At 71.3% G+C, this 111,820-nt stretch carries 106 protein-coding genes and 1 pseudogene (2 of these 107 cut by a window edge); 68 read left to right on the top strand and 39 right to left on the bottom strand.

What is annotated here, in order from left to right; genetic code table 11:
- The 3 genes from ACPPVT_RS08105 to ACPPVT_RS08115 form a co-directional block, all read left to right on the top strand.
- Positions 1–32: the 3' portion of a phosphatidate cytidylyltransferase gene (locus tag ACPPVT_RS08105; protein WP_426566496.1), read on the top strand. The gene continues 850 nt to the left of window position 1, outside the view; only the last 32 of its 882 coding nucleotides appear in the window; the start codon falls outside the window, past its left edge; the stop codon is at positions 30–32.
- Between the two features lie 24 nt (positions 33–56).
- Positions 57–1,175, top strand: coding sequence for a 23S rRNA (adenine(2503)-C(2))-methyltransferase RlmN (gene rlmN / locus ACPPVT_RS08110; protein WP_426566497.1), 1,119 nt, complete (start codon positions 57–59; stop codon positions 1,173–1,175).
- A gap of 112 nt (positions 1,176–1,287) precedes the next feature.
- On the top strand, positions 1,288–1,824 hold the full coding sequence (locus ACPPVT_RS08115; RefSeq protein WP_426566498.1) for a DivIVA domain-containing protein: 537 nt from the start codon (positions 1,288–1,290) through the stop codon (positions 1,822–1,824).
- On the opposite strand, the gene ACPPVT_RS08120 is transcribed toward ACPPVT_RS08115, so the two are convergent.
- Together ACPPVT_RS08120 and ACPPVT_RS08125 are read right to left on the bottom strand one after the other, a co-directional pair.
- Complete coding sequence (locus ACPPVT_RS08120; RefSeq protein WP_426566499.1) at positions 1,817–2,227, bottom strand: pyridoxamine 5'-phosphate oxidase family protein; 411 nt, start codon at positions 2,225–2,227, stop codon at positions 1,817–1,819. The two genes, ACPPVT_RS08115 and ACPPVT_RS08120, sit on opposite strands and share 8 nt — an antisense overlap.
- Positions 2,228–2,255: 28 nt before the next feature.
- On the bottom strand, positions 2,256–3,455 hold the full coding sequence (locus ACPPVT_RS08125; protein WP_426566500.1) for a cysteine desulfurase-like protein: 1,200 nt from the start codon (positions 3,453–3,455) through the stop codon (positions 2,256–2,258).
- A 122-nt stretch (positions 3,456–3,577) separates the two neighbouring features.
- Here ACPPVT_RS08125 and ACPPVT_RS08130 point away from each other — a divergent pair, with 122 nt between their 5' ends.
- A complete protein-coding gene (locus ACPPVT_RS08130; RefSeq protein ID WP_426566501.1) occupies positions 3,578–5,482 on the top strand; it encodes a propionyl-CoA synthetase in 1,905 nt (634 codons plus the stop codon).
- On the opposite strand, the gene ACPPVT_RS08135 is transcribed toward ACPPVT_RS08130, so the two are convergent.
- The 3 genes from ACPPVT_RS08135 to ACPPVT_RS08145 are packed head-to-tail and all read right to left on the bottom strand — an operon-like array spanning position 5,479 to position 6,626.
- Entirely contained in the window at positions 5,479–6,003 is a 525-nt protein-coding gene (locus ACPPVT_RS08135) for a pyridoxamine 5'-phosphate oxidase family protein (RefSeq protein WP_426566502.1), read from the bottom strand. The genes ACPPVT_RS08130 and ACPPVT_RS08135 overlap by 4 nt on opposite strands.
- A gap of 48 nt (positions 6,004–6,051) precedes the next feature.
- A complete protein-coding gene (locus ACPPVT_RS08140) occupies positions 6,052–6,423 on the bottom strand; it encodes a type II toxin-antitoxin system death-on-curing family toxin (RefSeq protein WP_426566503.1) in 372 nt (123 codons plus the stop codon).
- Complete coding sequence (locus ACPPVT_RS08145) at positions 6,420–6,626, bottom strand: ribbon-helix-helix protein, CopG family (RefSeq protein ID WP_426566504.1); 207 nt, start codon at positions 6,624–6,626, stop codon at positions 6,420–6,422. Before ACPPVT_RS08145 ends, ACPPVT_RS08140 begins: the two co-directional genes overlap by 4 nt.
- A 119-nt stretch (positions 6,627–6,745) precedes the next feature.
- Between ACPPVT_RS08145 and ACPPVT_RS08150 the strand changes: the two genes are divergently transcribed.
- Both ACPPVT_RS08150 and ACPPVT_RS08155 read left to right on the top strand, forming a co-directional pair.
- On the top strand, positions 6,746–7,477 hold the full coding sequence (locus ACPPVT_RS08150; protein ID WP_426566505.1) for a FadR/GntR family transcriptional regulator: 732 nt from the start codon (positions 6,746–6,748) through the stop codon (positions 7,475–7,477).
- Positions 7,477–8,307: a sterol desaturase family protein gene (locus ACPPVT_RS08155; protein WP_426566506.1), complete on the top strand. Its 831-nt coding sequence runs from the start codon at positions 7,477–7,479 to the stop codon at positions 8,305–8,307. Before ACPPVT_RS08150 ends, ACPPVT_RS08155 begins: the two co-directional genes overlap by 1 nt.
- Positions 8,308–8,380: 73 nt before the next feature.
- Here ACPPVT_RS08155 and ACPPVT_RS08160 read toward each other — a convergent pair whose 3' ends face one another.
- The 5 genes from ACPPVT_RS08160 to ACPPVT_RS08180 all read right to left on the bottom strand — a co-directional run bounded on the left by ACPPVT_RS08160 (position 8,381) and on the right by ACPPVT_RS08180 (position 12,593).
- The gene (locus ACPPVT_RS08160; protein ID WP_426566507.1) at positions 8,381–8,632 is read right to left on the bottom strand and encodes a DUF6191 domain-containing protein; all 252 of its coding nucleotides are present in this window, start codon (positions 8,630–8,632) and stop codon (positions 8,381–8,383) included.
- A gap of 12 nt (positions 8,633–8,644) precedes the next feature.
- Complete coding sequence (locus ACPPVT_RS08165; RefSeq protein WP_426566508.1) at positions 8,645–10,048, bottom strand: NAD(P)/FAD-dependent oxidoreductase; 1,404 nt, start codon at positions 10,046–10,048, stop codon at positions 8,645–8,647.
- Complete coding sequence (locus ACPPVT_RS08170; RefSeq protein ID WP_426566509.1) at positions 10,017–10,673, bottom strand: pyridoxamine 5'-phosphate oxidase family protein; 657 nt, start codon at positions 10,671–10,673, stop codon at positions 10,017–10,019. The genes ACPPVT_RS08165 and ACPPVT_RS08170 overlap by 32 nt, the downstream gene beginning before the upstream one ends.
- Before the next feature lie 10 nt (positions 10,674–10,683).
- Positions 10,684–12,009 carry an aspartate aminotransferase family protein gene (locus ACPPVT_RS08175; protein WP_426567091.1) on the bottom strand — a complete coding sequence of 442 codons (1,326 nt, stop codon included), beginning with the start codon at positions 12,007–12,009 and terminating at the stop codon, positions 10,684–10,686.
- Positions 12,010–12,104: 95 nt separating this feature from the next.
- Positions 12,105–12,593, bottom strand: coding sequence for an Lrp/AsnC family transcriptional regulator (locus ACPPVT_RS08180; RefSeq protein WP_426566510.1), 489 nt, complete (start codon positions 12,591–12,593; stop codon positions 12,105–12,107).
- A 145-nt stretch (positions 12,594–12,738) separates the two neighbouring features.
- On the opposite strand from ACPPVT_RS08180, the gene ACPPVT_RS08185 reads away from it, so the two are divergent.
- From ACPPVT_RS08185 to ACPPVT_RS08195, 3 genes are all read left to right on the top strand, one after another.
- Positions 12,739–14,196 (top strand): gamma-aminobutyraldehyde dehydrogenase, encoded by a 1,458-nt coding sequence (locus ACPPVT_RS08185; RefSeq protein WP_426566511.1) that lies wholly within the window; start codon positions 12,739–12,741, stop codon positions 14,194–14,196.
- A gap of 1 nt (position 14,197) precedes the next feature.
- Positions 14,198–15,367, top strand: coding sequence for an ABC transporter substrate-binding protein (locus tag ACPPVT_RS08190; protein WP_426566512.1), 1,170 nt, complete (start codon positions 14,198–14,200; stop codon positions 15,365–15,367).
- Between the two features lie 138 nt (positions 15,368–15,505).
- Positions 15,506–15,697: a hypothetical protein gene (locus ACPPVT_RS08195; RefSeq protein WP_426566513.1), complete on the top strand. Its 192-nt coding sequence runs from the start codon at positions 15,506–15,508 to the stop codon at positions 15,695–15,697.
- Positions 15,698–15,708: 11 nt separating this feature from the next.
- Here ACPPVT_RS08195 and ACPPVT_RS08200 read toward each other — a convergent pair whose 3' ends face one another.
- Positions 15,709–16,521, bottom strand: coding sequence for an ElyC/SanA/YdcF family protein (locus ACPPVT_RS08200; RefSeq protein WP_426566514.1), 813 nt, complete (start codon positions 16,519–16,521; stop codon positions 15,709–15,711).
- Positions 16,522–16,576: 55 nt separating this feature from the next.
- On the opposite strand from ACPPVT_RS08200, the gene ACPPVT_RS08205 reads away from it, so the two are divergent.
- Complete coding sequence (locus ACPPVT_RS08205; RefSeq protein WP_426566515.1) at positions 16,577–17,227, top strand: DUF998 domain-containing protein; 651 nt, start codon at positions 16,577–16,579, stop codon at positions 17,225–17,227.
- Between the two features lie 253 nt (positions 17,228–17,480).
- On the opposite strand, the gene ACPPVT_RS08210 is transcribed toward ACPPVT_RS08205, so the two are convergent.
- Positions 17,481–19,091, bottom strand: coding sequence for a PucR family transcriptional regulator (locus ACPPVT_RS08210; RefSeq protein WP_426566516.1), 1,611 nt, complete (start codon positions 19,089–19,091; stop codon positions 17,481–17,483).
- 264 nt (positions 19,092–19,355) lie between these two features.
- On the opposite strand from ACPPVT_RS08210, the gene ACPPVT_RS08215 reads away from it, so the two are divergent.
- The 7 genes from ACPPVT_RS08215 to ACPPVT_RS08245 all read left to right on the top strand — a co-directional run bounded on the left by ACPPVT_RS08215 (position 19,356) and on the right by ACPPVT_RS08245 (position 28,063).
- Positions 19,356–20,861, top strand: a complete 1,506-nt coding sequence (locus tag ACPPVT_RS08215; protein WP_426566517.1) for a gamma-aminobutyraldehyde dehydrogenase — start codon at positions 19,356–19,358, stop codon at positions 20,859–20,861.
- A 38-nt stretch (positions 20,862–20,899) separates the two neighbouring features.
- Positions 20,900–22,111 carry a polyamine ABC transporter substrate-binding protein gene (locus tag ACPPVT_RS08220; RefSeq protein ID WP_426566518.1) on the top strand — a complete coding sequence of 404 codons (1,212 nt, stop codon included), beginning with the start codon at positions 20,900–20,902 and terminating at the stop codon, positions 22,109–22,111.
- Between the two features lie 2 nt (positions 22,112–22,113).
- The gene (locus ACPPVT_RS08225) at positions 22,114–23,268 is read left to right on the top strand and encodes an ABC transporter ATP-binding protein (protein WP_426567092.1); all 1,155 of its coding nucleotides are present in this window, start codon (positions 22,114–22,116) and stop codon (positions 23,266–23,268) included.
- The gene (locus ACPPVT_RS08230; protein WP_426566519.1) at positions 23,265–24,200 is read left to right on the top strand and encodes an ABC transporter permease; all 936 of its coding nucleotides are present in this window, start codon (positions 23,265–23,267) and stop codon (positions 24,198–24,200) included. Before ACPPVT_RS08225 ends, ACPPVT_RS08230 begins: the two co-directional genes overlap by 4 nt.
- 167 nt (positions 24,201–24,367) lie before the next feature.
- Entirely contained in the window at positions 24,368–25,099 is a 732-nt protein-coding gene (locus tag ACPPVT_RS08235; RefSeq protein ID WP_426567093.1) for an ABC transporter permease, read from the top strand.
- Positions 25,096–26,490: an NAD(P)/FAD-dependent oxidoreductase gene (locus tag ACPPVT_RS08240; RefSeq protein ID WP_426566520.1), complete on the top strand. Its 1,395-nt coding sequence runs from the start codon at positions 25,096–25,098 to the stop codon at positions 26,488–26,490. Before ACPPVT_RS08235 ends, ACPPVT_RS08240 begins: the two co-directional genes overlap by 4 nt.
- Positions 26,491–26,569: 79 nt before the next feature.
- Complete coding sequence (locus tag ACPPVT_RS08245; RefSeq protein ID WP_426566521.1) at positions 26,570–28,063, top strand: CoA-acylating methylmalonate-semialdehyde dehydrogenase; 1,494 nt, start codon at positions 26,570–26,572, stop codon at positions 28,061–28,063.
- 64 nt (positions 28,064–28,127) lie between these two features.
- Here the strand turns inward: ACPPVT_RS08245 and ACPPVT_RS08250 are convergent, their stop codons facing one another.
- Positions 28,128–28,517 carry a bleomycin resistance protein gene (locus tag ACPPVT_RS08250; RefSeq protein ID WP_426567094.1) on the bottom strand — a complete coding sequence of 130 codons (390 nt, stop codon included), beginning with the start codon at positions 28,515–28,517 and terminating at the stop codon, positions 28,128–28,130.
- 134 nt (positions 28,518–28,651) lie between these two features.
- Here ACPPVT_RS08250 and speB point away from each other — a divergent pair, with 134 nt between their 5' ends.
- On the top strand, positions 28,652–29,683 hold the full coding sequence (gene speB, locus ACPPVT_RS08255) for an agmatinase (protein ID WP_426566522.1): 1,032 nt from the start codon (positions 28,652–28,654) through the stop codon (positions 29,681–29,683).
- A gap of 78 nt (positions 29,684–29,761) precedes the next feature.
- Positions 29,762–30,322, top strand: a complete 561-nt coding sequence (locus ACPPVT_RS08260; RefSeq protein ID WP_426566523.1) for a DinB family protein — start codon at positions 29,762–29,764, stop codon at positions 30,320–30,322.
- A 16-nt stretch (positions 30,323–30,338) separates the two neighbouring features.
- Here ACPPVT_RS08260 and ACPPVT_RS08265 read toward each other — a convergent pair whose 3' ends face one another.
- Complete coding sequence (locus tag ACPPVT_RS08265; protein WP_426566524.1) at positions 30,339–31,376, bottom strand: P1 family peptidase; 1,038 nt, start codon at positions 31,374–31,376, stop codon at positions 30,339–30,341.
- A 356-nt stretch (positions 31,377–31,732) separates the two neighbouring features.
- Positions 31,733–32,104, bottom strand: a pseudogene (locus ACPPVT_RS08270) (hypothetical protein); the annotation flags it as partial.
- A gap of 58 nt (positions 32,105–32,162) precedes the next feature.
- Here ACPPVT_RS08270 and ACPPVT_RS08275 point away from each other — a divergent pair.
- Positions 32,163–33,380 (top strand): saccharopine dehydrogenase family protein, encoded by a 1,218-nt coding sequence (locus tag ACPPVT_RS08275; protein ID WP_426566525.1) that lies wholly within the window; start codon positions 32,163–32,165, stop codon positions 33,378–33,380.
- Between the two features lie 14 nt (positions 33,381–33,394).
- Here ACPPVT_RS08275 and ACPPVT_RS08280 read toward each other — a convergent pair whose 3' ends face one another.
- Positions 33,395–34,273, bottom strand: a complete 879-nt coding sequence (locus ACPPVT_RS08280; RefSeq protein WP_426566526.1) for a hypothetical protein — start codon at positions 34,271–34,273, stop codon at positions 33,395–33,397.
- Positions 34,274–34,394: 121 nt separating this feature from the next.
- On the opposite strand from ACPPVT_RS08280, the gene ACPPVT_RS08285 reads away from it, so the two are divergent.
- Together ACPPVT_RS08285 and ACPPVT_RS08290 are read left to right on the top strand one after the other, a co-directional pair.
- Positions 34,395–35,324 (top strand): DUF4397 domain-containing protein, encoded by a 930-nt coding sequence (locus ACPPVT_RS08285; protein ID WP_426566527.1) that lies wholly within the window; start codon positions 34,395–34,397, stop codon positions 35,322–35,324.
- An 11-nt stretch (positions 35,325–35,335) separates the two neighbouring features.
- Positions 35,336–35,986 (top strand): class F sortase, encoded by a 651-nt coding sequence (locus ACPPVT_RS08290; RefSeq protein ID WP_426566528.1) that lies wholly within the window; start codon positions 35,336–35,338, stop codon positions 35,984–35,986.
- A 1-nt stretch (position 35,987) separates the two neighbouring features.
- Here ACPPVT_RS08290 and gabT read toward each other — a convergent pair whose 3' ends face one another.
- The gene (gene gabT / locus ACPPVT_RS08295) at positions 35,988–37,349 is read right to left on the bottom strand and encodes a 4-aminobutyrate--2-oxoglutarate transaminase (protein WP_426566529.1); all 1,362 of its coding nucleotides are present in this window, start codon (positions 37,347–37,349) and stop codon (positions 35,988–35,990) included.
- Positions 37,350–37,496: 147 nt separating this feature from the next.
- Between gabT and ACPPVT_RS08300 the strand changes: the two genes are divergently transcribed.
- From ACPPVT_RS08300 to ACPPVT_RS08325, 6 genes are all read left to right on the top strand, one after another.
- Positions 37,497–38,960, top strand: coding sequence for an NAD-dependent succinate-semialdehyde dehydrogenase (locus ACPPVT_RS08300; RefSeq protein WP_426566530.1), 1,464 nt, complete (start codon positions 37,497–37,499; stop codon positions 38,958–38,960).
- 493 nt (positions 38,961–39,453) lie between these two features.
- Entirely contained in the window at positions 39,454–41,658 is a 2,205-nt protein-coding gene (locus ACPPVT_RS08305; RefSeq protein WP_426566531.1) for a putative bifunctional diguanylate cyclase/phosphodiesterase, read from the top strand.
- Between the two features lie 12 nt (positions 41,659–41,670).
- Positions 41,671–42,828 (top strand): 1-deoxy-D-xylulose-5-phosphate reductoisomerase, encoded by a 1,158-nt coding sequence (gene dxr, locus ACPPVT_RS08310; RefSeq protein WP_426566532.1) that lies wholly within the window; start codon positions 41,671–41,673, stop codon positions 42,826–42,828.
- On the top strand, positions 42,825–44,234 hold the full coding sequence (locus ACPPVT_RS08315; protein ID WP_426566533.1) for a M50 family metallopeptidase: 1,410 nt from the start codon (positions 42,825–42,827) through the stop codon (positions 44,232–44,234). The genes dxr and ACPPVT_RS08315 overlap by 4 nt, the downstream gene beginning before the upstream one ends.
- A gap of 26 nt (positions 44,235–44,260) precedes the next feature.
- Entirely contained in the window at positions 44,261–45,403 is a 1,143-nt protein-coding gene (gene ispG, locus ACPPVT_RS08320) for a flavodoxin-dependent (E)-4-hydroxy-3-methylbut-2-enyl-diphosphate synthase (RefSeq protein ID WP_426566534.1), read from the top strand.
- Positions 45,404–45,451: 48 nt separating this feature from the next.
- On the top strand, positions 45,452–46,303 hold the full coding sequence (locus ACPPVT_RS08325) for a GNAT family N-acetyltransferase (protein ID WP_426566535.1): 852 nt from the start codon (positions 45,452–45,454) through the stop codon (positions 46,301–46,303).
- A gap of 84 nt (positions 46,304–46,387) precedes the next feature.
- On the opposite strand, the gene ACPPVT_RS08330 is transcribed toward ACPPVT_RS08325, so the two are convergent.
- Positions 46,388–47,242: a DUF559 domain-containing protein gene (locus tag ACPPVT_RS08330; RefSeq protein WP_426566536.1), complete on the bottom strand. Its 855-nt coding sequence runs from the start codon at positions 47,240–47,242 to the stop codon at positions 46,388–46,390.
- A 182-nt stretch (positions 47,243–47,424) separates the two neighbouring features.
- Here ACPPVT_RS08330 and ACPPVT_RS08335 point away from each other — a divergent pair, with 182 nt between their 5' ends.
- Together ACPPVT_RS08335 and ACPPVT_RS08340 are read left to right on the top strand one after the other, a co-directional pair.
- On the top strand, positions 47,425–49,185 hold the full coding sequence (locus ACPPVT_RS08335; RefSeq protein WP_426566537.1) for a proline--tRNA ligase: 1,761 nt from the start codon (positions 47,425–47,427) through the stop codon (positions 49,183–49,185).
- A gap of 10 nt (positions 49,186–49,195) precedes the next feature.
- On the top strand, positions 49,196–49,993 hold the full coding sequence (locus ACPPVT_RS08340) for a sulfite exporter TauE/SafE family protein (RefSeq protein WP_426566538.1): 798 nt from the start codon (positions 49,196–49,198) through the stop codon (positions 49,991–49,993).
- Here ACPPVT_RS08340 and ACPPVT_RS08345 read toward each other — a convergent pair.
- From ACPPVT_RS08345 to ACPPVT_RS08355, 3 genes are all read right to left on the bottom strand, one after another.
- Positions 49,990–50,991, bottom strand: a complete 1,002-nt coding sequence (locus ACPPVT_RS08345) for an IS481 family transposase (protein ID WP_426560353.1) — start codon at positions 50,989–50,991, stop codon at positions 49,990–49,992. The two genes, ACPPVT_RS08340 and ACPPVT_RS08345, sit on opposite strands and share 4 nt — an antisense overlap.
- Before the next feature lie 106 nt (positions 50,992–51,097).
- On the bottom strand, positions 51,098–51,301 hold the full coding sequence (locus ACPPVT_RS08350) for a DUF4439 domain-containing protein (RefSeq protein WP_426566539.1): 204 nt from the start codon (positions 51,299–51,301) through the stop codon (positions 51,098–51,100).
- 268 nt (positions 51,302–51,569) lie between these two features.
- Positions 51,570–52,874, bottom strand: a complete 1,305-nt coding sequence (locus tag ACPPVT_RS08355; protein WP_426566540.1) for a hypothetical protein — start codon at positions 52,872–52,874, stop codon at positions 51,570–51,572.
- A 94-nt stretch (positions 52,875–52,968) separates the two neighbouring features.
- Between ACPPVT_RS08355 and ACPPVT_RS08360 the strand changes: the two genes are divergently transcribed.
- Entirely contained in the window at positions 52,969–53,400 is a 432-nt protein-coding gene (locus ACPPVT_RS08360; protein ID WP_426566541.1) for a TSUP family transporter, read from the top strand.
- Between the two features lies 1 nt (position 53,401).
- Here the strand turns inward: ACPPVT_RS08360 and ACPPVT_RS08365 are convergent, their stop codons facing one another.
- Together ACPPVT_RS08365 and ACPPVT_RS08370 are read right to left on the bottom strand one after the other, a co-directional pair.
- Positions 53,402–53,899, bottom strand: coding sequence for a DUF4439 domain-containing protein (locus tag ACPPVT_RS08365; RefSeq protein WP_426566542.1), 498 nt, complete (start codon positions 53,897–53,899; stop codon positions 53,402–53,404).
- Positions 53,896–54,447, bottom strand: a complete 552-nt coding sequence (locus tag ACPPVT_RS08370; RefSeq protein ID WP_426566543.1) for a hypothetical protein — start codon at positions 54,445–54,447, stop codon at positions 53,896–53,898. The genes ACPPVT_RS08365 and ACPPVT_RS08370 overlap by 4 nt, the downstream gene beginning before the upstream one ends.
- Before the next feature lie 90 nt (positions 54,448–54,537).
- On the opposite strand from ACPPVT_RS08370, the gene rimP reads away from it, so the two are divergent.
- The 5 genes from rimP (at position 54,538) to rbfA (ending at position 60,190) form a co-directional block, all read left to right on the top strand.
- Positions 54,538–55,143: a ribosome maturation factor RimP gene (gene rimP / locus ACPPVT_RS08375; RefSeq protein WP_426566544.1), complete on the top strand. Its 606-nt coding sequence runs from the start codon at positions 54,538–54,540 to the stop codon at positions 55,141–55,143.
- Complete coding sequence (gene nusA / locus ACPPVT_RS08380) at positions 55,143–56,171, top strand: transcription termination factor NusA (RefSeq protein ID WP_426567095.1); 1,029 nt, start codon at positions 55,143–55,145, stop codon at positions 56,169–56,171. Before rimP ends, nusA begins: the two co-directional genes overlap by 1 nt.
- Before the next feature lie 140 nt (positions 56,172–56,311).
- The gene (locus tag ACPPVT_RS08385) at positions 56,312–56,527 is read left to right on the top strand and encodes a YlxR family protein (RefSeq protein WP_426566545.1); all 216 of its coding nucleotides are present in this window, start codon (positions 56,312–56,314) and stop codon (positions 56,525–56,527) included.
- Positions 56,528–56,716: 189 nt separating this feature from the next.
- A complete protein-coding gene (infB, locus tag ACPPVT_RS08390; RefSeq protein WP_426566546.1) occupies positions 56,717–59,614 on the top strand; it encodes a translation initiation factor IF-2 in 2,898 nt (965 codons plus the stop codon).
- A gap of 117 nt (positions 59,615–59,731) precedes the next feature.
- Positions 59,732–60,190, top strand: a complete 459-nt coding sequence (gene rbfA, locus ACPPVT_RS08395) for a 30S ribosome-binding factor RbfA (protein ID WP_426566547.1) — start codon at positions 59,732–59,734, stop codon at positions 60,188–60,190.
- Positions 60,191–60,264: 74 nt separating this feature from the next.
- Here rbfA and ACPPVT_RS08400 read toward each other — a convergent pair whose 3' ends face one another.
- The gene (locus ACPPVT_RS08400) at positions 60,265–61,728 is read right to left on the bottom strand and encodes an MFS transporter (RefSeq protein ID WP_426566548.1); all 1,464 of its coding nucleotides are present in this window, start codon (positions 61,726–61,728) and stop codon (positions 60,265–60,267) included.
- Between the two features lie 70 nt (positions 61,729–61,798).
- Here ACPPVT_RS08400 and ACPPVT_RS08405 point away from each other — a divergent pair, with 70 nt between their 5' ends.
- Positions 61,799–62,395 carry a TetR/AcrR family transcriptional regulator gene (locus ACPPVT_RS08405; RefSeq protein ID WP_426566549.1) on the top strand — a complete coding sequence of 199 codons (597 nt, stop codon included), beginning with the start codon at positions 61,799–61,801 and terminating at the stop codon, positions 62,393–62,395.
- On the top strand, positions 62,392–63,339 hold the full coding sequence (gene truB / locus ACPPVT_RS08410; RefSeq protein WP_426566550.1) for a tRNA pseudouridine(55) synthase TruB: 948 nt from the start codon (positions 62,392–62,394) through the stop codon (positions 63,337–63,339). Before ACPPVT_RS08405 ends, truB begins: the two co-directional genes overlap by 4 nt.
- 10 nt (positions 63,340–63,349) lie before the next feature.
- Here truB and ACPPVT_RS08415 read toward each other — a convergent pair whose 3' ends face one another.
- Positions 63,350–64,663, bottom strand: coding sequence for a glycoside hydrolase family 6 protein (locus ACPPVT_RS08415; RefSeq protein ID WP_426566551.1), 1,314 nt, complete (start codon positions 64,661–64,663; stop codon positions 63,350–63,352).
- 239 nt (positions 64,664–64,902) lie between these two features.
- On the opposite strand from ACPPVT_RS08415, the gene ACPPVT_RS08420 reads away from it, so the two are divergent.
- Positions 64,903–65,691, top strand: coding sequence for a PadR family transcriptional regulator (locus ACPPVT_RS08420; RefSeq protein ID WP_426566552.1), 789 nt, complete (start codon positions 64,903–64,905; stop codon positions 65,689–65,691).
- Between the two features lie 41 nt (positions 65,692–65,732).
- On the opposite strand, the gene ACPPVT_RS08425 is transcribed toward ACPPVT_RS08420, so the two are convergent.
- A complete protein-coding gene (locus tag ACPPVT_RS08425) occupies positions 65,733–66,464 on the bottom strand; it encodes a MerR family transcriptional regulator (RefSeq protein ID WP_426567096.1) in 732 nt (243 codons plus the stop codon).
- Between the two features lie 151 nt (positions 66,465–66,615).
- Here ACPPVT_RS08425 and ACPPVT_RS08430 point away from each other — a divergent pair, with 151 nt between their 5' ends.
- Positions 66,616–67,596, top strand: a complete 981-nt coding sequence (locus ACPPVT_RS08430) for an N-acetyltransferase family protein (RefSeq protein WP_426566553.1) — start codon at positions 66,616–66,618, stop codon at positions 67,594–67,596.
- Between the two features lie 122 nt (positions 67,597–67,718).
- Here the strand turns inward: ACPPVT_RS08430 and ACPPVT_RS08435 are convergent, their stop codons facing one another.
- Complete coding sequence (locus tag ACPPVT_RS08435; RefSeq protein ID WP_426566554.1) at positions 67,719–69,464, bottom strand: S8 family peptidase; 1,746 nt, start codon at positions 69,462–69,464, stop codon at positions 67,719–67,721.
- A gap of 131 nt (positions 69,465–69,595) precedes the next feature.
- On the opposite strand from ACPPVT_RS08435, the gene ACPPVT_RS08440 reads away from it, so the two are divergent.
- The 11 genes from ACPPVT_RS08440 to ACPPVT_RS08490 all read left to right on the top strand — a co-directional run bounded on the left by ACPPVT_RS08440 (position 69,596) and on the right by ACPPVT_RS08490 (position 80,908).
- Positions 69,596–70,609: a bifunctional riboflavin kinase/FAD synthetase gene (locus ACPPVT_RS08440; RefSeq protein ID WP_426566555.1), complete on the top strand. Its 1,014-nt coding sequence runs from the start codon at positions 69,596–69,598 to the stop codon at positions 70,607–70,609.
- 98 nt (positions 70,610–70,707) lie between these two features.
- A complete protein-coding gene (rpsO, locus tag ACPPVT_RS08445; protein WP_426566556.1) occupies positions 70,708–70,977 on the top strand; it encodes a 30S ribosomal protein S15 in 270 nt (89 codons plus the stop codon).
- A 278-nt stretch (positions 70,978–71,255) separates the two neighbouring features.
- Positions 71,256–73,511, top strand: a complete 2,256-nt coding sequence (locus ACPPVT_RS08450; protein ID WP_426566557.1) for a polyribonucleotide nucleotidyltransferase — start codon at positions 71,256–71,258, stop codon at positions 73,509–73,511.
- 47 nt (positions 73,512–73,558) lie between these two features.
- On the top strand, positions 73,559–74,881 hold the full coding sequence (locus ACPPVT_RS08455) for a M16 family metallopeptidase (RefSeq protein ID WP_426567097.1): 1,323 nt from the start codon (positions 73,559–73,561) through the stop codon (positions 74,879–74,881).
- Positions 74,882–74,933: 52 nt separating this feature from the next.
- Positions 74,934–75,638 carry a 4-hydroxy-tetrahydrodipicolinate reductase gene (gene dapB / locus ACPPVT_RS08460; RefSeq protein WP_426567098.1) on the top strand — a complete coding sequence of 235 codons (705 nt, stop codon included), beginning with the start codon at positions 74,934–74,936 and terminating at the stop codon, positions 75,636–75,638.
- Positions 75,639–75,648: 10 nt separating this feature from the next.
- Complete coding sequence (locus ACPPVT_RS08465; protein ID WP_426566558.1) at positions 75,649–76,092, top strand: hypothetical protein; 444 nt, start codon at positions 75,649–75,651, stop codon at positions 76,090–76,092.
- Between the two features lie 191 nt (positions 76,093–76,283).
- Entirely contained in the window at positions 76,284–77,567 is a 1,284-nt protein-coding gene (locus ACPPVT_RS08470) for an ABC transporter substrate-binding protein (RefSeq protein ID WP_426566559.1), read from the top strand.
- A gap of 81 nt (positions 77,568–77,648) precedes the next feature.
- Entirely contained in the window at positions 77,649–78,725 is a 1,077-nt protein-coding gene (locus ACPPVT_RS08475) for a carbohydrate ABC transporter permease (protein ID WP_426566560.1), read from the top strand.
- 4 nt (positions 78,726–78,729) lie between these two features.
- Positions 78,730–79,635: a carbohydrate ABC transporter permease gene (locus ACPPVT_RS08480; RefSeq protein WP_426566561.1), complete on the top strand. Its 906-nt coding sequence runs from the start codon at positions 78,730–78,732 to the stop codon at positions 79,633–79,635.
- 25 nt (positions 79,636–79,660) lie between these two features.
- Positions 79,661–79,888, top strand: a complete 228-nt coding sequence (locus tag ACPPVT_RS08485) for a hypothetical protein (RefSeq protein WP_426566562.1) — start codon at positions 79,661–79,663, stop codon at positions 79,886–79,888.
- A 9-nt stretch (positions 79,889–79,897) separates the two neighbouring features.
- Positions 79,898–80,908 (top strand): LacI family DNA-binding transcriptional regulator, encoded by a 1,011-nt coding sequence (locus tag ACPPVT_RS08490; protein WP_426566563.1) that lies wholly within the window; start codon positions 79,898–79,900, stop codon positions 80,906–80,908.
- Here ACPPVT_RS08490 and ACPPVT_RS08495 read toward each other — a convergent pair.
- From ACPPVT_RS08495 to ACPPVT_RS08510, 4 genes are read right to left on the bottom strand one after another with little or no spacing between them, the layout of a single operon-like run.
- Positions 80,898–82,088 (bottom strand): heparan-alpha-glucosaminide N-acetyltransferase domain-containing protein, encoded by a 1,191-nt coding sequence (locus ACPPVT_RS08495; protein ID WP_426566564.1) that lies wholly within the window; start codon positions 82,086–82,088, stop codon positions 80,898–80,900. The genes ACPPVT_RS08490 and ACPPVT_RS08495 overlap by 11 nt on opposite strands.
- Positions 82,085–82,411 (bottom strand): AzlD domain-containing protein, encoded by a 327-nt coding sequence (locus ACPPVT_RS08500; protein WP_426566565.1) that lies wholly within the window; start codon positions 82,409–82,411, stop codon positions 82,085–82,087. Before ACPPVT_RS08500 ends, ACPPVT_RS08495 begins: the two co-directional genes overlap by 4 nt.
- Positions 82,408–83,124 (bottom strand): AzlC family ABC transporter permease, encoded by a 717-nt coding sequence (locus ACPPVT_RS08505; protein ID WP_426566566.1) that lies wholly within the window; start codon positions 83,122–83,124, stop codon positions 82,408–82,410. Before ACPPVT_RS08505 ends, ACPPVT_RS08500 begins: the two co-directional genes overlap by 4 nt.
- On the bottom strand, positions 83,121–83,672 hold the full coding sequence (locus tag ACPPVT_RS08510; protein ID WP_426566567.1) for an N-acetyltransferase family protein: 552 nt from the start codon (positions 83,670–83,672) through the stop codon (positions 83,121–83,123). Before ACPPVT_RS08510 ends, ACPPVT_RS08505 begins: the two co-directional genes overlap by 4 nt.
- A 33-nt stretch (positions 83,673–83,705) precedes the next feature.
- On the opposite strand from ACPPVT_RS08510, the gene ACPPVT_RS08515 reads away from it, so the two are divergent.
- Positions 83,706–84,380, top strand: coding sequence for an HAD-IA family hydrolase (locus ACPPVT_RS08515; RefSeq protein WP_426566568.1), 675 nt, complete (start codon positions 83,706–83,708; stop codon positions 84,378–84,380).
- A 15-nt stretch (positions 84,381–84,395) separates the two neighbouring features.
- Here ACPPVT_RS08515 and ACPPVT_RS08520 read toward each other — a convergent pair whose 3' ends face one another.
- Entirely contained in the window at positions 84,396–84,911 is a 516-nt protein-coding gene (locus ACPPVT_RS08520; RefSeq protein ID WP_426566569.1) for a dihydrofolate reductase, read from the bottom strand.
- The gene (locus tag ACPPVT_RS08525; RefSeq protein ID WP_426567099.1) at positions 84,908–85,666 is read right to left on the bottom strand and encodes a thymidylate synthase; all 759 of its coding nucleotides are present in this window, start codon (positions 85,664–85,666) and stop codon (positions 84,908–84,910) included. The genes ACPPVT_RS08520 and ACPPVT_RS08525 overlap by 4 nt, the downstream gene beginning before the upstream one ends.
- Before the next feature lie 123 nt (positions 85,667–85,789).
- Here ACPPVT_RS08525 and dapA point away from each other — a divergent pair, with 123 nt between their 5' ends.
- The 9 genes from dapA (at position 85,790) to ACPPVT_RS08570 (ending at position 97,425) form a co-directional block, all read left to right on the top strand.
- Entirely contained in the window at positions 85,790–86,713 is a 924-nt protein-coding gene (dapA, locus tag ACPPVT_RS08530; protein WP_426566570.1) for a 4-hydroxy-tetrahydrodipicolinate synthase, read from the top strand.
- Positions 86,710–88,395 (top strand): ribonuclease J, encoded by a 1,686-nt coding sequence (locus ACPPVT_RS08535; RefSeq protein ID WP_426566571.1) that lies wholly within the window; start codon positions 86,710–86,712, stop codon positions 88,393–88,395. Before dapA ends, ACPPVT_RS08535 begins: the two co-directional genes overlap by 4 nt.
- A gap of 117 nt (positions 88,396–88,512) precedes the next feature.
- The gene (locus ACPPVT_RS08540; RefSeq protein ID WP_426566572.1) at positions 88,513–90,324 is read left to right on the top strand and encodes a diguanylate cyclase; all 1,812 of its coding nucleotides are present in this window, start codon (positions 88,513–88,515) and stop codon (positions 90,322–90,324) included.
- A 76-nt stretch (positions 90,325–90,400) separates the two neighbouring features.
- Positions 90,401–93,145 carry a DNA translocase FtsK gene (locus tag ACPPVT_RS08545; protein WP_426566573.1) on the top strand — a complete coding sequence of 915 codons (2,745 nt, stop codon included), beginning with the start codon at positions 90,401–90,403 and terminating at the stop codon, positions 93,143–93,145.
- 137 nt (positions 93,146–93,282) lie between these two features.
- Positions 93,283–94,242 (top strand): helix-turn-helix domain-containing protein, encoded by a 960-nt coding sequence (locus ACPPVT_RS08550; protein WP_426566574.1) that lies wholly within the window; start codon positions 93,283–93,285, stop codon positions 94,240–94,242.
- Between the two features lie 72 nt (positions 94,243–94,314).
- Complete coding sequence (gene rimO, locus ACPPVT_RS08555; protein ID WP_426566575.1) at positions 94,315–95,763, top strand: 30S ribosomal protein S12 methylthiotransferase RimO; 1,449 nt, start codon at positions 94,315–94,317, stop codon at positions 95,761–95,763.
- A gap of 46 nt (positions 95,764–95,809) precedes the next feature.
- Positions 95,810–96,454, top strand: a complete 645-nt coding sequence (pgsA, locus tag ACPPVT_RS08560) for a CDP-diacylglycerol--glycerol-3-phosphate 3-phosphatidyltransferase (RefSeq protein WP_426566576.1) — start codon at positions 95,810–95,812, stop codon at positions 96,452–96,454.
- A gap of 25 nt (positions 96,455–96,479) precedes the next feature.
- The gene (locus ACPPVT_RS08565) at positions 96,480–96,980 is read left to right on the top strand and encodes a CinA family protein (protein ID WP_426567100.1); all 501 of its coding nucleotides are present in this window, start codon (positions 96,480–96,482) and stop codon (positions 96,978–96,980) included.
- A gap of 127 nt (positions 96,981–97,107) precedes the next feature.
- Entirely contained in the window at positions 97,108–97,425 is a 318-nt protein-coding gene (locus ACPPVT_RS08570; protein WP_426566577.1) for a helix-turn-helix domain-containing protein, read from the top strand.
- Between the two features lie 2 nt (positions 97,426–97,427).
- Here the strand turns inward: ACPPVT_RS08570 and ACPPVT_RS08575 are convergent, their stop codons facing one another.
- The 3 genes from ACPPVT_RS08575 to ACPPVT_RS08585 are packed head-to-tail and all read right to left on the bottom strand — an operon-like array spanning position 97,428 to position 103,929.
- On the bottom strand, positions 97,428–98,381 hold the full coding sequence (locus ACPPVT_RS08575) for a ribokinase (protein ID WP_426566578.1): 954 nt from the start codon (positions 98,379–98,381) through the stop codon (positions 97,428–97,430).
- 39 nt (positions 98,382–98,420) lie between these two features.
- Positions 98,421–99,230 carry an Fpg/Nei family DNA glycosylase gene (locus ACPPVT_RS08580; RefSeq protein WP_426566579.1) on the bottom strand — a complete coding sequence of 270 codons (810 nt, stop codon included), beginning with the start codon at positions 99,228–99,230 and terminating at the stop codon, positions 98,421–98,423.
- A gap of 37 nt (positions 99,231–99,267) precedes the next feature.
- Positions 99,268–103,929 (bottom strand): ATP-dependent helicase, encoded by a 4,662-nt coding sequence (locus tag ACPPVT_RS08585; RefSeq protein WP_426566580.1) that lies wholly within the window; start codon positions 103,927–103,929, stop codon positions 99,268–99,270.
- A 49-nt stretch (positions 103,930–103,978) separates the two neighbouring features.
- Here ACPPVT_RS08585 and ACPPVT_RS08590 point away from each other — a divergent pair, with 49 nt between their 5' ends.
- Positions 103,979–104,203 (top strand): DUF3046 domain-containing protein, encoded by a 225-nt coding sequence (locus tag ACPPVT_RS08590; RefSeq protein WP_426567101.1) that lies wholly within the window; start codon positions 103,979–103,981, stop codon positions 104,201–104,203.
- A gap of 16 nt (positions 104,204–104,219) precedes the next feature.
- Here the strand turns inward: ACPPVT_RS08590 and ACPPVT_RS08595 are convergent, their stop codons facing one another.
- Entirely contained in the window at positions 104,220–105,167 is a 948-nt protein-coding gene (locus tag ACPPVT_RS08595) for a L,D-transpeptidase family protein (protein ID WP_426566581.1), read from the bottom strand.
- Positions 105,168–105,461: 294 nt separating this feature from the next.
- On the opposite strand from ACPPVT_RS08595, the gene ACPPVT_RS08600 reads away from it, so the two are divergent.
- Genes ACPPVT_RS08600 through ACPPVT_RS08610 form a run of 3 tightly spaced genes read left to right on the top strand, consistent with a single transcriptional unit; the run spans position 105,462 to position 107,973 of the window.
- Entirely contained in the window at positions 105,462–106,376 is a 915-nt protein-coding gene (locus ACPPVT_RS08600) for an ABC transporter ATP-binding protein (protein ID WP_426567102.1), read from the top strand.
- Complete coding sequence (locus ACPPVT_RS08605) at positions 106,376–107,203, top strand: ABC transporter permease (RefSeq protein WP_426566582.1); 828 nt, start codon at positions 106,376–106,378, stop codon at positions 107,201–107,203. The genes ACPPVT_RS08600 and ACPPVT_RS08605 overlap by 1 nt, the downstream gene beginning before the upstream one ends.
- Positions 107,203–107,973: an ABC transporter permease gene (locus ACPPVT_RS08610; RefSeq protein ID WP_426566583.1), complete on the top strand. Its 771-nt coding sequence runs from the start codon at positions 107,203–107,205 to the stop codon at positions 107,971–107,973. Before ACPPVT_RS08605 ends, ACPPVT_RS08610 begins: the two co-directional genes overlap by 1 nt.
- A gap of 20 nt (positions 107,974–107,993) precedes the next feature.
- Here the strand turns inward: ACPPVT_RS08610 and ACPPVT_RS08615 are convergent, their stop codons facing one another.
- On the bottom strand, positions 107,994–108,212 hold the full coding sequence (locus ACPPVT_RS08615; protein WP_426566584.1) for a DUF2277 family protein: 219 nt from the start codon (positions 108,210–108,212) through the stop codon (positions 107,994–107,996).
- A 212-nt stretch (positions 108,213–108,424) separates the two neighbouring features.
- Between ACPPVT_RS08615 and recA the strand changes: the two genes are divergently transcribed.
- A complete protein-coding gene (gene recA, locus ACPPVT_RS08620; RefSeq protein ID WP_426566585.1) occupies positions 108,425–109,474 on the top strand; it encodes a recombinase RecA in 1,050 nt (349 codons plus the stop codon).
- A gap of 5 nt (positions 109,475–109,479) precedes the next feature.
- Positions 109,480–110,049: a regulatory protein RecX gene (locus ACPPVT_RS08625; RefSeq protein ID WP_426566586.1), complete on the top strand. Its 570-nt coding sequence runs from the start codon at positions 109,480–109,482 to the stop codon at positions 110,047–110,049.
- Positions 110,050–110,060: 11 nt separating this feature from the next.
- Here ACPPVT_RS08625 and ACPPVT_RS08630 read toward each other — a convergent pair whose 3' ends face one another.
- Positions 110,061–110,843: an amino acid ABC transporter ATP-binding protein gene (locus ACPPVT_RS08630; protein ID WP_426566587.1), complete on the bottom strand. Its 783-nt coding sequence runs from the start codon at positions 110,841–110,843 to the stop codon at positions 110,061–110,063.
- 40 nt (positions 110,844–110,883) lie between these two features.
- Here ACPPVT_RS08630 and miaB point away from each other — a divergent pair, with 40 nt between their 5' ends.
- Positions 110,884–111,820, top strand: the 5' portion of a protein-coding gene (miaB, locus tag ACPPVT_RS08635; protein WP_426566588.1) for a tRNA (N6-isopentenyl adenosine(37)-C2)-methylthiotransferase MiaB. 593 nt of this gene lie beyond the right edge of the window; only the first 937 of its 1,530 coding nucleotides appear in the window; the start codon lies at positions 110,884–110,886; its stop codon lies beyond the right edge, outside the window.

Raw genomic sequence — 111,820 nt, forward strand, 5'->3', positions numbered from 1 at the left:
TGCTCTGGCTGCTGCTGCACCTGCTCGCCTGAGCGACCTGAGAGACTGGGGGTGACATGGACGCCACCACCCCCCAGCCGGGCCAGCTCACCTTCACCGCGCCGCGGCGCGGCAAGCCGCCGCGCCACCTGGCCGACCTGACCCTCGCCGATCGGGCCGACGCGGTGCGGGACGCCGGGCTGCCGGCGTTCCGGGCCAAGCAGCTGTCCAGGCACTACTTCGAGCGGTTGGTGGTCGACCCGGCCGAGATGACCGACCTGCCCGCGGCCGGCCGCGCTGAGCTGGTGGCCGCACTCCTGCCGTCGCTGATGACGGTGATCGCCGAGCGGCAGGCCGACGGCGGCGACACCATCAAGACCGCCTGGCGGCTGTTCGACGGCGCGATCGTCGAGAGCGTGCTCATGCACTACGCGAACCGGAGCACCATCTGCATCTCCAGCCAGGCCGGCTGCGGCATGAACTGCCCGTTCTGCGCGACCGGCCAGGCAGGGCTGACCCGCAACATGTCCACTGCCGAGATCGTCGAGCAGGTCGTGCGTGGCGCACGGCTCGTCGCGGCCCGGCACGGCGGGCACAAGCGCTCGATGAACGTGGTCTTCATGGGCATGGGCGAGGCCCTGGCCAACTACAAAGCCTCGATCGACGCGATCCGGCGGCTGACCGACCCCAGTCCGGAGGGGCTGGGGCTGAGCGCTCGAGGTATCACGATGTCGACGGTCGGTCTGGTCCCGGCGATGGACAAGCTCACCGCCGAGGGCATCCCGGTCACGCTCGCGCTGAGCCTGCACGCGCCGGACGACGAGCTGCGTGACGAGCTGGTGCCGATCAACACCCGGTGGAAGGTGGGCGAGGCACTTGACGCCGCGTACCGCTACTACGAGGCGACCGGACGCCGGGTCAGCATCGAGTACGCGCTGATCCGGGACATCAACGACCAGGCCTGGCGGGCGGACCTGCTGGGCAAGCTGCTGAACCAGCGTGGTCGCGGCTGGATCCACGTCAACCCGATCCCGCTCAACCCCACGCCCGGCTCCAGGTGGACGGCCAGCGACCCCAAGGTCGAGAAGGCCTTCGTGGCCGCGCTGGAGCAGCGCGGCATCCCGACGACGATCCGGGACACCCGCGGGCAGGACATCGACGGCGCCTGCGGCCAGCTGGCTGCGAACACCATCTGAGCGGCGACGCGCCAGCCTGTGCGGCAACGCGCAGCCCCGCGGTTACGCTTGACAGGCGCGGTCCCCCTGGCCGCCGTTCGATCAACTGCGGCCAGATCACGAGGAGCTGAGCATGAGCGCGCCGATGCGCTTTCGTCGGGTCGGTCGGCTGTCCCGTGGGTACGACATCGGCCAGGTCGACTCGTTCATCGCCCGGGCTCTGGGCGGCAACGTCGGCTCCGACCTGATCCGCAGCGTGGGCTTCGACCTGAAGCTCGCTGGCTACCAGGTGGAGCAGGTGGATGCCGCACTGGACCGCCTCGAGGACGAGATTGCGGCCACCGAGCGTACCGGCGAGCGCCGCGAGCTGGGTGAGCGAGCGTTCGTCAAGGACGTGACCTCCCAGGCGCAGGTGCTGCGGGCCAGGCTGGTCCGCGCGCACGGCGACCGGTTCGCCCGCGGCTCGGCCTGGGAGCGCTCCTACGACGTCGAGCAGGTCGACATGATCTGCGACGAGATCGCCGAGTACTTCGACGGTTCCACCGCGCTGTCCTCGGATGACCTGCGGGCCGCGGTGTTCCACAGCCGTCGAGGCTCGCGCGGCTACAGCGAGCGGGCCGTGGATCGCTTCATGGACCGCGTCATCGCGGTGATCGGCAAGGTCAGCTGAGCGCGGACGGCGTCCCGACCAGGCCCAGAACGCGGTCGACCGCGATCTGCAGGACCACGCGGGCGGGGTTCGGTCGCGGTGTGCGGTACCGCCCGGCATAGCGGCGCTCGGCCTCCTGGACCTGCTCCGGATGCACCAGCACCGCGGCGTCACCCTCCAGGCTGACCCAGCGCCGTCCGTCCACCTGGCAGATCACCGCGCGCCCGCCGCGCAGCGCGTTGCGCGCCTTCTGGCTGTCGCCGCTGGTGATCACCCGGACCAGCCCGCCCGCGTCGTCCCAGGTGAACCCGACGGGGACCACGTGCGGGGTGCCGTCCGAGCGCAGGGTGGTCAGGGTGGCCAGGTGCCGTTCGCACAGGAAGTCCAGCACGGCCGGCGGCAGGTCAGCAGGATCGAATTGCACGGGCACAGGATCGCACCTGCGGGCCGGGTCAGCGGACGAAGTCCGCGAGTGCCTGCAGCGCCCGGTCGACGTCCTCGTCGTTGGAGTAGGGCGCGAGGCCAAGGCGCAGGCCACCGGTGTCGCCCAGCCCGAGCCAGCGTGAGGCCTCGATGGCGTAGAACGACCCGGCCGGCGCGTTGACGCCGCGCTCGGCGAGGAAGACGTAGGCGTCCGAGGCGTCCTGCCCGTCGAAGGTCAGCAGCAGGGTCGGGGTGCGCCGGCTGGCCCGCGACCAGCACGTGATCGACGGCAGGTCGGCCAGGCCGCGCTCCAGGCGCTCGCGAAGCCGGTCCTCGTGCTCCTCGACCGCTGCCATGGCGGCCAGTACGCGCGAGCGGCGCTCCGCTCCGGGCGGCGCGAGGCCGGCGATGAAGTCCACCGCGGCGGTGGTCCCGGCCAGCAGCTCGTAGGGCAGCGTGCCCAGCTCGAAGCGCTCCGGAACGGCGTCGGACGACGGCATCAGCTTGGCGGGGTGCAGCGACTCGAGCAGCGCCGGGTCGCTGGTCAGCACACCGCAGTGCGGCCCGAGGAACTTGTACGGCGAGCAGGCGAAGAAGTCCGCGCCGAGCTCGCCGACGTGCACCGTGGCGTGCGCGGTCAGGTGCACGCCGTCCACGAAGACCAGAGCCCCTGCCGCGTGCGCTCGGCGGGCGATCTCGGCGACCGGCGGGCGAGTGCCGATCAGGTTGGACGCGCCGGTGACGGCCACCAGCCGGGTCCGGTCGCTCAAGGCGGCAGCGACGGCGTCGGCGGTCAGCTCGCCGGTGCCGGGGTCGAAGTGCGCCCAGCAGACCGTGGCGCCGGCGGCCTGCGCCGCCTGCACCCACGGCCGGACGTTCGCGTCGTGGTCCAGCCGGCTGACGACCACCTCGTCGCCCGGACCCCACGAAGCGGACAGCGTGCGGGCCAGGTCGTACGTCAGCGCAGTCATGCTCCGGCCGAAGACGACCCCGCGCGGGTCGGCGGCGAGCAGGTCGCCGATTGCCTGCCGTGCGCCCAGAACCACGGCGTCCGCGGCGCGCTCGGCCGCGGTGACGTTCCCCCGGTTCGCGATCGGCGAGCTCAAGGTCGCCGACACCGCATCGGCGACCGACTGCGGAGTCTGCGATCCGCCGGGGCCGTCGAAGTGCGCGTTACCGCTGGCCAGGGAGGGGAACTGCGCGCGCAGCGCGCTCACGTCGTACGCCATGGTCCGATCCTGGTGCACGGGCGTCGCGGGCGGGTGGCCGCCCCGGCGCCCTCGTGCTTGAGGCCGGCCCCCTGGACGGCCCCGCCCTGGCGCATCGCCGGCGCGGCGGGCAGGATGCGGCAATGGCGGCTGAGCAGAAGACGGCGTCCGGGGCGTGGCGGGCCGCCCACGAGCGGAGCCTGCGCGACCCGAGCGCGTTCTGGGGCGAGGCGGCCGGCCTGATCGACTGGATCAAGGCACCCGCGCGAGTGCTGGACGACGACCGGCCGCCGTTCTTCCGCTGGTTCGTCGGCGGGACGTTGAACACCTGCTACAACGCGGTGGACCGGCACGTGATCGCCGGCCGCGCGGACCAGCCGGCGATCATCCACGACTCCCCGGTGACCGGAACCAAGCGCACCCTGACGTACGCGCAGCTGCTCGACCAGGTGGCCCGCTTCGGTGGGGTGCTGCGGGCACTGGGCGTGGAGCAGGGCGATCGGGTGGTGATCTACCTACCGATGGTGCCCGAGGCCGCGATCGCGATGCTGGCCTGCGCGCGGATCGGCGCTGTCCACTCGGTGGTGTTCGGCGGGTTCGCGCCGGCCGAGCTCGCCGCCCGGATCGACGACGCCCGGCCCAAGGTCATCGTGTCCGCGTCATGCGGGATCGAGCCGACCAGGGTGGTGGAGTACAAGCCGTTGCTGGACGCCGCGATCGAACGCGCCCAGCACACCCCGGACGCGTGCGTGATCCTGCAGCGCCCGCAGGCCGAGGCGCCGATGGGGGAGCGCGACGTCGACTGGAAGACGGTCATGCGCGAGGGAGCGGTGCCGCCGGCCGAGTGCGTGCCGGTCGCCGCGACGGACCCACTGTACGTGCTGTACACCAGCGGTACGACCGGCAAGCCGAAGGGGATCGTGCGGGACAACGGCGGTCACGCGGTCGCGCTGCGCTGGTCGATGACCAACGTGTACGGCGTGCAGCCCGGAGAGGTCTGGTTCACCGCCAGTGACGTCGGCTGGGTGGTGGGGCACTCCTACATCGTGTACGCGCCGCTGCTGACCGGCTGCACAACCGTTCTGTACGAGGGCAAACCGGTGGGTACGCCGGACGCGTCGGCGTTCTGGCGAGTTGTGCAGGAGCACCGGGTGAGCGCGATGTTCACCGCGCCGACCGCGATCCGGGCGATCAAGAAGGACGACCCGGACGGCGCGCGGATGGTCGAGCACGACCTGTCGGGTCTGCGGACCCTCTTCCTGGCCGGCGAGCGGCTCGACCCGAACACCTACGAGTGGGCGACGTCGCGACTCGGGGTGCCGGTCGTCGACAACTGGTGGCAGACCGAGACCGGCTGGCCGATCTGCGCCAACCCGGTCGGGTTGGAGCCGTTGCCGATCAAGGCGGGTTCGCCGTCCGTGCCGATGCCGGGGTACGACGTCCAGGTGCTCGACCCCGGTGGGGCGCAGGTGCCGGCGGGCACCGAGGGTGCGATCTGCCTGAAGCTGCCGATGCCGCCGGGCACGCTGCCGACCCTGTGGGGAGACGACGACCGGTACGTCGCGTCGTACCTGTCCGCGCACGAGGGCTACTACCTGACCGGCGACGGCGGGTACGTGGACGACGACGGGTACGTGTTCGTGATGGGACGCACGGACGACGTGCTGAACGTCGCGGGGCACCGACTGTCGACCGGTGCGCTGGAGGCCGCCATCGCCGGGCACCCGGCGGTCGCGGAGTGCGCGGTGATCGGCGTGGCCGACGAGCTGAAGGGTCAGGTGCCGCGCGCTCTCGTGGTGCTCAAGGGCGGCGGTGACTGGGACCTGGCAGCCGTGGCGGCCGAGTGTGTCCAACGGGTGCGTGACGAGGTCGGTGCGGTCGCAGCCCTGCGGCAGGTGGACGTCGTGGCCGCCTTGCCGAAGACCCGCTCAGGCAAGGTCCTGCGCAAGACCATGCGGGAGATCGCCGACGGCGGCACCCCCGTCGTGCCCTCCACCATCGAGGACGCCACAGTGCTCGACGCGCTTGCCCCCGTGCTGCGCGGCTAGGGCGCGATGCCGCGCTTGGCCAACAGTTCGGAGCGCTTCCAGGCGTAGCCGACCATCCAGTGCGGTTGGAGCCGGTAGAACCGGATGTCATCGCCCCAGGTCAGCGGGGAGCTTCCGTAGTGCGCCGTCCAGTGCGCCAGCGTCTCGTCCCAGTCCGGATCGCGCTCGTGCATGGTCACGGCCTGGCCGTGGCTGAACGCGGCCAGCTCCTCGTTGTCGATGTGGGCCACGCTGACGGCCGGCCGGCTCTGCAGGTGCTTCGCCTTCGCGGCCGTGCCGCTCGTGCTGAACGTCCACGTCGCGTGCAGGAAATGGCCGTCCAACGCGCTGATCCGGGGCTCGCCCCGAGCGGTGACGGTGGCGACGCTGAGAACCTTCATGCCGGTGAGCAGCGCAGCCAGGTCGCGGGCCGTCAGCGTCCGTTCGTCGTTGATGATGCCGCGCAAGTGCTCGGTGGACGTCGCGTGCGAAGAGTCCAAGAGGTCCTGAAGCGCAGCCAGCTCGTCTTCGGTCTCAAGCATGCCTACCAAGCTAGGACCGACCACCGACAGTTGCTGGATCGCGCCTGCTCAGTGGCGTGGCACCGAGACCACGCGCAACCGCTCGGCGATCGTCGGGAGGTCGTCAAGCCCTGAGGCCAGGTCGATCATCAGATCGAACAGCGCGTCGTCCTCGGCCCAGATCTCGTGCGCGTTGATCCAGAGAAACGCGTGTGCGCACAGCAGGGCGATCCGCTTGTTCCCGTCCACCAGCGGTTGGTTCTGGGCCAATGAGTGAAGCAGGGCGGCTGCCTTCTCAGCCAGGGTCGGGTACGCGTCCTGGCCGAAGGCGGATGACCGGCAGCGCTGAACAGCCGAGTCCAGAAGTCCGACGTCCTTCACGGTCAGCCCGAGGCGCGCCACGCGGGAGAGCACGTCATCCAGGGTGAGGTAGTCCGTCACGCCCGGCGCAGCCGGTCAAGCAGCTGCGCGTAGCGCGACTCGCCCTCGTCGAAGGCAGCCTGGACGCGGCTGACGTGCTCGTGACGAGCGGCCGTCTCGAGAATGGCCATCCGGACGACGGCACTTCGCGACTGGTGAGTTGCCTCAGCCAGCTCGTCCAGCGCGCGCTGCGTCTCGTCGTCCAACCGAAGCGTCATGGCCATGGCGGGATGGTATCACTCTGGTATCACAGTCGAGGCTCCGTGGCCGGCAATTAGGACGGGCACGGTCGATATTGGTCCAACCTCTTGATGACCTGACCTCTGGGTGGCAACATCGCAGGATGGCGTCCACCCAGTTCACCCCCGTGGCCCGGCAGTCGGTCAGCGACACCGTGCTGGTCCAGCTGCGCGAGGCGATCCTCGGTGGTGGGTACCAGCCGGGTGACCAGCTGCCGCCCGAGCGCGAGCTCGCGCAGGCCTTCGCGGTGAACCGGCACGCCGTCCGAGAGGCCGTCAAACGACTGCAGGAGGCAGGTTTCGTGCAGGTCGTGCACGGCGGCGGCACCCGAGTGCTCGACGTTCGACGCACCGCCGGTCTGGACCTTCTCGGGCACCTGGCCCGCATGCCGGACGGCGCGCTCGAGCGGCTCGTCCGGGACGGGCTGGAGATGCGTCGCTGCATCGGTGTGGACGCCGCCCGGCGCGGAGCGGAACGCGCGGACGTCGCGACGCGGCAGGCCATCCTGGTCGCTGCCGAGCGTTACGGCGACCCGTCCGACGTGCACGCGGACCGGGACTTCTGGGCGCTGGTCGTGGACGCCAGCGACAACCTGGCGTTCCGGCTCGCACTCAACAGCCTGGTCGAGTCGATCGACGCCCAGTCCGAGCTGATGGACGTGCTGCTCGCGGACGACCGCGGCGACGTCCTGCCGCATCTCGACCTCGCCCAGGCCATCGCCGACCAGGACGGCGAGCGCGCGGCCGCGTGCGCCGACGCCCTGCTCAGCCAGGCCCTGACCATCCACCAGGCGCGGGCCGGGGGCCGGCGCCGTCGTCCGGGAAGGAGCGCCTGATGTTCGACATCATCGCCATGGCGATCCCGTTCTTCATCCTGTTCATCGTGATCGAGCTCGCGTCCCTGTGGTTCGCACCGGACGACGACGAGATCGGCTACGAGGTGCGCGACACCGCGACGAGCCTGTCGATGGGCATCGGGAACGTCGTGATCGGCATCGGCTACAAGACGGTCGCGCTCCTGCTGTACGCCGCGGTCTACGAGCTCACGCCGCTGCGGGTCGACATGTCGAACTGGTGGGCCTGGGTCGCCCTCTTCTTCGCCGACGACATCGCCTACTACTGGTTCCACCGTGCGCACCACGAGGTCCGGCTGCTGTGGGCCAGCCACGTCGTGCACCATTCCAGCCAGTACTACAACTTCTCGACGGCGCTGCGGCAGACCTGGACGCCGTTCAGCGGGCTGCCGTTCTGGCTGCCACTGGCCCTGCTCGGCGTGCCCCCATGGGCGATCTTCCTTCAGCAGTCGGTCAGCCTGCTGTACCAGTTCTTCCTGCACACCGAGCGGGTCGACAAGCTGCCGCGCCCGGTTGAGCTGGTGATGAACACGCCGTCCCACCACCGCGTGCACCACGGCATGAACGGCGTCTACCTGGACCGCAACTACGGCGGCATCCTGATCGTGTGGGACCGGCTGTTCCGCACGTTCGAGCCCGAAGGGGAGCGGGTGATCTACGGGCTGACGCACCAGCTGCGCACGTTCAACCCGTTGGTCGTGGCGACCCACGAGTACGTCGCCATCTGGCGCGACCTCAAGGCCGACGTCCGCTGGCGAGACCGGTTCGGCCACCTGCTGCGCAACCCCGGCTGGAGCCCGACCACCGACTGAGCGGGCCAGCGGGACCCGGCGGTGGGCAGCGGCTCGGGCCGTGGCGGTGCCCGAACGCGCTCACGACGCCAGGTCAGCCGGGCGCGACCGCATCGTCTGGTGACGACGGCTCGTCTGGTGACGACGGCTCGTCTGGTGACGAGGGCTGGTCCGGGGAAGCCGGTTTGGGCGGCGCGGGAATCCGGGCCACACCGCCGTCCAGGTCGATGCCGAACGGCTTGCCCTCCGACTTCGGGATCTGCGCCTCGATGCGCTTGCGGTCCCGTTCCTCGCGCAGGTGCTTGTGGCCGGGGTTGAAGATCTCGATGAACCCGTCCAGCTCCATCCCCCTATGACATCAGTGTCCGGTCAGCGCCGCCAGTACCTTCCCGAGGCGGGCGGGCCGTCCGGTCCGGGCCTCCTCGGCATCGGCCAGCTGAGCCAGCCGCAGGCCGGCGTTCACGCCGAGCCAGCGCAGCGGCTCCGGCTCCCAGTGCCGGGAGCGGTGGCCAACCCACGGCAGCCTGGTCAGCTCGCTCTCGTTGCCCGTGACCAGGTCGGCCAGCGTCCGCCCGGCGAGGTTGGTGGTGGAGACGCCGTCCCCGACGTACCCACCGGCCGCGCCGAGCCCGGAAGCCGGGTCGTAACCGACGCTGGCGTGCCAGTCCCGGGCGATCGCGAGCGGTCCACCCCATCGGTGCGTGATCTCGGCGCCCTCGACGGTCGGGAACAGGTCGACGAGCGCGGTCTGCAGCGCGGCGAAGACCGCAGGTTCCTGGTCGAACTGGGGTCGCACGGCCGAGCCGTAGTGGTACGGCGCGCCCCGGCCGCCGAAGACCAGCCGGTCGTCGGCGGTGCGCTGACCGTAGACGATCACATGCCGGTGCTCGCTGAAGGTCTCACCGCTGGCCAGCCCGGCCTCGGCCCAGAACGCCTGGGGCAGCGGCTCGGTGGCGATGATCAGCGAGTAGACCGGCACCACCTCGCGGCGGTGGCCGTGCAGCGCGGGCGTCCACGCCTCGGTGGCGCGCAGCACGTGCCGGGCCCGGACGGTGCCCTGCTCGGTCTCGACGGCCCCGGCGCGCACGGACGTCGCCCTGGTGCCTTCGACGATCCGGGCGCCGTTGCGCTCGACGACCTGGGCGAGGCCTCGGGCGAGCTTGGCCGGCTGGATCCTGGCGCAGTTCGGCGTGTACGTGGCCCCCAGCGCGTCCGCGACACCGATCCGCTCACGCGTCTGCGCGGCGTCCAGCAGCTGCAGGCCGTCCACGCCGTCCCACTCCTGGTCGTGTGCCACCTCGGCCCGGGCGCGGGCGAGCTGGGCCGGGTTGCGGGCGACCACGACCGTTCCGCCGCGCCGGAAGTCGCAGTCGATCCGCTCCGCGCGCACGACGTCCTCGACCTCCTGGACGGTGTCGACCATCGTCGCGCGCATGGCCAGGGCCGCAGGCCGCCCGTGCCGCCGAGCCATGGCCTGGACCCCTTGCGGCAGTAGCGCTGAGCACCAACCGCCGTTGCGTCCGCTGGCTCCGAAACCGGCGCTGTTCGCCTCCACCACCAGGACGTCGAGCGAGGGGTCGCGCCGGCGCAGGTAGTAGGCGGCCCACAGGCCCGTGTAGCCGGCCCCGACGATGCATACGTCCGCGGTGGTGTCGCCGTCCAGGGCCGGGCGCTGGTCGGTGTTCGCGCCGATCGTGGACTGCCAGAGCGTCTCCTGGGGTGCACTCACCTCAGTGCCTTCCCGCCGGCCAGGACCGCACATACTGCGGCACGGGGTATGGCGCGCGCAGGTCGGGTGCGTCAACGGGCTCGGCGAACCGGTGCTCCATCGGGACGACGCCCGCCCAGACCGGTCGGTCCAGGTCGGCCGGGTCGTCGTCCGGGGGAGCGGCGGACACCTTCATCGACCACTCCTGCAACGGGATCGCCAGCACGCACGTGGCGGCCAGCTCCTTCGGCGAGGGCGGGCGCGCGTCGATGCCCCGGCCTGGCATCAGCCGTTCGGTCAAGGTCGCCAGGGCGGCGGACTTCTGCTCGCCGTGCAGCTCGGTGCAGCTGCCGAACACCATCACGCTGCGGTAGTGCATCGAGGACTCGAACTGGCTGCGAGCCAGTACGAGACCGTCGACGAGCGTGACGGTCAGGCAGGTGGGCGCGCCGCCAGCCAGGGAGCGGAACAGTCGAGAGGCGTTGCTGCCGTGCACGATCAGCCGTTCGCCGTCGCGGGCGAAGCCGACCGGCAGCACGAAGGGCTGCCCGTCGCTGACCACGGCGATGTGCGCGACCAGCGCGGTGTCCAGTGCCCGGTCTCGCTCGGCCACGTCGTGCAGCTGCTTGTCCGGCAGCCGGCGCACCTGGGTGCGGGGCGCCGGCTGCCTGGAGCTCACAGCAGGACGCTCACAGTCGCGACCACGCCTCGGTGAGCACGCCGCGCAGCCGCTGCTCGATGTCGTCGAACTCGGTCTGCCCGATGATGATCGGCGGTGCGAGCTGGATCACTGGGTCGCCGCGGTCGTCGGCCCGGCAGTACAGGCCCGCGTCGAACAGCGCCTTGGACAGGAACCCGCGCAGCAGCCGCTCGGCCTCGTCGTCGTTGAAGGTCTCGCGGGTCGTTTTGTCCTTGACCAGCTCGATGCCGTAGAAGAAGCCCTCGCCGCGCACGTCACCGACGATCGGCAGGTCGGTCAGCTTCTCCAGCGCCGCACGGAAGCGCGGGGCGTTCTCGTGCACGTGCGCGGTCAGGCCCTCACGCTCGAAGATGTCCAGGTTCGCCATCGCGACCGCCGCCGAGACCGGGTGGCCACCGAAGGTGTACCCGTGCAGGAACGACTCGTGGCCATGCTTGAACGGCTCGAACAGCCGCTCCGACGCGATCATCGCGCCGATCGGCGAGTACCCCGAGGTCATCCCCTTGGCGCAGGTGATGATGTCGGGCACGTAGCCGAAGTCGTTGCAGGCGAAGATCTCGCCGATCCGGCCGAACGCGCAGATCGTCTCGTCGCTGACCAGCAGGACGTCGTACTCGTCGCAGATCTCGCGAACCCGCTCGAAGTAGCCGGGGGGCGGCGGGAAGCAGCCGCCGGAGTTCTGCACCGGCTCGAGGAACACGGCTGCGACCGAGTCGGGGCCCTCGAACTCGATGGCCTCCGCGATCCGGTCGGCGGCCCAGCGGCCGAACGCCTTGGCGTCCGCGCGCAGGTGCTCGGGCGCGCGGTACAGGTTGGTGTTCGGCACCTTGTGCGCGCCGGGTACCAGCGGCTCGAAGGGCACCTTGGCGTCCGGGATGCCGGTGATGGACAGCGCACCCTGGGGCGTGCCGTGGTAGGCGACGTTGCGGCTGATCACCTTGTGCTTGGTGGGCTTGCCGACCATCTTGTAGTACTGCTTGGCCAGCTTCCAGGCCGTCTCGACCGCCTCGCCGCCACCGGTGGTGAAGAACACCCGGTTCAGGTCGCCAGGCGTCTGGTACGCCAGCCGCTCGGCCAGGTCGATCGCGGCCGGATGGGCGTAGGACCACAGCGGGAAGAACGCCAGCTGCTCGGCCTGCTTGCGCGCCGCCTCGGCCAGCTCGGTGCGGCCGTGACCGACCTGGACGGTGAACAGGCCGGCCAGCCCGTCGAGGTACTTGCGGCCGGCGTCGTCCCAGATGTACGCGCCCTCGCCCCGCACGATGACCGGCACCTGTCCGCCCGCCTCGTACGTCGAGTGCCGGGTGAAGTGCATCCAGAGGTGGTCGCGTGCGGCGTCGCTGCGCGGCGTGCCTCGCGGCGTGGTGCTGGTGGCGGTGGCAGGAACGTCGACGTCCTGCGGTGTGCTCGTCATCGGGTTCCCCAGTTGTAGAGCTGCTTGCGCAGCTTCAGGTACACGAACGTCTCGGTGCTCCGAACGCCCGTGACGGTGCGGATCCTCGAGCTGATCAGCTCGAGGAGGGCGTCGTCGTCCTCGCAGACGGCCTCGACCAGCAGGTCGAAGCTGCCCGCGGTGACGACGACGTAGTCGACCTCTGGCATCTCAGCCAGTCGGTCCGCCACGGCGCTCAGGTCACCCTCGGCGCGGACGCCGATCATGGCCTGGCGGCTGAACCCGACCTGCAAGGGATCGGTAACCGCGACGATCTGCATGACCCCGGCGTCCAGCATCCGCTGCACGCGCTGCCGGACGGCGGCCTCGGACAGCCCGACCGCCTTGCCGATCGCGGCGTACGGCCGGCGACCGTCCTCTTGGAGCTGCTCGATGATCCGTTTGGACACGTCGTCCAGGAGATGGCCGTTGCCGGTTCGGTTGGTCACTGGCCGATGGTCCCGCATAGCAAGCCCGCTTGCAAGTGAATCCGTCGCCAGAGTGTCATTTGACGACTGATTCCCACGAGTCGCGCGTCCTGTACTGTCGATACCGGCCCTAGCGCGCTAGTGTCGCCATCTCGCCAGATCCGTGTCATGAACAGGAGCCGCTGTGAGCGTCCCGACCACCTCCGCACCGCGCGCACTTCGCAACTTCGTCGGCGGCGAGTACGTCGACACCCTCGGTGACGCCACCAGCGACCTGGTGGACCCCACGACCGCGCGGGTCGTCGCGCACGCCCCGGTGTCCACCGCGAAGGACGTCGACCGTGCGTACACGAGCGCCGCGGCAGCGTTCGAGCAGTGGGGACAGACCACGCCGAGCGAGCGCCAGCAGGCCCTGCTCAAGATCGCGGACGCCATCGAGGCCCGTGCCGACGAGCTGGTCAGGCTCGAGGCGCAGAACACCGGCAAGCCCTTCGCGCTCACCGCGAGCGAGGAGATTCCGCCGATGGTGGACCAGATCCGCTTCTTCGCCGGTGCCGCCCGGGTGCTCGAGGGCCGCGCGTCGGCCGAGTACCTCAGCGGCCACACCTCGTGGATCCGTCGCGAGCCGATCGGCGTCATCGGCCAGGTCACGCCGTGGAACTACCCGATGATGATGGCCGTGTGGAAGTTCGCCCCCGCGCTGGCGGCGGGCAACACGGTGGTCCTCAAGCCGAGCGACACCACCCCTGAGACCACCCTCCTGATGGCCGAGATCGCCGCCGAGTTCCTGCCCCCGGGTGTGCTCAACGTGGTCACTGGTGACCGGGAGACCGGCCGCGCTCTGGTCGAGCACAAGATTCCGTCCATGGTGTCGATCACCGGCTCCGTGCGCGCCGGCATGCAGGTCGCGGAGGTCGCCTCGCGGGACGTCAAGCGGGTGCACCTCGAGCTGGGCGGCAAGGCGCCGGTCGTGGTGTTCGACGACGCCGACCTGGAGGCCGCCGCGGAGGCGATCGCCGTGGCGGGCTACTTCAACGCCGGGCAGGACTGCACGGCCGCCACCCGAGTGCTCGCCGGCCCCGGCATCCACGACGACTTCGTGGCCGCGCTCGCCGAGCAGGCGCGTGCCGCCAAGGTCGGCCTGCCGGACGACGAGGACGCACTGCTGGGCCCGGTCAACAACGCCAACCAGCTGCGCCACGTGTCCGGCTTCATCGACCGGCTGCCCGACCACGCCTCGCTCGGTGCGGGTGGTGCCCGGGTCGACGGACTCGGCGACGGGTACTTCTGGCAGCCCACGGTGGTCTCCGGCCTGCAGCAGGACGACGAGGCGATCCAGAACGAGATCTTCGGGCCGGTCATCACCGTGCAGCGGTTCACCGACGAGGAGCAGGCGCTGGCCTGGGCCAACGGGGTGCAGTACGGCCTGGCGTCCTCGGTCTGGACCAAGGACTTCGGGCGGGCCATGCGGATGAGCAAGAAGCTCGACTTCGGCTGCGTCTGGATCAACACGCACATCCCGCTGGTCGCCGAGATGCCACACGGTGGCTTCAAGCACAGCGGCTACGGCAAGGACCTGTCCATGTACGGCTTCGAGGACTACACCCGCATCAAGCACGTGATGGCGAACCTGGACTCCTGAGGTGCCACCGAGCTCGAGTCCGCTGTCCCGCAGGGCCTTCGTCGGCGGATCCACCGCCGCGCTGGCTGCGCTGTTGACCGGCTGTGGCACGAAGGGGACCTCGCGTTCGTCCGGCCCGGCCACGACGCCGGACCTGTCCGCGACCGAGAAGCTGGTCAAGTTCTCCAACTGGCCGCAGTACATCGACGTCAGCGACGACGACGACGGCAAGCGCCCGACCCTGGACGCGTTCACCAAGGCGAGTGGGATCGCCGTCCAGTACACCGAGGACATCAACGACAACGAGGAGTTCTTCGCCAAGATCCGGCCGGCCGCGTCCAACGGTCAGGACATCGGGCGGGACCTGTTCGTGGTCAGCGACTGGATGTCGGCCCGGATGATGCGCCAGCACTGGGTCACCCAGTTCGACCACTCCACGATGCCCAACGTCGCGACGAACCTGCTGCCGCAGCTGCGTCAGGTCTCGTTCGACCCGGGGCGCAAGTTCTCCGTGCCGTGGGCCTCGGGCATGACCGGCCTGGCGTACAACAAGAAGCTCGTCAAGGAGCCGATCCGCCAGGTCAGCGACCTGTTCCGCCCCGACCTCAAGGGCAAGGTCACGATGTTCTCGGGCATGAAAGAGACGATGCCGCTGCTCATGCTGGGTCTCGGCATGGACATCGCGACGTTCACCGACGCCGACTTCGACAAGGCGCTCGGCGTCCTGAAGGAGCAGGTGGACAAGGGGCAGATCCGCGCGTTCACCGGCAACGACTACACCTCGCAGCTCGCCAAGGGTCAGATCGCGGCCTGCTTCGCCTGGAGCGGAGACGTCCTGCAGCTGGCCCTGGACGATCCGAACCTGGAGTTCGTCGTCCCGGAGCAGGGCGCGGAGCTGTGGTCGGACAACTGCATGATGCCGGCGCCGGTGTCGCACAAGGCGAACGCCGAGCAGCTGGTCGACTGGTACTACCGCCCCGAGGTGGCCGCGGCCCTGGCGTCCTGGGTGCAGTACATCCCTCCGGTCGAAGGCGCCCAGGAGGAGATGCAGAAGATCGACGCAGACCTGGCGAAGAACCCGCTGATGTTCCCGGACGACGCCACCAAGAAGCGCCTGAAGGTGCAGCGCGACCTCACCGACGCGGAGGACCTCAAGTTCACGGCGGCCTTCACGGCCGTCACCGAGACCTGAGCCATCAGCCCCTCGCGCTCCAGCGCAGGTCGACCGCCAGCGAACCATTCGGGCCGGGGATGGGGGTGTGCATGTAGGTAGTGTTCGCGCTGCTGCATGCGCCATGCTGGGCCGCACGACGCGAGGAAGGGCGGCCACGTGAGCAGCAACAACCGCGGGGGAGGGGCGGCGGCAGGTGGCGGGGCCCTGTACGGGCTCGGCATCTTCGGCGCCTGGGTGTACTTCTGGCAGCAGGCCGACTCGTTCTGGGAGTACGTCGGGGCGCTGCTGCAGGGTTTGGTGTGGCCGGCGTTCATGGTCTACGACCTGTTCTCCGCGCTCAACCGCTGAACGCTGTCCCGTCAGACCTCGCTGCCGTAGCGGGCGTCGGCGACGCGGCCCGAGGTTCCGGTCGCGCGCGCGACCAGGGCGGCGGCGTCCTGCACCTGCGCCGGGACGTCGACGTGCGCGATGTAGTCACGGCCCTGAGGCCCGTAGCCCTCGGGGGAGTCGGTGAGTCGTTCGACCTCGCCCAGCAGCAACGAGACGTACCGCGGGACCGACCACGAGCCCCAGACGTCCTGGAGGTGTGCGAGCCGGCCGTCGACGACCGTGAACTCCTGCTCGTACGCCGCGAAGCTGACGAGGGTGGGCTGCCCGAGCGTCCAGAGGCGACCGAAGCCGGCGCTCATCCGCCGCTGCATGGTGCGGTCCTGCACGAGGATCACCGAGCGCGGGGCCAGGCCGGCCTGCCGGACGACGTCCTGCGCCAGCGAGATGTTGTTGCCGCAGTTGGTCGATCGCCGTTCGGTCAGGACGTCGTCGAGGCCGTGCACCTCGGACAGGAACTCGGCCATGATGTCCGCCTCCGGCCGTCCGGCGAACTCCCGACCGGGGAACCGTTCGCACATGGCGCCCCACAGGTGCTCCGTGGTGTGGCCGATGCCGCCGATCAGCATGAGCCGCGCTGCGGCGCCGCCCCGGACAGCGGCGACGGCGGTCTCCCAACCGCCGGGCGGGCAGGCTCCGAAGAGCATGAGCAGGTCGGCTTGCTCCGACCCGAGCACCGGCGCAAGCCCAGCGCCCGTCAGGGTTGGCACGTCGCGCACCGCCACGAAACGGTCGATGAGGTTGAGCGCCGTGGCCAGCTCGTGGGTGCCGCTGTCGCTGGGCATTGCCGCAGGGTAGCGATGTCCTCGACGTCGGCCGTCCGACTGTCCATGCTGAGGCATGACGAGCGCCGACCCTGCCGCGGACCCTGCAGCCCTGACCCCACCGCCCGACGAGTCCGAGTGGGTGCTGTCCTACCTCGGGGTGCGGCTGTCGGTCGGCGTGCTGGGAGCGGCGCTGCCCGTCCTCCTGTTCGTCAGCCGGTTCTTCTTCGGCGACCACCGGCTGCCGCCGTCCATCAGCGCCTTCTACTACACCCCGATGCGCAACGTGCTGGTCGGCACGCTCTGCGCCCAGGGCGTCTTCCTGTTCTCCTACCGCTATGCGCGGCGGGACAACTGGCTGAGCACCCTGGCGGCCATCCTCGTGGTCATCGTGGCGCTCAGCCCGACGGCGGCCCCGGGTGCACCGGACACGTTCTGGACCATCGCGCACGGCGTGGCCGCAGGCGGCTTCTACCTGGTGCTGGCCTACTTCTCGTACTTCCTTTTCACCCGCAGCGATGCGCCGGTCGAGCCCGGGAGCCCGAAGGCGCTGCGCAACAGCATCTACCGGGTCTGCGGGGTGCTGGTCGTCCTCGCCATGGCCGTGGCACTCGCCCTGCTGCGGTCGCCGGTCCACCTGCTGTTCTGGTGCGAGACCGTCGCCTCGCTGGCGTTCTCCTTCGCCTGGCTGGTCAAGGGTGGCCTGCTCTTCGCCGATCAGCCCTGAGCACGCCGCCGCACTGGCCGCCGCCGCACTGGCCGCTGATCACGTTAGGCAGCGCTAGGCCTACTTATGCAGGCGCAGAGCCCTCGAGAGGTAGCACTAGCTCTCGATAAGTCCGTGTATCACCGAAGCCGCTGCCAACACGCCGTCCATGACTCACCAGTCGAGAACTGATGCCACCTCTCCATGCGCAGGGCCCTGCATAAGTGGGCCCAACGCTGCCTAACGTGATCAACGGCAGAGGGGGCGGCGCGGCTCAGCGGGTGTCGCGAGCCAGCAGCGCCACGTGCAGCGCGAGGCAGGTCTCGACGTCGTCCAGGTCGGCGTCGAGCACCGACGCCAGCCGGGTGAGCCGGTCGTAGTACGCCGGGCGGGACAGGTGCATCGCCGCGGCGGCCGCCGACTTGTTGCGGCCGTTGGCCAGGTAGGTACGCAGCACAGACAGCAGGTCGTCGTCCCGGTCGAGCAGCGGACCCAGCTCGCGCTCGGTGAAGGTCTCGATCCGAGGGTCGTCGCGCAGCAGCGACAGCAGTCCGCGCACGCCCACGTCGTGCAGCCTCAGAAAACCGCTGACCCGCGGCAGGTGCGCGGCGGCGTCCGCGACCTGCTGGGCCTCGACGACGCTGCGGCGGGCGTCGCGCAGGCCGGCGACCACCGTGCCGGCCGCCAGCAGGAGCTGCTCGGCGCCGGCGGCGGGGATCCGATAGCGCACCACGCGCTCGATCGCCCGACCCAACGAGTCGAGCACCGTGGCGTCGTCGTCTCGCCGGTCCAACGCCACCAGCAGTCCGACGCTGCGGTCGTCGATCGCGCCGACCAGTGCGGCCGCGGACGCATCCCGGGCGGCCTGGGCGACCGCGTCCGCGAGGTCGCGCAGTCTGGCCTGCGTGGCGAGAGTCGTCGCCGAGCGGCCCTCCCGCCAGCGCACCACGGCGCCCAGCAGCCGGCGTCCGTCCAGCGTCACCCCGAGTGCCCGGGCGCGCAGCCCGATCTCGGCATCCGGGTGCTGGTGCTCCATCAGGGCGGTGAGCAGCGTGCGGTGTGTCTGGCGCTCCAGTCCCTCGCGATCGCGGGTGATCAACCGTTGCAGCGCCAACGTCGTCGCGGTGCGCTCGACCAGCATCAGGTCGTGCGGTCGCGGGTCGTCGGCATCCCGGACCAGCACGAGCCGCCCCCAGTCCTCGCCGCGCGCCCCGACGGTGGCGACCACCCAGCCGGACGCCGGGTCCACGCCCGCCCGCCCGGGGACCCGCACGGCCCGCGACCGCTGCTGCCACCGGGCCAGCAGCGCCGCCTCGTCCGCGCCCGCCGCGTCGTGCTCGACGACCAGGTGCCCTGGTGTCTCCAGGACGACCGGTGCGCCGGCCATCCGAGCGGCCTGCCGGACCACCTCGGCGGTGTCCGCGCCCTCCACGGCCAGCTCGGTGAACGTCTCGTGCAACGCCTGCGCCTGTCGCAGCGAGCTGATCTGCTCGTCGATCACCAGCGAGTGGACCGCCTCGGTCACCTCGATGAACGCCACCGGGCGGGTCAGCTCCACCAGGGGCAGGCCGAACTTGGCCGCTGCCCGCACCATGGCGGTCGGCAGCCGCCCGGCGTAGGCCCGGCCCAACTCGACCACCAGCCCGGCGACCGGCAGCGCGGCCAGGCCCTGCACGAAGGCCACGATGCCGTCGTCCGTGCGCGGCAGCGCGACCCCGGTGGTCAGGATCAGCTCGTCCCCGCGCAGCAGGTCGCCGATGTCGGCCACCTCGGCCACGTGGGCCCACCGCACCTGGTGGTCCAGGTGCTCGGCGCCGGCGACCACGTTCGGCTTGCCGGCGGCGAGCACCGGCAGCGCCAGCACGGTGCCCAGCGTGGGGAGCATGAGGGTCGCCTCCGAGTCGGGCGGACGCCCTCGACAGTGTGTCGCCTGGGCGGTCCGAGAGCAGTCACTCTGCATACCACGGTAGCGGGGACAGTGGGCGCTGGTACAACGGTGGTCGCTGGTCGTCGCCCAGTTCGACGCTAGATTTCGTTGAGGTAACGTGTTCAGACCACGAAATCACTTGAATAGCCTTGAATGGACCGAGGCGGCGTGTCAGGATCGGCGCACGAAGGGTTGCTCTCGAGTGCAGGACTAGGAGGTGGCGTGGCGGATTCGACCGGTGGTCACCAGTGGATCGACGGACGGCGCACCGCGCCGCTGAGCGACTCGGCGCCCGAGCACCCAGTGATCGACCCCTCGACCGACCGGGTCGTGCAGATCGTTGCGCTCGCTGGCGCGTCCGACGTGGACACCGCCGTCGACGTGGCGACCCGCGCCCAGCGCGACTGGGGTGCGGCCACCCCGGCGGAGCGCTCCACCGCCATGCATCGCTGGGCCGCCGAGCTGGACGCGGTGGCCGAGGAGCTCGCCCAGGTCGAGACCTCGCAGACCGGCAAGCCGATCCGGCTCAGCCGCGAGTTCGACGTCCCGGGCACCATCGACAACACCGCCTTCTTCGCCGGCGCCGCGCGGGTCCTCGAGGGCCGAGCAGCCGGGGAGTACTCGGCCGACCACACCTCTGCCGTCCGCCGCGAGCCGTTGGGCGTCGTCGGCTCGATCGCGCCGTGGAACTACCCGCTGCAGATGGCCGCCTGGAAGATGCTCCCCGCGGTGGCCGCCGGCAACGCGATCGTGCTCAAGCCCAGCGAGCTCACCCCGCTGACCACCCTGATGATGGCCGAGGCCGCCCAGCGCGCCGGCATCCCCGACGGTGTGGTCAACGTCGTCGTGGGCACCGGCCCGGACGTCGGCGAGCACCTCGTCTCACACCCGGGCGTGGCCATGGTGTCGTTCACCGGCAGCTCCGGGGTCGGGCAGCGGGTGATGGAGCTCGCGTCCCACACGGCCAAGCGGGTGCACCTCGAGCTCGGCGGCAAGGCACCGTTCGTGGTGTTCGACGACGCCGACCTCGAAGCCGCCGTGCACGGCGCGGTCGCCGGCTCGCTGATCAACACCGGGCAGGACTGCACCGCCGCCACCAGGGCGATCGTGCACCGCTCGCTGTTCGACGCCTTCGTCAGCGGCGTCGCGGACCTGATGGCCGCCGTCCGGCTCGGCGACCCGCGCGACCCGGCCACCGACCAGGGCCCGCTGATCAGCCGGGCCCACCAGGCCCGGGTCGCCGGGCACGTCGAGCGCGCCCGCGAGCTCGGCGCCAAGATCGTCTGCGGTGGTGAGGCGCCCGGCGGCGCGCTGGCCCACGGTGCGTACTACGCGCCGACGCTGGTTGCCGGGATCGACCGGACGGCGCCGATCTGGCACGACGAGGTGTTCGGGCCGGTCCTGGTCGCCGTCCCGTTCGACACCGACGACGAGGCGATCGAGCTGGCGAACGACACGCCCTACGGCCTGGCCGCCTCGGCCTGGACCAGGGACGTCGTGCGCGCCGGCCGGGCGACCCGCGAGATCCGCGCCGGCTGCGTCTGGGTCAACGACCACATCCCGATCATCAGCGAGATGCCGCACGGGGGCGTCAAGGCATCTGGCTTCGGCAAGGACATGAGCGTCTACTCGCTCGAGGAGTACACGAGCATCAAGCACGTGATGACCGACCAGACCGGCGTGGCGAGCAAACCCTGGCATCGCACCGTCTTCACCCACCAATCGTGACCCGACCCACCGCTGCCCATCCGGAAGGACCCCACCCCATGAGCCCCCGACCGACCCCCGACCCGATGAAGGTCGCACTGGCACGCGGCACGCTCAGCCGTCGCACCCTGCTCAGCTCGGTGGGCGCTTTCGGACTGGCCACGGCGCTGGCGTCCTGCGGCACCAAGGGCACGGCGACCAAGACCGCCGCGTCCGACCAGGCGGCCAAGGACCTTTCCGCCACCGAGAAGGTCGTGCACTGGTCGAACTGGCCGGAGTACATCGACGTCGACGACAAGACGCAGAAGCACCCGACGCTGGACGCCTTCGAGAAGCAGACCGGCATCAAGGTGACCTACGCCGAGGACTACAACGACAACGACGAGTTCTTCGCCAAGGTCAAGCCGCAGCTGCAGGCAGGCCAGGACACCGGCCGTGACGTGTGGTGCAGCACCGACTGGATGGTCGCCCGGCTGATCCGGCTGAACTGGGTGCAGAAGCTCGACAAGGCGAACATCCCGAACGCCAAGAACCTCGAGACGGCGCTCACCCAGGTCGAGTTCGACCCGGGTCGCGAGTACTCGCTGCCCTGGCAGAGCGGCTTCACGGGTATCGCCTACAACCCCAAGGCCACCGGCGGCAAGAAGATCGAGAGCATCGACCAGCTGCTGACCGACCCCTCGCTCAAGGGCAAGGTGACGCTGCTCACCGAGATGCGCGACACCGTCGGGCTGGTCCTGCTGGCCATGGGCAAGGACCCGGCCAACTTCACGGACGCCGACTTCAATGCCGCGATCGACGAGATCAAGAAGGCCAAGGACGCCGGGCAGCTGCGCGGGTTCACCGGCAACGAGTACGGCAAGCCGCTCGCGGCCGGCGACATCGCCGCCTGCATCGCCTGGACCGGCGACGTCGTCCAGCTGCAGGCCGACAACCCGGCGCTCGGCTACGTGCTGCCATCCACTGGGCACATGATCTGGTCCGACAACTTCGTGATCCCGAACCAGGCGCAGCACAAGAAGAACGCCGAGACGCTGATCAACTACTACTACGATCCGAAGGTGATGGCGGCGGTCGAGGACTACGTGAACTACATCTCGCCGGTGAAGGGTTCCAAGGCCGTCCTGCTCGCCGAGGACCCGGACGTCGCGAACAACCCGCTGATCTTCCCCAGCGACGCGGTGCTCGCCAAGTCGCACGTCTTCAAGGGCCTGACCGAGGCGCAGGAGACCCTGTACAACCAGAAGTTCCAGGCACTGATCGGGGCATGACAATGGCACAGATCAAGGAAGACCCCGGTGGGGACCTGCAGCTGCAGTCGCTCACCAAGCGGTTCGGCGACTTCGTGGCGGTGGACAACCTCGACCTGATCATCCCGCAGGGCTCGTTCTTCGCGTTGCTGGGACCGTCGGGCTGCGGCAAGACCACGACCCTGCGGATGGTCGCCGGACTCGAGCGGCCGACCGCGGGCACGGTGATGATCGGCGACCAGGACTACACCGAGGCCCGGCCGTACCAGCGCCCGGTCAACACCGTGTTCCAGAGCTACGCACTGTTCCCGCACCTGAACATCATCGAGAACGTCGAGTTCGGCCTGCGCCGGCGCGGCAAGAAGAACACCCGGACGACTGCGATGGAGGCGCTCGAGCTGGTCCAGCTCGCGCACCTGGCCGCGCGCCGTCCCGGTCAGCTGTCCGGTGGTCAGCAGCAGCGCATCGCCCTGGCCCGGGCCATCGTGAACCGCCCGTCCGTGCTGCTGCTCGACGAGCCGCTCGGAGCGCTCGACCTCAAGCTGCGACGGCAGATGCAGATCGAGCTCAAGCGGATCCAGCTCGAGGTCGGCCTGACGTTCGTGCACGTCACGCACGACCAGGAGGAGGCCATGACCATGGCCGACACCATCGCCGTGATGAACCAGGGCCTGATCGAGCAGCTCGGCGACCCGGCCACGCTGTACGAGCGCCCCAGCACGACCTTCGTGGCCAACTTTCTCGGGCAGTCGAACCTGTTGCCCGGCAAGGTGTCCGGCACAGATGGCGACGACCTGGTGATCGACGTCCAGGGCGACCGGCTGCGGCTGCCGCGCGCGCGCTGCGCGGCCAACGGCGGGGACGTCTGGTTCGGCGTCCGGCCTGAGAAGCTCGTGATCTGCGACGACAGCACCGCGGCCACCGGCAACCGGATCTCCGGTCTGGTCACCGACGCCTCGTTCACCGGCGTGTCCACCCAGTACCTGGTCAAGCTCGGCTGGGGCCAGGAGATCACCGTCGTGCAGCAGAACGACGGCACCGCGCCGCTGCGGCCGGGCGGCCAGGTGACGGTGCAGTGGGCGCCGCAGCACGGCTTCGCCCTCGACGCGGCGCAGGACGCGCACGCCGGTGAGGAGAACGAGGCCGGGGACGCCGTGCTGGCAGGCACCTCGTCATGACCGCCGTCGCGCACACTCCTGTCGCGCCGGGCGCCGGGCCACCTCCGGCGGACGTCGCCGAGGCGCCGGGCAGGCGCCGGCTGACGCCGTACCTGCTGCTGCTGCCGGGCATGCTCTGGCTGGCGATCTTCTTCGCCATCCCGATGGTCTTCCTGGCCTCGACTTCGCTGCAGACCGGTTCGCTGGAGCAGGGCTACGCCCTGACCTGGAACTTCCAGACCTATGTGGACGCCCTGCAGAACTACTGGCCGCAGTTCCTGCGCTCGTTCGGCTACGCGGCGTCCGCCACGATCGCCGGTGCGCTGATCGGCTACCCGCTCGCCTATGCGATCGCCTTCAAGTCGGGCAAGTGGAAGAACTTCCTGCTGGTGCTCGTCATCGCACCGTTCTTCACCAGCTTCCTGATCCGGACGCTGGCCTGGCAGACCATCCTGTCCAACAGCAGCCCGGTCGTGAAGTTCTTCCAGGTCACGCACCTGATCGACCTGCTGCAGTTCCTGGGGCTGACCAGCAACGACCAGCTGATGGCGTCCAAGTTCGCCGTCATCGCCGGTCTGACGTACAACTTCCTGCCGTTCATGGTGCTGCCGCTGTACGCCAGCCTGGAGCGGCTCGACCCGCGCCTGCTGGAGGCGGCCGGCGACCTGTACGCCTCGCCGTTCACCGGGTTCCGGAAGATCACGTTCCCGCTGTCCCTGCCCGGCCTGGTCGCCGGCACGCTGCTCACCTTCATCCCCGCCGCCGGCGACTACATCAACTCCAAGCTGCTGGGGAGCACGAACACCACCATGATCGGCCAGGTCATCGACGGACAGTTCCTGCGCGTGCTCGACTACCCGACGGCGGCAGCCCTGTCCTTCGTGCTGATGCTGTCCATCGTGCTGCTGGTGTCCATCTACATCCGCCGCGCCGGGACGGAGGAGCTGGTCTGATGAGCGACCTCGACCCCCTGATGACGCTGCTGATGGTCGTGCTCGTCGTGGCGAACATCGCCGTGCTGGGCTTCCTGCTGGTCCGGGCCAAGGTCCGCGGGCAAGGACCGGTGTCGTGGCTCCGGGAGCACGTGATCGTGCTGATCGCCGCGCTCGTGTTCCAGTACATGCTGCTGCCGAACGTCGTCGTGATCCTGTTCTCGTTCAACAAGCCCAACGGGCGCTTCAACTACGAGTGGACCAAGTTCTCCCTCGACGCGTGGCTGCACCCCTGCGCGGCGCCAGGCATGTGCCAGTCCCTGACGCTCAGCCTGCGGATCGGCCTGCTGGCCACCATCATCGCGACCGTGCTGGGCACGCTGGTGGCGTTCGCCCTGGCCCGCCACCGCTTCCGCGGCCGGGCCGGCACGAACCTGCTGATCTTCCTGCCGATGGCCACGCCCGAGGTCGTCATGGGCTCCAGCCTGCTGACCCTGTTCGTCGGGATCGGCATCCCGCTGGGTTCGACGACGATCCTGATCGCGCACATCATGTTCTGCATGTCGTTCGTCGTGGTCACCGTCAAGGCCCGCATCTCCGGGCTGGACGCGCGGCTGGAGCAGGCCGCGATGGACCTGTACGCCAACGAGCGGCAGACCTTCATGCGGGTCACGCTGCCCCTGGTGGCACCGGGAATCGCGGCCGCGGCGCTGCTGTCGTTCTCGCTCTCGTTCGACGACTACATCATCACGAACTTCAACGCGAGCTCGTCGTCGGTCACCTTCCCGATGTTCATCTGGGGTGCGGCCAGCCGCGGGACGCCAGTGCAGATCAACGTGATCGGCACCCTGATGTTCGTGCTGGCGCTCGCCGCCGTGGGTGGTGCGCAGCTGGTGAGCGGGCGCCGCAAGCGGGTATGAGCGGGTTGCGGCTGGCCGGTGCGTCGTCCACGCCGTTCTGGCTGGACCAGCCGCAGCGGCCGCCGGGCCGCCCTGCACAGGGCGGTGACCTGCGCGCCGACCTCGTGGTGGTCGGCGGTGGGCTGACCGGCCTGTGGGCCGCCTTGCTGGCGCTGCAGGAACAGCCCGGTCGCGACGTCCTCGTGCTGGACGGCCACCGGCTGGCCTGGGCCGCGTCCGGGCGCAACGGCGGGTTCTGCTCGGCGTCGATCACCCACGGGATCTCCAACGGCCTCGAGCGGTGGCCGGACGAGATGGCTCTACTGACCCGGCTCGGGCTGGAGAACCTGGACGGCATCGAGCGCGCCATCGCGCAGTACGGCATCGACTGCGGGTTCCGGCGCAGCGGCGAGCTGGACGTGGCCGTCGAGCCCTGGCAGCTCGAGGGGCTGGCCGAGGAGCACGAGGCCGCCGGTCGGCTGGGGCTGTCGTCCGAGCTGCTGGACGCCGCCCAGACCCGGGCGCTGGTCGACTCGCCCACGTACCTCGGCGCGCGGCTTGAGCGCGACAGCGTCGCGATGGTCGACCCGGCCCGGCTGGTCTGGGGGCTGGCGGACGCGGTGGAGGGCCTGGGCGGACGGATCCACGAGTCGACCCGGGTGCTCGACGTCCACGACCTCGGCCCCGAGGGGATCCTCGTCCGGACCCCGGCGGGCAGCGTCCGTGCCCGCCAGGTGGTTCTAGGCACCAACGTCTTCCCCTCGCCGGTGCGCCGGTACCGCCCGTACCTGGTCCCGGTCTGGGACCACGTCCTGGTCACCGAGCCGTTGCCGCCCGACGTCGTCGCCGGCCTGCGCTGGGACCAGCGGATGGGGGTCGGGGACAGCGGCAACCAGTTCCACTACTACCGGCTCACCGACGACGACCGCCTGCTGTTCGGCGGGTATGACGCCCTGTACTACTTCGGCAACGACCTGACCGGTCGGCGAGCCCGCAACGAGCAGACCGAGCAGGTGCTGGCCGAGCACCTGTTGACCACCTTTCCGTCGCTGGACGGCGTGCGCGTCACTCACACCTGGGGCGGCGCGATCGACACCTGCACGAGATTCTGCGCGTTCTGGGGGCTGACCCACGGCGGCCGGGTCGCGGCCGTTCAGGGGTACACCGGCCTCGGCGTCGGCGCGAGCCGCTTCGGTGCGCAGGTCTGCCTCGACCTGCTGGCCGGCCGGCAGAACGAGCGGACGTCGCTGGAGATGGTGCGCCGCAAGCCGCTGCCGTTCCCGCCCGAGCCGTTCCGCTGGACCGGCATCCAGCTGACCCGGCGGGCGATCGCGCGGGCCGACGCGGCGGACGGGCGGCGCGGTCCGTGGCTGCGCACCCTGGACAGGCTCGGCCTGGGCTTCGACTCCTGACAGGTTGGGCGGCTCAGGCGGCCAGCCCGCGACAGGGTGTCAGTCCCGCGGCGCGAGCTCGCCGCCCAGACTGGGACGCATGACGAACCGCATCACGCACTGGATCGACGGCAAGCCCTTCGGCGGCACCACCGAGCGCAGCGGGGAGGTCTACGACCCCGCGACGGGTCAGGTCACCGGTGCCGTGGACCTCGCCGACGATGCCACCGTCGACCTCGCCGTCGCCTGCGCCAGCGTGGCCGCCGAGGCCTGGGGCCAGTCGTCCCTGGCGGCCCGCAGCAAGGTGCTCTTCCGGTTCCGCACGCTGCTGGACGAGCGCAAGGACGACGTCGCAGCACTGATCACTGCCGAGCACGGCAAGGTGCTCTCCGACGCGGCCGGCGAGGTGCAGCGTGGGCTCGAGGTCGTCGAGTTCGCCTGCGGCATACCGCACCTGCTCAAGGGCGGCTTCAGCGAGAACGTGTCGACCAAGGTGGACGTCTACTCGATCCGCCAGTCGCTCGGGGTTGTCGCGGTCATCTCGCCGTTCAACTTCCCGGCGATGGTGCCGCTGTGGTTCGTGCCGATCGCGATCGCGGCCGGCAACGCGGTGGTGCTCAAGCCGAGCGAGAAGGACCCCTCGGCGTCCGTGCTGCTGGCCGAGCTGCTGGCCGAGGCAGGCTTGCCTGCCGGTGTCTTCACCGTGCTGCACGGGGACAAGGTCGCGGTCGACCGGCTGCTCGACCATCCCGACGTCGCGGCCGTCTCGTTCGTGGGGTCGACGCCGATCGCACGCTACGTCTACGAGAAGGGCACCCAGGCCGGCAAGCGGGTGCAGGCCCTCGGCGGGGCGAAGAACCACATGCTGGTGCTGCCGGACGCCGACCTCGACCTGGCCGCGGACGCCGCGGTCAACGCGGGCTTCGGCTCGGCCGGGGAGCGCTGCATGGCCATCTCCGCGCTGGTCGTCGTGGACTCCGTGGCGGACGACCTGGTGGCTCGGATCCGTGACCGGGTCGCGATGCTGCGCACCGGTGACGGACGTCGCGGCTGCGACATGGGGCCGCTGGTCACCGGCCAGCACCGGGACAAGGTCGCCTCCTACGTGGCGGCGGGCGCCGAGGCCGGCGCCACCGTCGTGGTCGACGGCCGCGAGGGCGAGTTCGACGGTGCGGCAGAGGGCTTCTGGCTCGGCCCGACCCTGCTGGACCACGTGACGCCCCAGATGTCGGTGTACACCGACGAGATCTTCGGGCCGGTGCTGTCCGTCGTCCGGGTCGAGTCGTACGACGAGGGTCTGGCGCTGATCAACGACAACCCGTACGGCAACGGCACGGCGATCTTCACCAACGACGGGGGAGCGGCCCGCCGGTTCCAGAACGAGGTGCAGGTCGGCATGATCGGGGTCAACGTGCCGATCCCGGTGCCGGTGGCCCAGTACTCGTTCGGCGGGTGGAAGCACTCGCTGTTCGGCGACTCGCACGCGTACGGCGAGGACGGCGTGCACTTCTTCACCCGCGGCAAGGTCGTCACCTCGCGCTGGCTAGACCCGAGCCACGGCGGCCTCAACCTGGGCTTCCCGCAGAACACCTGACCCTTCCCCCGCACTTGTGATGAGTTGTCGGGGTCTCAGCCGCACCTGAGACCCCCACAACCCGTCACGAGTCGGCGGTCTGGGTCGACGGGTGGTGGCCGGGCAGCCAGGAGCCGTAGCGCAGCAGGTTGCCGTCAGGGTCGACGTAGGCGCCCTCGCGCAGCCCGTACGGCGTGTCGGACGGCGCGTGGTGGCGACCCGCGATGCCCGCCGTCGTCCACTCCTGATGCAGTGCGTCCGCGTCCGAGACGTAGAGGTAGACCATCACGGACGAGGTCTTCGGGTCGTGGAACGTCGACTGCGCGAGGTGGAACGACACGTCGTCCCGATCGGCGAACCCGTACTCGTCCGGGCCCTCGTACGGCGAGGTGCGAAATCCCATGCGGGAGTAGCGGTCCAGGGCGCCAGACAGGTCACGGACCGGCAGGATCGGCGCCACGCTGTTGAACATCACCATGTCCCGAGCCTAGGCCGCCGACCTGATTCGACCAGGTCCCTTCGCGGGTGTGACGAATGTGACGGCAGGTGCGCCGACGACACGGGACCCGGTCGGATCTCGTCGCCGTTCAGACACCTAGGCTGAGTCGCATGACGCGCTACGGCCAGCAGTATGGACCGGACTTCACCTTCCTCGGGGTCGATCGCTGCGACCTCGACGACCCGGCCAGCTACGCCGACGCGGACGTCGTGATCCTCGGAGCGCCGTTCGACGGTGGCACCTCGCACCGGCCCGGCACCCGGTTCGGGCCGCAGGCGATCCGGATGACCGACTACCTCGCGCACGATGGTTCGCGCCCCAGCCTGGCGCTGCGCACGGACGGTCTGGTCGACCTCAAGGTGGTCGACGCGGGCGACGTGGAGATGTACTCCGGTGACATCGAGGTCGCGCTGCCCGCACTGGAGGCCGCGGTCGAGCGGGTCACCCGCGCCGGAGCGATCCCGGTGGTCCTCGGCGGCGACCACTCGATCGCCTTCCCGGACGCCAAGGGTGTGGCCAACGTGCTCGGGCACGGCCGCATCTCGATGCTCCACTTCGACGCGCACGCCGACACCGGCGACATCGAGTTCGGCTCGCTGTGGGGGCACGGTCAGCCGATGCGCCGGCTGATCGAGTCCGGAGCGCTGCGCGGCGACCGGTTCCTGCAGATCGGGCTGCGCGGCTACTGGCCGCCGCCGGCGACGCTGGACTGGATGGCCGCGCAGTCCATGCGTTCCTACGAGATGACCGAGATCGGCCACCGCGGCCTGGACGTCTGCCTGAGCGAGGCGTTCGAGACCGCTATGGACGACTGCGACGGGGTTTTCCTGTCGGTCGACATCGACGTCTGCGACCCCGGCCACGCGCCCGGCACCGGTACTCCCGAGCCAGGCGGACTCAGCGCCCGACAACTGTTGGACGCTGTGCGCCGCATTTGCCTCGAGCTGCCCGTGGTCGGCGTCGATGTCGTCGAGGTCAGCCCGCCGTACGACCACGCGGATATCACCGCGGCGCTGGCCAACCGGGTCGTCCTGGAGTCGCTGAGCGCGATCGCCCGACGCAGGCAGGACGCCCGCGACGGCACGAGCTGGGATCCCTCGCAGCCGTTGCTGGCGAACCGTCCGTTGCCCGGCGAGCGCTGACCGAGGACGGCGGTGGTGCCGCAAGCATCGTCACCGCTGCGGTCAAGAACTGACCGCAATTGGCTCTAGCGTGGAGGCATGACGCAGAACACCGCACCCTCCCAGAACTCCGCCGTCGACACCGCGCAGCGGGCCGAGCTCGTCGAGGCGCTGCGCAAGCACCGCGACCTGTTCCGGTTCACTGTGCAGGGCCTCACCGACGAGCAGGCCCGGCTCACCCCGACGGTCAGCAGCCTCAGCCTCGGTGGCCTGGTCAAGCACGTGACGGCGGTCGAGGGCCAGTGGGCCAGCTTCGTGGTCGATGGCCCGGCCCCGGCGCACGTGGACTGGGCGAACGTGGACTGGTCGAACCCGCCGCCGGAGGTGCAGGCGTACGCCGACGGCTTCCGCATGCTCGAAGGCGAGACCCTCGCCGGGCTGCTCGCCGCCTACGACGAGGTCGCCCGCGCCACCGACGAGCTGGTCGGGACTGTCGACCTGGACGCCCGCCAGCCGCTCCCGCAAGCTCCGTGGTTCGAGCCCGGCGCGACCTGGAGCGCGCGCCGCGTGTTCACCCACGTGGTGGCCGAGACAGCCCAGCACGCCGGCCACGCCGACATCCTGCGCGAGACCATCGACGGGCAGAAGTCGATGGGCTGAACCGGCCGCTGCCCGTTCACCCGCCGAGCAGCTCCTCGCGGTACGACGGCCAGCGTCCGGCAGCGGTCTCGACGGACTCCGCCGCGAGCACGGCGTGTACGACGGCCCGGGTGGTGCAATCCGCAGCTGCCGTGAGCAGGTCGTGCAACCCGAACCTCGACGGTTCGGGCCGCCGAGCCGTCGACAACGCGAACGCGGTGTCGCCGTCGAACATCGTGTGCACCGGCGAGATCGCGCGCGCCAGCCCGTCGTGCGCGATGCCGGCAACCTTCGCGCATCGGGACTTGGGCAAGGTGGCGTCGGTGGCGATCACGACCAGCGTGGTGGCCAGCGGCTCGGGCGGCATCATCGCCCGACGCAACGCCTCCACCCGCTCCAGGTGCCGTTGCAGCGCAGCAGGTTCAGGTCGGGCCGGCGGCTCCACCAGCAGGTGCCGCGCCCCCCACAGCTCGCCCGTTCTCGGGTCCAGCACCGACCCGACCGCGTTGACGACCACCAGGGCAGCGACCGTCGTCCCGTCGTCCAGCAGCTGGCTGGCCGACCCGACCCCGCCCTTCAGCCCGCCCGCGAGGGCGCCGGTCCCGGCGCCCAGATTTCCCTGCCGCACAGCGGTTTCACCCGCCGCCGTCCAGGCATCCGTACAGGCCAGGCGACCCGACTCGGGGCCGGGCCGGGCGCGGACGTCGCCACCGCGCCCCAGGTCGAAGATCACCGCCGCCGGAACGATCGGCACGACACCGGCCGGCCCGACCGGGTAGCCGATCCCGGCGTCCTCCAGGGCGGACATCACGCCGTCCGCCGCGCTCAGGCCGTAGGCGCTGCCGCCGGTCAGCAGCACGGCGTGCACGCGCTCGTTGCCGTGCAACGGGTTGAGCAGGTCGGTCTCTCGCGTGCCGGGGCCGCCACCGCGGACGTCGACCCCGCCGACGGCGCCGTCCGGGTCGGTCAGCACGACCGTCGAGCCGGTCAGCCACCCCTCGCCGTGATGCGTGCAGTGCCCGACCCGCACCCCGGGGACGTCGACCAGCGAGTCGGTGGGCCCGATGGCCGTCACGACGGCGTGGGGTCGTCGCGGTCGTCCTCCTCGCGGACGGGCAGCCCGACGATCTCGCGGGCGTCCACGGCTCGTTCGCCGGGCGGGAGGTTGGACAGGTCCGGCGAGATCACGGTCGGCATCTTCCCCGAGTCCGGCAGGCCGACGTGCGGGACCACGCCGGCGCCGGGCGCGAGCACCAGCTCGGCCTGGCCGCGGGTCAGCGTGCGCCCGGCGAAGTAGTCCGGGCGGATGCGGGCATAGATCTCCATCAGCACGACGCCTAGCACCAGGGAGCCGACGCCGAGCAGGAAGACGCCGCCGATGCCGAACAGCGTCGTCTCGCCGTAGTCGCTCTGCGAGTAGAGCTTCGCGGCGATGATGAAGGCACCGAGCAGCATGATCCCGCCGAGCAGCGGCAGCACCCACCCGACGCGCGCGCCGAAGGCCCTGGCCGCCCAGGTGAAGGTGGTCCCGCAGTCCGGCTCGGCCTTGTTGAGCTCGGCGTAGGCGACGGCGATGAAGTACATCGGGACGAACGCCAGCAGCATGATCGCGGGGGCCTTCACCCCCACGATGCCGCTGCCCGCAGTGGTCGCCACGACCAAGCCCAGGCTCGCCGCCAGGCTGTACGCCGGTGCCGTGCTGGACATGCCGATCACGACGCTGGAGACCAGGCCGAGTGCGCCGCCCTTGAGCCCCTTGTTGCCGGACTCAGCGCTGTTCACGCTGATCGTGGCCTCGCTCATGGCGACCTCCGCTGTTGGGCCCGCCCCGACTGTACGGCGACAGGGCTACGGTTCGATCATGCGCATCCTGCTGGTCGGGTCCGGCGGCGTGGGGGACGCCTTCGCCCGCATCGCCGTCCGCCGTACGTTCTTCGAGCTGCTCGTGGTCGCGGACTACGACCTGGCCCGGGCCGAGCGCACGGTCGCGGCGGTTGCCGACCCGAGGGTGGTCGCTGCCCGCGTCGACGCGTCGTCCGCGTCGTCGGTCAGTGAGCTGGCTCGGGGCCACGCCGTCACCCACGTGATGAATGCGGTCGACCCGCGGTTCGTGATGCCCGTGTTCGAGGGGGCGTTCGCGGCCGGCGCCGACTACCTGGACATGGCGATGAGCCTGTCGCACCCGCACCCCGAGCACCCGCACAGCCAGACCGGCGTGATGCTCGGCGCCGAGCAGTTCGCGGTCGCCGGGCAGTGGGAGTCGGCCGGTCGGTTGGCGTTGGTGGGTATCGGGGTTGAGCCGGGACTGTCCGACGTGTTCGCCCGCTACGCGCAGGACCACCTGTTCGCCCAGGTCGACGAGCTCGGCACCCGGGACGGCTCGAACCTCACCGTGGACGGGTACGAGTTCGCGCCCTCCTTCTCGATCTGGACGACGATCGAGGAGTGCCTGAACCCGCCGGTGATCTGGGAGGCGGGCCGGGGCTGGTTCACCACGGCGCCGTTCAGCGAACCCGAGGTCTTCGACTTCCCGGACGGCATCGGGCCGGTCGAGTGCGTCAACGTGGAGCACGAGGAGGTGCTGCTGATGCCGCGCTGGCTCGAGGCGAAGCGGGTCACCTTCAAGTACGGCCTCGGCGCGGAGTTCATCGACGTGCTGCGCACGCTGCACAAGCTCGGTCTGGACTCCACCGTTCCGGTACGCGCCGGTGGCGTCGAGGTCAGCCCGCGCGACGTGGTGGCCGCCTGCCTGCCGGACCCGGCGGGGCTCGGCGACCGGATGCACGGCAAGACGTGCGCGGGTCTGTGGGTCACCGGCACCGGCAAGGACGGCAACCCGCGCGAGGTGTACCTGTACCACGTGGTCGACAACGACTGGTCGATGGCGCAGTACGGCGCACAGTGCGTGGTGTGGCAGACCGCGGTGAACCCGGTGGTCGCCCTGGAGCTGCTGGCGGCCGGGACCTGGTCCGGCGCCGGCGTGCTCGGGCCCGAGGCGTTCGACGCGGTGCCGTTCCTGGAGCTGCTGCGGGACGGTTACGGCTCGCCCTGGGGGATGCGCGAGCAGGTGCCGGGGTAGCCCTGGGCGGACGCTCAGCTCGGCAGGTCCACCTGGGCCAGCGCGTAGCTGGTCGCGGCGGCCAGCTCGGCCGTGGTGCGCCACCTGCCCTCTGACTGCACGGCGCAGGTCGCGGCCTTCGGGCCCGCGGCCGGGCAGACCAGGTTGCGGATGTCGGTGTCGTGGCCGCGCAGGTGGATCGTCAGGGCCAGGCCGGCCTGGCTGCGCGCGGTGATCGGCGCGATCGCGGTCAGCGCGCGCCCGGCCGTGGACGGTGTGGACCGGACCGTGCTGCCGACCAGCAGGTAGTGCAGGACGACGAGGTTGCTGCCGGCGGGCAGCGCCACCGTGACCGGGGTGACGCCGACCCGGTTCGGCGACCCCACTACCTGCCCGTTCGCGGTCGCGTTGACGCTCAACGCCTGCGGCCCGTCGAGCTGGGACGGCTTGGCGCCTGGCGGCGTCGCGTTGGACGGGACGGCGAGCACGAGGTTGCGCGTCTGTGGTGACAGCGTGACCGTCTCGGTGACGTCGGCCGTGCCGTCGCTCTGCACCGTCGCGGACAGCTCGATCCCGTCCGCCGCAACGACTTCGTCCTCGCCGGTGCTCAACGGCGGCATGAGCCGTTCCGGCAACGGCGGCGGGACGTTGATCGCGTCGGCCGGCCCGGCACGGTTCGCCGTACCCGCCGACTGCTGGTCGCCGGTTCCGGTTCTGAGCATCAGCGCGGTCAGCGGTGCGAGCACGAGCAGCAGCACCACGAGGGTCCCGCCAGCCACGAGCAACCGGGCGCGCCGAGGCTCAGGATTCGGGTACGTCGCGGGTGCGGCGACAAGGACGTCCTGGGGGTCCCTGCGGGCAAGTCGACGGGGCAGCGGTACGTGACCAGCCGCGCGGTCGATCCAGCCAAACATGCGCACCCTCCTTACTCTGGGCAACTGTCGCACGCTCGGCAACTGGACGGTACCCTCCAAAACATCGGATCCGCGACGGAGCGTGATCATCGGGGCCGGCGCCTGCGAGGTGCGTGTGAACATGATCGAACACAGCCTGACCAATCGAGCCGGGACGTCAGGACGGCGTCGACGCCGGTCGGCCCGCGCCGCAACGGTGTTGGCCGTTCTGTGCCCCATCCTGCTGGCTGGCGCCGGCCCGGCGTCCGCCTCGACGGTGGCCCGGGTCTACGTCCTGAACGGGCTGCCCGGCACAAACCTTGCGATCGCCGTGGACGGCCACAAGGTCGACTCCTCCGCGCATGCGACGGACGTCGTCGGGCCGCTGGGCGTGACCGCCGGCAAGCACACGATCACCTTCCTGTCCTCGAACGGGTCGACGCTCGCGCGGGCCACCTTGGACGCGCAGGCCGGAGCCACCAGCGACGTCGTCGTGCATCGCCAGGTGGGTGCCACCACCACGCCGGAGGTCACGGTGTTCGCCGACGACGTGACGAAGGCGCCCTCCGGGCAGGGCCGGGTCACCGTGGCGCACGTGGCCGCGATCGGACCGGCCGACATCCGGGTGAACGGCAAGGTCATCTTCGCCAACGTCGCGAACGGCGAGTTCAGCAGCGTCAAGGTGCCGTCCGGCACCTATCAGGTGGACGTCGTCCCCACCGGGACGAGCGGGCCGGGAGTCCTAGGCCCGCTGCCCCTGACCGTGAAGGCCGGGACGCTGACCCGGGTGTACGCCATCGGAGACACCAGCGACAACTCGATGAATGCGATGGCGCACGTGGTCGCGCTAGGGGCCCCGGCGAGCGACCCCAAGATGGTCGAGTCGGGGACCGGTGGGCAGGCCGCCGCGGCCGGCCTCACCACAGGGCCGGTCGGCTCGCTCGACCAGCGGTCCGGCCCCGGGCCCGAGGTCTGGTGGACTGCGACCGGCTCGGCGTTCCTTGCCGCTGTCGCGCTGCTGCTTGCTCGGCGACGGATCCGGCTGCCCGCTCGAGCGCGCAGCCGGGAGTGACCCGGCTGCCGATGCCTGCCGCGACCATGCCGGCCGCGGCGGTGTGCGTCGGGCTCGTGGTGGCGCTGTCCGGCTGTGCCGCGGCGCCGGGTCCGGCTGCCGCGGCACCCGCCCAGGCTGCGCAGTCCGGGTCCACAGCCGTTGCGCCGCAACGCGATGGCGCCGCCCGGCAGGGCGTCCCGGCGCCCAGCCAGCTGCGCACGGCGGCGCCGAGCCTGCTGGTTCTGCCCGGCAACCACCGGATGCGGGTCACCGAGGTGGGGACGGATGCCGACGGTCGGCTGACCGTCCCGGACGACGTGCATGTGGCGGGCTGGTGGTCGTCGGGAGCCAGGATCGGCGACCCGTTCGGCTCGATGGTGCTGGTCGGGCACATCGACGACGCGCAGCAGGGGATCGGCGAGATGGCGGCACTGCTGACCGCCCGCCCCGGTGACCGGGTGCGGGTCAGCGGCTCGAGCCTGAGCCAGACCTATCGGGTCACCGACGTGCGCCGCCTGCTGAAGGCGGAGCTGACCACCACCCTGGTGGGCGGCTCCACCGTGTTCGACCAGCGGGTGCCCGGCCGGCTGGTCCTGGTCACCTGCTCGGGACCGTTCGATCCGGTGTCGCGCCACTACCGGGACAACCAGGTGGCGGTCGCGACGCCGGTCGACAGCTGACCTACTGGCCGGCCACCGCGGTCTCGAGGACGTCCAGCGCCTCGGCCAGCAGGGCGTCCTCGATCACCAGCGGTGGCAGGAAGCGCAGCACGTTCCCGAAGGTGCCGCAGGTGAGCGTCAGCACACCCTGCTGGTGGCAGGCCGCGCTGATCCGGGCGGCCTCTGCCGGGTCCGGGTCCGTCGTCCCGGGCGTCACCAGCTCGATGGCCACCATCGCGCCGCGGCCGCGCACGTCGCCGATCTTCGGGTGCTTGGCGGCCAGCTCGGCCAGCCGAGCCAGCATGGTCTCGCCGATGGCGGCCGCGCGCCCTGCCAGGCCGTCCTGCTCGAGCGACTCGATGGAGGCCAGCGCGGCCGCGCAGGCGACCGGGTTGCCTCCGTAGGTGCCGCCGAGCCCCCCGACGTGGACCGCGTCCATCAGCTCGGCGCGGCCGGTTACCGCGGCCAGTGGCAGCCCGCCCGCGATGCCCTTGGCCACGGTGATCAGGTCGGGGACGACACCCTCGTGCTCGCACGCGAAGACCGAGCCGGTCCGACCGAAGCCGGTCTGAATCTCGTCGGCGACGAAGACGATCCCGTTCTCGCTACACCACTGTGCGATGGTCGGCAGGAAGCCGGGGGCGGGGACGACGAAACCGCCCTCGCCCTGGATCGGCTCGATCACCACGCAGGCGACCTCGTCGGCGCCGACCTGCTTGTCGATCACCGAGATGGCCCGGCGCGCGGCCTCGACCCCGCTGACCGGGGCCGGCTCGCGGAACGGGTAGCTCATCGGCGCGCGGTAGACCTCACCCGCGAACGGGCCGAAGCCGTGCTTGTAGGGCATCGACTTGGCGGTCATCGCCATCGTCAGGTTGGTTCGGCCGTGGTACGCGTGGTCGAACACGACGACCGCGTCCCGACCGGTCGCGACGCGGGCGATCTTGACCGCGTTCTCCACCGCCTCGGCGCCGGAGTTGAACAGCGCCGACTTCTTCGCGTGGTCGCCGGGGGTCAGCCGGGCCAGTGCCTCGCAGACCTCGACGTAGCCGGCGTACGGCGTGACCATGAAGCACGTGTGGGTGAACCGCTGGACCTGCTCGCTGACCCGGGCCGCGACCCGCGGGTTCGCGTTGCCGACGTTCACCACGGCGATGCCCGAGCCGAGGTCGATCATCGAGTTGCCGTCGACGTCCACCAGGACGCCGCCGCCGGCCCGCTCGATGTACACCGGAAGTGTGGTCCCCACCCCGTCCGCCACCGCGGCCAGCTTGCGGGCGTGCAGCTCGCGAGAGCGCGGCCCCGGGATCTCGGTCACCAGTCGGCGACGCTGGGGCAGTCCGTCGACGACGGCGGGGACGCTGGACTCGCGCAGGTCGGTCATGGCTCGCAGACTAGCCAGCGGGCAGGCTCGCGCGCAGCGCCAGACTGCGGCCCACCGGCGGCGACGCCTGACAGTGTGCTGCCCGGGTCGTGCACGGCCTGCACTAGCGTCGAGCCGCGACCTCACGACCAGCAGAAGGAGCACCCGGTGACCCAGCAGGACGAGCGACGTGTCGTCGAGGCCGTACCCCAGGGCCTGTTCATCGGCGGTCAGTGGCGCCCGGCGTCCGACGGCGCCGAGCTGAAGGTGCTGGACCCCTCCACGGAGGAGGTGCTGACCACCGTCGCCGACGCGAGCGTGGCGGACGGTCGCGCCGCGCTGGACGCCGCCGTGCAGGCGCAAGCCGCGTGGGCGGCTACGCCCCCGCGCGACCGTGGCGAGATCCTTCGCGCCGCCTTCGAGAAGGTCACCGAGCGGGCCGAGGACCTCGCCCTGCTGATGACGCTGGAGATGGGCAAGCCGCTGAAGGAGGCGCTCGGCGAGATCACCTACGGCGCCGAGTTCTTCCGCTGGTTCTCGGAGGAGGCCGTGCGGATCTCCGGGCGGTGGTCGACCGCACCGAACGGCGCCACCCGGCTGCTCACCATGAAGCAGCCGGTCGGGCCCTGCCTGATGATCACCCCCTGGAACTTCCCGCTCGCCATGGGCACCCGCAAGATCGGTCCGGCGATCGCAGCCGGCTGCACGATGGTGGTCAAGCCGGCGTCGCAGACCCCGCTCACCATGTATGCGCTCGCGCAGATCCTGACCGAGTGTGGGCTGCCGGACGGCGTGCTCAACGTGGTGACCACGTCGCACACCGGCGACGTCATGGAGCCGCTGATCCGCGACCCGCGGCTGCGCAAGCTCACCTTCACCGGCTCCACGCCGGTCGGGCGTCGGCTGGTCGAGCAGTCGGCCGAGGGTCTGCTCCGGGTGTCCATGGAGCTCGGCGGCAACGCGCCGTTCGTGGTGTTCGACGACGCCGACCTGGACCGTGCGGTGGACGGCGCGATGCTGGCCAAGATGCGCAACATCGGCGAGGCGTGCACCGCGGCCAACCGGTTCATCGTGCACGAGTCGGTGGCCGGCGAGTTCTCCGCGCGGCTGGCCGAGCGGATGGCGGCGCTGACCGTGGGCCGTGGCACCGAGGACGGCGTGGACGTCGGCCCGCTGATCGACGGGATCCAGCGGGACAAGGTCGCCGAGCTGGTCCAGGACGCCGTGGACCATGGCGGCAAGGTGCTCACCGGCGGAGGACCGCTGGACGGCAAGGGCTTCTACTTCTCACCGACGGTGCTGACCGACGTCCCGACCGAGGCCCGGGTGTTCGACGAGGAGATCTTCGGTCCGGTCGCACCGATCACCACGTTCGAGACCGACGAGCAGGCGCTCGCCCTGGCTAACGACACCGAGTACGGGCTCATCGCGTACGCGTTCACCCGGGATCTCGCCCGGGCCCTCGCCGTCGCCGAGGGCCTCGAGACCGGCATGGTCGGGATCAACGCCGGGGTGGTCTCCAACCCGGCGGCACCGTTCGGTGGGGTCAAGGCGAGCGGGTTCGGCCGCGAGGGTGGCGCCGAGGGGATCGAGGAGTACCTCGAGACCAAGTACGTCGGCATCGCGCCCTGAGACTGGCTGCACTATCTCTGCGTCGAGAGCTGCGGGGCGGGTCACCCGAATGGAGCAGTGTGTCGCTGCACTCTGTTCTGGAACACCTGTGCACGGGTGTGGCTCGTGCTGTGACTAGTCCGGTCGAGTGCGTTGTGACTGGGCGCGACTAGCCCGATCGGGTGACTGTCTCACTCACTGGAAGCAACTTTCGGTAACTTCCTGCGCTGTGACGCTGAGTGCCACTTCAATCGCTTACAGCGATAGAGGTGGCAGCCAGCCACCGCCCCTGTCAGAGGAGTTGCACATGGAACAGCCCTCGATCACCAGCCTCGTCATCGGCTGGGGCCTTGCCGCAGTGCCGTTGGTCACCGCCGTTGGTGCGGTGCTTGCCGGATCCAAGTGGTGAGCACGGTGGACACCCTGTCCCAGGTCCTGTCGGAGAGTTCTGCCGACCAGGACAAGCGCGCACCCGGCTACAAGTGGGCGTAGGGCGTACCCCGCCCCTACGACGATGAAGCGACCTTCACCGCTCGCGCTGTACGTCGGCGCGGTCGCCGCCACCGGAGCCGTGATCATGCTGATCACGCTTCGCGGCGTCGACCTCGCCGACGTCCTGCGCACTGCACCGACCCCGGTGTGGCTGCTTGCGGTGGGGTTGGTGCTGGGCGAGCTCACGCCCATCCCGGTGGCCCGTGGCGACGACGAGACGTCGGACGTGACGATGTCCACCACGTTCGCCCTGGCCCTGGTCGCGACCGGGCCGTTCGCGTTGCTGCTCCTGCTGCACTCGGTGGCCGTGGCCGCCGACGACGTCCGCACCCGGCGCAGCCCGGTGAAGATGGCCTTCAACTTCGGCCAGTACGCGATCTCGCTGCTGGCCGCCCGGATCGCCTACTGCGCCATCACCGGGCACGACTTCTTCGGCTCGTACAACAACTTCGAGGCGCACGACCTGCCGGCCGCCCTGGTGGCCGGCTTCACGTTCATCATGCTCAACAACGGCCTGGTCGCGATCGTCGTGGCCATGGCCACCCGCCAGCCGGTGCTGAGCATGCTGCGCGACGACCTGGCGTTCAAGCTCGAGACCTCCAGCGTGCTGCTCGGGCTGGCGCCGGTCGCCGCCGTGCTCGCCGAGGTCAGCGGCTGGCTGGTGCCGTTGCTGGCGCTTCCGGTCCTCGCCGTGCGGCGCTCCGCCGCGCTGGCCGTCGCCCGGCAGAGCCAGGCCATGCGCGACGCGCTGACCGGGCTCGGCAACCGCGAGTACTTCTTCAACCGGGCCGAGCGGGTTCTCGCGCTGTGCCAGCGCAACCACCAGTCGTTCGCCGTCCTGATGATCGACCTGGACCACTTCAAGGACATCAACGACACGCTCGGGCACCAGATCGGCGACCGGGTGATCCAGACCGTCGGACGCCGGATCATGCACGCCGGCGGGATCGCCGGCTGCGTCGCGCGGCTGGGTGGCGACGAGTTCGCGGTCGCCCTGCCCAGCCTGGACGCCGAGCAGGCCGGGCTGGTGGCCGAGGGGCTGCTGGCCGACATCGTCCGTCCGCTGCAGGTCGGCGGCACTCGCATGGTGACCCAGGCCAGCGTCGGCATCGCCATGGCCGAGCCCGGCCTGGACGTCACGATGCTCATGCAGCGCGCCGACATCGCGCTGTACGAGGCCAAGCGCGACCGCGCCCGCTGGTGCCTGTTCGACCCGGCGGTCACGCCGTCCACGCCCGAGCGGCTGGGACTGCTCGCGGACCTGCGCGACGCGCTCGACCGGCGGCAGATCTCCGTGCACTTCCAGCCGCAGGTCGCGCTGGTCGGTGGTCGCATCTTCGGCGCCGAGGCCCTGGCCCGCTGGGACCACCCGACGCGCGGATCCGTTGCGCCCGAGGAGTTCATCGCCCTGGCCGAGCATGCCGGACTGATCGACCAGGTGACCGACATCGTGCTCGAGGAGTCGCTGGCCGCACTGGCCTGCTGGGGCTCGATGGGCCTGGCCGCCCGGGTCTCGGTGAACCTCTCGGCTCGCCAGCTCGCGGACATGAGCCTGCCCGAACGGATGCACACCGCGCTGGCCCGGCACAACGTGCTGCCCGGCCAGCTCACCGCCGAGGTCACCGAGGGCAGCATCATGGGCGACCCGCGTCGGGCGGCCCAGGTGCTGCAGGAGCTGCGCACCACCGGCATCCGGATCGCCGTCGACGACTTCGGCACCGGGTACTCCTCGCTGGCGTACCTGCAGCGGCTCGACCTGGACGAGCTCAAGATCGACCGCAGCTTCGTGCAGTCGATGAACACGGTCAGCCGGGACGACGTCCTGGTCCGCTCGATCATCGAGCTGGCGCACAACCTGGGCCTGTCGGTCGTCGCCGAGGGAGTGGAAAGCGCCGAGCAGGTCGAGCGGCTGCGCGAGCTGCAGTGCGACGCCGCCCAGGGCTACCACCTGGGCCGTCCGATGGACCGCGAGATGATGACCGCCTGGCTGCGTCGCGACACGATGCTGGAGCCGGTCCGGCTGCCCGAGTCCGAGCCCAGCCCCGAGACGTTGACCGGCGTGGTCAGCGCACTGGCCGAACTCGCGCCGGGCGAGGAGAGCCAGCCGCCGCGGCAGCCGGTGCGTCCGGCGTCCCGTCAGGCGCTGCGCGCCAGCCGCACCGCGCAGAGCGGCGCGCCCCAGCTGCACTCCGTTCCGACTGGTGCCGGTTCGGCCACGCCCGCGTGACACCCTGACGACATGAGTCGTCGCATCGCACTGCTCGGGTCAACGGGATCGGTCGGTGTCCAGGCCGTCGACATCGTGCTCCGCAACCCGGATCGGTTCAGGGTGACCGCGCTGGCCGCGGCCGGTACCAACGTGGCGGTGCTGGCTGATCAGGCCGCGCGGCTGGGCGTCGAGCAGGTCGCCGTCGCCCTCCCGCAGGCCGAGCAGCCGCTGCGTGCGGCCCTGACCGCAGCGGGCGCAACCGCCGAGGTGCTGGTCGGGCCGGACGGGGTCGAGCAGGTAGCCGCGCGGGGCGACGACGTGGTGCTGAACGCGATGACCGGTTCCATCGGGCTGCGACCGACGCTGGCGGCGCTGACGGCAGGGAGCACCCTGGCGCTGGCCAACAAGGAGTCGCTGATCGTCGGTGGCCCGCTGGTCAGGGCGGCCGCCCGGCCCGGCCAGATCGTGCCGGTCGACTCCGAGCACTCCGCGATCGCCCAGTGCCTGCGCGGCGGGGACCCGTCGGAGGTGGCTCGGCTGGTGCTGACCGCCAGCGGCGGCCCGTTCCGTGGCCGCTCGCGCGAGGAGCTGCACGACGTCACGCCGGCCGAGGCGCTCGCCCACCCCACCTGGGACATGGGGCGGATGGTCACCACGAACTCCGCCACCTTGGTGAACAAGGGTCTGGAGGTGATCGAGGCGCACCTGCTGTTCGACCTGCCGTTCGAGCGGATCGACGTCGTGGTGCACCCGCAGTCCATGGTGCACTCGATGGTCGAGTTCACCGACGGCTCGACGCTCGCCCAGTGCTCGCCCCCGGACATGCGGCTGCCGATCGCGCTCGGTCTGGGCTGGCCGGACCGGGTTCCGGACGCGGCACCAGGCTGCGACTGGACCACGGCGAGCACCTGGCAGTTCCTGCCGCTGGACGACGAGGCGTTCCCGGCCGTGGCGCTGGCCCGCCAGGTCGGCTCGGCCGGGTCGACGTACCCGGCGGTCTACAACGCGGCCAACGAGGAGTGCGTCGACGCCTTCCACGAGGTTCGGATCCGCTTCACCGACATCGTGGACACGGTGGCCCGGGTCGTGCGGGAGCACACCGCGCCCTCCGGGGCGATCACCCTGTCGGACGTGCTGGACGCCGAGATGTGGGCCAGGTCCCAGGCTCGTGCGATCCTAGGAGGGTGACCTTCCTCTACTACGCCGTGGGCGTGCTGGTGATCGCGGTCGGCATCGCCGGCTCGATCGCGCTGCACGAGATCGGCCACCTCGTGCCAGCCAAGAAGTTCGGGGTCAAGGTCACCCAGTACATGGTCGGCTTCGGGCCGACTCTGTGGTCGCGGCGCAATGGCGAGACCGAGTACGGCGTCAAGTGGATCCCGCTCGGCGGCTACATCCGGATGATCGGCATGTTCCCGCCCAAGGCCGGCCAGGACGAGAGCGACGCGCTGCGGGCGACGTCCACCGGCCGCGTCGGGATGATGGTCGACCAGGCCGTGCAGGCCCGGTCCCGGCGGCGTCCGGGGCTCGCGGAGCAGGCCCGCCAGCAGTCCATGGACGAGATCCAGCCCGGCGACGAGAGCCGCGTGTTCTACAAGCTCCCGGTGACGCAGAAGGTCATCGTGATGCTCGGCGGCCCCACGATGAACCTGCTCATCGGCGTCCTGCTGCTCGCGGGGGTGCTCACCCTCTACGGCGCCGCGGTGGCCAAGCCGGGCGCCCAGGTCGCCGCGGTCAGCCAGTGCGTGCTCAAGGCCGACCAGGTGACCGCTGACACGGTGTGCTCGGCCGGCGACCCGAGGACGCCGGCCAGCGCCGCCGGGCTGCAGCCCGGGGACAAGCTCATCTCGGTGGCGGGCACGCCGATCCGGTCCACCGCGCAGGTCGGCGAGCTGATCCGCCCGCGGGTCGGGCAGAGCACCGCGATCGTGGTCGACCGGGCCGGCGAGCAGCTCACCCTCTATGCGACGCCGATCGAGAACTCCGTGGCCAAGCTGGACGCCGACGGCAATGCGGTGATCGGCCCGGACGGCAAGGCCGAGACCGTCCAGGCGGGCTTCCTGGGTATCACCAGCCAGTCGCCGTACGTCGTCGAGCGCCAGCCGATCAGCGCAGTTCCCGGTCAGGTCGGCACGGCGCTGACCTCGACCGCCGGCGTGGTGCTGCGCATCCCGCAGAAGATGGTCGGTGTGGTGCAGGCCGCCTTCGGCTCGGGCGCGCGGGACGTCAACGGCCCGATCAGCATCGTGGGGGTCGGCCGGATCGCGGGGGAGATCACCAACCAGGAGGCGCGCGGGGACGGCGGCTGGGCCGCGGCCCTCGCCTTCGACCTTGGCCTGGTCGCCTCGGTCAACTTCGCGCTCTTCGTGTTCAACCTGATCCCGCTGCTGCCGCTGGACGGCGGGCACGTCGCCGGTGCCATGTGGGAGGGGGCTCGTCGAACCGTCGCGCGCATCCGCAACCGGCCCGACCCCGGGCCGACCGACGTCGCGCGGCTGCTGCCGATCGCCTACGCGGTCAGCAGCGTGCTCGTGGTGATGTCCGTCCTGCTGATCTACGCCGACGTGGTCAAGCCGATCCACCTGAGCGGCTGAGCTCGACGGCGGGGGATACTGGAACCATGAGCGTCTCCCTCGGCATGCCCGCAGCGCCCCCGCCCGTTCTGGCGCCGCGCCGTCCGTCCCGCAAGATCCAGGTCGGGTCGGTGTTCGTCGGCGGGGACGCACCGGTCAGCGTGCAGTCGATGACGACGACGCCGACGACCGACGTCAACTCGACCCTGCAGCAGATCGCGGAGCTCACCGCGGCTGGTTGCGACATCGTCCGCGTCGCCTGCCCCACCCAGGACGACGCCGAGGCGCTGCCCGCGATCGCCCGCAAGTCGCAGATCCCGGTGATCGCGGACATCCACTTCCAGCCGAAGTACGTGTTCGCCGCTATCGAGGCAGGCTGCGCCGCCGTGCGGGTGAATCCGGGCAACATCCGCAAGTTCGACGACCAGGTCAAGGACATCGCGCAGGCCGCCAAGGACGCCGGGGTGGCGATCCGGATCGGCGTCAACGCCGGTTCGCTGGACCCTCGCCTGCTGGAGAAGTACGGCAAGGCGACGCCGGAGGCGCTGGTCGAGTCGGCGGTCTGGGAGGCGTCACTGTTCGAGGAGCACGACTTCCACGACTTCAAGATCTCGGTGAAGCACAACGATCCCGTCGTCATGGTCCGTGCGTACGAACTGCTCGCGGCACGCGGCGACTGGCCGCTGCACCTCGGGGTCACCGAGGCCGGGCCGGCCTTCCAGGGCACCATCAAGTCGGCCACCGCGTTCGGCGCCCTGCTCTCGAAGGGGATCGGGGACACGATCCGGGTCTCCCTGTCGGCCCCGCCGGTCGAGGAGGTCAAGGTCGGTATCCAGATCCTGCAGTCGCTGAACCTTCGACCGCGCAAGCTCGAGATCGTGTCCTGCCCGTCCTGTGGCCGGGCTCAGGTGGACGTCTACAAGCTCGCCGACGCGGTGACCGCGGGGCTGGAGGGCATGCAGGTGCCGCTGCGAGTCGCCGTGATGGGGTGCGTGGTGAACGGTCCCGGTGAGGCACGCGAGGCCGACCTCGGGGTCGCCTCCGGAAACGGCAAGGGCCAGATCTTCGTGCGGGGCGAGGTCATCAAGACGGTGCCCGAGGCGCAGATCGTGGAGACGCTGATCGAAGAGGCCATGCGCATCGCCGAGACCATGGACGCCGAGGGCGAGCCCAGCGTTTCTGTCTCGTGACCCGACTGGTGGTCGACACCGCGGGTCCGGGCACGGCACGCTGAGCGCGTGCTTCGAACTGCCACCGCGCTGCGCACGCTCGGGCGCCAGGACCGCCAGGCGATCCTGGACCTGTGCGCGAGCGACCCCGTGGTCAACGTGATGGTCGCCGAGCGGGTCGAGCTGGTCGGCGCCGAGCCGGTTCGGCTGGGCGGCGAGCTGTGGGGGATGTTCGAGCAGGGTCAGCTGACCTGTGCGTGCTGGTCGGGGGCCAACCTGATCCCGGTCGGCCGCTGCAGCGAGGCCGCCCTGGACGCGTTCGCCAGCCGGGCCCGCCGCGCTGGTGTCCCGTACTCGTCGATGTTCGGCGAGGCGGAGCCGGTGCTCGGGCTCTGGGCCCGTCTGCAGGCCGCCGGGTGGCGGGCGCGCGACGTGCGCGCGTGCCAGCCGCTGTTCGCCACCGACCGGGTGCCCGAGGTCGAGCCCGACCCGCTCGTGCACCGGGCCGAGCCGGACGATCTGGTCAACGTGCTGCCCGCTTCGGTGGCGATGTTCACCGAGGAGGTGGGCTACTCGCCGATGGCGGCCGATGGCGGGCTGTCCTACCGACGCCGGGTCGCGGACCTGCTGCGTCAGCACCGGATGTTCGTCCGGCGCGACGACCAGGGCAGCGTCATGTTCAAGGCGGACCTGGGCTCGGTCAGCTCGTCGGTGGCGCAGGTGCACGGCGTCTGGGTGGACCCGCGCTGGCGCGGACAGGGGATCGCCGCCCCCGCGATGGCTGCGGTGGTGCTCGCCGCACTGCGCGAGGACGCCGCGACCGTCTCGCTCTACGTCAACGACTACAACGAACGCGCGCTCGCCGTGTACGGCAAGGTCGGCTTCACCCGAGTCGGCACATTCGCCACCGTGCTCTTCTGAGCGGGGTCCCGCCGACAGGAGCGGATGCACAACCCGCGCCCCCACGGGGTCTGATCGCCAGCCGCTCCTGTCGGGCGGACCGCCTCAGCCAGCGATCGCGGCCAGCACGCACGCTGCGACCCACTCGGGTTCGAACATGACGTGCTCCCACGCGAAACGCAGCACCCGCCAGCCGCGAAGGGTCAGCTCGGTGTACCGCCGGCAGTCTCGGGCGAGGGCCGATCGGTGGCCGTGGTGCGCGAAGCTGTCGGCCTCGATCACGATGCGCCGTCGCGGGTCGCCGAGGTCGACTCGGGCGCGGAAGCCGTCCGCGTCGATTTGCAGCTGCGGATCGAAGCCCCGCACGCGTGCCTGGATGACGATGGAGCGGAGCACCGACTCGAGCGGACTCTCAGCACGGCCGTCGGCGTGCCGCGCGACGAGTCGCGCTGTGCGGCATCCGTTGCCGCGCAGCTCACGGGCTTGAGACGCGAGCTCATCGGACTCCACCAGCCGACGACGCAGGGCGGAGTCGGCGGCGGCCAGTCCGATCGAGAACGTCCGGTCTCGCGCCAGATCCAGCACGGTTCGCAGGGGGCTCGTGACCCCGTCGACGATCTCGTCCCGGGAGAGCCGCGCCCAGTGCACGACAGCCTCGCGCCGATCTAGTCGCGCTCGCTGCGGGCACACCGTGACGTGGGGCTTGGGATCGGTGGTGGGGATCTCGATGCCCCAGATGGTTGCCGCGCTCTCGTGTGACACCACTCCGGCAAGGCGCACCGCCGACACGCGTGGGTCCGGTGCGGCCGGCAGTGCGTACCGACCGCGCGCCAGTCGCACCACGTCGCCCTGCCGGACCGCGCGTCGCACCTCCGCGCGGCTGCACACCTCGTCCAGCTGTGCCAGGGTGCCGGACCCTCCGAGGCGCGAAAGCACCTGGGTCGGATCGCGGTAGGCCACGACATGAGCCTGGCCGAAACGTGCTCGGCGGCGTTTCCGTCATCCACAGGTGGTCCTGCCGACAGGAGCGGATGCACCTGCCGTATCTCTCAGGGGTCTGATCACCAACCGCTCCTGTCGGGCGGACGCGCTCCCAGTCCGCCGACTACGCTCGGGGAACCCCAGAACCCCTAGGAGACCCCGTGATCGCGCGCATGTCGACGTTGTTCCTTCGCACCCTGCGTGAGGACCCGTCGGACGCCGAGGTCCCCAGCCACCGCCTGCTCGTGCGGGCCGGCTACATCCGCCGCGCGGCACCGGGGATCTACACCTGGCTGCCGCTCGGGCTGCGGGTGCTGCGCAAGGTCGAGTCCGTCGTCCGGGAGGAGATGGACGCCGCGGGGTTCCAGGAGCTCCAGTTCCCGGCGCTGCTGCCGCGCGAGCCCTACGAGGCGACCGGGCGGTGGACCGAGTACGGCGACAACATCTTCCGGCTCAAGGACCGCAAGGGCGGCGACTACCTGCTCGGACCGACGCACGAGGAGATGTTCACCCTCACGGTCAAGGACCTGTACTCCTCGTACAAGGACCTGCCGCTGTCGCTGTACCAGATCCAGACCAAGTACCGGGACGAGGCGCGTCCGCGGGCGGGCCTGCTGCGCGGGCGCGAGTTCGTGATGAAGGACTCGTACTCGTTCGACGTGGACGACGCCGGGCTGCAGCGCTCGTACGAGGCGCACCGCGCCGCGTACATCAAGATCTTCGACCGGCTCGGCCTAGACTACGTGATCGTCGCGGCAATGTCCGGGGCCATGGGCGGCAGCGCCAGCGAAGAGTTCCTCGCCAACGCCGTCAACGGCGAGGACACCTACGTCCGCTCGGCGGGCGGCTACGCCGCGAACGTGGAGGCCGTGGTGACCGTGCCGCCGGACGCGCGTGGCTGGGACGACGTCCCTTCGGCGCACGTCGAGGACACCCCCGGGACGCCGACCATCAACTCGCTGGTCGCGCTGTCGCGCGAGCTGTTCCCCGAGCGCGAGTGGTCCGCGGCGGACACGCTGAAGAACGTCGTCGTGATGCTCGTCCAGCCGGACGGCACGCGCGAGCCGCTGGTCGTCAGCCTGCCCGGCGACCGCGAGGTCGACCTGAAGCGGCTCGAGGCGCAGGTGCACCCGGCCGAGGTCGAGGCCTTCACCGAGGCAGACTTCGAGCGGCACCCCGCGCTGGTCAAGGGCTACATCGGCCCGCAGGTGCTGGGGGAGGGGTCGGTCAGCGGCATCCGCTACCTGCTCGACCCGCGGGTGGTGGACGGCACGGTCTGGGTCACCGGCGCCAACGTCGCGGGCAGGCACGTCTTCGACTTGGTGGCCGGCCGCGACTTCAAGGCCGACGGCACGATCGAGGCCGCCGAAGTCCGCGCGGGGGACCCGGCACCGGACGGCTCAGGCCCGCTCGAGCTCGCCCGCGGCATCGAGATCGGCCACATCTTCCAGCTGGGCCGCAAGTTCGCGGACGCCCTCGGCCTGAAGGTGCTGGACGAGAACGGCAAGCAGGTCACCGTGACGATGGGCTCCTACGGCATCGGGGTGTCCCGTGCGGTGGCCTCGGTCGCGGAGAGCAGTCATGACGAGCTCGGGCTGGTGTGGCCGCGCGAGGTCACCCCGTACGACGTGCACCTGGTCGCCACCGGCAAGGACGCGGCGGTGTTCGAGCAGGCGACCCGGCTGGCCGACGAGCTGAGTGCCGCCGGTCTGGACGTGCTCTACGACGATCGGCCGAAGGTCTCGCCCGGCGTGAAGTTCAAGGACGCAGAGCTGATCGGGGTGCCGACCATCGTGGTCGTCGGCAAGGGGCTGGCGGACGGCGTGGTCGAGGTCAAGGACCGCGCGTCCGGCAAGCGGGAGGACGTCGCGCTGGGCGAGGTGGGCGGCCGGGTCCGCGACCTCGTCCGTCCAGCGCGCTGACCCCGGCGCCGTGAGCTGGCTAGACCTGCCCGCCGGGGTGGGCCCCGGAACCGTGGTGCTGCTGCTGGTGGCGGCGCTGGTGGCGGGCTGGGTGGACGCGGTCGCCGGTGGCGGGGGTCTGATCCAGCTCCCCGCCTTGCTGATCGGACTGGGGCCGGGCACGCCGGCCATCTACTCCCTGGCGACCAACAAGCTGGCCTCGATCTGCGGCACCGCGACCAGCTCGATCACGTACTACCGCAGGGTGAAGCCGGACCTGCGCACCGCGCTGCCGATGGCCGGGCTGGCGTTCGGGGGCGCGCTGATCGGCGCAGCGGTCGCGTCCAGCCTGCCCTCGGCCTGGATCAAGCCGATCGTGATCGTCGCCCTCCTCGCCGTCCTCGCGTACACGCTGCGCCACCCCGACCTGGGTGAGCTGACGGTGCTGCGGCACTCCGGAAGGCGCCACCACGTGACCACCGGCGGGATCGGCTTCGTCATCGGCGTGTACGACGGCGCGATCGGGCCGGGTACGGGCTCGTTCCTGGTCTTCGCGCTGGTCGGCTGGGTGGGCTACGCCTTCGTCGAGGCCAGCGCCAAGGCGAAGATCACCAACTTCGCCACCAACCTCGGTGCGCTGGTCATCTTCGCGCCGCAGGGGGTGGTGCTCTGGCGGCTCGGCCTGGTGATGGGACTGGCCAACCTGTTGGGTGGCTACGTGGGAGCCCGCACGGCGGTCGCGCAGGGTGCGCGGTTCGTCCGGGTGGTGTTCGTCGTGGTGTCCGCCCTGCTCATCGTCCGCCTGGGTTACGACGTGCTGGCCGGTTAGGTGTAGTTCCCCGACAGGTTGTGAACGCGGGCTGCGGGGACGAGGCCTCCGATGCCGGTGTGGGGTCGGTGATGATTGTAGGAGTGGAGCCAGTCGGGGTAGGTCGCTGCGCGGGCTTGGTCGGAGAGATAGACCTGGGCGTAGGCCCATTCGACGATCAGGGTCCGGTTGAACCGCTCGACCTTCCCGTTGGTCTGGGGTCGGTAGGGGCGGGTCCGTCGGTGTTTGATGGCGGGCCCGAGGGCGTTGGCGAAGTCGCGTGAGCGGTAGCAGGAGCCGTTGTCGGTCATGACTGCCCGGACGGTGATCCCGGCTTGGGCGAAGAACGCGTTGGCGCGGCCCCAGAAGGCCGCGGCGGTCTCCTTGCGCTCGTCAGGCAGCGGCTCGGAGTAGGCCAGCCGGGAATGATCGTCCACCGCGTGGTGCAAGAAGACGTAGCCACGCGACGTCGGCGCGCCACCATGACCGGCCCGCTCGGTCCTGGCATGGGCGCGTCGGTGCTGTTCGGAGTCGCGACCAAAGGCCCGCCAGCCACCACCGTCCGGGATCCGGCCCAGCTTCTTGATGTCCACATGGACCAGGTCGCCCGGGGCCGCCGCCTCGTAGCGGATCGGCGATGGCTTGCGGACCGGCAGGCCGGTGGCCTGGTCGAGGTGGACCAGCAGCGGCATCCGATAACGCGCCAGGACGCGACCAACCGTCGATCGCGGAACCCCGAGGTGATAGCCGATCCGGTGCGGACCCCAACGCCGGCAGTACCGCAGCTTCACGATGCGCCGTTCAAGGCGGCGCGGGCAGCGCCGCGGCGACCGCGCTGGACGAGACGAGCAGTCCGTCATCGGCTCGCCATCACGGTAGCGCCGGGCCCACTTGGCCGCTGTCGCGGGCGAGACCTGCAACCGCTCCGCAGCACGACGGACCGTCCACCCCTGCTCGACGATCAGGACCGCCAGGCGTCGACGCCCCTCAGGCGTCAGCGGGGCATTAGCGTGAGTCACGAGGACCTCCAGTCGAGGGTTGGTGTCGTAACCCCCTCCGTACTGGAGGTCCTCGCTATCCGTCTACGCCTTCACGCTCACAACCTGTGTAGGAACTACAGTTAGGTCAGCCCGGGCTGCGTTCCGGCATGCCGGGGAAGGTCTGTGCGGTGGCTCCCCAGGCCTGGGCTGCCGTCGCGCTCTCGGCCAGCCACCGGGCGGGTTCGAGCCGGGCCGCAGCGGGGGCGGCAGCGACCAGGTCCGCGTTTGCGTCACTGACCGCCGACTCGACGTGGGCGGCGAGGTCGCGTGCTGCACTGCGCGAGTGCACCGGCGGCCGATCCAGTAGCAGGCTTCGATGGCGAGCCCGGCGCCGTACTCACCTGCCTCGTGCTTGACGGCCAGGAACAGCGTGGCGAGTGCGTCGGACGGCTGGTTGCGGGCGGTCGCGACGCTGGACAGACGGGCGCTCACGTCCTCGCGTTGGGTGTCGGTGCGGTTCATGGGTGCTCCTTCTCGGTCTGTCCGGGCCGCTCGCCGGGTGGGGTACTGGCGGGGAGGGGGTGGCCCTCCCCGCCAGCCGGGGGGGGGGGGGGGGGTTACTGGTTGTCCGCCTCGCGGCGGCGGGTGGCGGCAGCGACCAGGAGGAAGCCGCCTGCGAGCAGCGCCAGGGCGACGCCGATGGTGGTGCCGGCTGCCTGCCGGTTGATGCCGGTATAGGCGAGCACCTTGTCGTTCGGCAGGATGACCGGGGTGGCCGTCGCGTGGGTCGGCGGGATCAGCGCCGGCGGAGTGGTGGCTGTCGGGCAGTTGCCGACCTTGGCTCGCACCGTGAACTTCCACTGGTGGTCACCTGCGAGTACGTAGCCTTCGTCGGCAGCCGCGGTCACTGTGTAGGTGCCGGGGCCGTAGGTGCTCGGGGAGACCAGGCCGGTCGCGCCCTGGCGGGGCTCGACTGTGTAGCCGATGTGGGCTACATCCTGCGGGATGGACAGGGCGCCGTTGGTGGCGCACTTCGGGGAGGTGACGCCCGGCTTGGTCGCGGTGACGGAGGCCGGGCACGGAGCGGTGTGGTTGACAACGATGCGGTAGACCTTCACGGTCTTGCCGTCCGCGAACACGAATCCGGGCTTGGCTGTCGCTGTGATGGTCACGTTGTGCCCGTCGCGGACCGTCTGGTAGGTGATGGAGTCGGTGTCGGACGGGGTGTTCACCACGTCGTCGCTGTCGCAGTCGTCGGCCTTGATGACGGTCGGCTCGGTTGGGGTGACCACGATCAGGCACGCGTCGGCGCTGCCGAGGTCAAACTCCCAGGTGACGACGGTTTTGCCGCCTGCGAACACGTACCCCTCGTTGGCGGTGGCGGTCACGGTGTAGTGCTGCCGGTCGTGCTTGGTGGCGTAAGTGATCGACTTGGAGTCGGCGGGGACGTTGAGGGTGTCACCGGTGCCGCACGCGGTGGCCTTGGTGACGGTCGGAGCGGCCGGGATGACGACGGTTCGGCAGTTGCCGTTGAGGTTGATCTTCCCGATGGGGTCTGCTTTCGAACCGTCGCCCCAGGCGAGGAACGCGGTGGCCTGCGCGTAGGTCGTGGTGCCGGGGACGGTCACTGTGAACGCGTACCCGGTGTTGCCGACGACCCGCTGGCTGGCGGGAGTGGCGGACGCGCCGGACGGCTTGAGCTCGCCGACGGTCAGGGTCGCCTTGTGGCCGAGGCCGTCAGCGGGGACGTTGGTCGTCTTCCCTGTGTAGGTGAGCCGGTAGTCGCCGGACGGCAGGCAGGCGGCGCTGACGCTGAGGGTGCCGGTGTGGGCGGACGCGACCGACGCCGGGACGACCACGCCTAGCGCGGCGAGGGTGAGGGCAGCGGCTGCGCTGAGGGCGCGAGCGATGGGCTGTTTCATGGGGTTCCTTTGGCCGTGGTGGTCGTGGTGGTCGTGCCCGGGACGCTCGCGCCGGGTGGTCGGTTCATGGAGGGCGCTTCCCTCCCTGGTTGCGGTGCTCGCGTACACGCTGCGCCACCCCGACCTGGGTGAGCTGACGGTGCTGCGGCACTCCGGAAGGCGCCACCACGTGACCACCGGCGGGATCGGCTTCGTCATCGGCGTGTACGACGGCGCGATCGGGCCGGGTACGGGCTCGTTCCTGGTCTTCGCGCTGGTCGGCTGGGTGGGCTACGCCTTCGTCGAGGCCAGCGCCAAGGCGAAGATCACCAACTTCGCCACCAACCTCGGTGCGCTGGTCATCTTCGCGCCGCAGGGGGTGGTGCTCTGGCGGCTCGGCCTGGTGATGGGACTGGCCAACCTGTTGGGTGGCTACGTGGGAGCCCGCACGGCGGTCGCGCAGGGTGCGCGGTTCGTCCGGGTGGTGTTCGTTGTGGTGTCCGCCCTGCTCACCGTCCGCCTGGGTTACGACGTGCTGGCCGGTTAGGTCAGCCCGGGCTGCGTTCCGGCATGCCGGGGAAGGCCTGTGCGGCGGCTCCCCAGGCCTGGGCTGCCGTCGCGCTCTCGGCCAGCCACCGGGCGGGTTCGAGCCGGGCCGCAGCGGGGGCGGCAGCGACCAGGTCCGCGTTTGCGTCACTGACCGCCGACTCGACGTGGGCGGCGAGGTCGCGTGCTGCACTGCGCGAGTGCACCGGGAACGGCAGCGTGTACCCCGGGGGCGCAGGCGGCACGGGACGTCGGGCGGCGGACAGCCGCGCGGCCACCAGGTCCCGTCGGGCGGCGTGTCGCTGCAGCGCGTCGGCCGCCCTGACCCGGTCCGCCGTCGAGCCCTGCGCGCCGACGATGCCGTACGCGTAGACCGCGGCCTGCTCCGCCGCGAGCAGCGACTCCAGGGCCTTCGCCGGCCCCGCCCCGAGGTCGGTCGGGCTACCGGTCGCGGTTCCGCTCGCGGTCGAGCCCACGCGGGCCGTGCGGGAGGTGCTCATGGCTTGTTTCCTGCCGGGAGCAGCTGGAGGGTCGCGGCGTGCACCGTGCGGCAGGCCGCGACGGAGGCGAGCAGCCGCGCGACGTCACCGCTGACCCTGGCCAGCTCGGGCTCGATGGCACTGGCCCCGGCGCGCTCGGCCGCAGCCTGCTTGGTCAGCGCGGTGGCCGCGGTGGCGCCGGACGGATCGGTGTCGGTGGGCAGTCCCGAGCTGGCGGTCGTCCCGGACGACGCGCTCGGCTGCACCGGCCGCAGTGCCGCCGCGTGCTCGCGGTGCTGTTGCACGATGACGGCGAGCTGACGGGCCGCGTCGGGCCGCAGAGACGCGGCCCGCATCGCGCTCGCGGCCAGCTGGTCGGACTGGAGCGCGACCCGTTCGCGGGCGAGCTCGTCGCCGCCCGCGGCGGGCATGGTGGGGTCGGCGTCGGGCTCGCCGATCCGCAGCGAGCAGCCCGGCAGGACGCACAGCGCGGGGGCGCTCAGCCCGGCCCGAACGAGCTGGCGCCGCGTCAGGTGAACGCCCCCAACGGGCCGCTGGTCGGCAGGCACGGCACGAATCCTCGCACGTCCCGGATATGGGTAGGGTTGTGAGGCGGCGGCGTTGCGCCCATCACACGAGAACAGCGGCGGGAGGCTTCGGTGGCCAGCAGGAACCCCACAGGTGAGGCGTTGGCCGAGTCGCTTCGGCGCACGCTGACACCTGTCGTCCAGGGCCTCGGGCTGGTGCTCGAGGAGGTCATCGTGACTCCGGCCGGGTCTCGCCGGGTGCTGCGCGTAGTCCTGGACTTCGCCGACGCCGACGCCGACGCCGGCGCAGACGGCGGTGCCGCGAGCGCGGGGTCCGAGTCGTTGACCCTGGACGCTGTGGCCAAGGCGTCGCGCGAGATCTCCGCGACGCTGGACGCGAGCGACGTGATGGGTGCGACGCCGTACGTGCTCGAGGTCTCCTCGCCGGGGGTGGACCGGCCGCTGACCACCCCGCGCCACTTCGCCCGGAACCTGCGCCGCTTGGTCTCCGTCACGCTGAGCGACGGGTCCACCGTGCAGGGTCGGGTGACCGCGGTCGGCGACGACCTGCAGCTCGAGGTCGAAGGCGCCAAGAAGGGCACCAAGAGGGCCCGTGCGGTCAGCTGGGACGACGTGACCCGTGCCCAGGTGCAGGTCGAGTTCAAGCGGTTGGACGACGAGGCCGGCGACGACGAGGAAGACGGCGCCGAGGCCGGCGACGACGAGAGCGGTGCGTGATGGACATCGACCTGGCTGCCCTGCGGCTCATCGAACGTGAGAAGGACATCCCCGCCGGCGTGCTGATCAGCGCGATCGAGCAGGCCATGCTCGTCGCCTACCACCGGACCGAGGGCGCGCAACCCAACGCCCGGGTTGAGCTGGACCGCGCCTCCGGGCATGTGGTCGTCTGGGCCCGCGAGCAGCTCGAGGACGGCACGGAACGCGAGTACGACGACACCCCCGAGGGCTTCGGCCGGATCGCGGCCTCCACCGCGCGGCAGGTGATCCTGCAGCGGCTGCGCGACGTCGAGGACGAGCATGTGCTGGGCGAGTTCCGCGGTCGCGAGGGTGACGTGGTCGGTGGGGTGATCCAGCAGGGATCGGACCCGCGCACCGTGCTGGTCGACCTCGGCACGGTGGAGGGGGTGCTGCCGCAGACCGAGCAGGTGCCGGGGGAGCAGTACGTGCACGGTGAGCGGCTGCGCTGCTTCGTCGTCGCCGTCCGCAAGGGTGCCAAAGGCCCGCAGATCCAGCTCTCCCGCACGCACCCCAACCTGGTCCGCAAGCTGTTCGCCCTCGAGGTGCCGGAGATCGCCGACGGCAGCGTCGAGATCATGGCGCTGGCCCGCGAGGCCGGGCACCGGACCAAGATCGCGGTCCGCACGTCGGTCCCGGGGGTCAACGCCAAGGGCGCGTGCATCGGCCCGATGGGCCAGCGGGTGCGAGCGGTGATGTCCGAGCTGCACGGCGAGAAGATCGACATCGTCGACTGGGACGACGACCCCGCGGCGTTCGTGGCGCACGCGCTGTCGCCGGCCAGGGTGAACGAGGTGCTCGTGGTCGACCGGCTCGCCCGCTCCGCGCGCGTGGTCGTACCCGACTACCAGCTCTCGCTCGCGATCGGCAAGGAGGGGCAGAACGCCCGCTTGGCGGCGAAGCTGACCGGTTGGCGGATCGACATCCGACCGGACACGCAGGTCGAGGACGGCGCCGAGCCGGACGCGCGGGCGGGAGGTTCGTCCGCCTCCGCAGCGGGCGGGCAGTGACCTGGCGGAACGTCGCCGGGCCGGGACGCGGTAGAGTGTCTGAGACCGAGCGCCCGTCGGGGCCGCTCGCGCACGTGCCGATCAGGCGCTGCGTGGGGTGCCGACAGCCGGGTGAGCGGTCAGTCCTCCTGCGGTTCGCCGTGGCCGAGGTCGACGGCCAACCAGCTGTCGTCCACGACCCCGAGCGGGCCCTGCCGGGGCGCGGTGCTTGGCTGCACCCGGACGAGGACTGCTGGCAGCTCGCCCTGCGCCGGTCGGCGTTCGGTCGGGCCCTGCGGTCCGCGGCGAGGCTGGACCAGGTGGGAATCAGCGCGGTTGTCGCAGCGCTGACGCCCGAGCACGACCGTATGACGTAGTCAGAGTCATCCCGCTCCCGAACCTGGGCGCGGGCACCACACGTCACCGTCACCGTCGGCGGGGACGCGAGCAACCGGAAGCGGGTCAGAACGCTGATGAGCACCCGATGAGCACCCAGCGATGAACACCCCCCAGCACTAACGACGGTCCGCGCCTGTCCTGGCCCGGACCAGAAGACAGGGAGAGACGTGGCAAAGGTCCGGGTCTACGAGCTCGCGAAAGAGCTCGGAGTCGAGAGCAAGGTCATCATGACCAAGCTCAACGAGATGGGCGAGTTCGTCCGGTCGGCGTCGTCGACCGTCGAGCCGCCCGTGGTGCGCCGCCTGCGTGAGCAGATGCCGGCCGCCGAAGCGAAGGCGCCGGCCAAGAAGGCCGCCGCAAAGAAGTCGACAGCCAAGGTGGCAGCCCCTGAGGTCGCTGCCCCGGCGGCCAGCGAGCCGGCGTCCGCGCCATCCGCTGCGCCATCCGCCCCAGCGGCCGCTGCCCCTGCACCCGCTGCACCGGCGCCGGCCACCGAGGCCCCGGCAGCCGCACAGGCTCCTGCCGCACCGGCAGAGCCGGCCCCGGCCGCTCGTCCCGCAGCGCGCCCCGGCCCGGCTCCCGCCGCACCAGCAGCGCCTGTCGCGCCGGCCGCTGCGAGCGCACCGGCCACCGAGGCACCGGCGGCCGCGGCGGCCGCGGCTGCCCCGGCGGCCCGTGCTGAGGGTGCCGGCGGTCGTCCGGGCGCCCCGCGACCGGGCAACAACCCGTTCGCACCCAGCCAGGGCATGCCCCGACCGGGCGCTCCCCGGCCGGGCAACAACCCGTTCGCGTCCGAGCAGGGCATGCCGCGTCCGCAGGGTGGCCCTCGGCCGGCCCCGCGTCCCGGCGGCTCCGCCGGTGCAGGCGGTCCCCGTCCGAACCCCGGCATGATGCCGGCCCGTCCGAGTCCGGCCGTCGGCCGACCCGGTGCCGCCGGTCGCGGCGCCCCCGGGCGCGGCGCCCCCGGCGGCGCTCCGGGCGCTCGTCCCGGTGGCGGTGGCGGTGGCGGCGGCGGTTTCGCGGGTCGCCCCGGTGGTGGCGGCGGCGGTGGCGCACCCGGTGGTGGCGGCGGCGGTTTCGCCGGTCGCCCCGGTGGTGGCGGCGGTCGCGGCCCCGGCGGTCGTGGTGGCACGCAGGGCGCGTTCGGCCGCGGTGGTGGCCGACCCGTGCGTGGACGCAAGAGCAAGCGCGCGAAGCGTCAGGAGTTCGAGCAGATGCAGGCGCCGTCGCTCGGCGGCGTCACGGTTCCTCGCGGCGACGGCAAGACCGTCGTCCGGGTGCGCCGCGGCTCGAGCCTGACCGACTTCGCCGACCGCATCGGTGCGAACCCGGCATCGCTGGTCACCGTGCTGTTCCACCTTGGTGAGATGGCGACCGCGACGCAGTCGCTCGACGAGGACACGTTCCGCGTGCTCGGCGCCGAGCTCGGCTACGACATCCAGGTGGTCTCGCCCGAGGACGAGGAGCGTGACCTGCTGGGTCAGTTCAACATCGACCTCGAGGCCGAGCTGGCCGACGAGGGCGACGAGGACCTCGCCGCGCGCCCTCCGGTGGTCACCGTCATGGGTCACGTCGACCACGGCAAGACCCGCCTGCTGGACGCGATCCGGTCCGCCGAGGTCGCCGAGGGCGAGGCCGGCGGCATCACCCAGCACATCGGTGCCTACCAGGTCCACACCGTGCACGAGGGCCAGGAGCGGGCAATCACCTTCATCGACACCCCGGGTCACGAGGCGTTCACCGCCATGCGTGCTCGTGGTGCGAAGGTCACCGACATCGCGGTGCTCGTGGTGGCGGCCGACGATGGCGTCATGCCGCAGACGATCGAGGCGCTGAACCACGCCCAGGCGGCCGACGTGCCGATCGTGGTCGCGGTGAACAAGATCGACAAGGACGGCGCCAACCCGGACAAGATCCGTCAGCAGCTCACCGAGTACAACCTGGTGGCCGAGGAGTACGGCGGCGACACGATGTTCGTCAACGTCTCTGCCAAGCAGGGCACGAACATCGACGGGCTGCTCGAGGCCGTGCTGCTCACCGCGGACGCGGCGCTCGACCTGCGCGCCAACCCGGACAAGGACGCTCGCGGCGTCGCGATCGAGGCCAACCTCGACCGTGGCCGCGGTGCCGTCGCGACGGTCCTGGTGCAGAGCGGGACGCTGCGGGTCGGTGACGGCATCGTCGCCGGCAGCGCCTACGGCCGCGTGCGGGCCATGCTCGACGAGCACGGCCAGAACGTCGTCGAGGCTGGTCCTTCGCGTCCGGTCCAGGTGCTCGGACTGGCCTCGGTGCCTCGTGCGGGTGACACCTTCCTGGTGGCTCCCGACGACCGCACCGCCCGCCAGATCGCTGAGAAGCGTGAGGCTGCCGACCGGCAGGCCTCGCTGGCCAAGGCGCGCAAGCGGATCAGCCTGGAGGACCTCAACGAGGCACTCGCGGCCGGCAAGGTCGAGACGCTCAACCTCATCCTCAAGGGTGACGTGTCCGGTTCGGTCGAGGCTCTCGAGGACGCGCTGCTGCAGATCGATGTCGGCGAGGAGGTCGACCTGCGGATCATCGACCGCGGCGTCGGCGCCATCACGCTGAACAACATCAACCTGGCCATGGCTTCGGACGCGATCATCATCGGCTACAACGTCCGGGCCGAGGGCCAGAACGCTGACGTCGCCGACCGCGAGGGCGTGGAGATCCGGTACTACTCGGTGATCTACCAGGCGATCGACGAGGTCGAGGCGGCCCTCAAGGGCATGCTCAAGCCCGAGTTCGAGGAGGTGCAGCTCGGTTCCGCCGAGGTGCGCGAGATCTTCCGCTCCAGCAAGTTCGGCAACGTGGCCGGTTCGCTCGTCCGCTCGGGCGAGATCCGGCGCGGCGCCAAGGCGCGGATCCTGCGCAACGGCACTGTCGTCGCCGAGAACGTCGAGATCGCCGGCCTGCGCCGGTTCAAGGACGACGTCACCGAGGTCCGCGAGGGCTTCGAGTGCGGCATCAACCTCGGCTCGTTCAACGACCTCCAGCTCGAGGACGTGATCGAGACCTACGAGATGCGCGAGAAGCCTCGCGCCTGACGCCGCGGTCGCGGTGCGCCACCCCGTCGCCTCGAGCGCCGGGGTGGCGCACGACCACCTGGCGGTGCCAGACCTGACCCGACTGCCGGGCCGTGACAGGCCCACGAGGACGACGAGATGACCGACCACCCCCGCGCCCGCAAGATCGCCGACCGGATCAAGGTCATCGTCGCCGAGACGATCGAGCGGCGGGTCAAGGACCCGCGGCTCGGTTTCGTCACGGTGACCGACGTGCGGGTCACCGGTGACCTGCAGCACGCGTCGATCTTCTACACGGTGTTCGGCTCAGAAGAGGAGCGTGCCGGGTCGGCGGCGGCACTGGAGAGCGCCAAGGGCGTGATCCGGCGCGAGGTCGGCGCCGGCACCGGCCTGCGCCTGACCCCCAGCATCGAGTTCATCGCGGACGCGATGCCGGAGAACGCCGCGCACATCGACGACCTGCTGCGCCAGGCCGCGGCGCACGACGCGGAGGTCGCCGCGCAGGCCAGCGGCAAGATCTTCGCCGGCGAAGCCGATCCGTACAAGAAGCCTCACGATGACGGCGAGGACGACGCCGCAGACGAGCAGCGCGACTGACCCGAACCCCCCGAACGCCTGAGTGGATAGCCGCGGCTGCGGCTATCCACTCAGGCGTTCCGGGGCTTCGGCCATCAGCTGACCGGTGCCGCCTCGGCCAGCAGCAGGGGCTCTGGCTCGGACGACGTCCGCGGCTGCCGGCGGGGGAGCCAGCGCGATGCGACGGCGCCCACCGCTACCACGGCCGCACCGGTGAGGATCGCCGGCTTCAGCCCGTCGGCGTAGCCCTCGGGGCTGATCGTTCCGCCGGCGCCCTCGAAGACCGCGACCAGGACCGCCACGCCGAGGGCGACACCGATCTCCCGGATGGTGGCGTTGGTCGAGCTCGCCGTGCCGTGGTCGTCGTCCGCCATGTCGGCGAGCACCGCGGTGGAGCTCGGCGCGAACGTCAGGCCCATGCCGATGCCGGCCAGCATGAAGCCCGGCACCAGCTCGAGGTAGGCCGTGCCGGGCTGGATCACCAGCGCCAGCCAGGCCAGCGCCGCCGACTGCAGGGTCAGGCCCACCGACAGCAGTGCCCGAACGCCGACCCGCGGTGCGAGCAGGCCCGCGATGGGCGCCACCACCATGGGCGCCGCCGTCCAGGGCAGGGTGCGCACTCCGGCCTGCAGCGGGGTGTAGCCGTCGACGACCTGCAGGTACTGGGCGAGCAGGAACACCGAGCCGAACATGCCCAGCGAGAACGCGAAGCCGGCGATGTTCGCGATGGAGAAGCTGCGCGAGCGGAACAGCCGCAGCGGCACCACCGGGTGCGACGCCCGCGACTCGCGGATCACGAACCCGATCAGCAGCAGCACCGAGGCGACCAGCGCGGTGACCACGCGGCTCGACGTCCAACCGTCGATGTTGCCCCGGGTGATGCCCCAGACTCCGATGAAGACGCCGGCACCGACCAGCGCTAGCCCGGCGACGTCCAGCGGCTCGCGGCGGCCATAGGACTCGGGCAGCGTGCGCAGGATGAACGGCACGGCGAAGATCGCGATCGGCACGTTGATCCAGAAGATGGCCTGCCAGGACACGCCGTCCACGACCGCGCCGCCGATCAGTGGGCCGAGGGCGACGCCCAGGCCGGCCACGCCGCCCCAGACGCCGATCGCCATCGCTCGCTTGGCCGGCGGGACCGCGGCGGCCAGCAGGGTCAACGACAGCGGCAGGATCGCCGCGCCGCCCACTCCCTGCAGCGCGCGTGCCGCGACCAGCTGCGCCGGCGTGCTGGCCATGGCCGAGCCGATCGAGGCCAGCGCGAAGATGGTGATGCCGCCGACGAAGACCCGGCGCCGGCCGAGCCGGTCGCCGAGGGTGGAGGCGCCGAGCATCAGGGTCGCGAAGCTCAGCGTGTACGCGTTCACGAACCACTGCAGCTGCTCGACGGAGGCGCCGAGGTCGGTTCGGATGACCGGCAGCGCGTTGGTCATCACCAGGTTGTCGAGGGTCGCCATGAACATCGGCAGGGACGCCGCGAGCAGAGCGAGGGCGAGCGGTACGCGTCGGGTCGAGCCGGAGGACGTCCTGGGCTGCCCCAGAGTGTCGGATGTCATCGGAACTCCTTGTAAGCATTGATTGATTACTAAGTGACGACAGTAGGCATCGACTGATAACATGTCAACCATGAACTCAACGGAGATCTCGACCGCACCTCGACGGATGTCCGGCGAGCAGCGCCGGGACCAGATCCTCAAGGCCGCACTGGGCGCGTTCGCGGCCGGCGGCTACGCCGGTACGAGCACCGACCAGGTGGCTCGTGCCGCCGGTGTGTCCCAGCCGTACGTCGTCCGGCTCTTCGGCTCCAAGCAGGAGCTGTTCGCCCAGGTCTACGAGCACGCCAGCCAGCGGGTGGTCGACGCCCTCGCCGCGGTGCCCGCCGGACCGGACGCCAAGCACGAGATGGGCGAGGCCTACGTGCGGCTGCTCGCCGACCACGACCTGCTGCTCGTGATGATGCACGGCTTCATCGCCGGAGCCGACCCGAAGGTCGGGCAGATCGCCCGCTCCACGCTGGCCGAGGCGTTTCGGCTGCACCGCGAGCGGACCGGCGCCACCGAGGAGGAGGCTCGCGTGTTCGTCGCCCACGGCATGCTGATCAACGTGCTGATGGCCAGTGGCGCACCGCTGCACCTGGGCGAGGACGCCGACCTGGACGCGCTGACCAAGTGCACCTTCGGCGAGGCGATGACTGCCGTCGCCGCGATCTCCGCCGGCGCGTGAGCTCGCCGACCCCGCCCGGCTCGGAGCGCAGGCCGACGGCACCCGACGGCCTGGTCATCGTCGACAAGCCGACGGACTGGACGAGCCACGACGTCGTCGCGCGGATGCGCCGGCTCGCAGGCACCCGCAAGGTCGGCCACGCGGGCACGCTGGACCCGATGGCCACCGGGGTCCTGGTGATCGGCGTCGGCCGCGCCACCCGGCTGCTGACCTACCTCGTCGGCGCGGACAAGACCTACACCGCCACCATCCGGCTCGGGGTCAGCACGGTGACCGACGACGCGCAGGGGGAGGTCACGCAGCGGCGCGACGCCGCCCGGCTGGCGGCCGACCAGGTCGGGGCCGCGGTCACAGAGCTGACCGGCGCGATCGAGCAGGTGCCCAGCTCGGTGAGCGCGATCAAGGTCGCCGGCCAGCGTTCGTACGCACGGGTTCGGGCCGGGGAGCAGGTCGAGCTCGCCGCGCGTGCGGTGACCGTTCACCGGTTCGACGTGCTGGGCTCCCGCACCAGGACGGACCAGGAACGCGGCGTGCTCGACCTGGACGTCGAGGTGGATGTCTCGTCCGGGACCTACGTACGAGCCCTGGCCCGTGACCTCGGCGACGCGCTCGGGGTCGGTGGACACCTGACGGCGCTGCGCCGCACCCGGGTCGGTCCGTACGCGCTTGCCGGCGCCCGCACCCTCGACCAGCTGGAGTCCGAGCAGCCGCTGACCGTGCTGTCGCTGGCCGACGCGGCACGGGCGGCGTTCGCCTGCCGAGACCTGACGGCGGACGAGGTCCGTGCTCTGCGCTACGGCCAACGGGTGCCGCCCACCGGCGCCCACGACGGCTCGCCGGGGCAGCCGGTCGCAGGCATCGGTCCGGGTGGCGACCTCGTCGCTCTGCTGGAGGACCGCGACGACAGCGCGCGCTCGGTGCTCGTCGTCCCGCCGTCCGAGTAGTCTCGCCGGTTCAGCGGCTGGACAGCTGGGCCAGCTGCAGCGCCTGTTGCGGGAACCACGCCCCGGCCGCCGGATCCGTGATGCCGCCCCACTCCGGGTCGGTGGTCGCCCCGGCGACACCGCGGTTGCACTGGCCGTCGGACTGGCCGGGGGTCTTGATCCAGAGCTTCGCGTCCATCAGCAGGTCGCCGGTGTTGGCCGTGGGTCGCTCGCCGAGCCCGCGCCCCGGCGGGTTGCACCAGTCCTGGGCGTCCGGGTACGCACCGGACGGCGGCTTCCACGGCCCCTGGCCGTTGCGGCTGGTGTCGACCACGAAGTGCGCGGTGGGCACGGTCGCCCCGAGCATCGAGTCGTAGCGCTCGTTGACGCCGAGCGTGTTCAGGTCGGCCGTGGTGGCGGTGTCGCTCCAGATGCCGTAGTTGTTCAGCGCCACGCCGGTCCAGCCGTTGCTCGGGCCTCCGTTCCAGTACTGGTTCGGGCAGCCGTTGTAGTCACCGGGGTTGATCGTGGTCGCATAGGCCAGGCACTTGGAGACCCAGTCGCCGTACTGCGCCAGGTTCGGGGTGAACTGGTAGTTCGAGGCGTTGACGAAGAAGCCGGCGGCGCGCTGCACGCCGGCCTTGACCAGCCGGTCGGCGGACTCGCCGACGTTCTGCCACGCGGTGTGCGTGGCGTCCAGGTAGACGGACACGTTCGGGTGGGCCGTGAGGGCGTCCACCGCATGGTTCAGCTGGGTGAACCGGTTCTCGGGGGTGGGTGCGCCGTCGGCCGGGACGCCCGGCGGCGACGCCAGGGTGCAGTTCGACGACCCGTCCAGCGCGGACACGTAGTTCGGGATCAGGCCCAGCCCGTCCGGCTCGAGCACCACGACCGCACGCTGGTCGCCGATCCCGGCCGCGAACGCGTCGATCCACGCGGCGTACGCGGAGGTACCGGCGGCCCCTCCGGCCGAGTACTGCCCGCAGTCCCGGTACGGCAGGTCGTAGGCGACCAGCGTCGCGACGGCGCGTTGGAGCCGTGCGGCCCGCACCGTCCTGCGCACCTCGCCGCGGACCTGTGCGGGCGTGCCCTTGGTGAACCACACTGCTTGGGGCGTGGTGACCTCGCGCAGCACCAGGGCGGCGTCGCGCAACCGACCCGAGTGTGCCAGCGCCCAGATCTGCGCCAGCGACCCGGGCGGCGGGGGAGGCGTGTAGAACCGGCTGACGGCAGGACCGGTGCCGGACGACGGGCGAGCCGCCCCAGCAGCATCAGGTGCGCTGAGTGCGAGGACGCAGATTGCGGCGGTGAGGACGACGGCTGCGCGGAACGCGGTGCGGGACATGTCTCTCCTACGGCCTGGATGAGGAGTGGGGTCGGCCCGCAGCGTGTGAGAGCGCTCCCACGCCACGTACCTTCCCGCCGCGACGCCGGGCTGTCAACGGTTTGCCCCGGTCTGATGACTTTCGAGGTCAGTCCGCTTGACATCGATGCACTGTCGATATATCGTCAACCCATCGCCATTAAGTCGGCTGAGAGGTTCGGAGCGTTCGAACCGCCCGACGAGGCAGCAAGGAGCACGACATGACAGACACACAGACCCAGCCCGGCCCGCGCGGCCGGCAGCAGCAGCACGAGCACGAGCACGGACACGGACACGAGCACCGGCACCCCGGGCGGCGTTTCGAGCGTCGCCCCGACTGGCGGATGAGTGGGGACGATGAGCTGGACAGCGGTCGTGAGGGTCGCCGCCGCGGCCCGCGTGGGCGCGGCGGCCAGGGCTACGGCCCAGGCGGGTTCGGTCCCGGCCCCGGCGGATTCGGCCCGGGCTTCGGCCCAGGCGGCTTCGGCCCCGGCGGCCCGCGTCCTCGCGGTCGCGGCCGGCGCGGTGGCCGGGGCGGCCGCGGCGACGTCCGCGCCGCGATCTTGACCCTGCTGGCGGAGGAGCCGATGCACGGCTACCAGCTGATCCAGCAGATCACCGAGCGCAGCGGCGGCGTCTGGACGCCGAGCCCCGGCTCGGTCTACCCGGCGCTGTCCCAGCTCGAGGACGAGGGCCTGGTCACCTTCGAGCGGGTCGACGGTCGCAAGACCGCCAGCCTGACCGAGTCCGGCCGGACGTTCGTCGAGGAGCACAAGGACGAGCTCGGTTCGCCCTGGGACGACGTCAGCGGCGGCGTAAGCACCCAGGCCCGCGACCTGATGCAGGAGATCGGTGCCCTGATGGGCGCAGCCAGGCAGGTCGCCCACGTCGGGACGCAGGCCCAGGTCGCGAAGGCCGGCAGCGTGCTGGCCGACGCTCGCCGCTCGCTGTACCGGATCCTGGCCGACGAGCCGGCGCCGTCCGCCGACCGTCCGAAGGACGATGCCTGACCAGACCGGTCGGGCCGCCGCACGCCGGCCGTCGCGGGGGATCACCCCTCGCGGCGGTCGGCGTTCGCGTGGACGGCGTCATGCAGGTACTGCGCCAGACCGGGTGCGACGTCCTCGTAGTGCTGGGTGAAGCGCGGGTCCGCCAGGTACATGTCGGCTAGCCCGCGGTGCATCTGGGACGGGCAGTCGTAGAACCGCTCGATCCCCAGGCGGTGTCGCTCGGCCAGGTCCATCGCCCGCGGGTCGCCGGCCGGCACTCCTTCATGCAGCGCGTCCGCCAGCTCGGCCTCCAGTGCCTGGGTGGCGGCCTGGATCTCGACCCAGTCCTGCTTGGTGTACGCCGCGGTGCGGCGCTTGCTCTGCCCCCAGGCCTCGGTCTGGCCCCAGCGCTGCCCGGCCTCGGCGTCGAGCTCCTCGCCGTGCCAGCCATCGCCGAACACCTCGAGCTGCTCCTGCGGGGTGAGGTTGATGCCCATCTGCTCTGCCTCCATCATCTTCTCCAGGTGTGCCAGCACGTCCTGCAGCCGCCCGATCTTGTTGCGCACCAGGCAATGCTGCTCGCGAAGGTGCGCCGCGGTGTTCGCCCGCGGGTCGTCCAGCAGCTCCGCGACCTGCTCCAGGCTGAAGCCGAGCTCGCGGTAGGCGAGCACGTCCCGCAGCCGTTCGAGGTCGGCGTCGCCGTACAGCCGGTATCCGGCGTCGGTCCGTCCGCTCGGTCGCAGCAGCCCGATCTGGTCGTAGTGGTGCAGGGTGCGGATGCTCACCCCGGCCATCGACGCCACAGCACCGACGGCGTACCCGTCTGCGTCGTCCAGCACCGTCCGCTCCTCTCGCTGACGGGTACCACGGTGCCGCCTGACGTCGCGTGAGGGTCAAGCCCGAAATCCGGTGCGTCCTTGACACCGCTGCCGTTACGGTTCCGCGATGACCACCACGATCCGGCGGATCGGCCCGGACGACGCCCAGGACGCGGACCTGGTCGCGGCGCTTGGCGCGCTGCTCGCCGACCGGCACCGAGCGCACCGGATCGCCTCCCCGCTGCTCGATCCCGCCTACGAGGACGCCACCCACGCCACCCAGCACCTGCGTGCCCAGCTGGCGGACGAGCAGACCGCTGGGGCGGTCGGCCTCCGGGACGGACGGCCGGTCGGCTACCTGATCGGGCGTACCGGGGACGGACCGCCGTGGGGGCCGAGCGTGTGGATGGAGTCCGGCTGGGTGGCCGCGCCGGACGCCGAGCTGCTGCGAGACCTCTACACCGTCGCGGCGCAGGACTGGGTGGACGCCGGCCGAGTGGCGCACTACGTGCTGGTCCCGGCCAGCAGCCCCGAGCTGGTGGACGGCTTCTTCCGGCTCGGCTTCGGGCTCCAGCACGTGCACGGGATCCGGGAGCCGGCGCGTTGCGAGCCCTGGGCTGGTGCCGGCACGATCCGACCGGCAACCCGTGACGACATCCCCGCGCTGGCAGCCTTGGACCGCGCGCTGCCGCTGCACCAGGGCAGGTCGCCGGTCTTCGCGGCGGGCCACCTGCCCACCCTCGAGGAGGCTCGCGAGGAGTGGGAGGAGGAGTTCGACGACGACCGGTTCACCACCCTTGTGGCGGACGTGGACGGCGAGGTGCTGGGCTCCGCGATGGCCTGCGCGCTCGAGCTGTCCGGTCTGCACCGCGGACCGGTGCTGGCCGACCACGCAGGCTTTCTCGGCTTCGCGGCCGTCCTGCCGGCCGCGCGCGGGCGTCGACTCGGGCGGGCCCTCGGTGAGGCCGTGATCGACTGGGCGGCGCAGTCCGGCTACCGGAGCGTCGCGGCCGACTGGCGCGCGACGAACCTGCTGTCGTCACGGACCTGGCCGCGGCTGGGCTTCGAGCCGACCTTCCTGCGGCTGCACCGCCTCATCGGTCATTGAGCATCAGCTCCCAACCGTGGTCGCACGCCGGCACGCAGACGCCGTGAGATCCGCGAGGTGGGGGTGATCACCCCCACCTCGCGTACCTCATCCGTGCAGGACGGCGATCAGCCGGCGACCACTCAGTGGCTACCGGTGACAGCGGCGTACGCGTTCACGATGCCGTTGCCGTAGAAGCCGTTCTTGGACGTCGGTCCGGTGCAGGTTGCCGTGGCCGTGGCGACCGAGCCGTCCGGGCGGTGCCGGACCCAGGTGAAGGCGCGCGGCTGCGGGCAGGCGTGGTCGACAGCGGTGCGCTTCAGGATCCTCTCGGTCGTTGCGGGGGCGAGGGTCAGGCCGCCGTGCGCGGCGTCCGAGTGGCCGTACTGGCTGACGATCAGTGCTGCCACCCCGACGGCGTGCGGGCTGGCCATCGACGTTCCCTGCAGGTACTGGTAGTACGCGCAGGTGCTGGCCAGGCAGTCACGGACCACGAAGTCGTTGTTCGGGGTGCCGTCCGGGTTGAGGTCACCGTTCGCCTCAGCCACGTTCTTCGGGTACGCGGCCAGCACCAGGTTCCTCGGGTCGAGGGTCTCGTCCGGTGAGTCGTAGGCGTCGCCGCCCGGTGCCGCCACGTCGTTCTGCTCGGTCCCGTAGTTGGAGAAGTACGACATCCTCGTCGACGGGCCGGTCGAGCTCACCGACACGACGCCCTTGCTCTCCGTCGGCACCGTGATGCACGAGTTGTCGACGGTGCGGACCTTGGCGGTTCCCTCCGGGTAGTCCGGGCTGGTGGTGTCCACCGTCGGGTCGCCCAGGTCGGTGAACTCGTTGCCCAGTGCGGCAACGGGCAGCACGCCGTGTCTGCGCGCGTAGTTGAGCGCCCGCTGGGTGGTCTCGCGGATCACCCGCTGCTCGCTCTGCTCAGCGGGGGAGTCCGCTGGGTTGCTCACGCAGTTGTACAGCCACGGGTCGGTGAAGAAGCTCATGTTGATCACGTCCACGCCGATGTCGCCGGCGTAGCTGATCGCCTGCAGGGTGGGAGCCAGGAAGAAGAAGCCCGAGTCCTGGCCGGCCCGCAGGTTGACCAGGGTCACGCCCGGCGCGACACCGGCAGTGCCCAGACCGTTGATCGGCGATGCGACGGTGCTGGCAACGTGCGTGCCGTGCCCGTCGTCGTCGTGATCCACCGGGTCGATGCAGGACGGGTACTCGCACGGCCCGTCGATGACCGGCAGGTCGGTGACGAAGTTGTGCGAGTCGGCCGCGTCGAAGTTGGCGGCGATGTCGGGGTGGGTGCCGTCGATGCCGGTGTCGATGATCCCCACGCGCACGGTCGGCTTACCCGGCTGCACGCCGTACGAACCGCCTGGCGTCGCGCCGATCTGGCGCATGTCCCACTGCCGGTTGGCCAGCGGCTCGTCGACCGGGACAGCAGCTGCATCCGCCTGGCCGGCCGCAACCTTCCCTGCTTTCGCGCGCGCTGCGCGATCGGCGGTCAGTCGCTCGATGTCGTTGCGGCGCAACGACTGTGCCCGCTGCTCCTTGGGTGCGTAGCCGATCACCCGGTCTGCTGCGGCCCCTTCGACCGCAGTGGACCTGGACACATCGGTGGAGAACGAGGTGCGGTCGCTGCGCACGATGGCGTAGCCGACCTCGGTGTTCTCGGAGACGACCGAGCCGCCGGCCGCGACGATGGCGGCCCGTCCAGCGGCCGAACCGCCTGCGCTCTTGTAGAGGACGACGTACTGCTTGGCGCCGCTGGCCTGGGCCCGCGCTTCGGCGCTCCTGGTGGCGGTGGGGGTCGCTCCGGCGGCGCCGGGTGCGATTGCGGTAGCAGCCCCGACGACCAGGACGGAAAGGAGGGTGACGACAGCGGATCGGCGCATGTTGCGCTCCCTGGGGTGAGTGGGAAGGAACCAGCCGTGCCCGAATGTAGGACCCGGGCCGGTTCGGCGGAAGATGTCGTGCCGACCGACCGCGCACGCCGGGCCGGCTACCGACCCGTACGCTGTCCGCCGTGGAGCGCTGGAACGACCTGGACGACGTCCCGACCGACCTCGGGGCAACGGTGGTCACGCTCGGCAACTTCGACGGCGTGCACGCCGGGCACCGGGCCGTCCTGGGCAGGGTGACCGAGCTGGCCCGGGCCAAGCGGGCCCTGGCCGTGGCGATCACCTTCCACCCGCATCCGATGGCCGTGCTGTTCCCGGACCGGGCGCCGCAGCTGGTGACCAGCCTGGACCAGCGGCTGGACCTGATGGCCGCGGTCGGGTTGGACGCCACGCTCGTGATGCGCTTCACCCCCGAGGTCGCCCAGTGGTCGCCGGAGCACTTCGTGCGTGAGGTGCTGGTGGACCGACTGCACACCGCGGTGGTCGTGGTGGGCGCGGACACCCGCTTCGGCCACCGCAACTCCGGCGACGTGCAGACGCTGCGCGAGCTCGGCGTCCAGCTCGGCTTCGAGGTGGAGGTGTTGGCCGACCTGACCCCGCAGGCGTCGCCCGACCGGTGGTCCTCGACCGGTGTGCGCGAGGCATTGGCGGCCGGTGACGTCGACGAGGCGGCGCGGGCGCTCGGTCGCCCACACCGGGTCACCGGCACGGTGGTGCACGGCGACCATCGCGGCCGCGAGCTCGGGTTCCCCACGGCCAACCTCGGCCCGGACAGCGAGGGCATGGTGCCGGCCGACGGTGTCTACGCCGGGTGGCTGCTGCGCCCAGAGCTGGACGAGACCGAGCAACGGGTGCTGCCGGCCGCGGTCTCGATCGGAACGAACCCCACGTTCGACGGCACCCAGCGCCGCGTCGAGGCGTACGTGCTGGACCGCACCGACCTGGATCTGTACGGCGAGCGGATCGGCCTGGAGCTGGTGCAGCGGCTGCGGCCGACGCTGCGGTTCGAGGACGTGGACCGGCTCGTCGCCCAGATGCGCCTGGACGTGCAGGAGTGCCGTGAGGTGCTCGGCCAAGGGGTCGTTCCCCGTTCCTATGGGCCGACCTTGGTGGTGGACGAGCACCCGTCGACGGACTGATACCCTGGGCACTGCCGTCAGAACGGCCGCGGACCCATAGAGCCCGGGTGGACAAGCCCCGGTGCACCGCGCAACGACCGAAACCAGGAGAACCGTCAGTGCCCCTCGACGCCGCCGTCAAGAGCCAGATCATGTCCGAGTACGCGACGCACGAGGGCGACACCGGTTCGCCCGAGGTCCAGGTCGCGATGCTCACCCAGCGCATCAAGGACCTCACCGAGCACCTCAAGGAGCACAAGCACGACCACCACAGCCGTCGTGGTCTGCTCCTCCTCGTGGGCCAGCGTCGCCGGCTGCTCGGCTACCTGCGCGACAAGGACATCGCCCGGTACCGCTCACTGATCGAGCGCCTGGGCCTGCGCCGCTAGCGCATCCGCCGCGGTCCCTTCGGGGCCGCGGCGTTTCCATGTCGGGCGCCTGCCCGACGAGAGCACTGCCCACAACTGAACAGCACCACTGCGAGACGACGGCCGTACGGAGCGCCGGTCCTCGGTAGTGGCTCCCGGACGGCGTCGGACGACGCGGGCCGTGGGCCTCGATCGAAGACCGGGACCACGCGCCGCTCACGCCGTCGGTACGACAGGGCGCCCGTGTCGGGCGTCCTGCAGACGATGACTGATGAGATGAAACGGAGAGTGACCCCGACATGGAGGGTCCCGACACCCAGTTCGCCGAGGCCGTGCTCGACAACGGCAGCCACGGCACCCGCACCATCCGGTTCGAGACCGGACGACTGGCCAAGCAGGCCGCCGGTTCCGCCGTCGCCTACCTGGACGACGACACGATGCTGCTCGCGGCCACCACGGCCGGCAAGCACCCCAAGGACCACTTCGACTTCTTCCCCCTGACGATCGACGTCGAGGAGAAGATGTACGCCGCGGGCAAGATCCCCGGCTCGTTCTTCCGCCGTGAGGGCCGGCCGAGCACCGACGCCATCCTCACCTGCCGCCTGATCGACCGGCCGCTGCGCCCGTCCTTCGTCAAGGGCCTGCGCAACGAGGTCCAGGTCGTCATCACGGTCCTGGCGCTCAACCCCGACCACCAGTACGACGTCCTGGCCATCAACGCCGCGTCGATGTCGACCCAGCTGTCCGGCCTGCCGTTCAGCGGCCCGATCGGCGGCGTCCGCGTCGCCCTGATCGACGGCCAGTGGGTCGCGTTCCCGAACCACAGCCAGATGGAGCGCGCCGTCTTCGACATGGTCGTCGCCGGTCGCGTGGTCGAGACCGCGGACGGCTCCGACGTCGCGATCATGATGGTCGAGGCCGAGGCCACCGAGAACGCCTGGCCGCTGATCAAGGGCGAGAACGCCCAGGCGCCGACCGAGGAGGTCGTCGCACAGGGCCTCGAGGCGTCCAAGCCGTTCATCGCCGAGCTGGTCCGGGCGCAGGCCGACCTGGCCTCCCGCGCGACCAACACCCCGCTGGAGTTCCCAACCTTCCCGGACTACGCGGACGACGCGTACACCGCGGTCGAGCAGGCCACCTCGGCCGACCTCGAGCAGGCCCTGCAGATCGGCGCCAAGGCCGAGCGCGAGGACCGCCTGGACGAGATCAAGGCCGGCATGGCCGAGCAGCTCGCCGAGCAGTTCGAGGGCCGCGAGAAGGAGCTGTCCGCCGCCTACCGCAGTGTGCAGAAGAAGCTGATCCGTCAGCGCATCCTGCGCGACCACGTGCGCATCGACGGCCGCGGGCTGAGCGACATCCGCCAGTTGTCCGCCGAGGTCGAGGTCGTGCCCCGCGTGCACGGCTCGGCGCTGTTCGAGCGCGGCGAGACCCAGATCCTGGGCATCACCACGCTGAACATGCTGCGCATGGAGCAGCAGCTCGACACGCTCTCGCCCGAGACGCGCAAGCGCTACATGCACAACTACAACTTCCCGCCGTTCAGCACCGGCGAGACCGGTCGCGTGGGTTCGCCCAAGCGTCGCGAGATCGGGCACGGCGCTCTCGCCGAGCGCGCGCTCATGCCGGTGCTGCCGAGCCGCGAGGAGTTCCCCTACGCGATCCGTCAGGTGTCCGAGGCGCTCAGCTCCAACGGATCCACCTCGATGGGCTCGGTCTGCGCCTCGACGCTGGCCCTGCTCAACGCCGGTGTGCCGCTGAAGGCTCCGGTGGCCGGCATCGCGATGGGTCTGGTCAGCGACGAGGTCGACGGTGAGACCCGCTACGCGGCGCTGACCGACATCCTCGGGGCCGAGGACGCCTTCGGCGACATGGACTTCAAGGTCGCCGGCACCAAGGAGTTCGTCACCGCGATCCAGCTGGACACCAAGCTCGACGGCATCCCCGCCTCCGTGCTGGCCGGCGCGCTGACCCAGGCCCGCGACGCGCGCCTGCACATCCTGGACGTCATGGCCGAGGCCATCGACGCGCCGGACGAGATGTCGCCGTACGCGCCGCGGGTCATCGCGATCCACGTCCCGGTCGACAAGATCGGCGAGGTCATCGGGCCGAAGGGCAAGATGATCAACCAGATCCAGGACGAGACCGGCGCCCAGATCTCCATCGAGGACGACGGCACGGTCTACATCGGCGCCACCGACGGTCCCTCGGCGGACGCGGCTCGCAACATGGTCAACGCCATCGCGAACCCGCAGATGCCGGAGGTCGGCGAGCGCTTCCTGGGCACCGTGGTCAAGACCACGACGTTCGGTGCGTTCATCAGCCTGCTGCCCGGCAAGGACGGCCTGCTGCACATCTCCGAGATCCGCAAGCTCGTGGGTGGCAAGCGCATCGACTCCGTCGAGGACGTGCTCGCCGTGGGTCAGAAGGTGCAGGTCGAGCTCAAGGAGATCGACCCGCGCGGCAAGCTCAGCCTGGCCGCGGTGCTCGCGGACGACGCCGGCCAGGACGGCGGCACCGCAGACGTGGCAGCAGCCGAGGCCACGGCCGAGGTCTGAGCAACACCTTGTCCTCGCAGCCCGTTCACCCGGTCGGCGCGGTTCCGCTGCCGTTGACCGGCGAGCTCACCAGCACCCTTGCTGGGGAGGCCGACGACGCCCTCGTGCGTCGCTCGGTCCTCCCCGGCGGGGTGCGGGTGCTCAGTGAGCACGTGCCCGGTGTCCGCAGCGTCACGCTCGGCTGCTGGGTCGGAGTGGGCAGCCGGGACGAGGCCGAGGGCTTCCGCGGCGCCACCCACTTCCTGGAGCACCTGCTGTTCAAGGGCACCGCCCGCCGTTCCGCGCTGGACATCGCCGTCGCCTTCGACACCGTCGGTGGCGAGGCCAACGCGGTGACCGGCAAGGAGCACACCTGCTACTACGCACGAGTGCTGGACGCCGACCTCCCGCTGGCCGCGGACGTGATCACCGACATGGTGACCTCGGCGACGCTGCTCGAGCAGGACGTGGACGCCGAGCGAGGGGTCATCCTCGAAGAGCTCGCGATGAACGACGACGACCCGGCCGACGTCGTGCACGAGCGGATCGCCGAGGCGGTCCTGGGCGACCACCCCCTGGGTCGACCGATCGGCGGCACGCCGCAGACCATCGCGGCGATCGATGCCGCGCACGTCGGCGGTCACTACCGTCAGCACTACACCTCGGACACCCTGGTCTTCACCGGCGCCGGCAACGTCGAGCACGACCAGCTGTGCCGGATGATCGAGGCCGAGCTGGCCCGGACCGGCCTCGTCCGCTCGGCCGCACACCCGGCGGCGCGCCGGGTCGGCACAACGGTCACCGCGGGGCACGGCGCCGGCAGCACCGTCGTGGTGCGCCGTCCCACCGAGCAGGCCAACGTGATCCTGGCCACCACCGGGTTGACCGCCACCGACGAGCGGCGGTACTCGCTGTCGGTGCTCAACGCGGTGCTCGGCGGCGGCATGAGCAGCCGGTTGTTCCAGGAGGTGCGCGAAAAGCGCGGCCTGGCGTACTCGGTGTACTCGTTCGCGTCGAGCTACGCGGACTCGGGCTACTTCGGCCTGTATGCCGGCTGCACGCCGGCCAAGGCCAAGCAGGTCGTGCAGCTGATGAGCGACGAGCTCGAGCGGATCGCCGAGCAGGGCATCGACGCCGAGGAGCTCACTCGTGGCATCGGTCAGATGCGCGGTGGCCTGGTCCTGGGCATGGAGGACACCGGCTCCCGGATGACCCGGCTGGGCAAGGCCGAGCTGGTCTACGGCGAGTACCTGACGATGGACGACGTGCTGGCTCGGATCGAGGCGGTCACCGCCGATCAGGTGCGTTCGGTGGCGGCCGAGCTGGCCGCCCGGCCGCGCTCGCTCGCCGTGGTCGGACCCTTCGACGAGGACACCTCGTTCGGCCTCTAGGCTGACCGCTGTGACAGCCACCCGGGTCAGTGTGATCGGTGCCTCGGGCCGGATGGGCAGCGAGGTGTGCCGTGCGGTCGAGGCGGCCGACGACCTCGAGCTGGCCGGCCGGTTCGACCTCGGCGACGAGCTGGGCGACCTGGCCGGCGCCGACGTGGTGGTGGAGTTCTCCGTGCCGGACGCCAGCCTGGCCAACGTGCTGCAATGCATCGAGCGCGACGTGCACGTGGTCGTCGGTACCACCGGCTGGGACGAGCGCCGGCTGGGCTCAGTGCGGGCCGCGCTGGGCCGGCACCCGGCGGTCGGCGTCCTGGTCGCGCCCAACTTCGCCATCGGCGCGGTGCTGATGATGCGCTTCGCGCAGCAGGCTGCCCGGTTCTACGAGTCGGTCGAGGTGGTTGAGCTGCACCACCCGAACAAGGTCGACGCGCCGAGCGGGACGGCCGCCCGAACCGCCGAGCTGGTGGCCGCGGCCCGAACGGATGCCGGGCTCGGCGCCGTGCCTGACGCGACGACGTCCGACCCCAGCGGGGCGCGGGGTGCGGACGTGCACGGCGTGCGCGTGCACGCGGTGCGGCTGCGCGGGCTGGTCGCGCACCAGGAGGTGCTGTTCGGTGCGGTGGGGGAGCAGCTGACCCTGCGGCACGACTCGTTCGACCGCGCGTCCTTCATGCCCGGCGTGCTGGCCGGGGTGCGGGCGGTGCCGGGTCGCCCCGGGCTGACCGTCGGCCTCGAGAACGTCCTCGACCTCGGCTGACCGGCTTGCTGTGCGCACCAAGCTGACCGTCGCGGTCCTCGTCCTGGCCTTCGCCTTCTACGCCGTCACCATCGGCTGGCGCGGCGTGCTCCTGGTCGACGACGGCCGACCCGCACCGGTGCTGCTCGGCATCGCGGTCCTGGTGATGCCGCTGGTCACCGGCTGGGCGGTCTGGCGCGAGCTGCAGTTCGGCCTGGCCACGCAGCAGCTGGGCCGTGAGCTGGACGCCGAGGGCGGACTGCCGCCGGACGACCTGCCGCGCCGGCCCAGCGGACGCGTCGACCGGGCAGCCGCGGACGCCGCGTTCGGTCCCTACCGGGACGCCGTCGAGGCCGCCCCGCGGGACTGGAGGGGCTGGTACCGGCTGGCCCTGGCCTACGACGCCGCAGGCGACCGCAGACGGGCCCGAGCGGCCGCTCGGCGGGCCGTCGCGTTGGAGCACGCGCAGCGCTGATCGCCCCGAAACGAGCGCATTTAGGTCGCATCTTCTCGGCGCTGACGGTCGGGTAACGCCGTGATCTCGGTTCAGGTCAGTCTGCGTCGTGAATCTTGCCAGAAGTCCATGAAAGCGCTATTACATGTCGTGGGGTTCTTCACTGCCGAGGCGCCAGGCCGTCGGCTGACCCTGCGAGAGGGAGGCACCTGATGGCCCTACCAATGGGCAAGCGCCGGAGCAGAATCTGGTTCGCAGTCGCCGTCACGGCGTCGCTGGCCGCAGCGACGGCATGTGGAGGTGGAGACAGTGGCTCCGACAGTGCCGCGCAGTCCGGCACGGACAGCCGGGGGCCGATCACGTTCGTCACCGGCAAGGACAACAGCGGCGTGTGGGCGCCCACGATCGAGAAGTGGAACACCGCCCACCCCAACGAGAAGGTGACGCTCAAGGAGCAGAGCGACAACGCGGACCAGCAGCACGACGACATCGTGCAGCACATGCAAGCCAAGGATCCGAGCTACGACATCGTCACGGTGGACGTGGTCTGGACGGCCGAGTTCGCGGCCAAGGGCTGGCTCACCCCGCTCAAGGACAAGTTCGCCCTGGACACGTCCGGGCTCCTGAAGCCGACCGTCGACGCGGCTACCTACAACGGCACTCTCTTCGCGGCCCCGTTCGCCAGTGACGGCGGGATGCTCTACTACCGCAAGGACCTCGTGCCCACGCCGCCGAAGACGCTCAGCGAGATGTGGGGCATGTGCTCCATCGCCAAGAAGAACAACATGGACTGCTACGCCGGCCAGTTCGCCAAGTACGAGGGCCTGACGGTGAACGCGGCTGAGGCGATGAACACCGCTGGCGGCAAGATCGTGGACTCGAAGGGCGCAGCCACGGTCGACTCCGCGGAGGCGACTGCGGGCCTGCAGGACCTCGCCGACCACTACAAGAACGGCGACATCCCCAAGCAGGCCATCACTTACCAGGAGGAGCAGGGCCGCATGTCCTTCGAGGACGGCAAGCTGCTGTTCCTGCGCAACTGGCCGTACGTGTACAGCCTGGCCAGCACGGACGGCTCGTCGAAGGTCAAGGGCAAGTTCGGGGTGGCTCCGCTGCCCGGCCTGAGCGGCCCGGGGGCGTCCAGCCTCGGCGGCCACAGCGAGGGCATCAGTGCCTACGGCAAGCACAAGGCGACGGCGTTCGACTTCGTGAAGTTCATCGAGCAGCCGGAGCAGCAGAAGTTCTTCATGCAGAAGGGCTCGCTGGCACCGGTCCTCGGCGCCATCTACGACGACGCGGACCTGATCGCCAAGGCGCCGTACCTGCCCGTGCTGAAGACGTCCATCGAGAACGCCGTGCCGCGACCCGTCACGCCGTTCTATCCCGCGGTGACCACGGCGATCCAGGACAACGCCTACGCCGCCATCAAGGGTGACAAGACGGTCGACCAGGCCATCAAGGACATGCAGGCCGCCATCACCGCCGCCAGCAGCTGACGCTGCCTGACGGAAGCAGGTGCGGGGTCGCCACGGCCCCGCACCTGCCCTGGTGTCGCACACACGGGCTAGGAGGCCCAGATGAGCACTGCCACCGAGTCGACGTCCGCGGCGGGGACGCGAAGGTCGAAGCCACCGAAGCGGAAGAGCCTCGACGCCGGCCACGGCCGGCGCGCCCTGTATCTGGTGGCGCCGACGGTTCTCCTGCTCACCGTCGTGATCGTCTACCCGCTGATCAAAGCGGTCATCATGTCCTTCCAGAAGGACGCCGGGCTGGACAAGGCCACCGGCCTGTTCGTGGAAGGCGGCAGTGCCGGCCTGTCGAACTACCGGCACTGGCTGCTCCAGCAGTGCCAGACACCAAACGGGACCTGGATATCGTGCCCCCCCGGGCAGATCGGGTCCCAGTTCTACAGCGCTGTCGGCGTCACGCTGTTCTTCACGGTCGCGACGGTGACGATCGAGATCGGCCTGGGTCTGTGGTTCGCGATCATCATGAACCGCACGTTCAAGGGTCGCGGCCTGACTCGCGCGGCGATCCTGATCCCCTGGGCGATCCCCACCGCTGTCACCGCCAAGCTGTGGCTGTTCATCTTCGCCTACGAGGGAATCGCCAACAAGCTGCTGAACACCCACATCCTGTGGACCGGGGACACCTGGCCATCCCGCATGGCGGTGGTGATCGCCGACGTCTGGAAGACGACACCGTTCATGGCGTTGCTGATCCTGGCCGGTCTGCAGATCATCCCGGGCGAGGTCTACGAGGCGGCGGCGATCGACGGCGCATCCAAGTTCCAGGTCTTCCGGATGGTGACGATCCCGATGATCAAGGTGCCCTTGATGGTCGCGATCCTGTTCCGCACGCTCGACGTGCTGCGCATCTACGACCTGCCGGCGATCCTGACCGGTGGTGGCGGCGGCTCCGGCCACGCCACGACAACTCTGTCGATCCTGGTCATCAAGCAGATCCGTGCTGGGTTCAACAGTGCGTCCGCGCTGTCCACGATCGTGTTCCTGATCATCGCGTTCACCGCCTTCCTGTTCATCAAGTTCGGTGGCGCGGACGTGGTCAAGAGACCGCCGAAGGCAGGCAAGGCGGGCAAGGAGACCACTGAGCCCGAGCTCGGCGAGATCGCGATCACCATGGACGGGAAGTGATGTCATGACCACGCAGGCACTGCCCAGCACCACCGCCGGCTCGTCCACCGACGCCGCGCGGTTCAAGGCGCCCAGCAACCGGTGGCCGGTCATCCGCTCCTACGCCGGGCTGACCCTGATCATCATCTGGGGCCTCGCGCCGTTCTACTGGATGGTCGTCACCTCGTTCCGGGACGTCGGCTACACCTACGACACGACGCCCTGGCCGACCCACGTCACGCTCGACAACTACCGGACGGCGTTCTCCACCGATCTCGGCAACCACTTCACCCGAGCGCTGGGCAACAGCGTGGTCATCGGGGTCCTCACCACGGCGATCGCCATGACCGTCGGGGTCTTCGCGGCCTACGCGCTCGCTCGGCTGAACTTCAAGGGCAAGTACCTGGTCCTGGGCTTCATCCTCGGTGCGTCGATGTTCCCCGGCGTCGCGCTGGTGTCCCCGCTGTTCGAGCTGTTCTCCTCGATCGGCTGGCTCAACGGCTACAACTACCAGGCGCTGATCATCCCCGACATCTCGTTCGCCTTGCCGCTCACGGTGTACACGCTGACCGCATTCTTCAGCGAGATGCCTTGGGACCTCGAGGAATCAGCGCGGATCGACGGCTGCAAACCCGGCCAGGCGTTCCGCAAGATCATGCTGCCGCTCGCGGCGCCGGGCTTGTTCACCACCGCGATCCTGTGCTTCATCAGCTCATGGAACGAGTTCCTGCTCGCGGCTCAGTTCTCCACGAGCAAGACCCAGCCCGTCACGGTTGCCATCGCCTTCTTCACCGGCGCCCAACCGCACCAGGAGCCCTACACCACAGTGATGGCGGCGGGCACCATCGTGACCGTTCCGCTGATCATCATGGTTCTGGTGTTCCAGCGCGCTATCGTCTCGGGGCTGACCGCCGGAGGTGTCAAGGGTTAGCCGGCCATCCAACAGATCGGACGTCATGCGACTGTTCAATCCAGGTTCGGGCACCGGCACCAGCCCTCGCGGCAAGGCCCAGCGCCTGGACATGCTGATGGGCATCCTCGGCTTCTTCGCGGCCATGGCGCTCATCCAGACCGTCGTGCTCGAGTTCCGCGGCGACCCAGCTGGACTGTCGGCCGGACTGCTGCTGGTCCTGGTCCTGCTGCTGGCCCTCGTCCTTCGAGCCCGGCGCAGGACCGGCGTGTAGCGGGCCGTCGTGACAACCATCTCGGACGTCGCCCGGGCGGCCGGCGTCTCGGTCGCGACGGTGTCACGCGCCCTGCGCGGGCTGGACCGGGTCAGCCCGCAGACCCGCGACCGCGTTCTGCGAGCCGCCAAGTCGCTGGACTACATGCCGTCCCCGACGGCGTCGAGCTTGGCGTCCGGCAAGACGCACGTCGTGGCGGTGGTCGTGCCGTACGTCACGCGCTGGTACTTCGCGCACCTGATCAGCGGGGCGTCCCAGGTGCTGCGTGACAAAGGGTTCCACGTCCTGCTCCTGGATGTCCGTGACGAAGGCCCGAACCGGGCAACCCTGCTGGACTCCCGCATGCTGTTCAAACGGGTTGACGGGGTGCTGATCCTCTCGTTGCGCCTGCAGCAGCCGGAGCGAGAGCTGCTGCAGCGGTTGCAGATGCCGGTGGTGACGGTCGGCGTCCCGGACCAGGACTGGCCGTGCGTACGGATCGACGACATCGCCACCACCAGCATCGCCACCGAGCACCTGATCCGCCTGGGGCACCGCAGGATCGGCTACGTAGGGGGTGACTCCGTGCCCGCCATGAACTTCCCGACCCCAGCCGACCGGGCCAAGGGGTTCCGCGACACGATGGGTCGTCACGGCCTGGACGTCGATCCCGGGTCCTTCGTGATGGGGGACTGGTCGGCGCGCAGCGGTCTGGACGCCGGCCGGGAGCTGCTGTCCCGCGCGGACCGACCGACGGCGGTGGTCGCGGCGTCCGACGAGCTCGCGCTGGGCGTGATGGCAGCTGCCCGCGAGCTCGCACTGTCCGTGCCGCGGGATGTCTCGGTGGTCGGCATCGACGACCACGAGCTGGCCGAGCTGCACGGCCTGACCACGATCGCCCAGCCGGTGGACGAGCAGGGCCGGATGGCGACCCGGCTGCTGCTGTCCACCGTGGCCGGACTGCCGACCGGCCACGAGGTCGCCACGGTGCCCGTCACGCTCGTCGAGCGGCGCTCGACCGCCGCGCCGCCTAGGCCCTGACCCGTCCGAAGCCGGCGGCTGCGGCGGTGCTGAGTGTGTGCACCACCTGCTCCATCGGGCCGCGGGCGAACGAGCGCCGCCACAGCACAGCCAGCAGCACAGCCACCGCGACGTGGGTGGCCAGCAGCATCCCTCGGTGCACGACGTGCTGCTGGGCGTCGGCGGCCACCACGTGCACGGTGTACAGGGTCAAGGTCATCGACCCGGTGGCCGCCAGGGCGCCCACCACACCGTCGCCGAGCCGGCCGAGCCGGCGGTCGCAGACGAGCAGTGCGAGTCCCAGCACCAGCAGCGCCGACCCGATGGCGCCGACCAGGTCCAGCGTCGTGCCCGAGTGCGCGCTGGCGACCACCTGCCACCACCAGGACGTCGTGGGCGTGGTGCCGTAGAGGCCCCGCAGCTCCAGCTGGCCTGCTCCCAGGGACGGCAGGACGACCTGCTGCGGACCGGCGACGACCAGCCGTTGCCAGCCTGCGACGTCCAGCAGCCACCGGGACACGAGCATCGCGGCCACCGCCAGCCCTGCACCGGTGATGGTCAGCGTCCAGGCGGTCCGCTTGCGGCGCAACGACATCCGTCCGACAGCGACGCCCACCGCGAGGTAGGCCAACCAGGTCAGCACCGGGTAGTAGCCGGTCAGCGTCAGCCGGGTCAGCAGGTCCAAGGGCTGGTCCAGCACGTCGTGGAACGCGGGTTGCGGCCCGGGGCCGGGAGGCAGGTTCAGCCGCCACGACTGGCTGACCAGCGGCATCACCAGCGCCCAGGCCGCGCCGCCGGCCAGCAGCAGGGCCGGGCGCAGCCACAGCAGGGGAAGTCCCAGCACGAACAGCAGCGCGTAGTTCACCAGGATCACCGCGATGGGCGGGTCCAGCTGCACCAGCGCCAGCCCGACGACCGCGATCGCCGCGGACCGGACGACGACCCGCACGACGACTGCCCGGGCCGGCCGCAGCCGGGGTGTGCGACCGCCGGTGGACAAGGCCAGGCTGACCCCGGCCAGCACCGCGAACAGTGCCGAGGCGCGGCCGCCGGCGAACCAGAACCAGGGGGTGACCCGGCCCTGCGCGTCCAGCTCGGGAAGCAGGTGGGTGCCCATCATGCCGATCAGCGCCACGGCCCGCGCGACGTCGACGCCACGCAGTCGCGCCCCCTTCAACCCCGGGTGGGTGCCCGTCCTCATGCCGCCCAGCCCAGAGCCCGCAGCCCGGCCGCCACCGCCGCGGCGACCAGGATCACCACCAGGAACGGTGCCCGCAGCAGCAGGGCGACCACGGCTGCAGCGAGACCGGCGACCCTGGCGTCCAGCACAAGGTGGCCCCCCGGAGCGGCGAACGCCTGGACGGCCACCAGCCCGGCGAGCAGGCAGACCGGCAGCAACGTCAGCGCGCGCGACGAGAGCGGGCCGAGCAGCAACCGGGGTGGTACCAGGTGACCGGCCAGCTTGGTCAGGAAGGACAGCAGGCACGCCAGCAGCACCGCCACGAGCAGCACGCTGTCGGTCATGACGTTCCCCGGTGGGCGGTCGGTGAGCGCTGGTGCTGCCAGACGGCGGCCGCGACCGCCACCAGCCCGGCCGCCAGGATCGGGAGTCCGGCCGGCAGCACCGGTACGCAGACCAGGGCGAGCGCCGCGGCCATCACGGCGACCACCCGGGGCTCCCGCGAGGTGAGCCGTGGCCAGAGCAGGGCGACGAACGCGGCGGCGGCCATCGCGTCCAGCCCGTAGCGGCGGGGGTCGCCGAGCCGGTCGCCGATCAGCGCGCCCAAGGCCGTCATCAGGTTCCAGCCGACGTACACGGCCGCCCCGGTCACCCAGAACCCGAGCGTGCGGGCCGCGGGCTCGGGCTGCCCGCTGCCCACCGCGAACGACTCGTCGATGGTCAGCTGGGCGGCCGCCAGCCGGCGCGGGCCATGGGCGTGCAGCCACTGGGCCACCTGCATCCCGTACAGGCCGTTGCGAACCCCCAGCATGGTGGACGTCGCGACCGCCGCGGCTGGTCCACCGCCGGCCGCGACCACGCCCACGAAGGCGAACTGCGAGCCGCCGGTGAACAGCAGCGCGGACAGCGCGACGGTCGGCCAGAAGCCGATTCCCGCGGCCACGGACAGTGCGCCGAAGCTGATCCCGTACAGCCCGGTGGCGACGCCGACGGCCACGCTCTGGCGCAGGACGGCGCGTCGCCGGGCCTGCGGCAACGCGTCGGGGGGCGCCGTCACCGGCCGATCGCCGCGGACCAGCGCAGCTCGCGCACGGTCGACGTGCCGTCGCCCGAGGCGTCCAGCACCCGGCTCGCGCCGTCCGCGCTGAAGCCGGCCGCGGACAGGAAGCGCTGCCGGTCGGTGTCGGGCTCGGGGACCCAGGCCCGCAGGACGGTGAAACCGTTGTCCCGCAGGGTGTCTGCGCTGGCATTCAGCAGTCTGGACCCGTGGCCGCGACCGGTGCTGCCCGGCTCGACCAGCAGTACGAGGAGCTCGGCGTCCTGACCGGGGGTCGCGTCCGCGTCGGTGCCCGGGCTGATCGCGGCGAAGGCCACCACGTCCGGTCCCGCGGTGGCCACCAGTACTCGGTGGTCGGCGGATGGCGGATCGCTGACGGCGGCCAGCCAGGACGCGGCCAGCGCCTGTGGCGCCAGGGCGGCATCGGCCCGGCTCGGCAGCAGGTCCGCGTAGCTCGCCTGCCAGGCCTGGGCGTGCACCCGGCCGATGGCGTCGGCGTCCTGCGGGCGTGCGGGGCGGACGCCGGCGTCGGGGGTCGGGGTGCTCATCGTGGCATTCTCGCAGCACGTAGGGTCAGGCCCGTGACCGATCAGCTGCCCCGCACCGACCTCGCCGACCGCACGTTCGCCGCGGTGCTCTTCGACCTGGACGGCACGCTCGTGGACTCGACCGCCGCGGTGCTGCGCAGCTGGGTCACCTGGGCGATCGAGCACGACGTCGACCCGTTGCGGCTGCAGGGGTTTCACGGGGTCCCCGCTCGGCAGATCGTGAGCCAGCTCGTGCATCCGGACCAGGTGGACAGCGCGTCCCAGCGGATCGACGACCTGGAGCTGACCGACGTGACCGGGGTCGTCGGGCTGCCCGGCGCGGCGGAGGCGCTGGCCGCGCTGCCGGCCGGCCGGGCCGCGGTGGTCACCTCGTGCACGCGCCTGCTGGCCGAGGCCCGGATCGGTGCCGCCGGACTGCAGCCGCCCGGTGCGGTGGTGACCGCGGACGACGTGACCCACGGCAAGCCGGATCCGGAGCCCTTCCTGCTCGGCGCCGAACGGCTGGGCGTGCCGCCGGGGGACTGCCTGGTGGTCGAGGACGCACCGATGGGCCTGGCGTCGGCCCGGGCGGCCGGGATGGCCACTCTCGCGGTCACCACCACGACCGCGGCGGCCGACCTGGACGCCGACCTGGTGGTCACCAGCCTGGCCGACGTCGAGCTGCGCTCGACGTCGGACGGCGTCCGGGTGGTGCGCCGGTCCGCCTGACATTTGGTCAGGTGATCAGGTGGTCGCAACGCGCTCGTACCGCAGGAAGCGGTACGCGAGTCCGCTGGCCGACTCCAGCCATCCCTGCCCCGGGTCGGCCTGCACCAGCGACCACTCGCGCTCGTCCGGTTGCGGCGCGTACGCGTCCCCGTCGACGTCCTGGTCGATCTCGGTGACCACCAGCGTGTCGGCCAGGGGCATCGTGGCGCGGTAGACCTGCTCGCCGCCGATCACCCAGAGCGGCCCGACGCCGGTGGCGAGCTCGTCCGCGATCGCCGCCGCCACGTCGTGCCGAACGCTCGCGCCGGGAGCCTGGTAGTCCCGCTGGCGGGTGATCACGACGTTGCGCCGGCCCGGGAGCGGCCGGAACCGTTGCGGCAGAGACTCCCAGGTGGCGCGTCCCATCAGGACGGTGCCGCCGGTGGTCAGCTCGCGAAAGTGCTTCTGGTCCTCAGGCAGGTGCCACGGCAACCCGTTGTCCCGCCCGATCACGCCGCCGCGGGCCTGCGCCCACACCATCGCGACCCTCACACAGCCACCGGTGCCTTGATCGCCGGGTGGTGCTGGTAGTCCACGACGGTCAGGTCGTCGTAGTCGTAGTCGAACAGCGACGCCGCCTTGTGCAGCTCGAGACGCGGGAACGGATATGGCGTGCGGCCGAGCTGCTCGCGGACCTGGTCGACGTGGTTGTCGTAGATGTGGCAGTCGCCGCCGGTCCAGACGAAGTCGCCGAGCTCGAGGCCGACCTGCTGGGCGATCATCTGGGTCAGCAGCGCGTAGCTCGCGATGTTGAACGGCACGCCCAGGAACAGGTCGGCGCTGCGCTGGTAGAGCTGGCAGGACAGCCGACCGTCGGCGACGTAGAACTGGAAGAACGCATGGCACGGGGCGAGCGCCATCTGCGGGATGTCCGCGACGTTCCACGCGGACACGATGATCCGGCGCGAGTCGGGGTCGGTGCGCAGCTGCTCGAGCACCTGCGAGACCTGGTCGACGTGCCGCCCGTCCGGGGTCGGCCAGGACCGCCACTGCACGCCGTAGACCGGGCCGAGGTCGCCGTCCGCGTCCGCCCACTCGTCCCAGATCGAGACGCCGCGCTCCTGCAGCCAGCGAACGTTTCCCTCCCCGCGCAGGAACCAGAGCAGCTCGAGCGCGACCGACTTGAAGTGCACCCGCTTGGTGGTGACCATCGGGAAGCCCTCGGCCAGCGGGTAGCGCAGCTGGTGACCGAAGACGCTGCGGGTGCCGGTGCCGGTCCGGTCGCCCTTCACCGTGCCGTGCTCCATCACGTGCCGGAGCAGGTTCTCGTACTGGGTGTCTGGCTGGCGGTCCACCTGGTCAGGGTAACCAGCGGCTACGACGGTCGGCCGGTGCCGCGCCGAGAAGCGCGGCGGCGGTAGGTTGGTGACATGCCCAGCACGCCTTCGGCCGATCTCAGCCCGGCACCGTTCGGTCGCGTCCTGACCGCGATGGTCACCCCGTTCACCGACGACGGCGCCCTCGACCTGACCGCGGCGCAGGCCTTGGCGACCCACCTGGTCGACCACGGCAACGACGGCATCGTGGTCAGCGGCACCACCGGGGAGTCACCCACCACTACCGACGCCGAGAAGGTCCGGCTCATCCGGGCCGTCCTCGAGGCGGTCGGCGACCGTGCGCTCGTGGTGGCCGGCGTCGGCACCAACGACACCGCGCACAGCGTCGAGTCGGCCCGACAGGCGGCCGAGGCCGGCGCGCACGGGCTGCTCTCCGTCACGCCGTACTACAGCAAGCCGCCCCAGGCCGGCGTGCTGGCCCACTTCACCGCCGTGGCCGACGCCACCGACCTGCCGGTGATGCTGTACGACATCCCGACGCGGACCGGTACGCCGATCCGCACCGAGACGCTGGTCCGGGCCGCCGAGCACGAGCGGATCGTCGCTGTGAAGGACGCCAAGGGCGACCTCTACGAGGGTGCCTGGGTGATGGCCCGGACCGACCTGGCCTACTACTCCGGCGACGACGCGGCGAATCTGGCCTGGCTCGCGCACGGCGCGGCCGGCATGGTCAGCGTCGTCTCGCACGTGGCCTCGCCGCAGTACCGCGCGATGGTCGAGGCCGCCCTCGGCGGTGACCTGAACACCGCGCAGCGGATCTACCGCGAGCTGCTGCCGGCCGTGCGCGGGATCATGACCCGCACCCAGGGGGCGATCATGGCCAAGGCCGCGCTGCAGCTGCAGGGTGTGCTGAGCTCGCGTGCCGTCCGGCTGCCCCTGGTCGAGGCCACCTCGGACGAGATCTCGCTGCTCAAGACCGACCTTTCCGAGTCCGCCCTTCTGGAGGCACGCGCGTGAGCCATCCCCACCCCGAGCTGACGCCACCGCCGCCGCTCGCACCCGGTGCCCTGCGCGTCGTCCCGCTCGGCGGCCTGGGCGAGGTCGGCCGCAACATGGCGGTGCTGGAGTTCGACGGCAAGCTGCTGATCATCGACTGCGGGGTGCTGTTCCCCGAGGACCACCAGCCCGGGGTCGACCTGATCCTGCCGGACTTCGACTACATCTCCGACCGCCTCGACGACATCGTCGCGGTCGTGCTCACCCACGGCCACGAGGATCACATCGGCGCGGTGCCCTACCTGCTGCGGCTGCGCAAGGACATCCCGCTGGTCGGCTCGCAGCTGACCCTGGCGCTGGTCGAGGCCAAGCTGAAGGAGCACCGGATCACCCCGCTCACCCTGGGCGTGCGCGAGGGTCAGACCGAGCAGTTCGGGCCGTTCGCCTGCGAGTTCGTGGCGGTCAACCACTCGATCCCGGACGCGCTCGCCGTCGCCGTCACCACCGGCGCCGGCACGGTGCTGCACACCGGTGACTTCAAGATGGACCAGCTGCCGCTGGACGGCCGGATCACCGACCTGCGCGCCTTCGCCCGGCTGGGCGAGGCCGGCGTCGACCTGTTCATGGTCGACTCCACCAACGCCGAGGTGCCCGGCTTCACGGTGTCCGAGCGCGAGATCGCGCCGGTGCTGGACCGTGTCTTCGCCGGGGCCGAGCGCCGGCTGATCGTGGCCTCGTTCGCCTCGCACGTGCACCGGGTGCAGCAGGTGCTCAACGCCGCGCACGCGCACGGACGCCGGGTCGCCCTGGTCGGCCGCTCCATGGTGCGCAACATGGGCGTCGCGCGTGACCTCGGCTACCTGAACGTGCCGGACGGCGTGCTCATCGACGTCAAGGCGGTGGACGACCTGCCGGACGACCAGGTCGTGCTGATGTGCACCGGCTCGCAGGGCGAGCCGATGGCCGCGCTGTCCCGGATGGCCGGCAACGACCACCGGGTGCGGATCAACGAGGGCGACACCGTCGTGCTGGCCTCCTCGCTGATCCCGGGCAACGAGAACGCGGTCTTCCGGGTGATCAACGGGCTGACCAGGCTCGGCGCCAAGGTCGTGCACCAGGGCAACGCCAAGGTGCACGTCTCGGGCCACGCCAGTGCCGGCGAGCTTCTCTACTGCTACAACATCCTGCGGCCGCGCAACGTGATGCCGGTGCACGGCGAGACCCGCCACCTGGTGGCCAACCGGGACATCGCGGTGTCCACCGGGATCCCGTTCGACCGGGTCGTGATGGCCGAGGACGGCGTGGTCGTCGACCTCGTCGACGGCGTCGCCAAGGTGGTCGGCGCGGTGCCCTGTGGCTACGTCTACGTGGACGGCTCGAGCGTGGGGGAGATCACCGACGCGGATCTGAAGGACCGCCGCATCCTCGGCGAGGAGGGGTTCATCTCGATCGTCGTGGTGGTGGACTCGGTGTCCGGCAAGGTGGTCGCCGGGCCGGAGATCCACGCGCGCGGCTTCGCCGAGGGCGACGAGGTGTTCGAGGGGATCCTGCCGCAGATCGAGGCGGCGCTGGCCGAGGCGATCGACCAGGGCAACGCCGACAGCTACCAGCTCCAGCAGGTTGTTCGCCGCGTGGTCGGCCGCTGGGTCGGCGGCAAGCTTCGTCGTCGTCCGATGATCATCCCGGTCGTCGTCAGCGCCTGATCACCGCGCCCCGCCGCCGAGCGCCACGGCCTCACCTGTCCGGCCGGTCAAGGTCGCCCTTCGACCGACCGACAGACCTCGTACTGCCATCACCCGCGGTCGACGAGGAGATCGCCCATGCCGGCCTGGAGCGCGCTGCGCGCCCGGTCTCGTCGGCGTGCCCGCGAGACGAGCCTGGCCACGGTCGTGGACAGCAGCTTCCGACTGGTCATCGCCGGCTCCGCGGTCGTCGTGCTCACTGTGGGGTTGCTGCTGGTCTGGTTGACTGCGAGCTCCAGCGGGACGGTGCAGCGCTACGAGAACGCGCTCGCTGCAACCCAGTCCGCGCACACCGCTCTGCTGAACCAGGAGAGCAGCCTGCGTGGCTTCGTCTCCACCAACGACCTGTCGTTCGTGGCGTCCTACAACAAGGCCCGCGGCGACATGGAGCTGGCGAACGCGCAGCTGCTGAAGACCGACGGTGACGGCGAGCTCACCAAGGCGCTGATCGACCTGCGGCTGGCCCAGCAGCGCTGGGTCAGCGAGTGGGCACAGGTGGCCGCCGGCGGCCTGGCTCCCGGAACGGTCGGCAGCCCCGAGCGCCTGTCGTTCCTGCTGCGCGACAAGGTCCTGTTCGATCAGTACGGCGACGCCCGCGCGGACGCCGCGGCGCTGATCACCGAGCAGCTCGCCCACGCCCGACACCAGCAGGTCGTGGCGCTCAGCCTGGTCGCGGGGGCCAGCATGGCCACCGGGCTGGGCATCCTGGTGGTGGCGCTGCGCCGCCGCCGCAGGCTCCGTCGCGACGTGCTGGCGCCGGTCAACGCCGTGCTCGACGGGCTGGAGGCTGCTGCCGACGGTCGCTACGACGAGCCGGTCCGGACGCAGGGCGCCCGCGAGCTGATCGACGTCGTCGACGGGTTGAACCGGATGACCGCCCGGCTGGCCTCGGCGCGAGAGGCCGCCGCCCGCCGTGAGGAGCACATCTCGGCCCAGTCCGAGCAGCTGCGCAGCATCTTGGCGATGGTCCGCGAGATCGGTGGCAGCCTGAACCTGGACTACGTGGTCGTCTCCGTCGTCGGTGGGGTCGGGCGCATCGTCGGCGCCGACCGGGTGGCGGTGTGGCTGACCAGTCCGGATGGTGGCTCGCTGGTCGAGTCCCTCGCCAGTGGGGCTCCCGGCAGCGCGACGCGCCCGCCGGTCGCGCTCGGCTCCGGCCCGATCGGCCGGGCCGCGAAGTACAGCCGGCTGGTCACCGACCTGGGTGACGCCGGCCAGCGCCTCGCCGTGCCGCTCGTGGTCGGGTCCCGGGTGGTCGGGGTTCTGGACCTAGAGCTGGACGACGTCACTCCGCTCGTCGACGCCTCCATCGAGGTGCTGGAGACGCTTGCGGTGCACGCGGCCACAGCTCTGGAGGCGGCCCGTCTGCACGAGGACGCGGCGCACGCCAGCGAGCACGACGCGCTGACCCAGCTGCCCAACCGGCGCCGGCTGGACGCCGACCTGGCTGTCGAGTGCGAGCGCAGCGCCCGGTACGCGCGCCCGCTGGCCTTTGTGATGCTCGACCTGGACCACTTCAAGCGGGTCAACGACCGGTACGGGCACGCCCGGGGTGACGAGGTGCTGCAGGCGGTCGCCGACGTGCTCGGCGCGAACCTGCGCGCTTCGGACACGGCGTACCGCTATGGCGGCGAGGAGCTCGCGGTGATCCTGCGCGAGAGCAACCTGGCCAGTGCGCTGGAGGTGGCCGAGCGGCTGCGCGCGCGCATCGAGTCGGTCTTCGCGGTGGAGGGCGAGATCCCGGTCACCGCCTCGTTCGATGTGGCCGAGCTGGGACCGCAGACGTCGATGCCGGCGTCGCTGGTCGCTGCCGCGGACGCCGCGCTGTACGCCGCCAAGCACGAGGGCCGCAACCGGGTCTGCGCCGACCGGGAGTCCTCGGCCGCCTGAGTGGCGCGTCGGCCGCGACGGCTGTGTCGCGTGTGGCGCGCGGGAAATCTGTGACGTGCGCGGTACCGTGCTCATCATGGCGACCCGTACGTCTTCCCCCGTACGCCGGTCGGGCAGCACGCGCACGAGCAGCAAGGCCGGCAGCACGCGGACGACCAACCGCGGCACCGGCGGCTCACGCGGGACCACGCGCCCGGCCGGCCGCAAGCCGGCCAAGGCACGCTCCGGCCTGCCCCTTCCGTTGCGTGCCCTGCGCGGCCTGTGGATGGGCACCGCCCATCTGGCCGGCGGCACCGCCCGCCGGATCGGGCACAGCGCCCGCGACCTGGACCCGGCGCACCGGCGCGACGGGATCGGCTTCGCGCTCATCGCCCTCGCCGTCGTGGTCGCCGCCCGGGAGTGGTGGGGGCTGGACGGGCCGGTCGGCGAGGTCGTGCACGCAATCGTGGCGGGCACCTTCGGCCGGGTCGCCCTCGTGCTGCCGCTGGTGCTGCTCGGCCTCGGGCTGCGCATGCTGCGGCACCCGGAGGCGGTCAACGCCAACAGCCGCGCCTCGATCGGACTCACTACGCTGGCCGTCGCGGCCTGCGGGCTGGTGCACATCGCCCGCGGACTGCCGGACGTCAGCGACGGCTGGGACCAGCTGCGCGACGCTGGCGGCATGATCGGGTTCCTGGCCTCCAGCCCGCTCGACCAGGCCATCACCGCCTGGGGGGCCGGGCTGATCCTCGGACTGGTCGGCTTCTTCGGCGTGCTGGTGATCACCGCGACCCCGGTGCACGCGATCCCGAGCCGGCTACGGCACCTGGTCGACGTCCTGACCGGCAACGCCGGCGCGGCCGACGACGAGACCGGCCCGGAGGGCCTGACGGACGACGACGCGACCAAACCCCGCGGCAGGCGTGGCCGGCGCGGCGCGGCTGCGCTGGCCGACGGCGAGCGGGACGGCGACGAGGCCTTCGAGAAGGCAGCCGTGGTGGACGCCGCCGGGCGCCCGCTGCGCCCCGGCCAGAAGCGGCCCGTAGCGTCCAGCTTCCCGGGCAGCGTGGCGGAGTCCGTCGAGCCTGCGACGGCGGACGGTGCTGCGTCTGCGGTCGACAGGACCGCCGACCCGGCCGCGGCGCAGGCCCCGCCCACCAACCCGATCCCGCGCCGGACCGAGCAGCTCGCGCTGGCCGGCGACGTGGCGTACACGTTGCCCGCCAACGAGATCCTCGCGCCGGGCAGCCCGCACAAGGCGCGCAGCACCGCCAACGACCGGGTGGTCGAGGCGCTCTCCGGCGTGCTGGAGCAGTTCGACATCGACGCCCAGGTCACCGGCTTCACCCGCGGCCCGACGGTGACCCGCTACGAGGTCGAGCTCGGCAAGGGCACCAAGGTCGAGCGGGTCACCGCGCTGAGCAAGAACATCGCCTACGCCGTGGCCAGCGCCGACGTCCGCATCCTGTCGCCGATCCCGGGCAAGAGTGCGATCGGTATCGAGATCCCGAACACCGACCGCGAGAAGGTCAGCCTCGGCGACGTGCTGCGCAGCACCACGGCACGAGACAACCCGCACCCGATGGTGATGGGCGTCGGCAAGGACGTCGAGGGCGGCTACGTGATCGCCAACCTGGCCAAGATGCCGCACCTGCTCGTCGCCGGCGCCACCGGCGCCGGCAAGTCCAGCTTCGTGAACTCGATGATCACCTCGATCCTGATGCGCAGCACGCCGGACGAGGTCCGGATGGTGCTGGTCGACCCCAAGCGGGTCGAGCTCACCGGCTACGAGGGCATCCCGCACCTGATCACGCCGATCATCACCAACCCGAAGAAGGCCGCCGAGGCGCTGCAGTGGGTGGTCCGCGAGATGGACACCCGCTACGACGACCTCGCCGCGTTCGGCTTCAAGCACATCGACGACTTCAACCGCGCGGCCCGGGCCGGCAAGGTCATCCCGCCGCCAGGCAGCGAGCGGGTCGTCAAGCCCTACCCGTACCTGCTGATCATCGTCGACGAGCTGGCCGACCTGATGATGGTCGCCCCGCGCGACGTCGAGGACTGCATCGTTCGGATCACCCAGCTCGCCCGCGCGGCCGGCATCCACCTCGTGCTGGCCACCCAGCGGCCGAGCGTGGACGTCGTCACCGGCCTGATCAAGGCCAACGTGCCCAGCCGGATGGCCTTCGCCACCTCGAGCCTGGCCGACAGCCGGGTCGTGCTGGACCAGCCGGGGGCCGAGAAGCTGATCGGCCAGGGTGACGCGCTCTTCCTGCCGATGGGCGTCAGCAAGCCGATGCGCGTGCAGGGTGCCTGGGTCACCGAGAGCGAGGTCGCCAGGGTCGTCGAGCACGTCAAGAAGCAGCTGCAGCCGCGCTACCGCGACGACGTGGTGGTGGCGCACGCGAAGAAGCAGGTGGACGAGGACATCGGCGACGACCTCGACCTGCTGCTGCAGGCGACCGAGCTGGTGGTCACCACCCAGTTCGGCTCGACGTCCATGCTGCAGCGCAAGCTGCGGGTCGGCTTCGCGAAGGCCGGGCGCCTGATGGACCTGCTGGAGTCGCGCGGTGTCGTCGGTCCCAGCGAGGGCAGCAAGGCCCGCGACGTGCTGGTCAAGGCCGACGACCTGCCGGCCACGCTGGCGCTGCTGCGCGGCGAGGAGCCGCCGTCCGAGGACGTCTACGACGCCAGCGCCGACGCCGTCCCGACGGCCGCGACCGACCGCGCCAGCCTGGCCGACGAGCTGCTGGCGAGGGCCTCGCATAACGAGGACGGCGCCGGGCAGGACGACCTGCCGGACGACTCCGAGGACGCCTGGCAGCTCACCGACCGGCGCTGAGCAGGGCGTCGTAGGGGCGCTCGTGGGCCGCTCGCCGGCCCCGTTGATCGGCTTGCCGACGGGGTCCTGCCGTGTCACCGGGCTGCCCGATTCGCCCGTAGGATGGTGGGGTCGCCGGAGAGTTGGAGGGCGTCTGCATGAGTGGGCAGGATCACGGCGAGAGCGCCGCGTCGATCGGTGCTGCCCTGAAGCAGGCCCGCGAAGCACGGGGGATGACCGAGGTCGAGGTCGGCGCGGCCATCAACCTGCGCGCGACCCTGGTGCGAGCCATCGAGCGCGACGACTTCGCGCTGTGCGGCGGTGACGTGTACGCCCGCGGCCACCTGCGGGCCTATGCCAAGCAGGTCGGCCTCGATGCCGCTCCGCTGCTGACAGCCTTCTCCGAGCAGCACGCGACCACGGGCCCCACAAGCCCCGGTCGCGCGCACAGCCCGGTCAGCGCGCCGACCCAGGGCGCAGTCGAGCGGCCGGACGACGTCCTGGCCTCGCCGGTCGCCGTCCCCGACGGCTCGGGATCGGCCAACGCCACCGAGCACCCTCCTCGCGTCGTGAAGGGGCCGGTGGCACCGCTGCCCGCACGCCGCGGCGCCAAGGACGTGCCGCTGGAGCGCTCGCGACCCAACCCTGCCCTGCTCATCGGCGCCGCCCTGGCGGCCCTGATGATCTTCCTGGTCGTCCAGGTGGTTGGCGACCTGCGCTCGCCGGGTCGCGGTACCAGCCAGGTCGCCTCGCCCTCCCAGACCGTCACGTCGGCGCCTGCCGGCCAGCCGAGTACGACGGCCGAGCCGAGCACGCCGTCGACCGGCCCGGGTACCGGTGCGACGACCAGGCCGACCGCCGAGCCGTCCGGCGTCGCGGTGGCGCTGAAGTTCACCGGCGACTCCTGGGTCCTGGTCCGGGACGCCGCCGGCAAGCAGATGTTCTCCGGCCTGCTCGGAAAGGGCGACAAACGCCGGTTCAGCGACGGCAAGGGGCTGCGCCTGACACTGGGCAACGCCGGCGCCGTGCGGCTGACCGTCAACGGCAAGTCCATCGGCTCCCCGGGCGGCGACGGTCAGGTCGTCCGCCTGAAGTTCGGTCCGAAGGACCCGGCCTGACGGTCTTCCCGGCCGGGGTGGTCGACCCTGAGCTGGTCGGCGGCGCCGCGGCAGCCCCGTAGAGTTGACGCCATGCCCGCACGCACCGTCGCCCTGGTCACCCTCGGGTGCACCCGCAACGAGGTGGACTCCGAAGAGCTGGCGGGGCGGCTCGAGGCCGGCGGCTGGACGCTCGTTGACGACGCCGAGTCGGCAGACGTCGCGGTGGTGAACACCTGCGGGTTCGTCGAGTCCGCGAAGAAGGACTCCGTGGACGCACTGCTGGAGGCCTCCGAGCTCAAGGACGACGCCCACTCCAGGACGCGGGCCGTGGTGGCGGTCGGCTGCCTGGCCGAGCGCTACGGCAAGCAGCTGGCCGACTCGCTGCCGGAGGCCGACGCGGTGCTCGGCTTCGACTCCTACGCGGACATGTCGGCGCACCTGGACGCGATCCTGCACGGCGAGCGGCCCACGTCGCACGTCCCGCGAGACCGGCGCACGCTGTTGCCGCTGACCCCGGCCAGCCGCCAGGACGCAGCCGGCGAGGGGGCCGTCGCGGTCCCGGGCCATGCGAGCGCCCCGGACCTCCCGGCCGGGCTGGCTCCGGCGTCCGGCCCTCGGGTGCTGCGCCGCCGCCTCGACGGCCGGCCGTGGGCCCCGCTGAAGATCGCGTCCGGCTGCGACCGACGCTGCTCGTTCTGCGCCATCCCCGCGTTCCGCGGCGCGTACCTGTCCCGGCGCCCGTCGGACGTGTTGGCCGAGGCCCGCTGGCTGGCCGAGCAGGGCGTGCGCGAGCTGTTCCTGGTCAGCGAGAACTCCACGTCGTACGGCAAGGACCTCGGCGACCTGCGACTGCTGGAGACGACGCTGCCGGAGCTGGCGTCGCTGGACGGCATCGACCGGGTGCGCGTCTCCTACCTGCAGCCGGCCGAGATGCGACCCTCTCTGCTGGAGGCGATGACCTCGACCCCCGGGGTGGTGCCCTACTTCGACCTGTCGTTCCAGCACGCGGCCGCACCGCTGCTGCGCCGGATGCGCCGGTTCGGTGGCACCGAGTCCTTCCTCGGGCTGCTCGAGCAGGTCCGGGCACTCGCACCGGCGGCCGGTGTGCGCTCCAACGTGATCGTCGGGTTCCCGGGCGAGAGCGAGGACGACGTCGCCGAGCTCGAGGCGTTCCTGACTGCGGCCCGCCTGGACGTGGTCGGCGTCTTCGGCTACTCCGACGAGGACGGCACCGAGGCGGAGTCCTACGACGGCAAGCTCGCCGGCGACGTCGTCGCCGACCGGGTGAACCGGCTCACCGACCTCGTCGAACAGCTGACCGCGCAGCGCGCCGAGGAGCGGGTCGGCGAGCGCGTCGACGTGCTGGTCGAGTCGATCGAGGACGGCGAGGCGGAGGGTCGGGCGGCGCACCAAGGTCCGGATGTGGACGGCGTGGTGCGGCTGCCGGCGGACGGGCTGCAGGTCGGGGACCTGCTCACCGCCCGCGTCGTCGCCAGCGAGGGCGTCGACCTGCTCGCCGAGGTCGTCCGGCCGGTCTAGCCGCCGGACGAGCCGTCCCGCACGGGTGGTGACGTAGGGTTGCGCCGTGACAGCGTCGAGGCCGCGGCCGTCAGCCGCCGTGCCAGGCGCCACACCGGTCCCGGTCTCCATCTGGAACGTCGCCAACGCGCTGACCGGACTCCGCCTGGTGCTGGTGCCGGTGTTCGGCCTGCTGCTGCTGCACGACGACGGCCAGGACGCGAGCTGGCGGGTCGCCGCGTTCATCGCGTTCTTCGTGGCCTCGATCACCGACCGCTTCGACGGCGAGGTGGCTCGAAAGCGCGGCCTGATCACCGACGTGGGCAAGATCGCCGACCCGATCGCCGACAAGGCGCTGATCGGGATGGCGCTGGTCGGGCTGTCCCTGCTGGGCGAGCTGCCCTGGTGGGTCACCGTGGTCGTGCTGGTCCGCGAGATCGGCATCACCGTGCTGCGCTTCATGGTGATTCGACACGGGGTGATGCCGGCCAGCCGAGGCGGCAAGGTCAAGACGTTCGTGCAGGCGCTCGCGATCGGGCTGTACGTGCTGCCGCGCGAGGTCGTGCCTTTGCCGTTGGCGGCGTCGGTGATGGCGGTCGCCGTGGCGATCACTCTGGTGACCGGCGTGGACTACGTGGTGCGCGCCGTCCGGCTGCGTCGGACCAGCCCGCGGGCGTTGGCCAAGCGCGCCCGCCGGCAGGCCGGTGCCTGACGGTCCGGGCAGTGCGAGCGACCGCATGCTGGAGGGTGCGGCCGAGCTCGTTGAGCTGCTCGCCGACCGGGGGCTGACCATCGGCACCGCGGAGTCGTTGACCGGCGGACTGCTCGCTGCCGCCATCACGGACGTCCCGGGGGCCTCGCGGGTCTTCCGCGGTGGCGTCGTCTCGTACGCGACGGACGTCAAGCACGACCTGCTCGGGGTGGACGGCGACCTGCTCGCCAGGGTCGGAGCCGTCGACCCGGCGGTGGCCGCGGCGATGGCGGCCGGCGTCTGCCGCCGGCTCGGAGTCGACCTCGCGCTGGCCACGACCGGTGTGGCCGGCCCCGACGGGCAGGACGGGCAGGTGCCTGGGACCGTGTGGATCGGACTGGCCGACGGCCGCGCCAGCTGGTCGCTGGACGCGTCCACGGATCCGGTGGCCGGACGCCGGGCCGTGCGGGAGGCGACGGTGCGAACGGCCCTCACAGCCGCCGTCCGGCACCTGCGGCGGGAAGATCCACGACCGGGCCGAGGTTAGTCCGATCGGCGTGCCTTGCTCCGGGGGGCGCGCCCGCTGCCGTACCGACGAGGTACGGTGGTCCGTGCAGGGTGAGACTGCGGTCAGGCGAGGAGCTTGGCCGCCCGAGGCCGACCAGGGAGGCGTCATGGTGCTGCTCCGTCAGGAGATCGGCGACGTGCTGCGCGAGCAGCGCCAGCAGCAGGCCCGGACGCTCCGCGAGGTCTCGGCCAAGGCACGGGTGTCGCTGGGGTACCTCAGCGAGGTCGAGCGTGGCCAGAAGGAGGCGTCCAGCGAGTTGCTGGCCTCTATCTGCGGCGCCCTGGACCTGCCGCTGTCCCGCGTGCTCAGCCAGGTCAGCGAGCGGGTGGCGGACGCCGAGCGCGTCACCACCGGCCAGCCCCACGTCGCGTCGCTGCCGGTCGCACCGGCGACGATCAGCAACAGCCTGGTCAGCGCGGCCTGACCTCAGGTCTCAAGCTCGGCCGCCAGCCGGGTTCGCAGCTCGGTGGCCTGCTGCGCTGACGGGTAGGACGTCTGCGTGCCGTCCCGCTCGACGCTCCACGACGCGCAGGCGCAGCCGAGCCGTGCCGCCGCCAGCGGGTCCAGCCCCTGCGCGAGGCCCACGACGAACGCGCCGACGAAGCCGTCGCCGGCCCCCGTGGTGTCGACCGCTCGGACGGCCGGAGCCTGCACCCGGTGCACCTGCGAGCCGACCAGGACGGCGGCGCCGTCCGCACCGAGGGTCACCACCAACCCGCAGCCGAGCACCTCGGCCAGGGCTCGGACCTGAGCCTCGTCCCGGGGGTCGGCGCCATCCGCCGGGCCGACCTGGTGCTCCCGGGCGAGCTCGGTGAACTCCACCTCGTTGGGCACCATCCAGTCCGCCTGCGCCAGCAGCTCCGCCGACACCGAGGCGTAGGGCGCCGGGTTCAGCACCGTGATCGCACCCCGCTGCCGGGCGGCGGCCAGGCCGGCCGCCGTGGCCGCCTGGGGGACCTCTAGCTGCCCCACGACGACCTGCACGTCGCTCAACTGCTGCACCGCCTGCTGGGCGCGGCTCGGGGTCAGGGCGTCGTTGGCGCCGGGGACCACGATGATCCGGTTGGTGCCGTCCGGCTCGACCCAGATCGGGGCCACCCCGCTCGGGCAGGGCACGCGGTGCACGGCCGTCACGTCAACCCCCTCGTCGGCCAGGTGCGCCAGGTAGCGGTCGCCGTACGAGTCGTCGCCGAGGCAGCCGACGAACGCCACGCTGGCGCCGAGCCTGCGGGCCATCACCGCCTGGTTGGCGCCCTTGCCGCCGTACCCGACGACGAAACGATCGCCCACCACGGTCTCGCCGGCCTCGGGTGCTCGCTGCACGTACGTGACGAGATCGGTCATGGTGCTGCCGACGACGGCGATCGCGGGGGAGGCCATGACCTTGATCCTGCCCGATCCGCGCGAAGGCTGCCTCGGTCAGCAGGTGCCGCTGGGCACGGGCTGGCAGCTCGGGCAGTAGTACGCGACCCGATCGTGCGGGGCGGTACCGATCGGCTCGACCCGGATGGTCGTCCCGCAGCGCCGGCACGGCTGGCGGGCTCGGCCGTGCACCCACGTGGTGCGACCGTGGCGGGTCTCGCCGGTGGTGCTCACGGCGGCTCGTTCGAGGTTGGCGCTCATCAGGGTGCGCACGCGGTCCAGCAGCCGGTCCGGGGCTCGGACGTCGGCCGCCGGCGTCCACGGGTTGGTGCCGTGCAGGAAGAGGCTCTCCGCCATGTAGATCGTGCCGATACCGGCCAGCACGCGTTGGTCGAGCAGCGCCTCGCCGATGGCACGGGTCGGTTGCTGCGCCAATGCGGCGAGGACCACCGGCGCATCCCAGTCTGCCCCGAGCACGTCCGGACCCAGGTGGCCGACCAGCGACCGCTCGTCCGCCGTCGGCACCAGGTCGAGCATCCCGAGCTGGTGGCCGATCGCCGTCCACTCCTCGTTGGCCAGGATCGCGCGGATTCCGTCCGCGCTGCGCGGCGACCGCCAGGGCTGGCCGGTCCGATGCAGGTGCCAGGAGCCTTCCATCCGCAGGTGGCTGTGCAGGGTGAGCGGCGGCGGCCCGTCGAGCCGCAGCAGCAGGTGCTTGCCGCGCGGGACCGCCTCGAGCACCTTCCGGCCGGTGAGGTCGACGGTGGCCAGCGACGGCCAGCGAAGGTCGCTGCGGATGAGCACGCGGCCGGCCAGCGCCTCATGCAGGCGGCCGGCCGTGCGCGCGACGACGTCACCCTCGGGCACGGCTCACCGGCGCCTCACCCGCCACCTGAGCGACGGCTCATCGACGCAGCCGCAGGCCGCGGGGCGTCGCGTGGAAGCCGGCGGCCTCGAGCGCGGCGACCATCGGGTGGCCCGAGCCGAGCAGGCCGGCGCCGTCGGCACGCTCCACGGTAAGTCGCCCGAGGGCACCCTCGCGCACCGCCAGCGCGAGCGCGTCCGCCGCCGCGGACAGCTGCTGCTCGTCGTCGGTGAACGAGAGCAGGGTGCGGCCGCCACGCTCGACGTACAGCACCAGCGCGCCGTCGTTGAGCACCACCAGCGCGCCGGCCTTGCGACCCGGCTTGTGCTGGGTGGCCCGCTGCACGCTGCCCAGCTCGGCGCCGCCCTGGCCGCGATCCGGCCAGGGCAGGGCCGCGCCGTAGGGGTTTGCGGGGTCGGCCGCGGCGACCACCAGGGTCGTCGCCGGTCCGTCCTCGAGCGCGCGCAGGCGGTCGACCGGGCCGGTGGTGGCGAACTGGGCCGCGCCGAGCCCTTCGACGTAGTAGCCGCGGCGCACTCGGCCGGCGTCCTCGAACGCGGACAACACGCGGTAGACCGCGGCGAACCCGCCGGGCGCGCCCTCGGCGGTCACTGCTCCTCGGGTGAGGACGCCGTGCCGGTCCAGCAGGGTCTCGGCCAGGGCCGCTGCGCGCGCGGTCGGCTCGGTCTCGACCGTCGGCAGGACCGACCAGCGTCCCGCAGCGGTCGGCGGCCCCGAGCGGCTGGGCATCGCCGGACGGCGCACCCCGCTCACCCGGCCCGACCCGAACGCGGCGTTCGACGGCGCGGCGTACCGGCTGCGTCGAGGGCCGGTTCGGCCCGGCCGGTGCGCTGTGCGCCCGCCGGACAGCCGGGCCCGCAGCGGGGCGAGCGTGTCGCCGGTGATCCGACCCGACCAGACCAGGTCCCAGAGGGAGTCGGCGAGGTCGGTGTCGTCCGTGGCCGCGACCGCGTCGGACAGCGCCCGGAAGAAGAACGCCCCGCCGCTGGACAGTGCGTCCAGCACCGCCTGGTGGGTGGGAGTCAGCTCGAGCTCGGCCGGCTCCGGCAACGTCAGCGGGGCGGAGTCGGCCAGGTGCAGCGACACCCAGCCGTCATCGCCGGGTAGGGCGCCACGTCCGCACCAGAGCACCTCGCCGGACGAAGTGAACTCATCGAGAAGGCCCGGCGTGTAGCCCGTGACCCGGTGCGGCAGAACCAGCGTCTCCACCGCGCTGGCGGGCAGCACCGCGCCGTCCAGCTGCTCGACCGCGCGCAGCAGCCCGGCCGCGCCACGACCGTGCCGACCGGCCAGTCCCTGCCACTGCGGCAGGAATCGAGCGAGATCCCTGGCCGGCACCGGCTCGACCTGCTGTCGCAGCGCGGCCAGCGAACGTCGGCGCAGCGAGCGCAGCACCTCGGCGTCGCACAGCTCGAGCCCCTGACCGCTGGGTCGCAGCTCACCCTCTACCAAGCGTCCGGAACGCACCAGCCGCGTCGTGGCGGTGGCCGCGACGGCCGCGCCCAGACCGAAGCGCTCGGCGACCTCGGCGACGGTGAACGGGCCGTGCGTGCGGGCGTACCGCGAGACCAGCTCGCCGAGCGGATCGGCCACCGGCGCCATGAACGCCTCGGGGATGCCCACCGGCAACGGCACGCCGAGCGCGTCGCGCAGCCGGCCGGCATCCTCGACGACCGACCAGCGTGGCTCGCCGGCGATCCGCACCCGGATCAGCCGCCGGGCCGCCTCGAGCGACGCGAGCCACCCGGCCACGGTCGGCTCGTCGGCCGGCTTGGCCCGCGCCGCGACCTCTGCGGTGGACAGCGGCCCGAGCACCCGCAGCAGGTCGGCGACGTCCTCGGCGTGCCGGGCCGCCCGCTCCGGCGTCAGGTGCTGCAGCTCGAGCTCGGTCCGCTCGACCGCCGCGGGGTCGAGCAGGTCGCGCAGCGCGGCGCCCTCGCCGCGGCCGAGCAGCTCGGAAAGCAACGTCGGGTCGAGCGCGAGGGCGGCTGCCCGGCGCTCGGCCAGCGGGGAGTCACCCTCGTAGAGGAACTGGGCGACGTAGCCGAACATCAGGCTGCGGGCGAATGGGGAGGGCTGGCTGGACTCGATCTCGACGACCTGGATCTTGCGGGACGCGATCTCGCGCATCAGGTCTGCCAGACCGGGTACGTCGAACACGTCCTGCACGCACTCACGCACGGTTTCCAGCACGATCGGGAAGTCCGGGTAGCCGCTGGCCACCTGAAGCAGCTGGGCGCTGCGCTGTCGCTGCTGCCAGAGGGGCTGGCGCTGCCCGGGCCGACGACGGGGGAGCAGCAGAGCGCGGCCGGCGCACTCGCGGAACCGCGAGGCGAACAGCGCCGAGCCACCGATCTGCTCGGTGACCACGTCGTGCACGTCGTCCGGGTCGAAGGTGACCAGGGCCGCGACGTCCACGGGAGGGCCGTCGTCCAGCTCGACGTCCGGCAGCCGCAGGACGAGCCCGTCGTCGCCGTGCATGGCTTGCACGTCGACCCCGAAACGCTCCTGCATGCGGGCGCTCACCGCGAGCGCCCACGGTGCGTGCACCTGCGCGCCGAACGGCGAGTGCACCACCACGCGCCAGTCGCCGAGCTCGTCGCGGAAGCGCTCGACGACGATGGTGCGGTCGTCCGGCAGGTGCCCGCTCGCCTCGCGCTGCTCGGCGAGGTACTCCAGCAGGTTGTCGGTGGCCCACTCGTCCAGACCGGCCCGGCGTACCCGCTCGCGAGCCGCGTCCGCGTCCAGCGCACCGACCTCGCGGACGAACGCCCCGACCGCCCGGCCGAGCTCGGCCGGGCGCCCCAGCGTGTCGCCGTGCCAGAACGGCAGCTTGCCCGGCTGCCCGGGGGCGGGCGTGACGAGCACCCGGTCGTGGGTGATGTCCTCGATCCGCCAGGAGGACGAGCCGAGGGTGAAGACGTCCGAGACCCGTGACTCGTAGACCATCTCCTCGTCGAGCTCACCCACTCGCCGTCCGGGGCCCTCGCCGGTTGCGAGGAAGACCCCGAACAACCCGCGGTCAGGGATCGTGCCACCGCTGGTCACGGCCAGGCGCTGGGCGCCGGGCCGGCCGGTCAGCTGGTCGGTGTGCCGGTCCCAGACGAGCCGCGGACGCAGTTCGGCGAACTCCTCGCTCGGGTAGCGCCCGGCGAGCATGTCGAGCACGGCATCAAGCACGCCGCGGGTGAGGGTGGCGAAAGGCGCTGCGCGGCCGACCAGGGCGGCCAGGTCGTCGACCGCCCAGTCGTCCATGGCGCACATCGCCACCACCTGCTGGGCCAGCACGTCGAGCGGGTTGGCGGGCAGCCGCAGGGCCTCGATGTCGCCGCTGCGCATGCGCTCGACGACCACGGCCGTCTGCACCAGGTCGCCGCGGAACTTCGGGAAGAGCACGCCGCGCGAGACGGCGCCGACCTGGTGGCCGGCCCGGCCGACGCGTTGCAGCCCGGACGCGACGCTCGGCGGGGACTCGACCTGGACCACCAGGTCGATGGCGCCCATGTCGATCCCCAGCTCGAGCGAGCTGGTGGCCACCACGGCGGGCAGCCGGCCCGCCTTGAGTTCTTCCTCGATCAGGGCCCGCTGCTCCTTGCTGACCGAGCCGTGGTGCGCCCGCGCCAGCACGGGCGGCGCGCCGGCGCTGGACCCGGCCTGCGCCATCAGCTGGGCGGGGGTTCGCGGTGCCGGGCGGTCGGCGTCCGGCTCAGGGCGGTCGACCGGGCCGGCGAGGTCGGCGGCGTCCAGCCGCTCCTGCCACACCTCGTTGAGCCGGGCCGTGAGCCGCTCGGCCAGCCGGCGGGAGTTGGCGAACACCAGGGTGGAGGAGTGGTCGGCGACCAGGTCGACGACCCGCTCCTCGACGTGCGGCCAGATCGACGTCCGCGCCGGATCGCCGGCGGCCGGGCCGTCCAGGTCGCCGGTCGGCTCGCCGATCGCCCCCAGATCGGGCACCGGGACGACGACCCGCAGGTCGAGCACCTTGTCGGACGGCGGTTGCACGACAGTCACCGGCCGCCCGCCGGCCAGGTAGCGCGCCACCTCGTCGACCGGACGCACCGTGGCGGACAGGCCGATGCGTTGGGCCGGCTCAGGCAGCAGCGCGTCCAGGCGCTCCAGGCTCAGGGCGAGGTGCGCACCGCGCTTGGTGCCGGCCACCGCGTGCACCTCGTCGAGGATCACGGTCGTCACCCCAGCCAGCGCCTCGCGAGCCTGCGACGTCAGCAGCAGGAACAACGACTCCGGCGTCGTGATCAGCACGTCGGTGGGCGTCCGAGCGAACGTGCGTCGCTCCTTGGCCGGAGTGTCGCCGGACCGCACGCCGACACTGACCTGCGGCACCGGCTGGCCCAACCTCGCGGCGGCGTGGCCGATGCCGGTCAGCGGCGCGCGCAGGTTGCGTTCGACGTCCACCGCCAGCGCCTTCAGCGGACTGACGTAGATCACCCGGCAGCGGCGCAGCGGCTCGGCCGGCGCGGCCTCGCTGGCCAGCCGGTCCAGCGCCCACAGGAACGCCGACAGCGTTTTGCCCGAGCCGGTCGGTGCCACTACCAGCGCGTGCTGGCCGGTGCTGATCGCGTCCCAAGCGCCCACCTGCGCGGCCGTGGGCTCGGCGAAGGCAGCCCTGAACCACTCACGGGTGGCGGGGGAGAAACGCTGCAGCACGTCGGGCACGCCCATGATGGTGTCACCCGCCGCCGACAGCGGACGCCGTGCGATGCTGGCGCTCGTGCGACACAGCGAGTTCTGGCGGCTTATGGACGAGGAGTTCGGTGCCGGGTACGCCCGGACGGTGGCACGCGACCAGGTAGTCGGCGCCCTCGGTGGTCGCACCGCCGAGCAGGCGCTCGCCGATCACGTGCCGCCGCGCGACGTCTGGGTCGCGATGTGCGAGGCCATGGACGTACCGCAGGAGCGTCGGTGGGGTCGGCGCAACCTGCGCGCCCCACGCTGAGCCCGCCTCGCGGGCCTCAGTAGACCCAGACGGTGCGGCCGATCGGCGCCGTCCCGGACGACCAGAGGAAGTCGATCGCGCTGTTCGACAGCCGAACGCACCCGTGCGAGGCCGGGTAGCCGGGCACGCTGGCCGAGCCGTGCAGCGCGTACCCGCCGGTGAAGTACTTGGGCCGCCACAGCTCGCCGAGCCGGCTGACCCGCAGCCCGTCGATCTGCCGCTGCACGCTGAACCGGCCCTCGGGGGTTGTCGCGACGTAGTCGTGACCGTCCGAGGTGTACGGCTGGCCGCTGCCGGTGGAGGTGTTCAGCACGTACTTCAGGGACCCGTCGACCACGACCATGACGAGCTGGCGGTCCTTGTCCACCTCGACGGCCGAGCCCGACGTCGTCCTCGGATGCGGTCGGACACCCTGCTCGAGGGCCCTCTTCGTCTTCGGACCGAGGACGCCGTCGCGGCCCAGGCCGGCCGCCTTCTGCAACGCCATGACGGCCTGGCTGGTGTTCGAGCCGTACTCGCCGTCCGCTGACCCGAGCCAGTAGCCGAGCGTGCTGAGCCGTTTCTGGGCCGCCAGCACGTACGGGCCGCCCATCCCGGGCCGCAGGATCGTCTTGGCGGTGACCGGCGCGGCGCTGGTCGTGGGGGAGGTGCCGGGCCCGGCCGTCCCGGTCGCGGTAGCCGTCGGGCTGCTCGTCGGTGCGGACGTCGAGCTGGGAGTCGCCGTGGGAGTCGGTGTGGGAGTCGGCAAGGACGGTGGGCTCGTGCTGGACGGAGAGCTGGACGTCGTCGCGGACGACCTCGTGCCGGCGGACGGCTGCCCGGCCGGGCCGGCGGCTCCGTCCTCGCCGGTGGGGCCGCAGGCGCCGAGCGCGAGCGCCAGCGTGATGGTCGTCGCGGCGATCGAGCCCCGGCGCACGGCCGACGACCCGACCTCCAGCCGTGCAGCCTGCCGGCCAGCCAGCATTCGCGGTCCCCGTTCTCGTAGGTGGTCTGCGTCTGCCTTGCACACGCGTGACGCGACCGACCGGTTGCATCGAGCCTACGCACGCCGGACGGCGGATCGTGGGTGACGCGCGGCGCGAGCTGGACCGTGACCGGGCTGTGACGCGGCCTGGTCACCGGCGCCACCGCGGAAAACACGCTGCGGCTGTCGGTGGCCGTGGTTAGGGTCGCTCGGGTGAGTGAGAGGACGAGCCAGAGCGCAGCCGAGCAGATCGAGTCAGGTGAAGGCGTGGACGACGACCGGCGAAGTGCGCCCATGATCGAGGCGCGCGGGCTACGCAAGCAGTTCGGCGAGTTCACCGCCGTCGACGGCATCGACGTCCGGGTCGAGCGCGGCGAGGCGTTCGGCTTCCTCGGGCCGAACGGTGCCGGCAAGTCCTCGACGATGCGGATGATCGGCTGCGTGTCACCACCGACCGGGGGCGAGCTCAGCATCCTGGGCCTGGACCCTCGCTCGAAGGGCGCCCAGATTCGCGCTCGGCTCGGCGTGGTGCCTCAGCAGGACTCGCTCGACGGCGAGCTCACCGTGCGCGACAACCTACTCATCTACGGCCGCTACTTCGGGCTGTCCCGGGCCGAGTGCCGACGACGTGCCGACGAGCTGCTGGAGTTCGCGAACCTGACCGAGCGTGCGGACGCGATGGTCGAGCCGCTGTCCGGAGGTATGAAGCGCCGGCTGACGATCGCCCGGGCGTTGATCAACCGCCCCGAGATCCTGCTGCTGGACGAGCCGACCACCGGGTTGGACCCGCAGGCCCGGCACGTGCTGTGGGACCGGCTGTTCCGGCTCAAGCGGCAGGGCGTCACGCTCGTGCTGACTACGCACTACATGGACGAGGCGGAGCAGCTCTGCGACCGGCTCGTGGTGATGGACGCCGGCCGGATCGTCGCCGAGGGCACCCCGCGGTCGCTGATCGAGGCGTGGTCCACCCGCGAGGTGCTCGAGCTCCGGTTCGCCGACGACGACCTCACGCCGCACGCCGACCGGCTGGACGGCGTCGCCGACCGGATCGAGGTGCTCCCGGACCGGCTGCTGCTCTATGTGGACGACGGTGAGCAGGCCACCGTGGCCGTGCACCAGCGGGGCATCCAGCCGCTGTCGTCGCTGGCTCGGCGCAGCACCCTGGAGGACGTCTTCCTGCGGCTAACCGGCCGGACGCTGGTGGACTGATGGCCACGACGTCCCTGAGTCGACCTTCGGCCGCTCCCGCGCCGGTGGACGCCGGCCCGCACCCGGTGATCCGGGTGCTGGAGTACTTCCTGGTGCTGATGCGGCGCACCTTCCGCGGCACGCTGTTCGGCAGCTTCTTCTCCCCGCTGCTGTACCTGGTGGCGATGGGCTACGGCCTCGGCTCACTGGTCAACAGCGGTGGGAGCTCGGCCCTGGACGGTGTGCCCTACGTAGAGTTCATCGCGCCAGGGGTGCTCGTCGCGACCGCGATGCAGATGGGGGTGTTCGACGCGTCCTACCCCGTGCTCGGCTCGATCAAGTGGGGTCGGCAGTTCCACGCGATGCTCGCCACGCCGGTCCGCGTCTGGGACATCGTGGCCGGCAACCTCACCGCGATCCTGCTGCGCTCGCTGCTCAGCGGCGTGGTTTTCCTGGTCGTCGCCGCCGTTCTGGGCGCCATTCCTTCCTGGACTGGGGTGTTCGCGCTGGTCGCGGTGGCACTGGTCACGCTGGCCTACGCCGGCCCGATGTTCGCTATCTCCTCGCGGGCCGAGACGGACACGACGTTCAACCTCGTCTTCCGGCTGGGCCTGGTGCCGATGTTCCTGTTCTCGGGGACCTTCTTCCCCGTCGACCAGCTGCCGGCCTGGATGCAGCCGGTCGCGTTCCTGATCCCCCTATGGCACGGGTCCTCGCTCGCCCGCGACGCGACGCTGGGCACGATGTCCTTCTGGCCGGACCTCGTGCACGTGGCCTACCTGCTGCTGTGGGTCGTGGTCGGTGGGTACCTGGCCCACCGCACGCTGCGCCGCCGGATGGTGGTCTGATGGCCGCCCTCGCCCTGGCCGGCGTCGTGGTCGAGCGCAACGTGCTCACCTACCGGCGGCAGTGGGTCGCGTTCCTGACCGGGTTCCTCGAGCCGGTGTTCTACCTGTTCTCGCTCGGCCTCGGGCTCGGCGCGCTGATCGGTGACGTGACGTTGGCGAACGGACAGACCGTCACGTATGCGCAGTTCATGGCGCCGGCCATGCTCGCGATGTCAGCGATGAACGGTGCGGTCTTCGACGCGACCTACAACATGTTCTTCAAGCTCAAGTACATGCACACGTTCGACGCGATGCTGGCGACCCCGGTCGGCCCGCGTGACATCGCGGTCGGGGAGATGCTGTGGTCGTTGATGCGAGCCGGCTGCTACGTGGTCGGGTTCCTGCTCATCTCGGTGGCGATGGGTCTGACCACCAGCTGGTGGGCCCTGCTGGCCCTGCCGGCGGCCACCCTGATCGGCTTCGTCTTCTCCGCTGTGGGCATGGCTGCCACGACGTGGATCCGCAACTTCCAGGACTTCGACTACATCCAGATGGCGCTCGTGCCGCTGACCCTGCTGTCCGGGACGTTCTTCCCGGTCGACGCCTACCCGCCCGCGTTGCGCTGGCTGGTCGAGCTGTCCCCGCTCTACCACGGCGTGGTGATCGAGCGGGCGCTCTGCCTGGGTGACGTGTCGTGGTCGTTGTTCGGCAACGTCGCGGCACTGCTGGCGATGGGCGCGGTGGGGCTGGCCGTGACCCGTCGGCGGCTGGCCGCGCTGCTGCTGAAGTAGCGGCCGGCAAGCGGCGCAGGTCAGCTGGCGGCCGCGCCGCGGACCTGCAGGCTGTCCAGCAGGCGCTCGGTCGCCTCGGCGACCTCGCGCACAGCGGCGTCGAACGCGGCCGCGTTGTGCGCCGCCGGGGCGCGGAAACCGCTGATCTTGCGCACGTACTGCAGGGCGGCGGCGTGCATGTCGGAGTGGCTCACGTCGTGGGTGTACGGCTCACGGAGGGTCTTGATGCTGCGGCACATGGCTCGACCTTACGTCGATCCGACACGCCGGAACAGCCTCCGCCGGATCGAACACCTGTTCGGTAGGGTTGTCCACAGTTGCTCGGGTGAGTCCCACGATCCACAGGTCGAGGGCGGCTCGGGACGGTTGTCGGTGGGGCCGCCTAACGTCTCCGTCGATGACAACACGACGTAGCGGTCGGCAGCCCCGACCCGAACCACGAGGTGGAAACATGCCCGCTCCCGCAGACCGCGAGAAGGCGCTCGACACGGCGCTCGCGCAGATCGACCGACAGTTCGGCAAGGGCTCGGTCATGCGCCTCGGCGACGAAGTCCGTGCGCCGATCGAGGTGATCCCCACCGGTTCGGTGGCCCTCGACATCGCCCTCGGCATCGGCGGTCTGCCGCGCGGCCGGGTGGTCGAGATCTACGGCCCGGAGTCCTCGGGCAAGACGACCGTCGCGCTGCACGCCGTCGCGAACGCGCAGAAGGCCGGCGGGATCGCTGCCTTCATCGACGCCGAGCACGCGCTCGACCCCGAGTACGCCCAGAAGCTGGGGGTGGACACCGACGCGCTGCTGGTCTCCCAGCCCGACACAGGTGAGCAGGCGCTCGAGATCGCCGACATGCTCATCCGCTCCGGAGCGCTCGACATCATCGTCATCGACTCCGTCGCGGCGCTCGTGCCCCGCGCCGAGATCGAGGGCGAGATGGGCGACAGCCACGTGGGTCTGCAGGCTCGGCTGATGTCCCAGGCGCTACGCAAGATCACCGGCGCACTGAGCAACTCCAAGACCACGGCGATCTTCATCAACCAGCTGCGCGAGAAGATCGGTGTCATGTTCGGCTCGCCCGAGACGACGACCGGTGGCAAGGCACTCAAGTTCTACGCCTCGGTCCGGCTCGACGTCCGTCGCATCGAGACGCTCAAGGACGGCACCGACCCGGTCGGCAACCGCACCCGGTGCAAGGTGGTCAAGAACAAGATGGCCCCGCCGTTCAAGCAGGCGGAGTTCGACATCCTCTACGGCCAGGGCATCTCCCGCGAGGGTGGCCTGATCGATATGGGCGTGGAGCAGGGCTTCGTCCGCAAGTCCGGTGCCTGGTACACCTACGAGGGCGATCAGCTCGGCCAGGGCAAGGAGAACGCGCGCTCGTTCCTGCGCGACAACCCCGACCTGAGTAACGAGCTGGAGAAGAAGATCAAGGAGAAGCTCGGCATCGGGCCCCGGGTCGACGCACCCGCTGAGGTGGCCGTGCCCGAGGTCAAGGTCGACTTCTAACCACCGTGTCGACGTCACGTCCGGCCCGCGCCCGGGGAGGGCGGCTCGCATCGCCGAGCGAGCCCGCCCCGGGCGGTTCCGCCGACGACACGCCAGATGCCGATCCGGAGTCGGTGGCCAGGGCGATCGTGTTGCGGCAGCTGACGATGGCGCCGCGCAGCCGTTCGCAGCTGGCGGACAAGCTCGCCCAGCGAGGGGCTCCGCAGGACGTCGCCGAACGAGTTCTCGACCGCTTCGAAGAGGTCGGACTGATCGACGACGCCGCCTTCGCCGAGATGCTGGTCCGCTCGCAGGTGGCGGGTAGGGGCTTGGGGCGTCGTGGGCTGGCGCACGAGCTGCGTCGCAAGGGCGTGGACGACGAGACCGCCCGCGTCGCCCTCGAGCAGGTGGACGACGAGTCGGAAGCAGCCGCGGCGAGAACCCTGGTGGCACGTCGGATCGCCTCAACCCGTGGGCTCGAGCGAGACAAGAGAATGTCCAGACTGGTGGGCATGTTGGCGCGCAAGGGTTACCCCTCTGGGCTGATCATGTCCGTGGTCCGCCAGGCTCTGGACGAGGACGAACCGGCGCGCTGACCGCCGCCCGGTCAGTGCGGCAGGATCTTGGAAAGGAAGTCTCGGGCCCGATCAGTGGTCGGTGCGGTGAAGAACTGCTCCGGCGTGGCCTGCTCGAGGATCCGGCCGTCGGCCATGAAGACGACACGGTCCGCGGCCCGGCGTGCGAATCCCATCTCGTGGGTGACCACGAGCATCGTCATGCCGGACCTGGCCAGGCTGGTCATCACCTCCAGCACCTCGTTGATCATCTCGGGGTCCAGTGCCGAGGTCGGCTCGTCGAAGAGCATCACCTTGGGGTCCATCGCGAGTGCCCGGGCGATCGCCACTCGCTGCTGCTGGCCGCCCGACAGCTGGGCCGGGTACTTGTCGGCCTGCGCTCGGACGCCGACTCGCTCCAGCAGCTCGTGCGCCCGTGCGCTCGCGTCGTCCTTGCTGATGCCGCGCACCTTGATCGGGCCGAGGGTGACGTTCTCCAAGATGGTCTTGTGCGCGAACAGGTTGAACGACTGGAAGACCATGCCGACGTCCGCTCGCAGCCCGGCCAGGGCTCTGCCTTCGGCGGGCAGCGGCACGCCGTCCAGGGTGATGGTGCCGGACTCGATCGTCTCCAGCCGGTTGATCGCCCGGCACAGGGTGGACTTTCCCGACCCCGACGGGCCGATCAGGACGACGACCTCGCCCTCGCCCACGGTCAGGTCGACGTCCTGCAGGACGTGCAGCTCGCCGAAGTGCTTGTTGACGTGCTCCAGGACCACGAACGGCCGACGATCCGGCTGCGCGGGGGCAGCGGACCCAGCGTCCGGTTCGGTCATGCCGCCAGACACTAGCGACGCAAGTACCCTGGACGTTGCCATGGACGAAGTGATCACCCAGACCGCCGACGCCCGCACCTACGAGGTGCGCACGTTCGGCTGCCAGATGAACGTGCACGACTCCGAACGGCTCACCGGCCTGCTGGAGGACGCCGGCTACGCCCCGGCGCAGCAGGGCAGCACCCCCGACGTGGTGGTGTTCAACACCTGCGCGGTGCGCGAGAACGCGGACAACAAGCTCTACGGCAACCTCGGCCACCTCGCGCCCACCAAGAAGCAGCACCCAGGTATGCAGATCGCTGTCGGTGGCTGTCTGGCGCAGAAGGACCGTGGCGAGATCGTCCGCCGCGCCCCGTGGGTCGACGTGGTGTTCGGCACGCACAACATCGGGTCACTGCCCGCCCTGCTGGACCGGGCCCGGCACAACCAGGAGGCGCAGGTCGAGATCCTCGAGTCGCTCGAGGTGTTCCCGTCGACGCTGCCGACCAAGCGTGAGTCGGCCTACGCCGGCTGGGTCTCGATCAGCGTGGGCTGCAACAACACCTGCACGTTCTGCATCGTGCCCAGCCTGCGCGGCAAGGAGAAGGACCGCCGCCCCGGCGAGATCCTGGCCGAGGTGGAGGCGCTGGTCGCCGAGGGCGCCCTCGAGGTGACGTTGCTCGGCCAGAACGTGAACACCTACGGGGTCGAGTTCGGCGACCGGTTGGCCTTCGGCAAGCTGCTGCGCTCCTGCGGCGAGATCGGTGGGCTCGAGCGGGTCCGGTTCACCAGCCCACACCCTGCCGCGTTCACCGACGACGTGATCGACGCGATGGCCGAGACCCCGAACGTGATGCCGAGCCTGCACATGCCACTGCAGAGCGGCTCCGACCGGGTGCTCAAGGGCATGCGCCGCTCGTACCGCTCGCGTCGGTTCCTGGACATCATCGACTCGGTGCGCGCGCGCATCCCGCACGCCGCGATCACGACCGACATCA

Origin of the sequence: Angustibacter sp. McL0619 (assembly GCF_049994355.1) — a bacterium.
Lineage (GTDB): Bacteria > Actinomycetota > Actinomycetes > Actinomycetales > Angustibacteraceae > Angustibacter.

Bases quoted from the DNA above. Each gene is read 5' to 3' on its own strand.
- ACPPVT_RS08615 (WP_426566584.1), bottom strand. From the start codon at position 108,212: ATGTGCCGCAGCATCAAGACCCTCCGTGAGCCGTACACCCACGACGTG.
- ACPPVT_RS08230 (WP_426566519.1), top strand. From the start codon at position 23,265: ATGACCGCCGTCGCGCACACTCCTGTCGCGCCGGGCGCCGGGCCACCT.
- ACPPVT_RS08165 (WP_426566508.1), bottom strand. From the start codon at position 10,048: ATGTGCGGTCCTGGCCGGCGGGAAGGCACTGAGGTGAGTGCACCCCAG.
- ACPPVT_RS08175 (WP_426567091.1), bottom strand. From the start codon at position 12,009: ATGCACTTCACCCGGCACTCGACGTACGAGGCGGGCGGACAGGTGCCG.
- dapA (WP_426566570.1), top strand. From the start codon at position 85,790: ATGCCCAGCACGCCTTCGGCCGATCTCAGCCCGGCACCGTTCGGTCGC.
- ACPPVT_RS08405 (WP_426566549.1), top strand. From the start codon at position 61,799: ATGAACTCAACGGAGATCTCGACCGCACCTCGACGGATGTCCGGCGAG.
- ACPPVT_RS08365 (WP_426566542.1), bottom strand. From the start codon at position 53,899: ATGAGCACCTCCCGCACGGCCCGCGTGGGCTCGACCGCGAGCGGAACC.
- ACPPVT_RS08400 (WP_426566548.1), bottom strand. From the start codon at position 61,728: ATGACATCCGACACTCTGGGGCAGCCCAGGACGTCCTCCGGCTCGACC.
- nusA (WP_426567095.1), top strand. From the start codon at position 55,143: ATGGACATCGACCTGGCTGCCCTGCGGCTCATCGAACGTGAGAAGGAC.
- ACPPVT_RS08260 (WP_426566523.1), top strand. From the start codon at position 29,762: ATGACGCAGAACACCGCACCCTCCCAGAACTCCGCCGTCGACACCGCG.
- ACPPVT_RS08235 (WP_426567093.1), top strand. From the start codon at position 24,368: ATGCTGCTGCCGAACGTCGTCGTGATCCTGTTCTCGTTCAACAAGCCC.
- ACPPVT_RS08470 (WP_426566559.1), top strand. From the start codon at position 76,284: ATGGCCCTACCAATGGGCAAGCGCCGGAGCAGAATCTGGTTCGCAGTC.
- ACPPVT_RS08355 (WP_426566540.1), bottom strand. From the start codon at position 52,874: ATGAAACAGCCCATCGCTCGCGCCCTCAGCGCAGCCGCTGCCCTCACC.
- ACPPVT_RS08275 (WP_426566525.1), top strand. From the start codon at position 32,163: ATGCGCATCCTGCTGGTCGGGTCCGGCGGCGTGGGGGACGCCTTCGCC.
- ACPPVT_RS08210 (WP_426566516.1), bottom strand. From the start codon at position 19,091: ATGCTCCCCACGCTGGGCACCGTGCTGGCGCTGCCGGTGCTCGCCGCC.
- ACPPVT_RS08430 (WP_426566553.1), top strand. From the start codon at position 66,616: ATGACCACCACGATCCGGCGGATCGGCCCGGACGACGCCCAGGACGCG.
- ACPPVT_RS08160 (WP_426566507.1), bottom strand. From the start codon at position 8,632: ATGGAGCTGGACGGGTTCATCGAGATCTTCAACCCCGGCCACAAGCAC.
- ACPPVT_RS08200 (WP_426566514.1), bottom strand. From the start codon at position 16,521: ATGCCCAGCGACAGCGGCACCCACGAGCTGGCCACGGCGCTCAACCTC.
- rlmN (WP_426566497.1), top strand. From the start codon at position 57: ATGGACGCCACCACCCCCCAGCCGGGCCAGCTCACCTTCACCGCGCCG.
- ACPPVT_RS08220 (WP_426566518.1), top strand. From the start codon at position 20,900: ATGAGCCCCCGACCGACCCCCGACCCGATGAAGGTCGCACTGGCACGC.
- ACPPVT_RS08495 (WP_426566564.1), bottom strand. From the start codon at position 82,088: ATGAGGACGGGCACCCACCCGGGGTTGAAGGGGGCGCGACTGCGTGGC.
- ACPPVT_RS08565 (WP_426567100.1), top strand. From the start codon at position 96,480: ATGCTGGAGGGTGCGGCCGAGCTCGTTGAGCTGCTCGCCGACCGGGGG.
- ACPPVT_RS08475 (WP_426566560.1), top strand. From the start codon at position 77,649: ATGAGCACTGCCACCGAGTCGACGTCCGCGGCGGGGACGCGAAGGTCG.
- ACPPVT_RS08570 (WP_426566577.1), top strand. From the start codon at position 97,108: ATGGTGCTGCTCCGTCAGGAGATCGGCGACGTGCTGCGCGAGCAGCGC.
- ACPPVT_RS08605 (WP_426566582.1), top strand. From the start codon at position 106,376: ATGGCCACGACGTCCCTGAGTCGACCTTCGGCCGCTCCCGCGCCGGTG.
- ACPPVT_RS08155 (WP_426566506.1), top strand. From the start codon at position 7,477: ATGTTCGACATCATCGCCATGGCGATCCCGTTCTTCATCCTGTTCATC.
- ACPPVT_RS08285 (WP_426566527.1), top strand. From the start codon at position 34,395: ATGATCGAACACAGCCTGACCAATCGAGCCGGGACGTCAGGACGGCGT.
- ACPPVT_RS08125 (WP_426566500.1), bottom strand. From the start codon at position 3,455: ATGGCGTACGACGTGAGCGCGCTGCGCGCGCAGTTCCCCTCCCTGGCC.
- ACPPVT_RS08425 (WP_426567096.1), bottom strand. From the start codon at position 66,464: ATGGCCGGGGTGAGCATCCGCACCCTGCACCACTACGACCAGATCGGG.
- rimO (WP_426566575.1), top strand. From the start codon at position 94,315: ATGCCCGCACGCACCGTCGCCCTGGTCACCCTCGGGTGCACCCGCAAC.
- ACPPVT_RS08150 (WP_426566505.1), top strand. From the start codon at position 6,746: ATGGCGTCCACCCAGTTCACCCCCGTGGCCCGGCAGTCGGTCAGCGAC.
- ACPPVT_RS08290 (WP_426566528.1), top strand. From the start codon at position 35,336: ATGCCTGCCGCGACCATGCCGGCCGCGGCGGTGTGCGTCGGGCTCGTG.
- ACPPVT_RS08610 (WP_426566583.1), top strand. From the start codon at position 107,203: ATGGCCGCCCTCGCCCTGGCCGGCGTCGTGGTCGAGCGCAACGTGCTC.
- ACPPVT_RS08585 (WP_426566580.1), bottom strand. From the start codon at position 103,929: ATGGGCGTGCCCGACGTGCTGCAGCGTTTCTCCCCCGCCACCCGTGAG.
- ACPPVT_RS08240 (WP_426566520.1), top strand. From the start codon at position 25,096: ATGAGCGGGTTGCGGCTGGCCGGTGCGTCGTCCACGCCGTTCTGGCTG.
- rbfA (WP_426566547.1), top strand. From the start codon at position 59,732: ATGACCGACCACCCCCGCGCCCGCAAGATCGCCGACCGGATCAAGGTC.
- ACPPVT_RS08630 (WP_426566587.1), bottom strand. From the start codon at position 110,843: ATGACCGAACCGGACGCTGGGTCCGCTGCCCCCGCGCAGCCGGATCGT.
- ACPPVT_RS08575 (WP_426566578.1), bottom strand. From the start codon at position 98,381: ATGGCCTCCCCCGCGATCGCCGTCGTCGGCAGCACCATGACCGATCTC.
- ACPPVT_RS08545 (WP_426566573.1), top strand. From the start codon at position 90,401: ATGGCGACCCGTACGTCTTCCCCCGTACGCCGGTCGGGCAGCACGCGC.
- ACPPVT_RS08595 (WP_426566581.1), bottom strand. From the start codon at position 105,167: ATGCTGGCTGGCCGGCAGGCTGCACGGCTGGAGGTCGGGTCGTCGGCC.
- ACPPVT_RS08510 (WP_426566567.1), bottom strand. From the start codon at position 83,672: ATGAGCACCCCGACCCCCGACGCCGGCGTCCGCCCCGCACGCCCGCAG.
- ACPPVT_RS08420 (WP_426566552.1), top strand. From the start codon at position 64,903: ATGACAGACACACAGACCCAGCCCGGCCCGCGCGGCCGGCAGCAGCAG.
- speB (WP_426566522.1), top strand. From the start codon at position 28,652: ATGACGCGCTACGGCCAGCAGTATGGACCGGACTTCACCTTCCTCGGG.
- ACPPVT_RS08180 (WP_426566510.1), bottom strand. From the start codon at position 12,593: ATGCGGGACCATCGGCCAGTGACCAACCGAACCGGCAACGGCCATCTC.
- recA (WP_426566585.1), top strand. From the start codon at position 108,425: ATGCCCGCTCCCGCAGACCGCGAGAAGGCGCTCGACACGGCGCTCGCG.
- ACPPVT_RS08145 (WP_426566504.1), bottom strand. From the start codon at position 6,626: ATGGCCATGACGCTTCGGTTGGACGACGAGACGCAGCGCGCGCTGGAC.
- ACPPVT_RS08500 (WP_426566565.1), bottom strand. From the start codon at position 82,411: ATGACCGACAGCGTGCTGCTCGTGGCGGTGCTGCTGGCGTGCCTGCTG.
- ACPPVT_RS08450 (WP_426566557.1), top strand. From the start codon at position 71,256: ATGGAGGGTCCCGACACCCAGTTCGCCGAGGCCGTGCTCGACAACGGC.
- gabT (WP_426566529.1), bottom strand. From the start codon at position 37,349: ATGACCGACCTGCGCGAGTCCAGCGTCCCCGCCGTCGTCGACGGACTG.
- dxr (WP_426566532.1), top strand. From the start codon at position 41,671: ATGAGTCGTCGCATCGCACTGCTCGGGTCAACGGGATCGGTCGGTGTC.
- ACPPVT_RS08415 (WP_426566551.1), bottom strand. From the start codon at position 64,663: ATGTCCCGCACCGCGTTCCGCGCAGCCGTCGTCCTCACCGCCGCAATC.
- ACPPVT_RS08550 (WP_426566574.1), top strand. From the start codon at position 93,283: ATGAGTGGGCAGGATCACGGCGAGAGCGCCGCGTCGATCGGTGCTGCC.
- ispG (WP_426566534.1), top strand. From the start codon at position 44,261: ATGAGCGTCTCCCTCGGCATGCCCGCAGCGCCCCCGCCCGTTCTGGCG.
- ACPPVT_RS08225 (WP_426567092.1), top strand. From the start codon at position 22,114: ATGGCACAGATCAAGGAAGACCCCGGTGGGGACCTGCAGCTGCAGTCG.
- ACPPVT_RS08540 (WP_426566572.1), top strand. From the start codon at position 88,513: ATGCCGGCCTGGAGCGCGCTGCGCGCCCGGTCTCGTCGGCGTGCCCGC.
- ACPPVT_RS08245 (WP_426566521.1), top strand. From the start codon at position 26,570: ATGACGAACCGCATCACGCACTGGATCGACGGCAAGCCCTTCGGCGGC.
- ACPPVT_RS08435 (WP_426566554.1), bottom strand. From the start codon at position 69,464: ATGCGCCGATCCGCTGTCGTCACCCTCCTTTCCGTCCTGGTCGTCGGG.
- ACPPVT_RS08485 (WP_426566562.1), top strand. From the start codon at position 79,661: ATGCGACTGTTCAATCCAGGTTCGGGCACCGGCACCAGCCCTCGCGGC.
- ACPPVT_RS08480 (WP_426566561.1), top strand. From the start codon at position 78,730: ATGACCACGCAGGCACTGCCCAGCACCACCGCCGGCTCGTCCACCGAC.
- ACPPVT_RS08280 (WP_426566526.1), bottom strand. From the start codon at position 34,273: ATGTTTGGCTGGATCGACCGCGCGGCTGGTCACGTACCGCTGCCCCGT.
- dapB (WP_426567098.1), top strand. From the start codon at position 74,934: ATGGGCAGCGAGGTGTGCCGTGCGGTCGAGGCGGCCGACGACCTCGAG.
- ACPPVT_RS08135 (WP_426566502.1), bottom strand. From the start codon at position 6,003: ATGCTTGAGACCGAAGACGAGCTGGCTGCGCTTCAGGACCTCTTGGAC.
- ACPPVT_RS08130 (WP_426566501.1), top strand. From the start codon at position 3,578: ATGGCGGCTGAGCAGAAGACGGCGTCCGGGGCGTGGCGGGCCGCCCAC.
- ACPPVT_RS08600 (WP_426567102.1), top strand. From the start codon at position 105,462: ATGATCGAGGCGCGCGGGCTACGCAAGCAGTTCGGCGAGTTCACCGCC.
- ACPPVT_RS08205 (WP_426566515.1), top strand. From the start codon at position 16,577: ATGACGAGCGCCGACCCTGCCGCGGACCCTGCAGCCCTGACCCCACCG.
- ACPPVT_RS08305 (WP_426566531.1), top strand. From the start codon at position 39,454: ATGAAGCGACCTTCACCGCTCGCGCTGTACGTCGGCGCGGTCGCCGCC.
- ACPPVT_RS08115 (WP_426566498.1), top strand. From the start codon at position 1,288: ATGAGCGCGCCGATGCGCTTTCGTCGGGTCGGTCGGCTGTCCCGTGGG.
- ACPPVT_RS08525 (WP_426567099.1), bottom strand. From the start codon at position 85,666: ATGGAGCACGGCACGGTGAAGGGCGACCGGACCGGCACCGGCACCCGC.